General features: G+C 61.3%; 75 protein-coding genes, 2 tRNA genes and 1 riboswitch (2 of these 78 only partly in view). Of the genes, 41 read left to right on the top strand and 36 right to left on the bottom strand.

Features of this window, described 5'->3' with window-relative positions; all coding sequences use genetic code 11:
- From GGQ97_RS08160 to GGQ97_RS08150, 3 genes are all read left to right on the top strand, one after another.
- Window positions 1-1,553, top strand: the 3' portion of a protein-coding gene (locus GGQ97_RS08160) for a hypothetical protein (RefSeq protein WP_342448486.1). It extends 16 nt beyond the left edge of the window; only the last 1,553 of its 1,569 coding nucleotides appear in the window; its start codon lies off the left edge, out of view; the stop codon is at window positions 1,551-1,553.
- A 12-nt stretch (window positions 1,554-1,565) separates the two neighbouring features.
- Complete coding sequence (locus GGQ97_RS08155; RefSeq protein ID WP_168068628.1) at window positions 1,566-4,286, top strand: TonB-dependent receptor domain-containing protein; 2,721 nt, start codon at window positions 1,566-1,568, stop codon at window positions 4,284-4,286.
- 126 nt (window positions 4,287-4,412) lie between these two features.
- A complete protein-coding gene (locus tag GGQ97_RS08150) occupies window positions 4,413-4,751 on the top strand; it encodes a DUF6481 family protein (protein ID WP_168068626.1) in 339 nt (112 codons plus the stop codon).
- Between the two features lie 59 nt (window positions 4,752-4,810).
- Here GGQ97_RS08150 and GGQ97_RS08145 read toward each other — a convergent pair.
- A tRNA-Ala gene (locus GGQ97_RS08145) sits at window positions 4,811-4,886 on the bottom strand.
- Window positions 4,887-5,077: 191 nt separating this feature from the next.
- On the opposite strand from GGQ97_RS08145, the gene GGQ97_RS08140 reads away from it, so the two are divergent.
- Entirely contained in the window at window positions 5,078-6,505 is a 1,428-nt protein-coding gene (locus tag GGQ97_RS08140; RefSeq protein ID WP_168068624.1) for a DUF2171 domain-containing protein, read from the top strand.
- 81 nt (window positions 6,506-6,586) lie between these two features.
- Window positions 6,587-7,579, top strand: a complete 993-nt coding sequence (locus GGQ97_RS08135) for an NADP-dependent oxidoreductase (protein ID WP_168068623.1) — start codon at window positions 6,587-6,589, stop codon at window positions 7,577-7,579.
- 39 nt (window positions 7,580-7,618) lie between these two features.
- On the opposite strand, the gene ypfJ is transcribed toward GGQ97_RS08135, so the two are convergent.
- The gene (gene ypfJ / locus GGQ97_RS08130; RefSeq protein WP_168068621.1) at window positions 7,619-8,515 is read right to left on the bottom strand and encodes a KPN_02809 family neutral zinc metallopeptidase; all 897 of its coding nucleotides are present in this window, start codon (window positions 8,513-8,515) and stop codon (window positions 7,619-7,621) included.
- Between the two features lie 134 nt (window positions 8,516-8,649).
- On the opposite strand from ypfJ, the gene GGQ97_RS08125 reads away from it, so the two are divergent.
- The 6 genes from GGQ97_RS08125 to GGQ97_RS08100 all read left to right on the top strand — a co-directional run bounded on the left by GGQ97_RS08125 (window position 8,650) and on the right by GGQ97_RS08100 (window position 15,495).
- Complete coding sequence (locus tag GGQ97_RS08125) at window positions 8,650-9,435, top strand: 3-hydroxybutyrate dehydrogenase (protein ID WP_168068619.1); 786 nt, start codon at window positions 8,650-8,652, stop codon at window positions 9,433-9,435.
- Window positions 9,432-10,058, top strand: a complete 627-nt coding sequence (locus GGQ97_RS08120; RefSeq protein ID WP_168068618.1) for a DUF4893 domain-containing protein — start codon at window positions 9,432-9,434, stop codon at window positions 10,056-10,058. Before GGQ97_RS08125 ends, GGQ97_RS08120 begins: the two co-directional genes overlap by 4 nt.
- A gap of 17 nt (window positions 10,059-10,075) precedes the next feature.
- On the top strand, window positions 10,076-11,350 hold the full coding sequence (locus GGQ97_RS08115) for an amidohydrolase (RefSeq protein WP_168068616.1): 1,275 nt from the start codon (window positions 10,076-10,078) through the stop codon (window positions 11,348-11,350).
- A gap of 74 nt (window positions 11,351-11,424) precedes the next feature.
- Complete coding sequence (gene prsK, locus GGQ97_RS08110; protein ID WP_168068614.1) at window positions 11,425-13,506, top strand: XrtA/PEP-CTERM system histidine kinase PrsK; 2,082 nt, start codon at window positions 11,425-11,427, stop codon at window positions 13,504-13,506.
- A complete protein-coding gene (gene prsR / locus GGQ97_RS08105) occupies window positions 13,503-14,873 on the top strand; it encodes a PEP-CTERM-box response regulator transcription factor (RefSeq protein ID WP_168068613.1) in 1,371 nt (456 codons plus the stop codon). Before prsK ends, prsR begins: the two co-directional genes overlap by 4 nt.
- A gap of 145 nt (window positions 14,874-15,018) precedes the next feature.
- Entirely contained in the window at window positions 15,019-15,495 is a 477-nt protein-coding gene (locus tag GGQ97_RS08100; RefSeq protein ID WP_168067056.1) for an EF-hand domain-containing protein, read from the top strand.
- Window positions 15,496-15,501: 6 nt separating this feature from the next.
- Here GGQ97_RS08100 and GGQ97_RS08095 read toward each other — a convergent pair whose 3' ends face one another.
- Window positions 15,502-16,989 carry a hypothetical protein gene (locus tag GGQ97_RS08095; protein ID WP_168068612.1) on the bottom strand — a complete coding sequence of 496 codons (1,488 nt, stop codon included), beginning with the start codon at window positions 16,987-16,989 and terminating at the stop codon, window positions 15,502-15,504.
- The gene (locus tag GGQ97_RS08090) at window positions 16,986-18,764 is read right to left on the bottom strand and encodes an ABC-F family ATP-binding cassette domain-containing protein (RefSeq protein ID WP_168068610.1); all 1,779 of its coding nucleotides are present in this window, start codon (window positions 18,762-18,764) and stop codon (window positions 16,986-16,988) included. Before GGQ97_RS08090 ends, GGQ97_RS08095 begins: the two co-directional genes overlap by 4 nt.
- Window positions 18,765-18,846: 82 nt before the next feature.
- Here GGQ97_RS08090 and GGQ97_RS08085 point away from each other — a divergent pair, with 82 nt between their 5' ends.
- The 4 genes from GGQ97_RS08085 to GGQ97_RS08070 all read left to right on the top strand — a co-directional run bounded on the left by GGQ97_RS08085 (window position 18,847) and on the right by GGQ97_RS08070 (window position 21,754).
- A complete protein-coding gene (locus tag GGQ97_RS08085) occupies window positions 18,847-19,236 on the top strand; it encodes a VOC family protein (RefSeq protein WP_168068609.1) in 390 nt (129 codons plus the stop codon).
- Window positions 19,237-19,286: 50 nt separating this feature from the next.
- Window positions 19,287-19,583, top strand: coding sequence for a hypothetical protein (locus tag GGQ97_RS08080; RefSeq protein ID WP_168068607.1), 297 nt, complete (start codon window positions 19,287-19,289; stop codon window positions 19,581-19,583).
- Between the two features lie 90 nt (window positions 19,584-19,673).
- Complete coding sequence (locus GGQ97_RS08075; protein WP_168068606.1) at window positions 19,674-20,336, top strand: response regulator transcription factor; 663 nt, start codon at window positions 19,674-19,676, stop codon at window positions 20,334-20,336.
- Window positions 20,336-21,754: a sensor histidine kinase gene (locus GGQ97_RS08070; RefSeq protein ID WP_245197914.1), complete on the top strand. Its 1,419-nt coding sequence runs from the start codon at window positions 20,336-20,338 to the stop codon at window positions 21,752-21,754. Before GGQ97_RS08075 ends, GGQ97_RS08070 begins: the two co-directional genes overlap by 1 nt.
- On the opposite strand, the gene GGQ97_RS14660 is transcribed toward GGQ97_RS08070, so the two are convergent.
- A complete protein-coding gene (locus tag GGQ97_RS14660) occupies window positions 21,755-23,722 on the bottom strand; it encodes a response regulator (protein ID WP_168068604.1) in 1,968 nt (655 codons plus the stop codon).
- A gap of 150 nt (window positions 23,723-23,872) precedes the next feature.
- Between GGQ97_RS14660 and GGQ97_RS08060 the strand changes: the two genes are divergently transcribed.
- Both GGQ97_RS08060 and GGQ97_RS08055 read left to right on the top strand, forming a co-directional pair.
- Window positions 23,873-24,880 (top strand): polyprenyl synthetase family protein, encoded by a 1,008-nt coding sequence (locus tag GGQ97_RS08060; protein ID WP_168068603.1) that lies wholly within the window; start codon window positions 23,873-23,875, stop codon window positions 24,878-24,880.
- Window positions 24,881-24,946: 66 nt separating this feature from the next.
- Window positions 24,947-26,062 (top strand): NAD(P)-dependent alcohol dehydrogenase, encoded by a 1,116-nt coding sequence (locus GGQ97_RS08055; RefSeq protein ID WP_168068602.1) that lies wholly within the window; start codon window positions 24,947-24,949, stop codon window positions 26,060-26,062.
- A gap of 95 nt (window positions 26,063-26,157) precedes the next feature.
- Here GGQ97_RS08055 and GGQ97_RS08050 read toward each other — a convergent pair whose 3' ends face one another.
- Window positions 26,158-26,415 (bottom strand): hypothetical protein, encoded by a 258-nt coding sequence (locus GGQ97_RS08050; protein WP_168068600.1) that lies wholly within the window; start codon window positions 26,413-26,415, stop codon window positions 26,158-26,160.
- Between the two features lie 334 nt (window positions 26,416-26,749).
- On the opposite strand from GGQ97_RS08050, the gene hrpB reads away from it, so the two are divergent.
- The 4 genes from hrpB (at window position 26,750) to GGQ97_RS08030 (ending at window position 30,833) form a co-directional block, all read left to right on the top strand.
- The gene (gene hrpB, locus GGQ97_RS08045; protein ID WP_342448485.1) at window positions 26,750-29,191 is read left to right on the top strand and encodes an ATP-dependent helicase HrpB; all 2,442 of its coding nucleotides are present in this window, start codon (window positions 26,750-26,752) and stop codon (window positions 29,189-29,191) included.
- A gap of 32 nt (window positions 29,192-29,223) precedes the next feature.
- The gene (locus GGQ97_RS08040) at window positions 29,224-29,505 is read left to right on the top strand and encodes an NADH dehydrogenase ubiquinone Fe-S protein 4 (protein ID WP_168070860.1); all 282 of its coding nucleotides are present in this window, start codon (window positions 29,224-29,226) and stop codon (window positions 29,503-29,505) included.
- Between the two features lie 87 nt (window positions 29,506-29,592).
- Window positions 29,593-30,708, top strand: a complete 1,116-nt coding sequence (gene wecB / locus GGQ97_RS08035) for a non-hydrolyzing UDP-N-acetylglucosamine 2-epimerase (protein WP_168068598.1) — start codon at window positions 29,593-29,595, stop codon at window positions 30,706-30,708.
- Window positions 30,709-30,757: 49 nt separating this feature from the next.
- A tRNA-Glu gene (locus GGQ97_RS08030) sits at window positions 30,758-30,833 on the top strand.
- Between the two features lie 1,810 nt (window positions 30,834-32,643).
- Here the strand turns inward: GGQ97_RS08030 and GGQ97_RS08025 are convergent.
- A complete protein-coding gene (locus tag GGQ97_RS08025) occupies window positions 32,644-33,147 on the bottom strand; it encodes a dual specificity protein phosphatase family protein (RefSeq protein WP_168068596.1) in 504 nt (167 codons plus the stop codon).
- A 471-nt stretch (window positions 33,148-33,618) separates the two neighbouring features.
- A complete protein-coding gene (locus tag GGQ97_RS08020) occupies window positions 33,619-34,311 on the bottom strand; it encodes a response regulator (protein WP_168068595.1) in 693 nt (230 codons plus the stop codon).
- A 152-nt stretch (window positions 34,312-34,463) separates the two neighbouring features.
- Here GGQ97_RS08020 and GGQ97_RS08015 point away from each other — a divergent pair, with 152 nt between their 5' ends.
- The 3 genes from GGQ97_RS08015 to GGQ97_RS08005 are packed head-to-tail and all read left to right on the top strand — an operon-like array spanning window position 34,464 to window position 36,684.
- Window positions 34,464-34,745, top strand: coding sequence for an Hpt domain-containing protein (locus GGQ97_RS08015; RefSeq protein WP_168068594.1), 282 nt, complete (start codon window positions 34,464-34,466; stop codon window positions 34,743-34,745).
- On the top strand, window positions 34,742-36,301 hold the full coding sequence (locus GGQ97_RS08010; RefSeq protein ID WP_168068592.1) for a sensor histidine kinase: 1,560 nt from the start codon (window positions 34,742-34,744) through the stop codon (window positions 36,299-36,301). The genes GGQ97_RS08015 and GGQ97_RS08010 overlap by 4 nt, the downstream gene beginning before the upstream one ends.
- A complete protein-coding gene (locus GGQ97_RS08005) occupies window positions 36,298-36,684 on the top strand; it encodes a response regulator (protein WP_168068583.1) in 387 nt (128 codons plus the stop codon). The genes GGQ97_RS08010 and GGQ97_RS08005 overlap by 4 nt, the downstream gene beginning before the upstream one ends.
- Here the strand turns inward: GGQ97_RS08005 and GGQ97_RS08000 are convergent.
- A complete protein-coding gene (locus GGQ97_RS08000) occupies window positions 36,675-36,851 on the bottom strand; it encodes a YegP family protein (protein ID WP_168068581.1) in 177 nt (58 codons plus the stop codon). The two genes, GGQ97_RS08005 and GGQ97_RS08000, sit on opposite strands and share 10 nt — an antisense overlap.
- Window positions 36,852-37,149: 298 nt before the next feature.
- Between GGQ97_RS08000 and GGQ97_RS07995 the strand changes: the two genes are divergently transcribed.
- From GGQ97_RS07995 to GGQ97_RS07960, 8 genes are all read left to right on the top strand, one after another.
- Window positions 37,150-38,148 (top strand): DUF11 domain-containing protein, encoded by a 999-nt coding sequence (locus GGQ97_RS07995; RefSeq protein ID WP_168068579.1) that lies wholly within the window; start codon window positions 37,150-37,152, stop codon window positions 38,146-38,148.
- A gap of 18 nt (window positions 38,149-38,166) precedes the next feature.
- Window positions 38,167-38,622 carry a DUF11 domain-containing protein gene (locus tag GGQ97_RS07990; RefSeq protein WP_168068577.1) on the top strand — a complete coding sequence of 152 codons (456 nt, stop codon included), beginning with the start codon at window positions 38,167-38,169 and terminating at the stop codon, window positions 38,620-38,622.
- 84 nt (window positions 38,623-38,706) lie between these two features.
- Complete coding sequence (locus GGQ97_RS07985; RefSeq protein ID WP_168068575.1) at window positions 38,707-39,786, top strand: hypothetical protein; 1,080 nt, start codon at window positions 38,707-38,709, stop codon at window positions 39,784-39,786.
- Window positions 39,787-39,889: 103 nt separating this feature from the next.
- Window positions 39,890-44,986, top strand: a complete 5,097-nt coding sequence (locus GGQ97_RS07980) for a DUF11 domain-containing protein (RefSeq protein WP_168068573.1) — start codon at window positions 39,890-39,892, stop codon at window positions 44,984-44,986.
- Between the two features lie 16 nt (window positions 44,987-45,002).
- Window positions 45,003-47,336, top strand: coding sequence for a DUF7933 domain-containing protein (locus GGQ97_RS07975; RefSeq protein WP_168068571.1), 2,334 nt, complete (start codon window positions 45,003-45,005; stop codon window positions 47,334-47,336).
- Between the two features lie 522 nt (window positions 47,337-47,858).
- The gene (locus GGQ97_RS07970; protein ID WP_168068569.1) at window positions 47,859-49,109 is read left to right on the top strand and encodes a potassium channel family protein; all 1,251 of its coding nucleotides are present in this window, start codon (window positions 47,859-47,861) and stop codon (window positions 49,107-49,109) included.
- Between the two features lie 364 nt (window positions 49,110-49,473).
- A complete protein-coding gene (locus tag GGQ97_RS07965) occupies window positions 49,474-49,866 on the top strand; it encodes a DUF7662 domain-containing protein (RefSeq protein WP_168067055.1) in 393 nt (130 codons plus the stop codon).
- Window positions 49,867-49,885: 19 nt separating this feature from the next.
- Window positions 49,886-50,893: a hypothetical protein gene (locus GGQ97_RS07960; RefSeq protein ID WP_168068567.1), complete on the top strand. Its 1,008-nt coding sequence runs from the start codon at window positions 49,886-49,888 to the stop codon at window positions 50,891-50,893.
- On the opposite strand, the gene GGQ97_RS07955 is transcribed toward GGQ97_RS07960, so the two are convergent.
- Window positions 50,863-51,915 carry a nuclease-related domain-containing protein gene (locus GGQ97_RS07955; protein ID WP_168068565.1) on the bottom strand — a complete coding sequence of 351 codons (1,053 nt, stop codon included), beginning with the start codon at window positions 51,913-51,915 and terminating at the stop codon, window positions 50,863-50,865. The genes GGQ97_RS07960 and GGQ97_RS07955 overlap by 31 nt on opposite strands.
- 139 nt (window positions 51,916-52,054) lie before the next feature.
- Entirely contained in the window at window positions 52,055-52,789 is a 735-nt protein-coding gene (locus GGQ97_RS07950; protein ID WP_168068563.1) for an endonuclease/exonuclease/phosphatase family protein, read from the bottom strand.
- A gap of 382 nt (window positions 52,790-53,171) precedes the next feature.
- On the opposite strand from GGQ97_RS07950, the gene GGQ97_RS07945 reads away from it, so the two are divergent.
- On the top strand, window positions 53,172-53,714 hold the full coding sequence (locus tag GGQ97_RS07945) for a hypothetical protein (protein ID WP_168068554.1): 543 nt from the start codon (window positions 53,172-53,174) through the stop codon (window positions 53,712-53,714).
- A 341-nt stretch (window positions 53,715-54,055) separates the two neighbouring features.
- On the opposite strand, the gene GGQ97_RS07940 is transcribed toward GGQ97_RS07945, so the two are convergent.
- From GGQ97_RS07940 to GGQ97_RS14720, 3 genes are all read right to left on the bottom strand, one after another.
- Window positions 54,056-54,487: a hypothetical protein gene (locus GGQ97_RS07940; protein ID WP_168068552.1), complete on the bottom strand. Its 432-nt coding sequence runs from the start codon at window positions 54,485-54,487 to the stop codon at window positions 54,056-54,058.
- Between the two features lie 934 nt (window positions 54,488-55,421).
- A riboswitch (SAM-I-IV-variant riboswitch) is annotated at window positions 55,422-55,534 on the bottom strand.
- 421 nt (window positions 55,535-55,955) lie between these two features.
- Window positions 55,956-56,462, bottom strand: coding sequence for a Ros/MucR family transcriptional regulator (locus GGQ97_RS07935; RefSeq protein ID WP_168068551.1), 507 nt, complete (start codon window positions 56,460-56,462; stop codon window positions 55,956-55,958).
- Between the two features lie 89 nt (window positions 56,463-56,551).
- Window positions 56,552-57,280 carry a thermonuclease family protein gene (locus GGQ97_RS14720; protein ID WP_425338733.1) on the bottom strand — a complete coding sequence of 243 codons (729 nt, stop codon included), beginning with the start codon at window positions 57,278-57,280 and terminating at the stop codon, window positions 56,552-56,554.
- Window positions 57,281-57,696: 416 nt separating this feature from the next.
- Between GGQ97_RS14720 and GGQ97_RS07925 the strand changes: the two genes are divergently transcribed.
- The 4 genes from GGQ97_RS07925 (at window position 57,697) to GGQ97_RS07910 (ending at window position 69,530) form a co-directional block, all read left to right on the top strand.
- Window positions 57,697-58,317, top strand: a complete 621-nt coding sequence (locus GGQ97_RS07925; RefSeq protein ID WP_168068547.1) for a GIY-YIG nuclease family protein — start codon at window positions 57,697-57,699, stop codon at window positions 58,315-58,317.
- Window positions 58,318-59,032: 715 nt separating this feature from the next.
- Window positions 59,033-66,148 carry a sacsin N-terminal ATP-binding-like domain-containing protein gene (locus GGQ97_RS07920; protein ID WP_168068546.1) on the top strand — a complete coding sequence of 2,372 codons (7,116 nt, stop codon included), beginning with the start codon at window positions 59,033-59,035 and terminating at the stop codon, window positions 66,146-66,148.
- Window positions 66,141-68,807 (top strand): DEAD/DEAH box helicase, encoded by a 2,667-nt coding sequence (locus GGQ97_RS07915; RefSeq protein ID WP_168068544.1) that lies wholly within the window; start codon window positions 66,141-66,143, stop codon window positions 68,805-68,807. The genes GGQ97_RS07920 and GGQ97_RS07915 overlap by 8 nt, the downstream gene beginning before the upstream one ends.
- A gap of 255 nt (window positions 68,808-69,062) precedes the next feature.
- Window positions 69,063-69,530 (top strand): hypothetical protein, encoded by a 468-nt coding sequence (locus tag GGQ97_RS07910; RefSeq protein ID WP_342448484.1) that lies wholly within the window; start codon window positions 69,063-69,065, stop codon window positions 69,528-69,530.
- Between the two features lie 27 nt (window positions 69,531-69,557).
- Here GGQ97_RS07910 and GGQ97_RS14655 read toward each other — a convergent pair whose 3' ends face one another.
- The 4 genes from GGQ97_RS14655 to GGQ97_RS07890 all read right to left on the bottom strand — a co-directional run bounded on the left by GGQ97_RS14655 (window position 69,558) and on the right by GGQ97_RS07890 (window position 83,530).
- Complete coding sequence (locus GGQ97_RS14655) at window positions 69,558-77,171, bottom strand: UvrD-helicase domain-containing protein (RefSeq protein ID WP_168068540.1); 7,614 nt, start codon at window positions 77,169-77,171, stop codon at window positions 69,558-69,560.
- 227 nt (window positions 77,172-77,398) lie between these two features.
- Window positions 77,399-78,718 carry a 5-methylcytosine restriction system specificity protein McrC gene (locus tag GGQ97_RS07900; protein WP_168068538.1) on the bottom strand — a complete coding sequence of 440 codons (1,320 nt, stop codon included), beginning with the start codon at window positions 78,716-78,718 and terminating at the stop codon, window positions 77,399-77,401.
- Entirely contained in the window at window positions 78,715-81,660 is a 2,946-nt protein-coding gene (locus tag GGQ97_RS14650; RefSeq protein ID WP_342448483.1) for an AAA family ATPase, read from the bottom strand. Before GGQ97_RS14650 ends, GGQ97_RS07900 begins: the two co-directional genes overlap by 4 nt.
- Window positions 81,661-82,030: 370 nt before the next feature.
- Window positions 82,031-83,530 carry an ADP-ribosylglycohydrolase family protein gene (locus tag GGQ97_RS07890; RefSeq protein WP_209022815.1) on the bottom strand — a complete coding sequence of 500 codons (1,500 nt, stop codon included), beginning with the start codon at window positions 83,528-83,530 and terminating at the stop codon, window positions 82,031-82,033.
- Between the two features lie 105 nt (window positions 83,531-83,635).
- Between GGQ97_RS07890 and GGQ97_RS07885 the strand changes: the two genes are divergently transcribed.
- Window positions 83,636-84,628 carry a WCX domain-containing protein gene (locus GGQ97_RS07885; protein WP_168068536.1) on the top strand — a complete coding sequence of 331 codons (993 nt, stop codon included), beginning with the start codon at window positions 83,636-83,638 and terminating at the stop codon, window positions 84,626-84,628.
- Window positions 84,629-84,651: 23 nt separating this feature from the next.
- Here GGQ97_RS07885 and GGQ97_RS07880 read toward each other — a convergent pair whose 3' ends face one another.
- Window positions 84,652-85,569: an ARPP-1 family domain-containing protein gene (locus tag GGQ97_RS07880; RefSeq protein WP_168068534.1), complete on the bottom strand. Its 918-nt coding sequence runs from the start codon at window positions 85,567-85,569 to the stop codon at window positions 84,652-84,654.
- Between the two features lie 245 nt (window positions 85,570-85,814).
- The gene (locus GGQ97_RS14645; protein WP_168068532.1) at window positions 85,815-86,939 is read right to left on the bottom strand and encodes an ImmA/IrrE family metallo-endopeptidase; all 1,125 of its coding nucleotides are present in this window, start codon (window positions 86,937-86,939) and stop codon (window positions 85,815-85,817) included.
- 263 nt (window positions 86,940-87,202) lie between these two features.
- On the opposite strand from GGQ97_RS14645, the gene GGQ97_RS07870 reads away from it, so the two are divergent.
- Together GGQ97_RS07870 and GGQ97_RS07865 are read left to right on the top strand one after the other, a co-directional pair.
- Window positions 87,203-87,781 (top strand): hypothetical protein, encoded by a 579-nt coding sequence (locus GGQ97_RS07870; RefSeq protein WP_168068530.1) that lies wholly within the window; start codon window positions 87,203-87,205, stop codon window positions 87,779-87,781.
- Window positions 87,782-88,121: 340 nt separating this feature from the next.
- Window positions 88,122-88,373: a hypothetical protein gene (locus GGQ97_RS07865; protein ID WP_168068528.1), complete on the top strand. Its 252-nt coding sequence runs from the start codon at window positions 88,122-88,124 to the stop codon at window positions 88,371-88,373.
- A gap of 390 nt (window positions 88,374-88,763) precedes the next feature.
- Here GGQ97_RS07865 and GGQ97_RS07860 read toward each other — a convergent pair whose 3' ends face one another.
- From GGQ97_RS07860 to GGQ97_RS07830, 7 genes are all read right to left on the bottom strand, one after another.
- Window positions 88,764-89,903, bottom strand: a complete 1,140-nt coding sequence (locus GGQ97_RS07860; protein WP_168068526.1) for a PD-(D/E)XK nuclease family protein — start codon at window positions 89,901-89,903, stop codon at window positions 88,764-88,766.
- Window positions 89,904-89,908: 5 nt separating this feature from the next.
- Window positions 89,909-91,159, bottom strand: coding sequence for an MBL fold metallo-hydrolase (locus GGQ97_RS07855; protein WP_168068524.1), 1,251 nt, complete (start codon window positions 91,157-91,159; stop codon window positions 89,909-89,911).
- A 2-nt stretch (window positions 91,160-91,161) separates the two neighbouring features.
- On the bottom strand, window positions 91,162-92,166 hold the full coding sequence (locus GGQ97_RS07850) for a hypothetical protein (protein ID WP_168068522.1): 1,005 nt from the start codon (window positions 92,164-92,166) through the stop codon (window positions 91,162-91,164).
- Window positions 92,167-92,255: 89 nt separating this feature from the next.
- Window positions 92,256-92,819, bottom strand: coding sequence for an HD domain-containing protein (locus GGQ97_RS07845; RefSeq protein WP_209022814.1), 564 nt, complete (start codon window positions 92,817-92,819; stop codon window positions 92,256-92,258).
- A gap of 349 nt (window positions 92,820-93,168) precedes the next feature.
- Window positions 93,169-96,585, bottom strand: a complete 3,417-nt coding sequence (locus tag GGQ97_RS07840) for a TM0106 family RecB-like putative nuclease (RefSeq protein ID WP_168068520.1) — start codon at window positions 96,583-96,585, stop codon at window positions 93,169-93,171.
- A gap of 99 nt (window positions 96,586-96,684) precedes the next feature.
- Complete coding sequence (locus GGQ97_RS07835) at window positions 96,685-97,719, bottom strand: hypothetical protein (RefSeq protein ID WP_168068518.1); 1,035 nt, start codon at window positions 97,717-97,719, stop codon at window positions 96,685-96,687.
- Window positions 97,713-98,399 carry a hypothetical protein gene (locus tag GGQ97_RS07830; RefSeq protein WP_168068516.1) on the bottom strand — a complete coding sequence of 229 codons (687 nt, stop codon included), beginning with the start codon at window positions 98,397-98,399 and terminating at the stop codon, window positions 97,713-97,715. Before GGQ97_RS07830 ends, GGQ97_RS07835 begins: the two co-directional genes overlap by 7 nt.
- A 28-nt stretch (window positions 98,400-98,427) precedes the next feature.
- Here GGQ97_RS07830 and GGQ97_RS14715 point away from each other — a divergent pair, with 28 nt between their 5' ends.
- Window positions 98,428-99,144, top strand: coding sequence for a GIY-YIG nuclease family protein (locus GGQ97_RS14715; protein WP_425338716.1), 717 nt, complete (start codon window positions 98,428-98,430; stop codon window positions 99,142-99,144).
- A gap of 79 nt (window positions 99,145-99,223) precedes the next feature.
- Here GGQ97_RS14715 and brxL read toward each other — a convergent pair whose 3' ends face one another.
- The 9 genes from brxL to GGQ97_RS07785 all read right to left on the bottom strand — a co-directional run.
- On the bottom strand, window positions 99,224-101,296 hold the full coding sequence (gene brxL, locus GGQ97_RS07825) for a BREX system Lon protease-like protein BrxL (RefSeq protein ID WP_209022813.1): 2,073 nt from the start codon (window positions 101,294-101,296) through the stop codon (window positions 99,224-99,226).
- A complete protein-coding gene (locus tag GGQ97_RS07820) occupies window positions 101,293-103,821 on the bottom strand; it encodes a PglZ domain-containing protein (protein WP_168068514.1) in 2,529 nt (842 codons plus the stop codon). Before GGQ97_RS07820 ends, brxL begins: the two co-directional genes overlap by 4 nt.
- Window positions 103,818-107,585 (bottom strand): BREX-1 system adenine-specific DNA-methyltransferase PglX, encoded by a 3,768-nt coding sequence (gene pglX / locus GGQ97_RS07815; RefSeq protein WP_168068512.1) that lies wholly within the window; start codon window positions 107,583-107,585, stop codon window positions 103,818-103,820. Before pglX ends, GGQ97_RS07820 begins: the two co-directional genes overlap by 4 nt.
- Window positions 107,586-107,587: 2 nt before the next feature.
- Window positions 107,588-111,217 (bottom strand): BREX system P-loop protein BrxC, encoded by a 3,630-nt coding sequence (gene brxC, locus GGQ97_RS07810; protein WP_168068510.1) that lies wholly within the window; start codon window positions 111,215-111,217, stop codon window positions 107,588-107,590.
- A 23-nt stretch (window positions 111,218-111,240) separates the two neighbouring features.
- Window positions 111,241-111,816, bottom strand: a complete 576-nt coding sequence (locus tag GGQ97_RS07805) for a BREX protein BrxB domain-containing protein (protein WP_168068508.1) — start codon at window positions 111,814-111,816, stop codon at window positions 111,241-111,243.
- Complete coding sequence (locus GGQ97_RS07800; RefSeq protein ID WP_168068506.1) at window positions 111,797-112,585, bottom strand: DUF1819 family protein; 789 nt, start codon at window positions 112,583-112,585, stop codon at window positions 111,797-111,799. Before GGQ97_RS07800 ends, GGQ97_RS07805 begins: the two co-directional genes overlap by 20 nt.
- The gene (locus GGQ97_RS07795; protein ID WP_342448482.1) at window positions 112,582-113,133 is read right to left on the bottom strand and encodes a BrxE family protein; all 552 of its coding nucleotides are present in this window, start codon (window positions 113,131-113,133) and stop codon (window positions 112,582-112,584) included. The genes GGQ97_RS07800 and GGQ97_RS07795 overlap by 4 nt, the downstream gene beginning before the upstream one ends.
- Window positions 113,134-113,402: 269 nt before the next feature.
- A complete protein-coding gene (locus GGQ97_RS07790) occupies window positions 113,403-114,143 on the bottom strand; it encodes a MobA/MobL family protein (protein ID WP_168068504.1) in 741 nt (246 codons plus the stop codon).
- A gap of 150 nt (window positions 114,144-114,293) precedes the next feature.
- Window positions 114,294-115,343, bottom strand: the 3' portion of a protein-coding gene (locus tag GGQ97_RS07785; RefSeq protein WP_168068502.1) for a relaxase/mobilization nuclease domain-containing protein. The gene runs 516 nt beyond the window's last position; 1,050 of the gene's 1,566 nt are visible here — the last part of the coding sequence; its start codon lies off the right edge, out of view; it ends in the stop codon at window positions 114,294-114,296.

Here is a 115,343-nt window from a genome sequence, read left to right as displayed (position 1 = left end):
TGGGTCGCCGGCTGTTGATGGTCGGTGTTGCAGCAAGCGTTCTCACGGCCTGCGGCGGCGCCGACGACATCGCCTCGCCGGGCGAAGGCGTGATCGTGGGCGGCGGCGGCAATGGTGGCGGTACCGGCACCACCCCTCCCCCGACCAGCACCGGCCCTGCCGCGAGCTGCCCGACAGGCACCACCGACCGCGGCGTCAACCCGGTCGTCAACCGCCGCAACTGCGGCCTCCCCAGCCGCATCGCCTCGTCCCTGTCGCTGCCCAAGGTCGCCGGCCTGTTCTACTCGATCGACGGCCGCGTCGATGTCGGCACGGACGTCGGCGGTGACGGCGCCGCCGCCGGCGGCCAGTCCGCCACTCTGTCGATCGACCCCGGCGTGATCGTCATCGGCCAGAGCCAGGCGAGCTTCCTGGTCGTCAACCGCGGCTCGCAGATCAACGCGGTCGGAAGCAGCACCGCGCCGATCATCTTCACCAGCCTCGACAATCTGGAAGGCCGCGCGACCGACACCAGTTCAAACCAGTGGGGCGGAATCCAGCTGCTCGGCCGCGCGCCGATCAGCAACTGCCTGTCGGCCGTTCCGGGCGGCTCCGCGCAATGCCAGCAGCAGGCCGAGGGCACCGGCTCGCCGGCGCTGTACGGCGGCAACCTTCCCAACGACAACAGCGGCCAGCTGCGTTTCGTGCAGATCCGCTTCACCGGCTTCAGCGCGTCGCCCAATGCCGAATTGCAGGGCCTGACCACCGGCGGCGTCGGGGCCGGCACGCGGATCGAGAACATCCACATCCACAACAGCGGTGACGACGGCGTCGAGATCTTCGGCGGCTCGCACAACATGCGCAACGTGGTGATCACCGGCGCCGACGACGACGGAATCGACACCGACTTCGGCTACAAGGGCTTTATCCAGTTCGCCATCGCCATCCAGCGGCCCCAGTCGCTCGGCGTCAACGGCGACACGATGATCGAGGCCGACAGCAACCCCGAAGTGACCGGCGCCGACGACTTCACGCCGCGCCAATTCACCCGCCTGTCCAACTTCACCTTCATCCAGACCCGCACCGGCACCCGCGCCATCCACCTGCGCGGCGGAACCGATTACGCGCTGGTCAACGGCGTGGTGGTCAGCCCCTCGGCCTGCCTGGACATCGATCAGGCGACCACCGTTCAGGCCACCGGCACGGACGAGGCGGGCCCCCCGAGCATCCGCTCGGTGCTGTTCGCCTGCACTCCGCGCGACGATGCCGACTCCGACGATTTCGAAGCGCAGGCCTTTGCGGTTTCGACCAACACCAACAACCTGTTCGGCTACACCTCGACGCTGACCAGCCTGTTCGTCAACGGCGCCAACGAGACCGCCGCGACGCCGTATAATGCGACCCTGCTCAACACGAGCTTCGTCACCGCGCCTTACGTCGCCGGCAACTTCACCCAGACCAATTACGTCGGCGCCGTCCGCGACGCCAACGACACCTGGTACCGCAGCTGGACCTGCGACAGCGGCTACGCGAGCTTCGGCTCGGGCGGCAGCTGCAATTCGGTTCCGGCCTGAGCTGGGATAGACATGCCGAACGTCACCCGCCTGGCATCGCTGCTGCTGCTCACCACCGTCCTTTGCCCGGCCGCCGCGCTGGCACAGGCCGGTGGTGCCGCCCCTCCCGTGGTGACTCCGCCGACCGGTGGGGCCACCGATCCGGCTGCCGCCGCGCCTGACGACGCGCAGGCCGCCGAGGAGCCGATCATCGAGGTGTCGGCGCCGGGCGTCGACACGGCCCCTGCCGACATCGTCGTTCGCGGACGCCGCAACATCGTCCGGGCCACCCCTGAAGTCGTCTCGATCCTGTCGAGCGAGGATATTGCGCGGACCGGCGAAGGCGACATCGCCGGCGCTCTGGGCCGCGTTCCCGGCCTCAGTGTGGTCGGCAACGGTCTGGTCTATGTCCGCGGGCTCGGCGACCGCTACAGCCTGGCGCTGCTCAACGGGCTCGCCCTGCCCAGCCCCGAGCCGCTCCGCCGCGTGGTGCCGCTCGACATCTTCCCGACCAGCGTGATCGGAAGCGCGGTCGTCCAGAAGAGCTATTCGGTCAATTACCCGGGCGAGTTCGGCGGCGGCGTCATCAACCTGACCACCACCGCCGCGGCGCGAGAGCCGTTCCTGACGGTCGGTGCAAGCGTCAGCGGCGATACCGAAACCACCGGCAAGCTCGGCTATACCTATTATGGCAGCAGCACCGACTGGCTCGGCTTCGACAACGGCGACCGCGCGATCGACGGTGCCTTCGGCGACGCCTTCCGATCCAACAAGGTGATCGGCGAAGGGACCAACTTCACCCGTGCGCAGGTGCAGGCGATCACCGCCGACCTCACCAACAGCCGCACCAGCGTCCTGCAGCGCAATCGCAACATCCCCGCCAACTATGGCGTCGACCTGTCGGGCGGCACCACCTTTGGGCTTGCAGGGGCCGAACTGGGCGTGATCGCCGCCGCCGGCTTCAGCAATAGCTGGCGGACCCGCGACGCGACCCAGCAGACCCAGGGCGGCGACCTGATCGGCACCGACTTTCAGGTCGTGCGAACCGACAATCGCGTCGTCGCCAACGGCCTGCTCGGCCTGTCGGCCAAGATCGGCGCCCACGATATCCGCTTCACCAACCTGCTGATCCGCGACACGCTCAAGATCGGTCGCCTGGCCGCCGGCTACGACGTGCAGGTCGGCGATCCCGTGCCCGGTGGCCCGGCCCAGCAGATCAACCAGCGCACCTCCTGGTTCGAACGCCAGTTGTTCAACTCGCAGCTGGTCGGCGAATTCGATTTCGGAGACATCGATCTCGACCTCCGCGCCGCCTACGCCAACAGCCAGCGCAACGCGCCGTACGAGCGCAGCTTCAACTACGTTTACGACACGACCGCCCGCGATTATGTGAACAACCTCACCACCAATCCGCAGAGCGCCGGGATCACCTTCTCCGAACTCGACGAGGACGTGTGGAATGCCGGCGCCGACCTCAACTACAAGGTGCCCGGAGCGCGCAACCTGACGCTCAGCGCCGGCGGCGCCTATCTCGACACCACGCGCAGCTCGACCCGGCGCGACTTTGCATTTCGCCCGGCCAGCGCCCTTCCCGGCGGAGTCACCGAGCAGCGCCCCGATTATCTGCTGTCCGACTATAACGTCTACACCTACAACATCCTGCTGGTGGAAACGTCGGGCCTCGCCGGTACCGCGCGCTACCAGGGCGACCTCACGGTCAGTGCCGGCTATGCACAGGCGACCGGCGACATCGTCGAGGGCCTCCGCCTGCAGGGCGGCGTGCGCTACGAACAGGGCAAGCAATCGGTCACGCTGGTCGACCTCTTCGCGCAAGGCGGGCTGACCCAGATCCCCGCGATCGAGAAGAGCTACTGGCTGCCCGCGGCGACCCTGACGTGGAACCTCCGCCCCGACATGCAGGTCCGTCTGCATGGCTCCAAGACCATCGCCCGCCCGCAGTTCCGCGAGCTTGCGCCGCAGGTCTATTTCGACACCGAAAGCGACCGCCAGTTCTTCGGCAACCCGTTCCTGACCGACTCCACGCTGACCAATGCCGAGGCGCGTTTCGAATGGTATTTCGGAACCCAGCAGCGGATCAGCCTCGCCGGCTTCTACAAGCGCATCAACAAGCCGATCGAGGCGATCGCCACTTTCACCGGCGGCGCGGCTCTCATTACCACCTTCGGCAACGCGCCCAGCGCCAGGCTCTATGGCGCCGAGGTCGAGGTGCAGAAGTATGTGCCGCTGAACGGTCTCGGCCTCGACCAGCACCGCCTGGTCTTGATCGGGAACTACACCTTTTCCAAGTCGGAGATCCAGGTCGATGATGGCGACACCACGATCCTCAACGACTTGCGCGGTCCACGCCCGGCCCGCGAGGTGTTCTTCGACGGCGATCCGCTGACCGGCCAATCGAAGCACATCGCCAACGCCCAGGTCGGGGTGGAGAATACGGCGTTGCTGCAGCAGCTGACCCTGCTGCTCAACTATGCCTCCAAGCGCGTCAGCAGCCGCGGCCCTGCCAGCGGCGGGGTCCGCCAGTCCGACATCTTCGAGCGGCCGGGCCTGACCATCGACCTGATCGCACGGCAGGGGCTGCGCTTGGCTGGCCGGGAACTCGAGCTGAAGTTCGAGGCGCGAAACCTCACCGGCGCCGCCTATGATGAAACGCAGGATGTACGCGGCACCCCGATCTTCATCAACCGCTATGACGTCGGCCGGTCCTTCTCGCTCGGCGCGTCGCTGAAGCTCTGATCGATCCGCGCCAGCAGCCACCGACCGTGCCCTTCCGGGGCAGCAATTGGCCTGGCCGGTGGCTTTTTGGTGCCTTCGTAGCCTAAAGGGTCCGGAAGAACCGCAAACCCAAGGTAAAGATCACCAATGAAGGCCTACAAGAACAACGGTTTCCAGGACCGCGTCGACCAAGTCGCCAAGGCCAAGCAACGCCTGATCGAGAAGCTGCGCGACAAGCCCGAGGTCGACCCCGCCACCGAGGAAGCCCGCTTGCTCGCCAGCCAGAAGCGCGAAGCCGCGCAGGCCGAAAAGCGGGCCCAGCGCAAGGCCGCCGAAGCTGCCGCCGAGCAGGAAGCGCGTGACCGGAAGGCGGCGAGCGAACAGGCCGAGGCCGACCGCCTCGCGGCGATTAAGCCCGAGCTGACGGAAGAAGAGCGCAAGGCTGCACGCGACGCACGCTACGCCGCCCGCAAGAAGCGCCGCTAACCGCTCCGCGCGACGCGGACGTTGCTGACAATCGAATGATTAGAAGCGACCGGTGCGGCTGGTGGAGCTGAGGGGAATCGAACCCCTGACCTCTGCAGTGCGATTGCAGCGCTCTCCCATCTGAGCTACAGCCCCGCACCGGTTGCACCGCGCCTCTAGCGGTGCTTTCCCCCCTATGCAACGCGCTTTTCGACGCCTTTTTCGTGCCGCAGCGTTTCGGCCCTGTCCGGCCCCGCCTGACCTGAAGGTCCGGAACGACCGCCCTCGCCTCTCGTTAACCCTTTTGCATCCCGGCCCCCCTTCGCGGATGCACTAGGAGGACAGTAATGGCTTACGATCGGTATGACGACCGCGACAACCGCGGTTATCGTGACGACCGCCTGCGCGATGATCGCAGTGGCGGACGACAGGACGAACGCGGTTTCTTCGACCGCGCCATCGACAGCGTGTCGAACTTCTTCAACGACGATGAAAGCGGCAGCCGCGGCGATCGCGGGCATGGCTATAATCGCGCGGCGAACAGCTACAACCGCAGCAGCTACGAGCCCCGCGCATATGACCAGGAGGATCGCGGGCGCAGCAGCCGCGATGATAACCGCTTCGGCACCGGCGAGCGCGGCGCGCTGTTCGGCGGTGGGCAGTCGTCCACCTACGGTCGTGGCCGTGACGAGGGCGACTATCGCAAGCAATATGGCCGCGGCGGCGGTGAAAGCGGCGGCTTCGGGCGCGGCGATTATGGCAGCCAGGGCCAGAGCTGGCAGAGCCGGCAGGGCCAGGACTATGGCGACATCGGTTCGTCGCGCTCCTACCCCTCGAGCTACGGCCAGGCCGGGGGCACAACGTCCCGCGACAGTCAGCAGTCGTCGTGGAACGACCGCGGCGCCAGCCAGGACCGTCAGGGTGGCGGCTACCAAAGCCAGGGCAGCGACCGCTATCGTCCGATGACCGGCGACTATGGCCGCAGCTCCAACGAGCTCGACCGCCAGGGATCGGGTCTCGGCAGCCAGAACTACAGCCAGCAGCAATATGGCAGCCAGGATCGTTTCCAGGATCAGGGCACCAGCTTTGGCGGCTCGTCGGGCTTCGGCGACAGCAGCCGTTCGTCGGCCTTCGGTAGTCAAACGCGCAGCCCGCACGACCAGCATTATTCGTCATGGCGCCAGCGCCAGATCGAGGATCTCGATCGCGATTATGACGAATATTGCCGCGAGCATCAGAGCCGGTTCGAGAATGAATTCTCGGGCTTCCGCCAGACCCGGCAGACCAAGCGCCAGATGCTGACCAGCATCCGGGAGCATGCCGAAGTAGTGGACGAAAGCGGACAGCGCATCGGCACCGTCGACAAGGTCCGCGGCGACAAGGTCATACTGACCAAGAACGATCCCGAAGCGCATGGCGTGCACCGCAGCTTCACCTGCTCGCTGCTCGACCGCGTCGAGGACGGCAAGGTCTTCCTGACCGGCACCAAGGATTCGATCCGCTCGCGCCTGACCGAGGAGCGTGAGGACGACCAGGGCCGTTCGCAGGATCGCGGGATGCTCGGCGGCCTGTTCGGCGGAAGCGGTTCGGATCGTGACGATCGGCAGACCCAGCCGTCGACCAACCAGCCGACCGCTCAGACCATGAGCCCGACCTCGACCACCGGTGCCACCACCACCGGCACGACGAGCGATGGCCCCCACATGCTCGATAAGAGCTTCTCGGGCACCTACGACGACGACACGTCGACGACCGGTCGCTCGACCAAGAAGTAAGCTGCACCCAGCAGCTTGACGAGGAGGCCCGGGCACCCCAGCGGTGTCCGGGCCTTTTCGTTTCAAGCAAGGACCGAACCCATGCCCCACGCCTGGCACCTCAAGAGCCGCCCCAGCGGCCTGCCCACCGCCGATAATTTCGAGCACAAGGAAATCACCCTGCCCGAACTGGCGGACGGGATGGTCCATGTCCGCAATCGCTGGCTGTCGGTCGATCCGTACATGCGCGGCCGGATGAACGACGTGAAGAGCTACGTGCCTCCGTTCCAGGTCGGCGAGCCGCTCGAGGGCGGCGCGATCGGCGAAGTGGTGGAAAGCCGCTCGCCCGATTTTCAGCCCGGCGACACGGTCATGCACATGATGGGCTGGCGCGACGAGGCGGTGCTGCCGGCGCAGGCGCTGAACAAGCTGCCGACCATCCCCGGCGTCGAACCGCAGGCGTTCCTCGGCAATCTCGGCCTGACCGGCGGCACCGCTTACTGGGGCCTCCTCGATGCGGCCAAAGCCAAGGCCGGCGACATCGTGTTCGTCTCTGCCGCGGCGGGCGCGGTCGGCTCGGCGGTGGTGCAGATCGCCAAGGCCAAGGGAATGACCGTGATCGGCTCGGCCGGCGGGGCCGACAAGGTCGCGTTCGTGAAGTCGCTCGGTGCCGACGAATGCATCGACTACAAGGCCGGCGTGCCGCTGGTGAAGGCGCTGTCCGAAGTCGCGCCCAAGGGCATCGACGTCTATTTCGACAATGTCGGCGGAGAGCATCTCGACGCCGCCCTTGCGCTCGGCCGCAAGGATGCGCGCTTCGCCATTTGCGGGATGATCGACGGCTACAACAGCGGCGCTCCGACCAGCCTGCGCTACCTGATGCGCGTGATCGCGATGCGAATGAGCCTCAAGGGCTTTATCTATACCGACTATCTGCCCCGCAACGGCGAATTCTACGCCGAAATGGGCCCGTGGGTCGCAAGCGGCGCGGTCAAGGGCCGCGACACGGTGGTAGAAGGCCTCGACAAGACTCCCGAAGCCTTCCTCGGCCTGTTCACCGGCGCCAACACCGGCAAGATGCTGGTCAAGCTCTAAGCGGCGATGCTCCCCCGGGTCGCCCGGGGGAGCGTTACCTCACACCCGGTTGTAGTTGCACACGCTCGGGTCGCCGCTCTGCAGCCCGCGACGAAGCGCTTCCTGGCGCTGCTGGCTCGACCCGTGGGTGAAGCTTTCCGGCCGCACTGCCTGGCCCGCCTGCTGCATCAGCGCGTCGTCGCCGATCGCCGCCGCCGCAGTCATGCCTTCCTGCAGATCGTCGGGATCGAGAGCGGGCGTTCCGTCGGGTGCCTTGGCCCGCGCCGCCCACACCCCGGCATAGCAATCGGCCTGAAGCTCGACCCCGACCTGCACCGCATTGCCTTCGGCCTTGCCGAGCGACGCCTGCGCGCGGCTTGCCCGGTCGAGCGTCCCCTCGAGCTTCTGGATGTGGTGCCCGACCTCGTGCGCGATCACGTAGTAAGGCGCGAAGTCCCCGCTGGCCCCGAAGCGGGTGCGCAGCTCGTTGAAGAAGCTCGGGTCGATATAGATGCTCTGGTCGCCCGGGCAGTAGAAAGGCCCGAAGCTCGCCTGGCCCTGCCCGCAGGCGGTCTGATAACCGCCGCGATAGGCGACGAGTTTCGGCTCCGTGTAGGAGCGATTGGCTGCCTGGAACAACGCGCCCCAGACCTGGTCGGTAGAGATCAGCGCCGACCGCAGCACGCGTCCGTCTTCCTGCGACAGCTGCGACGCACCGCCGCCATCACCCTGCTGGGTCGGGCTGCCGCCGCCGCCGAGGATGCCGCCGCCGCCAAGGCCGCTCAACGCACAATAGCCCAGCGCCAGGATCAGGATACCGACGATCCCGAACCGGCTGAGCACCAGCGGAATGAGCATCCCGAGGATGCCGCCACCGCCGCCCAGCACCGGCATGCCGCCGCCCGACCGACCGGTAGCGTCGATGAAGTCATTGTCGTTGCCGTCCCCGAGGCGCATCCATGTTCTCCTTGCGGACCCATAATGATCGGCGAGGCGCGGAGGTTGCAAGGGCTCGTCATCGTCGCCGCGGGCTTGACCCGGCGCCCGGCTTCTTCTTCTGAGATTGTCAGGCAATTGGAGTGACTCAACGCATGATCCTCAAGGACAAGGTCGCGCTGGTGACCGGCTCGACCAGCGGCATCGGGCTCGCCATCGCCCGCTCCCTCGCGGCCGAGGGCGCCCGAGTCATGCTCCACGGCTTCGGCGACCGCGAAGCCAACCTCCAGCTCAAGGACGAGCTTGCCGCGCTGTCGAACGACTGCGCCGGCTTTTCCGAGGCCGACCTCGCCGACCCCGAAGCAATCGACGGCCTGGTCGCCCAATGCACCGACGAGCTCGGCTCGCCGTCCATTCTCGTCAACAATGCCGGCGTCCAGCATGTCGCGCCGATCACCGATTTCCCGCCCGAGAAGTGGGATTGGATCATGGCGGTGAACCTGTCGGCGGTGTTCCACACCACCCGTCTCTGCCTGCCCTCCATGCGCCAGCGCGGGTTCGGGCGGATCATCAATACCGCCAGCGCCCACAGCGTCGTCGCCTCGCCCAACAAGGCGCCCTATGTCGCGGCCAAGCATGGCGTCGCCGGCTTCACCAAGGCGGTCGCGCTGGAAACCGCACGCGAGGGCATCACCGTCAATTGCATCTCCCCGGGCTATGTCTGGACCACGTTGGTCGAGAACCAGATCCCCGACACGATGAAGGCGCGCAACATGACCCGCGAGCAGGTGATGAACGACGTCCTGCTCGCCGCCCAGCCGACCAAGCGCTTCGTCGAGCCGGTGGAGGTCGCCGCCCTCGCCCTGTTCCTGTGCCGCCCGGAAGCCGGAAGCATCACCGGCGCCAACCTCAGCATGGACGGCGGCTGGACCGCGCAATGACGATGCGCCGCCTCGCCGCGCTGCTTGCGCTCGCACCGCTTGCAGCCTGCACGCCGAACGAGCGGCCGACCGCCGGACCGGTGGCCAGGGCCGCGTCGTGGCAAACCGTCGCGACCGAAGAGGACCGTCGCCGCCTGCGCGAATGGCGAACCGCCTTCGTGAACGGCCTGGCGCAGGCCCGCGCCGCCGGAAACGGCGTGGCGATCACCCGCGAGGGATCGCTTCTCATGCCCGATGCGGCGATCGGCGGCACCATCCCCAACGGCGACTATCGCTGCCGGGTGACCAAGCTCGGCGCCCGCTCGCCCGGGCTTCTCCCCTTCGTCTCCTACCCCGCGTTCAATTGCCGCATCGCCCAGTCCGGGCGGCTGCAGGCCTTCACCAAGCTCAGCGGTTCGCAGCGCCAGGTCGGCTACATCTTCCCGCACGACCAGCTGCGCCAGGTCTTTCTCGGGACCCTGGTCCTCGGCGACGAACAGCGCGCCATCACCTATGGCGTCGACAGCGACCGCGACCTCGCCGGCTTCGTGGAGCGGATCGGCCCCCGCACCTATCGGCTGATCCTCCCTTCGCCGCGCTACGAAAGTTTGATCGACGTGGTGGAGCTTGTGCCCTCCTCCTAGCGCGCTAGGCTCGGCCCATGCTGACCCTTCTCGCCGCCGCCGCTCTCGCCGCCCAGCCGACCCCGGCCGAGCTCACGCCGTTGATGGCGCTCTACCGCGAGCTTCACGCCGCGCCCGAGCTGGCCATGACCGAGACCCGGACCGCCGCCCGCCTCGCGCCCGTACTGCGCAAGCTTGGCTATGAGGTGACCGAAAAGGTCGGCAAGACCGGCATCGTCGCGGTGATGAAGAACGGCCCCGGCAAGACCGTGCTGGTCCGCGCCGACATGGACGGCCTGCCGCTGGAGGAGAAGACCGGCCTCGCCTTCGCTTCCAAGGTCCGCACCACCGCTAGGTCCGGCGTCGACACCGGCGTCATGCACGCCTGCGCCCACGACACCCACATGACCGCGCTGATCGGTACCGCCCGCCGCCTTGCCGCCAGCAAGGCCAGGTGGAAGGGAACGCTGGTCCTGATCCTCCAGCCGGGCGAGGAAACCAGCGAGGGCGCCGCGGCGATGCTGTCGGACGGCCTGTTCACTCGCTTTCCCAAGCCCGACACCATGCTCGCCTTCCACAACAGCGCGTCACTCCCGGCCGGAACGATCGGCCTGACGCCTGGCCCGGCGCTGGCCAATGTCGACAGCGTCGATGTCACCGTGCGCGGGGTCGGCAGCCACGGCGCAGCGCCGCAGAACGGGCGCGACCCGATCGTGGTCGCCGCGCGCATCGTCTCGACCCTCCAGACCCTGGTCAGCCGCGAACGCAGTCCGTTCGATCCGGCGGTAGTGACCGTCGGCAGCTTCCACGCCGGCGCCACCCACAACATCATTCCTGACGAGGCCAGGCTGCAGATCACCGTCCGCAGCTACACGCCCGAAGTCCGGCAGAGCATCCTCGACGGCATCCGCCGCATTGCCCGGGGCGAGGCGATCGCCGCCGGCGTCCCCGACGACCGCATGCCGGTGGTCTCAGTGCGTGATCCCTACACCCCCGCCACGGTCAACAGCGCCGACCTCACCGCGGAAACCCGCACCCTCTTCACCGGGCTGTTCGGCGAGAACCGGGTCAGGATGGTCCCCGCCGCGATGGTCGGTGAGGACTTCAGCCGCTTCCTGATCGCCAACCCGCAGGGCCGCAGCCTGTTGTTCTGGGTGGGCGGCGTGCCGCAGGCTCGCTGGGACCAGGCGGGAGGCGAGGTCACCAAGCTGCCCGGCCTCCATTCGCCGCTGTGGGCGCCCGACGCCGAACAGGTGATCGGGACCGCCGTGGTGGCGATGGAAGCCGCGACGCTGGAGGCCCTCAAGGGCTGACGTCAGCGGGGACGGCTCCGCCCTCGACGCCGTTCTTCACCCTTCCTTTGTAAATATCTCCGACAGTGCGGGGCGTGGACAGCCTGCTTGCCTTCTGGGGTCACGCGCTCGGCGCGGTGGCGATGGCCGCCGTGCTGCTGTGGCAATTGCGCGGATGGGCCGCAGGGCCCGCGCAGAAGCTGCTGCTCGGCGGGCTTCTTACCACCGCGGCCTCGTCCTGGCTCGGCGGGGTCATGGCCGGCACCATGCTCGCCGACAACGCCGAGACTGCCCGCAACCTGATCTGGGTCGCGATGCTGTTCATGCTGTCCAGCGCCGACGAAAAGGGCACCCGCCAGCAGGGCGTGGCCTTGGTCTATGGCGCGGTTGCGCTGGTGCTCGGCGCCCAGGCACTGGTCGACAGCCTCGCCCCCCTGGCGCGAACCGCCGACCGGCAGGCGCTTGAAGCGACCGCGATCGTCCTCCGCACCATCACCGCCGCCGGCGCGCTGGTGCTGGTCCACAATTTCTACGGCCAGGCCGCCGCCGCCAGCCGCGGCCCGATGCGCCTGCCAATGCTCGGCCTTGCGCTGCTGTGGGTCTACGACCTCAACCTCTACACGCTGCAGGCGCTCGGCCTGCCGCTCGGCGCGACATTGGGCGACATCAAGGGCGTGGTGGTCGCGCTCGCTGCCCCCTGCTTCGCGCTGACTCGCGCCGACAGCGCCGCCTTCCGCCCCAAGCTGTCGCGCGCCGCCACCTTCCAGTCGCTCTCGCTGCTCGCCATCTGCTCCTATTTCGCGGTGATGGCGCTGCTTGCGGCCGTGCTTCGCACCGGCACCTTCGACTGGCTGCGCGGCCTTGCGATGCTTGCCCTCGCAGCCATGACGGTGGCGCTTGCGGTGCTGCTGCCCAGCCGCCGCGCCCGCAGCTGGACCAGGGTCAAGATCGCCAAGCACTTCTTCGAACATCGTTACGATTACCGGACCGAGTGGCTGCGCTTCGCCGCGACGCTCGGGACCGGCGGGTCCAACGAGCCGCTGTCGGCACGGATCGTCCGCGCCTTTGCCGACATCCTCGAGGCCCCTGCCGGCCTGTTGCTGGCGCCCGACGACACCGGGCGCTTCACCGTCGCCGGTTCCTGGCACTGGGACGCCCGGCTAGCCGACGAGGCCGTCGGCGGCCGCGACCTGGACGCGCTCTGGCCCCTCCTCGGCGACGGCCGGGTGCTCGAACTCGATGCCCATCGCCAGCGCTGGGGCTCGGCCGCCAATCTCGCCTTGCCGCTCCCATCGTGGATGCTGGACGAGGCGTCGCTGTGGGTGGGCGTCCCGCTGGTGCACGGCGATACGGCGGTCGGGCTGGTGCTGCTCGCCGCGCCCGAGTTGCGCCGTCCGCTCGACTGGGAGGATTTCGACCTGCTGCGCACGGCCGGACGGCAGGCGGCGGCCAGCCTCAGTGAGGCCGCGGGCCAGCAGCGCCTCAGCGAGGCCTGCCGCTTCGACGAATTCAACCGCCGCTTCGCCTTCATCCTGCACGACGTGAAGAACCTCGTCAGCCAGCTCACCCTCATCGCCCGCAATGCCGAGCGTCATGCCGACAATCCCGAATGGCGTGCCGACATGGTCGCGACGCTGAAATCCTCGGTCGGCAAGATGAACGACCTCCTCGCGCGCCTCGCTCCGGCCGCGTCACAGGGAGGCCGCCCGCCGCTGCGGTCGGTCGAGCTTCGCCCGTTGCTCGCCAGCTGCATCGCCGCGCACCGCACCAGCCACGACGTGCGCCTGCTCGGCGATGGCGGGATCGATGTGGTCGCCGACCCCCACGGGCTGGAACAGGCGATCGGCCACCTGCTGTCCAACGCCGTCGAGGCCAGTCCGCCGGCGGACCCGGTCACGGTGCGCGTGTCGCACGGCGCCGGCGCCGCCCGGATCGAGATCAGCGACACCGGCCCGGGCATGGACGCGGACTTCATCTCGACCCGCCTCTTCGCCCCCTTCGCCTCCACCAAGCAGACCGGCTTCGGCATCGGCGCCTATGAAGCGCGCAGCCTGGTCCAGGCGATGGGTGGCCGTCTGACGGTCGACAGCCGCCCGGGCGCCGGCACCCGCTTCACCATCACCCTTCCCCTGAGCGCCGCCGAGACGGCCGCGCTTCCCGAAAGACTGCGCGCATGACCGACACCGCAACACTTCCCGTCCTGCTGGTCGTCGAGGATGACGAAGGCCTGCAGCGCCAGCTCAAATGGGCCTATGACGGCTACAAGGTCGTGAGCGCGCTCAACCGGGCCGAAGCGCTCGACCTGATGCGCCTGCATGAGCCGGCGGTCGTAACCCTCGATCTCGGCCTGCCGCCAGATCCCGACGGCACCACCGAGGGCTTCGCGGTGCTGGCCGACATCCTTCGCCTCAAGCCCGACACCAAGATCATCGTGGCGTCGGGCCACGGCGCGCATGAAAGCGCGCTCCACGCCATCGCGCTCGGCGCCTACGACTTCTGCGCCAAGCCCGTCGACATCGACCAGCTCGGCCTGATCGTTGCCCGCGCCTTCCACCTCCATGCGCTGGAGGCCGAAAACCGCCGACTGGAGGCGCAGGCGGCCGACGGCGGAACCGTTCTCGGCAGCATCATCACCGCATCGCCCGAAATGCTGCGAGTCGCCCGCACCATCGAGCGGGTGGCTCCGGCCGACGTCTCGGTCATGCTGCTCGGCGCCAGCGGCACCGGCAAGGAACTGCTCGCCCGCGCGGTGCATGAAAAGAGCCGCCGCGCGTCCGGCCCATTCGTCGCCATCAACTGCGCGGCCATTCCCGAGAATCTGCTCGAGGCCGAATTGTTCGGGTTCGAACGCGGGGCCTTCACCGGGGCGGTCAAGACCACGACCGGCAAGATCGAGATGGCGTCGGGCGGAACCCTGTTCCTCGACGAAATCGGCGACGTCCCGCTGCCGCTTCAGGTCAAGCTGCTGCGCTTCCTCCAGGAACGCGTGATCGAACGGATCGGCGGGCGGCAGACCATCCCGGTCGACCTGCGCATCGTCTGCGCAACGCACCAGGATCTCGGCGCGATGCAGGCTGACGGCCGTTTCCGCGAGGATCTCTACTATCGCCTGGCCGAGATGGTGGTGGCGATCCCCGCGCTTGCCGATCGCCCGGGTGACGCGGTTCTGCTCGCCCGTCACTTCACCCGCCGCTTCGCCCGCGAACTTGGAACGCCGGTCACCGGCCTGGCCCCCGACGCGGTCGATGCGATCGACGGCTACGCCTGGCCCGGCAACGTCCGCGAGCTGGAAAACCGCATCAAGCGAGCGGTGATCATGGCCGAAGGCAAATTGCTCGGCGCGCTCGACCTCGACCTTCCCGGCCTGTCGGAGGAAGCGTTCGACGCGATCAATCTTCGCGCCGCCCGCGAAAAGGCCGATCGCCGCGCCATCCACCAGGCGCTGATCCGGACCGAACACAACATCTCGGGCGCCGCCAAGCTGCTCGGCATCAGCCGCCCGACGCTGTACGATCTGCTGAAGCAGTATCAGCTCAACGCCTGATCGTTAACGTTAATCCATGTTGATAGGCCGCTTAACGTTGGCCTGTTTGCCTGCGGGGTTGGGCCAAGGCACCGGAATTCCGCCATTTCGTTCTTATTCCACACCCCGTCCGCACGGGCGGGAACCCTTTTTCGTGGAGAAGAACATGATCAAACAGGCCCTTTTCGGACTGCTAGTTGCCACTAGTACCGCCGCCGTGGCGCAGACCACGACCCAGCCGGCGACCGACCCGTTGAGCCCGGCCGTCCCGATGACGACCCCGAGCGGCACTACGCCGGCAACCCCGGCGACCCCCGCCACGCCGGCCGACCCGGCGACCGGCACTGCGGCAACTCCCGCTACGCCCGCCACTCCCGCCACTCCGGCGACGCAGGCCGAGGCTGAAGCAACCCCGCCAACCGACACCGCCGGGATCGTGGCTGCCGACTGGGCGACCTACGACACCAACAAGAACAAGGCGCTGAGCCGGACCGAATTCACCAAGTGGGTCACGACGCTGCAGACCACCGCCGGGCAGAAGGCGCCGACCAAATCGTACCTGGACGGTGCGTTCAAGACCGCTGACGCCGACAAGAGCGGCAGCGTCAGCCAGCCGGAACTGGTGAAGTTCCTCAGCTCGTAAGGACGTTCACGGCAATGGCCGGGTAACCGCGGAAAGGTCGCCTGCAACGCAGGCGGCCGCCGTCGGCCCCTTGGGCACGAAGCGGCGCAGGACAAACACTGGCGCCACTTCGCGGTACCCGGCCAGCGCCTCGCGGAACCGGGGCTCGGCGTTGAGCCATCCGAAGACGTCCCGGTTCGGCGCTTCTTCGTCGTAGAAGGTGTCGACGATCACCATCGCCGGTCGCTTGCAGGCGATCTCGGCCGCCAGTTCACGCCGGACCGCAGTGCCCAGCACGGCCATCCGCGAATCGCGGCTTCCCTCTTTCTCGGCCGCCCAGGGCGAGAGCACCATCCACAGGCCCATGGTGCGCGAATCCCACCGCAGCCCGCGCTCGTAGACGGCCGGCCATGCCAGTGCCTGGCTGGGCGAGATAAGGGTCACTCCCTCGCCCGGCTCGAGATCGCGCGTCGCCTGCAGGAAGAACACGTCGTAGCGCGCCATCCCCGCCTTGACCGGCACCATCAGCGCCACCGCCAGCCCGACAGCGGCGACCAGCCGCCCGCCGCCGCTCCCCTTGCCCAGCAGAAGCGCAAGCATGGTCAGCAGCGCCATCCCCAGCGCCGGGATGGCCTGGTAGTGGAAATCCTTGCCCTGGACGATGAACACCAGGACGAATGCGGCGGTCCCGACTGCCGCCGCCTCACCGAGCACGCCCAGCCGACCGCGACCGAGTCCCGCCGCCGCCAGCGCGAACAGCCCGACCACGATGCCGGGCTGGAACAACAGGGTCCACAGCGACGGGTTGTAGCCATGATACCCCGCCCGCAGCAGCGGCAGCATGGTCGACAGATAGGTCGGCGCGAAGGCCATCACCGCCGCCGCGTAGAGCAGCGCGGCGCATACCAGCGAGAGATGCTCCGGCCGGATCTCGAAGCGCCTCCGCCGCCACCACAGCCAGGCCTCGATCAGCGCCGGAAAGATCAGGAAGTGATGCTTCAGCGCCAGCCCCGGCGCAGCGATCAATCCGACCAGCAGCGCCAGCCCACGGCTCACCTCCCCGCCCTCCGCGCGCCGCACTGCAAGCGCCAGGCAGGGCAGGACAGCCATCAGCAGGAACTGCTCGCGCTGAAGGTGTGCGTAGGGCGAGGTCAGCAGGAGGGTCGCGACCAATGCCAGCGCCGCCGCCCACTGGCGCCGGGGCTGCTCCAACAGTCGAACGGTCACCAGCAGCGACAGGGTCGCATAGGCAAGGAATGCCAGCCCGAGCCACCGCTCGCCCGCAATCCCGGTGGTCGCCGCCAGTCGCTCGAAGCCGGCGCCGATCCAGAACCACAAGGGCGGATTGACCTCCAGTATGTCGCCGTAAAGCGCCGCGCCGCCGTTGATCTGGCGCCCGATCCACAATTGCCAGGCGACGTCGTTGACCAGCGGCCCCGACCAGAACAGCGCCGCCCACAGCAGCAGCCCGGCGATCCCGCCAAGTGCCGCCGCGTTCGACCTGGCGAAGCTCAAGCCAGCCCCTCGGCCATTTCCGCGACTTCAAGCCAGCGCAGCTCGGCCGCTTCCTTGTCGCTGCGCTTGCGGTCAATGCTCGCCATCAGCGCAGCGAAGCGCTTGGGGTCGCGGGTGTAAAGGTCGGGGTCGGCGAGCGCTGCCTCGTCGGCCTTGATCGCCGCCTCCAGCGTCTCGATCTCGCCCGGCAGGCGGTCGAGATCGCGCTGGTCCTTGAAGCTCAGTTTCCTGGCTGGAGCCGCGGGCCTTGGCGCTTCGTCGACTTTCTTCCTTGGCGCGGCGACTGCCTTGGCGGGGACGCGCCGCTTGGCCCAATCCTCGTAGCCGCCGGCGACCACGTCGACCTTGCCCGATCCGTCGAGACCCAGCGTCACCGTCACCGTGCGGTCGAGGAAATCGCGGTCGTGGCTGACGATCAGCACCGTGCCCTCATAATCCGCGATGACCTCCTGCAGCAGGTCGAGCGTCTCGAGGTCAAGGTCGTTGGTCGGCTCGTCCAGCACCAGCAGGTTCGACGCCCGCGCGAACTCGCGCGCAAGCAAAAGCCGCGATCGCTCGCCTCCGCTCAACGATCCGACCGGCGCTTCGGTCAGCTCGGGGCTGAACAGGAATTCCTTGAGATAGCCCTTGATGTGCTTCTTGACGCCGCGCACCTCGATCCAGTCGCCGCCGTCCGCAAGCACGTCGCGGACCTTCTTTTCCGGGCTCATCAGCTTGCGCTGCTGGTCGATCACGATCCCGTTCAGGGTCTTGGCCTGAACGATCTTGCCTTCGTCGGGCGCCAGCTCGCCGGTCAGCAGCTTGAGCAAGGTCGTCTTGCCCGCCCCGTTGGCCCCGACGATGCCGATCCGGTCACCACGCTGAATGCGCAGGGTGAAGTCCTTGATCACGGTGCGATCGCCGAAGCGCTTCACGACCTTCTCGGCGTCGATCACGGTCTTGGTCTTGGCGTCGTCCTTGGCGAGGCCCAGCTTCGACACCCCCGGCCCGCCGATCATCGCCGCGCGCGCCTCGCGCATCTCGCCCAGCTTCGCCAGACGCCCCTGGTTGCGCCGCCGCCGCGCGGTCACCCCGCGCTGGAGCCAGTGGAGCTCGATCGCCAGCTTGGCGTCCAGCTTCTGCGCCGCCCTTTCCTCCTCGGCATAGACCCGCTCGGTCCACGCCTCGAATCCGCCGAAGCCCACTTCCGCGCGCCGGATCTGCCCGCGGTCGAGCCACAGGCAGCTCTTGGTCAGGCGGGTCAGGAAGGTCCGGTCGTGGCTGATCACGATGAACGCTCCCTGGAAGCGGTTCAGCCAGCTTTCCAGCCAGTCGATCGCGGCAAGGTCGAGGTGATTGGTCGGCTCGTCGAGGAACAAGAGGTCCGGCTCCTGCGCCAGCGCGCGGACGATCGCTGCCCGCCGCCGCTCACCCCCGCTCGCGGTCGCGGTCGGACGGCCGAGGTCGATCCCCAGCTGGTCGGCGATGGCTGCCGCCTCGTGCGGCTGCGGGGCATCGGCGCCGCTCAGCACCCACTCCTCCAGCGTCGCATGGCCGGTCATCGGCGGGTCCTGCTCCAGCAGCACGATCCTGCGCCCCGGAACGACGCTGCGCTTGCCCTCGTCGGTGTCGATCACCCCGGCCAGGCACTTCAGCAGCGTGGTCTTGCCCGCCCCGTTGCGGCCGATCAGCGCCAGCCGGTCGCGCGGGCCGACATGCACGTCGAGGTGGCGGAACAGCCAGCCTTCGCCTTGCACCAGGCCAAGATCTTCGAACGACAGGATGGGAGGAGCCATCGCCGCCACTTAGAGGGTGCATCGCCCTTCGTCATCATCTTGGCTATGCAGGCGGGCAACAGGCAGCGCGCGGAGAAATGCGATGACGGTGGTCGGCATGGGCGGATACTTCTTCCGGGCGAAAGACCCCGCCGCGCTCAAGGCCTGGTATCGCGATCACCTCGGCGTCGGCGGCGGCTGCGGCACCGATGCCGCGGGCCAGACCAATGAATGGCTGTGGCAGACGCAGGGCGGGCCAATGGTGTTCGAACCGTTCAAGGCCGACAGCGACTATTTCGCGGCCGACAAGCAGGCGATGATCAACCTGCGCGTGACCGCTCTCGACGCCCTGGTCGCGAGGCTCGAGGCCGCGGGGGTGGAGGTGATGGTCAAGGAAGAATGGAACGCCATGCCCGAAGTCGGCCGCTTCGCCCGTGTCCACGATCCCGAAGGCAATCCGATCGAGCTGTGGCAGCCTGCGAACATGGCCTGAAAGTCCGGTTCACAAGCTATTCAACACCTTGTGATAGAAGCGGCTTCGACATGCGTACCACCTTCACCCTGTTGCTTGCGGCCGTTGCCGCTGCCGTGACCGCAGCCCCCGCTGCGGCCGAACGACCGCGCGATCAGGATCGCGCGTTCCAGGCGACCCGCGAGGGGCGCTCCATGCCGCTGCCGATGATCGAGCGGCGGGTTCTCCCCAGCATGGGCGGTGCCGACTATCTCGGGCCTGAATTTAACGGCCGTACCTACCGCCTCAAGTTCATGCGTGGCGGGCGGGTGATCTGGATCGATGTCGACGCTTCCACCGGTCGGGTGGTCGGGCGCAGCGGGGACTGATCGCGGCTTTTCTGCCGCCCCCTCTTCATTTCGCCAAAGCAACCGTTCATCTTCGCGCGTGTTAAGGTTCCCCAAAGGGAGAATTCATTCATGCGCGTCCTGATCGTCGAAGACGAACCCTCGCTCGGCCGCCAGCTCCGCTCGACGCTGGAAGGGGCCGGCTATGCGGTCGATCTCGCCACCGACGGCGAGGATGGCCATTATCTCGGCCAGACCGAAAGCTATGATGCGGTCGTGCTCGACCTCGGCCTGCCCGAGGTCGACGGCCTGACCGTGCTCGACCGCTGGCGCAAGGAAGGCCGCCGGATGCCGGTGCTGGTGCTGACCGCGCGCGACAGCTGGTCGGACAAGGTCGCCGGGCTCGACGCCGGGGCCGACGATTATCTCGCCAAGCCATTCCAGACCGAGGAGCTGATCGCCCGCCTGCGCGCGCTGATCCGCCGCGCCTCGGGCAATGCCTCTTCCGAACTCAACGCCGGTGACATTCGTCTCGACACCCGCTCGGGCAAGGTCACCAAGGACGGCGAACCGGTCAAGCTGACCGCGCAGGAATACAAGCTGCTCAGCTACCTTATGCACCACAAGGGCAAGGTGGTCAGCCGGACCGAGTTGATCGAGCATATCTACGACCAGGACTTCGACCGCGATTCCAACACCATCGAAGTGTTCGTGACGCGCATCCGCAAGAAGCTCGGACCCGACGTCATCACCACCATCCGCGGCCTCGGCTACAGCCTCGAGGAGCCTGCCTGATGGAGCATGTGGTCCCGGCGAAGGGCGTGCCCGCCGCCGGGGCTGCTGGCCGGCGCAAGCGCGGCACCGGCTCGCTGACGCGGCGGATGATCGTTATTGCCGCGATCTGGATCTCGATCCTGCTCGCGGTCGGCGGCTTCGCGCTTAACCGCCTGCTGACCGAAAGCCTGGTCCGCAACTTCGACGAAAGCCTGGAGCTGGTGCTTCGCTCGATGATCGGGACATCCGAACTGGGCACCACGGGTGAACTCAAGTTCAGTCGCCCGCCCGCCGACCAGCGATTCATCGAGAGCTATTCCGGCAGCTACTTCCAGATCACGCCCCTGCCCGACGCAACGGGTCGAACCCCGGACGTCGCCGACTTTCCGTCGCGCTCGCTGTGGGACCGTCGCCTGGCCGTCGATCCCAAGGTCTCGCGGCTGGAGCTGTTCAAATATGACAGTTACCAGTTTTCGGGCGAGCCGCTGCGCATCGTCGAGCGCGACGTCATCATCCCGGGAAGCGAGATCAAGTGGCGCTTCCAGGTGGCGCAAAGCCGCGAGAACCTCGATTCGCAGCTGAAGGAGCTTCGCACCACGCTGACCTGGAGCTTTGCGGTGCTCGGCCTTGGCCTCGTCATGCTGGCGGCGCTGCAGACCTTCTACGGCCTGTGGCCGCTGCGCCGGGTGCGGCACGAGGTGGTCGCCATCCGCTCGGGCGCCAAGACCCGTATTTCCGACGATTTCCCCGACGAGATCCAACCGCTGACGCAGGAGATCAACCAGCTCCTCGCCCACAACGAGGAGCAGGCGGAGGAGGCCCGCCGCCATGCCGGCAACCTCGCCCATGCGCTCAAGACCCCGCTGACCGTCATCACCAATGCCGCCACCGCCCGCGATCCCGAGCTTCACGACACCGTCTGCCGCGAGGCGACCACCATGCGCCGGCAGGTCGACCACCATCTCGCCCGCGCCCGTGCGATCGGCCGCCGCGCGTCTGCCCAGGCCCGCGCGCCGGTGTGGGAAAGCTTGCAGGCGGTGCAGCGCGCGGTGACCCGGATACACGAAGGCGCGACCGTGGACATCGCCGGCGACAAGGGCTGCCAGGTTCGGGTCGAGCGCCAGGATCTCGACGAAATGCTCGGCAACCTGGTCGAGAATGCCGCAAAATACGGGTCCGGACGGGTGTTCGTGACGGTGGAGAAGTCCGCTCCGTTCGTCGACATCCTGATCGAGGATGACGGCCCAGGCATCCCCGAGGAACAGCGCACCGAATTGTTCACCCGCGGCAAGCGCCTCGACACCACCGGCAAGCCCGGGACCGGCCTCGGCCTCGCCATCGTCCGCGACGTGGCGGAAATCTATGGCGGACGTATCGCGCTGGAGGAGAGTGAGGACCTTGGCGGCCTTCTGGCGCGGCTCAGCCTGCCGCTCGGTTGATCAGGCGTCCAGCGCCCGCTCTACCCCGACCATCAGCTGCGCACCGGTGAACGGCTTCTCGAGCCGGATCGCATTCGGGCAGCTTCGCGCCAGTTCGTCGCTGTCCGAATAGCCGCTCACCACGAGGAAGGGCTGTTCCGGCCACAGCTGGCGCGCCTGCGCGATCAGCTCCGCGCCGTTCATCTCCGGCATCAGATAGTCCGACACCACGAGGTCGAACTTCTCGTGGCGCAGGGCCGCCAGCGCGCTCTTGGCATTGGACACCGAATCCACCGAATGCCCGGCTTCGCTCAGCATCTGGGCAAGCGTCGCGCGGACGTCCGGCTCGTCGTCGACGACCAGCAGGCGCAGGGGGCTTGGCGGCCTGTCCCCCGCCGCCTCGGTCGCCGCACGTACCGCCATTTCATCGCCCGGCGCGCAAGCCGGCAGCCGAAGCGTCACCACCGTGCCTTCGCCGACCACCGATTCGATGTCGACCGTTCCGCCCGATTGCTCGACCACGCCAAATACCTGCGCCAGGCCGAGTCCGGTGCCGCGCCCGGTGGGCTTGGTGGTGAAGAACGGCTCCAGCGCGCGCAGCCGGGTTTCCTCGTCCATGCCGCTGCCCCGGTCGATCATCGCGAAGCGCACGAATTCCTGTCCGCCGGGCTCGGCGGCCGCTTCCCTCGTGACCCTCAGGATGATCGGACAGCCGTCGGGTGCCGCATCGCGCGCATTGATCGCAAGGTTGAGTAGCGCCAGTTCGAGTTGCGTCAGGTCGCTTCGAACGCACCCGGCATCGGGATCGGCTTCGATCGTGAAGCGATGCTTGCCGCTCATCGTGCGCTCGACCAGCCCCGATATGTTGGCAAGCAAGATGTCGACTGCGACCGGCCCCACGGTCAGCCGCTGGCGGCGGGAGAAAGCCAGCAACTGCTGGGTCAGCTTGGCCGCCCGCTGCGCCGCCGTCAGCGCACCCGTCGCCAGCTTCTTGCCGCGCTCGTCCAGGCTGTCGCGGCGGGTCAACTGGTCGAGGACGCCGATCACCGGGGTCAGCAGGTTGTTGAAATCATGCGCCAGGCCGCCGGTCAGCTGCCCCAGCGCCTCCATCTTCTGCGCCTGCTGCATCCGCTCGGCGACCCGCCGCGCCTCGACCATTTGGCGCAGCGCGAAGGCAATGAGCAATCCCGCCAGCAGCAGCGACAGCAAAGCTGCCGCCACCAGGGACGCCAGGAACCGTCGCGCCGGATTGTCGATATAATCCGACCCGAGCGCCACATGCGCGGTCCAGCCCGTCCGCTCGGAGCGCGAAAAGGCAGTGTAATTCTCAAACCCTTCAAGGGTCACGCCGCGGTAGATGCCCTCTCCCGCGCCGTTTGCCACCGCTTCCTGCAGGAAGGAGGAGGACAGGGCTCCGAACCGTTTCTCACTCTCTACCGAACGGGCGATGAAGCGGGCCTTTGGACCGGCCAGCGCGCTCACCGGATAGTCGCTGACGGCCGGCATCAGGCGTTCGAACTGGCGGCTGTCGGTGAGCAGGGTGACGGTCAGCCGCTGGCCATCGTCGGACACGGCGGCCCGCTTGAACATCAGGCACAGGCAATTGCCGGTCCGCACATAGCCGGTGAACAGCGGCCTGCTGTTCGGCGTCCCGTCCGCGACCGACAGCGACCGCACGATTGGCAGGCCGATGCTCGCAACGCCCGCCCCCGCCGAGTCCTCGACCGCGATTCCGCGAAGGTCGGGATTGAGCGCCTGGAACTCACCAAAACGCTGCGCCAACCGATCCCAGTTGCGCTCCCGCAAGGCGCGTGAGGTCGCAAGCGCGTCCAGTAGCGCGCCATAGCGTACCGTCTCGACGTCCGCGGCCAGAATCAGCTTGTCGGCAACGCTCAGCGCGCTCGCCTCCACGGTCCGGCGCTGCTCGCGCGCGGCGAACCCAACCTGGAAGATGGCGAATAGCACCAGTGGCACCAGCGCCGATGCCACGATCAGCCATGTCGATCGGCTACTCTTCAGGATTGTTTCGCCCCCGTTATCCCCACGGACACCAAGTCGCCTCACAGCAAATGGTTCCGCCTCTTGCCGGGCCGGTCAAGCTTGCCCTTCCCCGCGCCCGCTTCTACCGACCCGAGCGAGATGACCGCTTCCGTCCACCCGCTCAACCCGGCGCCCAGCCTCGATCCTCTCGTAGCGCTCACCGCGCCCGATATGAATGCGGTGAACCGGGTCATTCTTGCTCGAATGCAGAGCGAAGTACCGCTCATTCCGGAGCTTGCCGGCCACCTCATCGCCGGCGGCGGCAAGCGGATGCGGCCGATGCTGACCTGTGCCAGCGCCGCGCTGTGCCAATATCCCGGCAGCCGCCACCACATGCTCGCCGCCGCGGTGGAATTCATCCATACCGCCACCCTCCTCCACGACGACGTCGTCGACGGCAGCGGAACCCGCCGCGGCAAGCGCACCGCGAACCTCATCTGGGGCAATCCCGCCAGTGTGCTGGTCGGCGATTTCCTCTTCTCCCGCGCGTTCGAGCTGATGGTCGAGGATGGCAGCCTCAAGGTCTTGAAGATCCTCAGCCGCGCCTCGGCCGTGATCGCCGAGGGCGAGGTCGCGCAGCTCACCGCCCAGCGCCAGATCGGCACGTCGGAAGACACCTATCTCTCGATCATCGAGGCCAAGACCGCTGCCCTGTTCGCCGCCGCCTGCCACATCGCGCCGGTCGTCGCCGAAGCCGGCGAAGAGGCCGAGGAAGCGCTCAACGCGTTCGGCCGCAACCTCGGCATCGCCTTCCAGCTGGTCGACGACGCAATCGACTACACCTCCGAAGCCAAGACCAGCGGCAAGGATCTCGGCGATGACTTCCGCGAGGGCAAGATGACCCTGCCGATCATCCTCGCCTATGCCCGCGGCTCGGCTGACGACCGCGCCTTCTGGAAGCAGGCGGTCGCGGGTGAGCGGACCGGTGACGACGACCTCGCCCACGCGATCAGCCTGTTTCATGCCACCGGCGCGATCGCCGACACGCTGGAACGCGCTCGCACCTACGCTCGCCGCGCGCTCGACAACCTCGCGCCTTTCCCGGCCGGCAAGGCCAAGGCCGCCCTCACCCAGGCGGTCGAGTTTGCTGTCGCCCGGGCCTATTAAGACGGGAACCTAAGCCGCCGCCGCGGGCTTCTTCTGCTCCCCCCAAGGACGAGAGAAGCATCCCCCATGGTCGAGACGATCGGTTACGCCGCCAAGCATAGTTTCAGCCGCATGAAGCCTTTCCGCTTCGAGCGCGACGACCCCAAGCCCAACGAACTGCTGATCGACGTCCTGTATTGCGGCGTGTGCCACTCGGACATCCACCAGGTGAAGAACGAGTGGGCGAACACGATCTACCCCTGCGTCCCCGGCCACGAGGTCGTCGGCCGCGTCGCCAAGGCGGCGACCAACGGCAAGTACAAGGTCGGCGATATCGTCGGCGTCGGCTGCATGGTCGACAGCTGCCAGTCCTGCGCCCCGTGCAAGGAAGGCGACGAGAATTACTGCGAAGGCCCCAACGGCTTCCTCGCCACCTACAACGGCCCGTTCATCCCCGCCGCCATGGCTGCGACCGGCGAGAACATGTACGGTCGCGACAACACCTACGGCGGCTATTCCTCCAACATCGTCTGCCGTGAGGATTTCGTCATCGGCATCCCCGATGCGCTCAAGCCCGAGGCGGCCGCGCCGATCCTTTGCGCCGGCGTCACGACCTATTCGCCGATGAAGCATTGGGGCGTGAAGAAGGGCGACAAGGTCGGCGTGATCGGCCTCGGCGGACTTGGCCATATGGCGGTCAAGCTGGCGAAGGCGCTCGGTGCAGAGGTCACCGTCTTTACCCGCACCGAGGACAAGAAGGATGAAGCCGAAGCACTCGGCGCGAGCCATGTGGCGATGGAGAAGGAGGTCAAGAAAAAGGCCGACGAACTGGCCGCGCTGCCCGGCACTTTCGACTTCATCCTCTCGACCGTTCCCGAAAAGCACGACATCAATCCATTCATCGCCCTCCTCAAGCGCGACAAGACGCTGGTGATCGTCGGCGCGCTCGAGCCGATGGCGGGCGTCGACAACAGCCAGGTCGCCTTCCACCGCCGGTCGGTTGCCGGCTCGCTGATTGGATCGATCGCCGAGACACAGGAAGTGATCGACTTCTGCGCCGAGCACGGCATTGCACCGGAGATCGAGGTTATCGAGATCCAGGACATCAACAAGGCGATGAAGAAGATCGAAAAGGGCGACGTCCGTTTCCGCTACGTCATCGACATGGCCAGCCTCGCCAAGGAAGAAGCGGACGAAGACTGACCCGGATCGTCCTCGACAAACAGGCTGGCGGCCCCCTGCGGGCCGACCAGCCTGTTCTGGCCTGGGCCAGTCTCACGGATCCGGAGAACCGGGCGTCAGTTACCGCGACAGGACGTGCCCGGAGAGCCCCTGAACGGCGCCGGCCCGCCGAACGCGGCCCTGATCTGACCATAGGATTGCACCAGCGTGCTTGGCCCGAGCCCGTCATCGTTCAAGCCCGAATAGGCACAAATCGAGCTTGCCGCCCCGCTACGGATCGGAGTCGATTCGCCCGTTCCGGTAACCTCGCCCGCCAGCGCGGGAGTTGCGATCAGGACGGTGACAATCATCAGGTGCTTGCTGAACCTGGTCATGTGTAGCCTCCTTGGATGACGCACACGACGAGAGGTCTCTGAGCCGCTCATGCCGGCTCGCTGATCATACAGCTTTGCACCAAGGCGTCGTCGCGACTCAGCCTCGTCAGTGCTGACGATCCCGCATCGAGCGCGAAGAGTCACGCCCCCGGGGGGAACCACCGCTGCGCTCTCCTCGACGCTGAAACTTGCAAAGTAGGATGTCGCATGTTTTGGCCGAAGCGATGGCCGCCTCGCTTTGTCGTTCGACGTTCAGCGCAACCGCGCAAGTGCCTGAAAGTGCGCCATTTAGACGATGTGGACGAGCTGGCATTTTCTCGGTGCCGGACTTCCAGTGACTACCGCTCTCCCTATCCATTCCGTCCTGCCGGACCTCCTGGACGCCCTCCGCGCCGGCCCGCGCGCACTGCTTGTCGCTCCGCCCGGCGCCGGCAAGACCACCGTCGTGCCGCCGGCCCTGCTCGACCAATCCTGGTGCACCGGCCAGATCCTGTTGCTCGTCCCCCGCCGCCTCGCCGCTCGCGCCGCCGCCGAGTTCATCGCCCGCTCACTCGGTCAGCAGCCGGGCGAGACGGTCGGCTACCAGACGCGCCTCGACAGCCGCGTCACCAAGACCACGCGCCTGATCGCCATGACCCACGGCGTCTATCTTTCGCGACTTCAGGCCGACCCCGAACTGGCAGGCGTCTCGGCGGTCCTATTCGACGAGGTCCACGAACGCAGCCTCGACAGCGACCTGACGCTGGCCCTCACCCTCGACGCCGCCGAAGCGCTCCGCCCCGATCTTCGTATCCTCGCCATGAGTGCCACTCTCGATAGCGAACGGTTCGGAGCCCTGCTCGGCCAGCCGCCGCTGATCCGCTCCGAGGGTCGCTCGCACCCGCTCACCCTTGTCCACCTCGGCCGCGACGCCGCCGCTCGGATCGAGCCGCAGGTCGCCGCCGCCTGCCGCCGGGCCCTCGCCGACACCGACACCTCGGTCCTCGCCTTCCTTCCCGGGGTCGCAGAGATCGAGCGGACCGCCGACGCCTTCGGAGCAATGCCCGCCGACGTCGTTCTTCATCGCCTCCACGGGCAGGTCGATCCCGCCGCCCAGCGCGCCGCCCTTGCCGCTCCCGCCCCCGGCACCCGCAAGCTGGTCCTCGCCACCTCGATCGCCGAAACCAGCGTCACGCTTGATCATGTCGCGGCGGTGGTCGACAGCGGCCTTGCCCGCCGCCCGCGCTACGATCGCGGGGCCGGCCTCACCCGGCTGGTCACCGAGCGCGCCTCCCGCGCCGCCGTCACCCAGCGCGCCGGCCGCGCCGCCCGCCAGCGTCCCGGCACCGCCTATCGCCTGTGGGAAGAAGCCGCCTTCAACGCGCTTCCTGCTCACGACCCGCCCGAGATCCTCGAAGCCGATCTCTCCAGCCTCCTCCTCACCTGCCTCGGCTGGGGCGAGGCCGATCCATCGCGGCTGCCGTTCCTCGATCTTCCGCCCGCCGCCGCGATCGCCGAAGCAAGGCACCGGCTCGAAGCGCTTGGGGCCATCGCCGCCGATGGCCGACTGACCGACCACGGCCGCGCCATCGCCCGGCTGCCGCTCGAACCGCGGCTTGCCCACATGCTGATCGAAAGCGCCGACCGCGGTTTCGGCCAAGCCGCCGCCGATGCCGCCGTCCTCCTCACCGAACGAGGCCTCGGCGGCAACGATCCCGATCTCGAACTCCGCCACCGTCGCTGGCGCGGCGACCGCGGCAAGCGGGCCGAGGGAGGTCGCGGCCTGGCCAAGCGCTGGCTGAGGCTGACCGATGCTCCTCCCGGCCGCGCCGACCGCCTTGCCGAGGCCGTTGCAATCGCCTTCCCCGACCGCCTGTCGCGTCGCCGCGATCCTTCGGGCGAGCATTGGCAGTCGGTCGGCGGCCGCGGCTTCCGGCTCGACCCCGCTTCCTCGCTCGCTTCGGCGCAATGGCTGGCGGTGGCCGAGGTCGCCGGCGCCGCATCGGGCGCGCGCATCCTGTCGGCCGTGGCGATCGACGAGGCCGACGTCCTGGCCCTGTTTGGGGATCGGATCGAAACCCGCCACGACGGGGCCTTCGATCCCGTCAGCGCCAGTGTCACCCCCACCCGCAGTCGCCGCCTCGGGGCGATCCGTCTCGCCTCCGGTCCCGATCCCAGTCCCGATCCCCAGGCGATCGCCGCCGCTCTGGTGGAGGGCGTCGCCGAACATGGCCTCGACCTGCTGCCGTGGAACGAGGAAGCCCGCGCCTTGCGGGCCCGCGCCGCCTTTGCCGCCGCGGTCGATCCCACTCTGCCCGATCTCTCCGATCGGGCGCTTGCCGACAGGCTCGACGAATGGTTCGCACCGCTTGCCGAAGGTCGCCGCCGCCTGTCCGATATCGGCGGCGGAGCGCTGACCCAGGCGCTCCAGAACCTGCTTGGGTGGGACGGCCAGCAACGGCTCGACAGACTGGTTCCAAGCCACTTCCGCTCGCCGGCCGGGTCTGCGCACCCGATTGACTATGCAGCCCCCGGCGGACCGACGGTGGAGGTCCGCGCCCAGGCCCTGTTCGGCCTTTCCACCCATCCCATGGTGGCCGGCGACCAGGTTCCACTGACCCTCGCCATCACGTCGCCGGCGGGCCGGCCAATCCAGACCAGCCGCGATCTTCCGTCCTTCTGGGTGGGCAGCTGGCGCGACGTCGCCAAGGAAATGCGTGGCCGTTATCCGCGCCACCCCTGGCCCGACGACCCCGCCGCCGCCGTTCCGACCCTTCGCGCAAAGCCACGCTCTTGATTTCGGCGAAGCGTTCGGCCACCTCGCCAGCCATGCCCACCGCCCGCATCATCGAGACCGATCGCAAGACCACCCAGAGCGGCCGTGCCAAGGCCGGCAAGTGGACTCTCGAATTCGCCAGCGACCGGGCGCAGCGCCACGATCCGCTGACCGGGTGGGTCGGCAATGCCACCACCGCGACCCAGGTCCGCCTCGCTTTCGAGACCAAGGAACAGGCGATCGCCTACGCCGAAAAGCAGGGGTTCGACTATCACGTGGTCCCTGCCCCGCCGGTCAAGCTCAAGCTGCAGGCTTACGCCGACAACTTCCGCTAGGGCCTGTCCCGCCGCCCTTGCGAGGGCAGATCAACTCGGATAGTCGTAACGGTGCCGGATCGCTTTCTCCTGAGAGGGAGGGCGTCGGTGTCCCCTGTCATCATGCTCGTCGTTGGAACGCGCCCCGAAGCGATCAAGCTCGCGCCGGTGGCACGCGCACTGCAGGCGCAAGGCCTTCTTCCCCACATCGTCCTCACCGGCCAGCACAGCCAGTTGGACCCATCCGCCTACGGCCTGGCCGCGCATCGCTTCACCAGGCTGCAGTGCCCGGCCACGGGCGATCCGCGCGTGCATGCGGAAGCCGTCGCCAATGCGATCGCATCGCTCCTACGCGGAGCCGGGCGACCCGGCCTGCTGATCGTGCAGGGCGACACCTCCAGCGCGCTCGGCGGAGCGCTTGCCGCAACTGCCGCCGGCGTTCCGCTCGCCCACGTCGAGGCTGGCCTGCGCAGCCATGACCTCGCCCTGCCCTGGCCTGAGGAAGGCAATCGCGTCGCGATCGACCGGCTGTCCCAATTGCTGTTCGCCGCCACCAGCGACAATGCCGCCAACCTCTCCGCAGAAGGCGTGACGGGCGAGGTCCACGTCACCGGCAACACCGCCATCGACGCCTTGTTCGACGTCGTGTCCTCATTGCCCCCCGGATCCGACGGTCCGGGGCTTCCCCGGCTGCTCGTCACCTGTCACCGCCGTGAGAATTGGGGCGCTGCCTTTACCCCGATCGGTTTGGCGCTGATCGACCTCGCGCGGTTTGCGTGGCTGCGGATCGAGATCGTCCTTCACAGCAATCCCGCCATGGCGGCGGCCGCGCGCCTGCTGCTCGGCGGCAACCCGCGCATCCGGCTCCTGCAGCCGATGGACCACCGGGCGATGGTCGGGGCAATGCGCTCGGCCCATATCCTGCTAAGCGATTCCGGTGGCATACAGGAAGAAGCCCCGGCGCTTGGCATACCGCTTCTGGTGTTGCGATCGACCACCGAACGGCCCGAGGGCATCGCTACCGGGAACACTCTGCTGGTCGGCAACGAGCGCGGCGAGATCGTCCACCATGTCCGCCGCCTGCTCGAAGACGAGAGAGCCTATCGGGCGATGGCGGTTCCAGCCTTCCCGTTCGGCGACGGCAAGGCCGCTCCGCGCATTGCGGCGCTGTGCCGCCAGTGGCTGACCCGCCAGCAGACTGCCGAGCAAGCGCTGATCGCCTGATTGACGAACCGCCTGTGCCCCGCCATATGCGCGCCTCGCACCACCGCGCGGCCCCTTCGTCTAGCGGTCTAGGACGTCGCCCTCTCACGGCGAAAACACGGGTTCGAGTCCCGTAGGGGTCACCAGCGATTACAAGCACTTAGCGGGCTGGCTTTGCCGTTTTCGGTAATATCTCGGTTATAAACGTGCCCGGATGCGCCTGGACGTCGCTGGACGTGCACGGATCAAGTTTCCGCTACCCGCGAACCCGATGTTCCTGCCACCTCCTCGAGGGGAGGTGACGCTTTTTGACGTCCCCAGATGCCTACCTGCCACGCGTTAGCAGGAGGCGCACAATGGGTCTGTGGGATGTTGGGCTGGCACATCTAGTCGATCTCGATGGTCAGCTGCTTGCCATCGACGCTGAAGTGATCGAAACTACCTCGCTGCTCCGGAGGGCTCAGAAAGCTGGAGGCGAACGGCTCTGGCTCGTCCACAATGGAAAGCGATATCCACTGCATTCTAAGCAGCTGATCCGCCTCGCTCGAGAGGAGGTCGTCTTTCTCGAAACCTCTCAACGCCAGACTGCTGCAGGTGAAGCCACTTTCGGAGTGGCCGGTACGAACCTCAGGAATCGTGTAGCTGCAGGGTGCTTGAGCAGCGCGAATTCCGGCCGCTCCTCCTGAGGAAAATTCTGCTCGGTGGAAAGCGCACCCCATCTAACGACCGAGCGCCCTGTCCGGATGAGACACTCCCCTTTGCGTCGCAAAAACTTTATGCAATTCCTTGCTTTAGTTGAGGCTAAACCCTTGTCACTGACGCGAATAGAAGGCGGCCATTCGTTGATCAGGACCGACCAGCGGCATAGAGAACAACGACGAAAGCTGCGACCTTCCAGTGCTTACACGCTGGTACTGGCGGTGCTCTTGATCGGTGCTGTAATCAGTGCGCCCTGGGTGCTGCCAATATTCCTGGCGCCCGTGCCAAACCCGCGAAAACCCCCAATCATGACGAAGGCACCTTCGCCTTCGGAAGAAGCGGCGATCAAAGCGAACAATGATCGGAAGCTTCTACGAGAAGCTATCGAAGAGTTTGATGCTGACGAGCGAACTAGGGCAGCCAAGCTACACAGAGCCAGGGAACAGCTCTCGGTTGCCCGAGCGGACGTATTAAGAAGGCTACGCGGTGAGGCCGAGCAGATCGCGTCACGAATGGCGAAGCCTGCTTTTGCGGGTCGTTTGTATGTCGCCAAGAGCCGCGAATGGCTCCCAGATCTGATCGGAGGGGATCCGGGGGCGTCAGACAAGCTCGTGACGCAGGCAGTGGATACGAGGACCTCCACAATCCAGGCTAGCTACGCGCAGCAAGCTCGAGCTTTGGTGCATCAGGCCAGTGGGCGGACAGCTACCTTCGGAGTTCCAACATCAGCGGAGTCGATTACGATCCAAGCGAAGCTCGGGCGCTTCATAGCTATGCGCGCGTCGAGGGACATGAGTCGCTTCGCGAAGGGCAGCGCGGTCCGTGTGATCAAGAAAGCGGTCCCAAGGTTTCCGGCTGCCGCGTTAGATGGCCCCCTCCCAGGAGCCGAGATGGCGCTTTTTGGCGCCACCATCGTAGATATCTACAACCAAGGTTCTGAAGGCCAGAGGGTAGCGCAAAGGTCTATCACTGCATCCGCAATGCAGATGAACCAAGAAACGGTTGAGAGGGTGAGCAGAGCAGCTGAGAAAGACCTCTTCAGAAATGGCGAGCTTCAGAGGCTTAAAGCGTGTGCGCGGTTGCTCTCGAATTACAGACGCACTCCCATCCCCGAGCTCAGTTCAGCGGTCTCCGGACGCTGCTACTGAAGCCACGCAGACACCGAGCTCGATCCTCGCCGGCAGCGGCGGCGTATTGGTGCTAGGGGCTGTGTCAGAGGCGAACAAAGCGCGTCCTATGCTGGCTCATGTAGCCGGATCATAGGTTCCAACCACCGCGATTGGGCAGAGCGGCCTCAGCAGGCAACGACTTGTAATGGTCTTCCACAACTCGCACCAGTTCGCCTCCTTGGCCGAGCAAGTCGTCAAGAATGCTGATCATCAATCGGTTTGGGATAACGAATGGACGTAGCGCCTTGACCCGGCTCATGGCCTCCGAGGCCGACAATCCCGCACTTATAAGAATACCTATGACCATAGCCGGCGACCGGCTCTTGCCAGCGTGGCAGTGCACAAGGAGACGATCGCCGTCGTTAAGATTCGCGGCATGCTTCAGTGCAGCTCGCAGCATGTCGCCACTTGGAGGTACGTAGCCTGGCAGCGTCGCCTCAACATCATGGAAGCGAGCGATGAAGTGCTTCGGGCCGAATTGAGGCAAGTCGAAGCGGAGGTCGTCGCCTACGAGACTTATGATGCAGGTTGGCCACCCTTCCTCCATCAGGCGGAGGGCCGCTGGCGCATTCTCAATTCGGACTTCGAACATGATTTCCTCTGAAACTAAGGAGCTTCTGCCAAAAGCTAATCTACCACTCCCAACCGTCTCAGCGCGCTTGGAGAAGCTGGCCCTCGCTATCAGGATGGAGATCGAAGCGGACCGAGAGACAGAGAACAACTTTCTAAGACGAGCAGACTGGTCGGCTCCGCCGCCGGAAGTGCTTAGCTCGCACGGTCTCTGAGCAAATTCCCGTGTCTGAATTGACCCACTCTAAGGCGTTCATACCGTGATCGACGCTGCCCGTGAGCGGACGTTCGTTCATTTAGGTCGGCAGCGGCCGCTGAGACCCACTCTCAGTCGCTCAGCAGTGGCTGCCTGCCTTCCGTTAGCGGACGATTGTTCATCGGCGTTAGCGCCGGCACGTGGCCCTTAGAAGCATATCGAATCTCAGGGTGTCAGATCAGATAAGGGACGGTGAAGCCTTCCCTATTAACTCGGCACGCATTGCGCGGCATCCATTCACTGGAGACTGGTCATCTCGAGCCGATAGCCGAAGCTCTGGATCGAGGTCAGCTTAAACCCTGCATCGCCCAGACTGAGACGCGAGCGCAAGCGTGAGATATGGACGTCCAGCGTTCGCGTCGGGAGGTCGGGGTTACGGCCCCACACGGCCTCGAGGAGATAGGTCCGGCTGAGCGGGCGGTGCATGTTCTGGAACAGCAGCAGCGCGAGGCCGAACTCCTTGTGGGTGAGGGTCAGCGTTTCGCCGGCAATAGTCACGGTGCACTGGCCGTGGTCAAAGGCGACGCCGTAGTGAGTCTCCACCCGGTCGCCGGTTGCGGCCGGCTTGTAGGTCCGCCGCAGCAATGCGGTGAGCCTGGCGAGGAGCACCTGCGGAACGATTGGCTTGACCACATAATCGTCCGCGCCGGCATCGAGCGCGGCGACCACCGCCTCGTCCTCGGCGCGGCTCGTGACCATGATAACCGGCGGACACGGATCGAGGTTCTGGCGGGCCCAGCGAAGGACATGAACGCCTTCGCCATCCGGCAAGTGCCAGTCCATCAGCAGCAGGTCGAAACTTTCTTGGCGGAAGGCGACCTTGGCCGAGCGGCAATCCGCGTAATGGTGGCAGCTGTGACCGGCGCTTTCCACGGTGGCCCCTATCAGATCGGCGAGCGATGAATCGTCTTCAAGCAACGCGATGCGCACACGAACTCCCTTCTTCCTGGCGCATAACGGAAGAACCCTTGTTTTTCATGCTTGGTGAGCACGTGTGTCGCTGGCTGTGGCCGCGCGATCACATCGGCTCGTCGATAGTCATGGTTACCGTTCTGGTAACCTTTGCTGCCTAGACCGACGGCATGCGTAACGAAACAGGCCTGCAGTTCCGCCTCGCCCAGGCTAAAGAGGCATGCATCGAACGAATGCAAGGTACCGCAGACTGGCTGATTGCCACCGATCCGTCCGATCGCGACGCCCTTCGCCAATGCGGACACCGCCTGGTCGGAACGCTCGGCAGCTTTGGGTTCGGCGATGCTGCGCGAATGGCCTCGGCGCTCGAACGCGCCTGCGACGCAGAGCCGGAGCAGGTGCGACTGGCCGCTTTGACGCTGGCTGAGACCCTTCGTACCCTGCCGCGATGATCGATAGTCAGGAGGAACTGCGCCAGCGCGTCATCACGCGCTACGGCCTTGGCGAGAGCGACGAGGAAGCCTTCAACCAGCTTAGCAAGACGGTCGCCACCATATTCGACGTGCCGATCGCGTTGCTGACGGTACTTCGCCGCGATCGACAGATCTTTCAGGGGGTCTGTGGCCTCACTACCGGCGGCACCGATCGCGAAAGCGCCTTTTGCGGCCACACCGTTCGTCAATCGGAGGCGATGGTCGTTGAGGATGCGCTTGCGGATCCGCGATTTGCCGACAACGACCTGGTCACCGGAGCCCCCTTCATCCGCTTTTACGCAGGCGCGCCGATCACCATCAGCGGCGTGGCGATCGGGTCGCTCTGCATCATCGACACCAAGCCGCGCACCATCACCCCCGCGCAGCGACAGCAGCTGGCGGACCTCGCGGTGGTCGCGTCCAATCTCATCGAAACGCGTCTCGGTACCTTTGTCGCCGAAAAGCGCGAGCTCGAGCTCAAGCGGACGGCGCAGCTGCTGCGCGTAATGCTCGACAACGTCGATCAGGGCATCGCCTATTTCGATTCCGACCTAAAACTCGCGCTGTGGAACGACCGCTTTTTCGAACTACACGGATTTGACGATGAAATGAAGCGGCGCGGCACCGATGCCGCGGAGATGCTGGAGAAGAGCCTTCGCTGGGGCTTGTTCGGACCGGATGCGGACGAAGCCATGCTGCCGGCCATGCTTGCGGCCATCCGCCACACCGTCCGGTCCGAAACCGAGATCTCGACCCGCGAAGGCCGGACGCTTCACTCGGTCCGCCTGCGGCTCGACGATGGCCAGGGGTTCATCGTCGCCGTTCGTGACCTTACCGCCGAGCGCATCAGCAACCGCGCGAAAGACGAGTTCATTTCGACCATCAGTCATGAACTGCGCACGCCGCTGACTGCCATCCGCGGTGCCATCGCCCTGCTCGGCGCCAGTCTTGGCACCGGAATCAACGACCGCGCCAGGCAGATGCTCGACATGGCACAGAAGAATGCCGCGCGGCTCAGCACCCTGATCGACGATATCCTCGACATCGAGCGGCTTACCCGCGGGCAGACCGGCTACATCCTGGTGCCGCTGCAGATGAGCGAAGTGATCGGCGACGCGGTGCAGCAGAATGAACCCTTCGCCGAGCGTCTGGACGTTCGCCTCGAAGCAGTGTCCGGAGAGCCGCTGTCGCTGACCGGCGACCCGGGACGCTTGCTCCAGGTCCTCACCAACCTTCTCTCCAACGCTACGCGGCACAGCCCGCCCGGCTCCGTTGTCGAGGTGGCCGGGATGCGCCGCGACCATTTGATTCGGGTCGAGGTGCGCGATTGCGGCTCCGGGGTGCCGGAAAGCTTCGTCGACCGCCTGTTCGATCGCTTTTCCCAGGCGGTCGATGCCAATCGTCGCGGCCATGGCGGCACGGGTCTCGGCCTTGCCATCAGTCGCGCCATCGTCGAGCAGCATGGCGGCCGCATCGGCTATGAGCCCCGCGCCGGCGGCGGCTCCTGTTTCTGGATCGAACTGCCCGCATCATGAACGACCTGCGCACCATCATCCTGGTCGAGGACGACCCCGACATCGCCATTCTGGCCCAGCTTGCGCTGACGGAAATCGGCGGGTTCGAGGTTACGCACTACGGCTCCGGCCCGGCCCTGCTGGAGGACAGCGCGGCGATCGTGCCCGACCTCTACCTGCTCGATTACCGCTTGCCGGACATGACTGGGGAGGAACTGCTGGCCAGGCTGCGCGAGGATCCGCAATCCGCCGCAGTCCCGGCGATCTTCATGACGGCCAGCCTGATGCCGGATCGGATCAAAGCGTTAAAGGTGGCCGGTGCGATGGACGTCATTGCTAAGCCTTTCGACCCATTGACGCTTGCCGACGAATTACGCGCGCGCTTCCGTAACGCTCAATCCTGAGGGTGGCGGATTTCTGCGCGGCTACTGTCGCGCACCGCCGCCAGGCTGCGCACGGCCTCGTTGAGATCGACATGAGCCTCGGCCGCGAGCGCGATGATCTGGCCGCTCTGATTACGCAGATGCCAGCGGAAGCGGTCGTCGGAATCAAGGTAGATTTCAAACACCATAACCGGACCGCTAACACGGTTCGTCGCCAGCGCCGCGTAAACAAGTGTAAAGCGCGGACGCGATGTAAACAGTTGTAAAAGCAGGTCCGGAGCCGCGCAATTTACAACTGTTGATGAGCGTTAACGGCAAGCCGTGGCTAATGGGGGTGTCGCGCAGGGCCGGTCGCTTCCCCCACGGGGTGCAACCAAGTCCACCAGTGCGCAGACGGCCGGCGTTCCCCTTTCGCTGATTGTCTGCAAGCTTGCGGTCGCGACCTCACGGTCGGTTCTGCGCATCCTTTCAAGGGAGCGCGCGGGAATGACGAGGCAAACGACAGGACGGATCGGACGGCAGGCGCGTCTTGCGCTGTCGCTCGCCCTGTGCGCTGCATCGTCCACGGCCGCCGACGCCGAGGGCACCCCCGCCGGCAGCGAGATCGTCAACGTCGCGCAGCTGAGCTGGGTCGCCGGCGGCGAGCAGCGCACCGTTCAGTCCAACGCAGCTTCGCTCAAGGTCGACGAGCGGATCGACGTCGCCGTCGCCTCGCTCGACGGTGGCAGCGTACCGGTGGCGGCCGGCGACCAGAACAGGGTGCTGTCCTTTCGCGTCGTCAACGCCGGCAACGCACCCGAGGCATTCGTTCTCAGCGCCGTCGGCGCGATCGGCGGTGACCAGTGGGACCCGGCGATCACCAGCCTGGCCCTCGACACCAACGGCAATGGCCTGTTCGATCCGGGGGTCGACCAGACCTATCGTGCCGGCACGGACGATCCGCTGCTCAAGGCCGACGCCAGCATCACCGTTTTCGTCCTTGGGGGTGTTCCCGCCGGCCTTGCGGATGCCGCGGTCGGCCTTGCGTCGCTGCGCGCGACCGCGGTGACCGGCAGCGGCGCACCCGGCACCGTCTTCGCCGGCCGCGGTGAAGGCAGCACCGAAGCCGTCGTCGGGGGCACCACCGCTACCGCGATCACCCAGGGCAGCTATGTCGCTAGCCTAGCCGTGCCACAGCTCGCCAAGGCGCAGCAGATCGTCGATCCGAACGGCGGCAGCTCGGCGCTTCCCGGTGCGCTCATCACCTACACGTTGACGGCTAGCTACCAGGGGGCGGTGCCCACCAGCGGCGGGCTCGTCGAAGATCCGATTCCGGCCGGCACCAGCTACGTCGCCGGCTCGCTCAAGCTCAACGGCGCAAGCCTCACCGACGCCGCGGACGGCGATGCGGGCGAGGCCGGCACGGCTGGGATCCGCGTCGCCATCGGCGCCCTGTCGGCCAAGTCCAACGCCGTCATTTCCTTTCAAGTGCGTGTGAACAGCTAAGCTCAGGAGAGTTGTATCATGTTGAAGAAGATCATCATTTCGTTTGTAGCCAGCAGTCTGCTGGCCGGCGCTGCGCAAGCCCAAGGCGTCAGCCTGACGGCCCGCGTGCTGCAGGAAAAGACAGTCGCGGAAGCCGGCGTGAAGCGCGTCGTGCTGGTCCCGGCCGGCAACGTCACGCCGGGCCAGGAGGTCATCTATGACCTGAGCTACGCCAATGGCGGCGCCAAGCCTGCCGAGCAGGTGGTGCTGACCAATCCGGTCCCGGCGACTCTCGAATATGTCGCGGGCGACAGCGCCCTGGTCTCGGTCGACGGCGGCAAGACTTTCGCCGTCCTGACTTCCCTCAAGGTCGCCAACGCCGACGGCACGCAGCGACCCGCTGCGCCCAAGGACGTGACTCACGTGCGCTGGAACCTCGCCACGATCGCCCCGGGGGCAAGCGGCCACGTGCTCTTCAAGGCGCGCCTAAAATAGCCGGTTCGCCGGACCGGCTCACCCCGATTTCCTCCGGTCCATCCATCCCATCCACCACCATCGTAACAGCAGGGTAAGATCATCATGAAGAAGGCACTCTACATAGCGCTCGGCACGGCTTCGGCCCTGTCGTTCGCCACCGCCGTGACGGCGGCCGGCACGCCTGCCGGCACCGACGTCAACAACACGGCCACCATCGGTTACGCGACCGGCGGTGTCACCCAAGCGAACGTCAATTCCAACATCGCCACTTTCAAGGTCGACCAGAAGGTCAACCTGACCGTCGCCGAAGTCGGCGGCCTGGTCTCGCCGACCTCGCCCGGCGGCCTCAATTTCGTAACCACTTTCACCGTCACGAACACATCCAACGCGACGCTCGACTTCTCGCTGCTGGCAAGCCAGCTGGCGAGCGGACAGACGGTGGCGTTTGGCGGTACGGACAGTTTCAACCAGAACAACATTCGCGTGTTCGTCGACAGCAACAACAACGGTATCTACGACGCCGGCGTCGACGTCGCGACCTATGTCGATGAGCTCGCCGCCGACGCGACCCGCACCGTATTCATCGTCTCGGACACGCCGGCCGGCCAGGCTGACGCCAGCCTCGCGGGCGTCGTGCTGACCGCCACTGCCGCCGCAGGTGGCACGACCAATGCGCAGGGCAGCGACCTCGTCCAGTCGGCCGGCGCCGACAACCCGGCGGTGGTCGACATCGTCTTCGCCGACATCGCCGGCAAGACCGACGCGCTGCGCGACGGCAAGTCGTCGGCCGACGATACGTACAAGGTGGTCGCCCCGACCCTGGTGCTCGCCAAGAGCAGCAAGATCATCTCCGACCCGTTCAACGGCACCACCAACCCGAAGCGCATCCCGGGCGCGACCGTCGAATATTGCATCGTCGCCACCAACACCGGTGCCGGTGCGGCCAACTCGGCGATCATCAGTGATAATCTCGCCAGCGTCAGCGGCGTGACCTACCTCAACGGTTCGATCTTCACCGGCGTGACGGTTAGCAGCGGCACCTGCAACACCGACGGCACGCTACAGACCGATGCGGCCGACGGCGACCAGAGCAACTTCAGCTCGAATACCGTCACTTCGAACCTCGGCACGATCAACGGCGGCGCCTCCTCGGCGATCCGCTTTCGCGTGACCATCAACTAAGCGTTCCGCCTCGCTTCTGGGCGAGGCGCCCCCCCCCCCCGCTGGGTGCCGCTCCTGACCGGCGCCCGGCGGGGTCTTTCTCCCCCTCCTATTCGGATACTCGATGACCCGCTCAGCCCGCCTTTTCCTCGCCAGCCTGATCGCCCTCGCGGCGATACTGCTTGGCGTGAGCGGGCCGGCCATCGCAGCGCCGATCGAGAACCGCGCCAGCCTATCGCTGCAGCTCGGTGGGACCCGTCAGACCTATTTTTCCAATACCGTGGTCGCCGACCGACTGCTCCCGCCCTCGCCGTCGAAGGTCATGTTCCTCCGTACCGCGAGCAGCGGTGGGGTGATCGTCCCGACCGACGGCGGGCTGTGCCGCGACGCCAAGGGCAGCTTCTCGTCGAGCGCCGCTGCGCGCGTGGCCGCCGATGGCAGTCAGCAGCAGATGGCGATCGAAACCGCGGCCGCCCACGCCGGCGACAAGCTGATCGTCTCTCTCACCGATGCCAATCGCAACACCGATCCCACCAGCCGTGAGTGGGTCGAGGTGACGCTCACCAGCAGCAATGGCGATGAAGAACTCCTCCGCCTCCGTGAGACCGGCCCGGATACCGGCCTGTTCGCCGCCGAGTTCATGACCGCAAGCACGCCCCCGGCATCGACCCGCTTCGATTGCATCCTGTCGATGGATGTCGGAGCGGCGCTGCAGGCGAGCTACACCGACCCTGCCTACAGCTCGGACGTGTCCAAGGCGACGGTCGTCAGCGATCCGATCCAATATGTCTTCGACAGTCAGACCGGCGCGCTCCTCAATGGCGCCGAGATCACCCTGATCGACCGCGCTACTGGCCAGCCGGCCCTCGTCTTCGGCGACGATGGGGCAAGCCGCTTCCCGGCCACGGTGACCAGCGGCGGTATAGTGACGGACTCGGCTGGACGGACCTACAAGCTACCGGTCGGCGGTTTCCGATTCCCGGTCGTCGCGCCCGGCAATTACCAGCTGAAGATCGTGCCCCCTGCCGGCTACACTGCCGCGAGCCAGGTTCCCGCCGACCAGCTCCGCCAGCTGAGCGGCCCGTCCGGTCCGTTCCAGATCGATGCCCAGGGCTCCTACCTGCTGCCGTTCGTGGTCAACGGGCTTGCCCTCTTCCGCATCGACGTGCCGCTCGACCCGCGCCAGCTGCCGCTGCAGGTCCGCAAGACCGCCTCAGTCAGCGAGGCTAGCGCCGGCGATCTCATTCAGTATCGCGTGACGGTCGAGAACAGCAACGCGACCGTGGCCTTGAACGCCACGGTCCTGCTCGACAGCATGAGCATGGGGCTGCGCTACAAGTCCGGTTCGCTGCGCGTCGATGGCAAGGCGACCGCCGAGCCGGTCCTAAACGCGTCGGGCAACGGCTTTCGCCTGGCGCTCGGCAGCGTGGCTGCCCGTTCGACCCGCGTCGTCACCTATGTCGTCCAGGTCACCGGAGCGGCCCCAACCGGCGAAGCGCTGAACAAGGTCGTCGCGACCGCGGGCGGCATCGCCACCAGCAACGAGGCACGCGCCATCGTCGACATCCGCCCGTTCCTGATGAGCGATGCCGCGACCCTGGTCGGCCGCGTTTCCGACGGAGGCTGCGATGCGCCCGAGACCAAGATGGCGGGCGTCCCCGGCATCCGTATCCTGATGGAGGACGGCAGTTACGTCCTGTCCGACCGCGAAGGCCTATTCCACTTCGAGGGCGTCCGTCCCGGCGCCCACGTCGTCCAGCTCGACGTGGCCAGCCTGCCTGAGGGGTATGAGCCGGTGCAATGCCTTCGCGACACCCGTCACGGCGGCAGCGCCATCTCGCAATTCGCCGAAGTGCGCGGCGGCACTCTGTGGCGCACCAACTTCCACCTGCGTCGCACCGGCGCGCTAGTTGCGGCCCCTGCCCCTGCTCAGCCGGCCATCGCGCCTCCCACCGCGGCTCCGGCGGTCGACTGGTTCGCCGGTCAACAGGCGGGCAATGCGCTGCTGTTCCCTGGTGAGGGTTTCAATCCTGCATCGCCGGCCGTCCGCGTCGTCGTGAAGCATGTCGCCGGCAGCAGCCTCAAGCTACGCATGAACGGTGTCACGGTGCCCGACATCAACCTCGACACCAGCGATGCGAGCAAGGACAAGAGCTTTCTCGTCACTCAGTACCAGGGCTTGCCGCTGAACGAAGGCGATAACCGTCTCGAGGTCGAGGTCCGCGGCGCCGGTGGTGCGCTGCTCGAGAAGTTCGCGCAGACGCTGCACTACGCCAACAGTGTCGCCCGGGCCGAGCTGGTTTCCTCCCAGTCGCGCTTGATCGCCGATGGCCGCACCCGCGCGATCGTCGCGATGCGCCTTACCGACCGTGCCGGCAAGCCGGTCCGCAAGGGCGTCACCGGCACCTTCCAGCTGACTGCGCCTTACCGCGTCGCCAGCGACCTCGACCTGCAGCAGGCCCGCCAGCTATCCGGCGCCGACCGCGCCCAGCCGACCTGGCAGGTGTCGACCGACGATGGCGTCGCGCTGATCGAGCTCGCCCCGACCACGCAGGCCGGGTCGATCGAATTTGCCTTTACTCACCAGGTCGAGCGCCGCCAGGTCCGCGAGGTCGTGCGTGGCTGGATGGCGCCGGGCGACCAGCCTTGGGTCGTCGTCGGCTTCGCCGCCGGTACCGCGGGCTTCAACGTTCTGGACGATCATGCCGAGCGGCTCGGCGGCAAGGGCGCGCCAAAGCGCTTCACCGACGGCCAGGTCGCCTTTTTCGCCAAGGGCCGGATCCTCGGCAAGTGGCTGCTGACCATGGCCTACGACACCGACAAGAAGACCGGCCGCGACGCGCGCCGTCCGCTCGGCGGCGTGATCGATCCGCAGCGCTATTACGACCTCTACGCCGACGGCACCGAGCAGGCCTATGACGCCGCAAGCAGCCGCAAGGTCTACCTCCGCTTGGAGCGCCCACAATTCTACGCGCTGTTCGGCGACCTTGAAACCGGCTTCAACGACACGCAACTGGCCCGCTACAGCCGCAGCCTGACCGGCCTCAAGAGCGAGTTTCGCTCGAACAAGCTGGCGGTCCAAGCGTTCGCCGCCGACACCGGCTTCCGCTTCGCGCGCGACGAGATCCAGGGCTCTGGCCTTGCCTCGCTCTATCGCCTCAGCCGCAACGACATCGTCATCAACTCGGACAAGGTGTGGGTCGAAGTGCGCGACCGCCTTCGCTCCAACCTCATCCTGTCGAGCCGCGAGCTGACCCGCCACGCCGATTACGACATCAGCTACGAGGCCGGCAGCATCGACTTCCGCCAGCCGATCGCCAGCCGGGACGGCGAGGGCAATCCGATCTTCATCGTCGTCGAATACGAAACACACGGCGAAGGCACGCGTCGCTGGAACGGTGGCCTGCGCGCCGTCGCGCGGGTTGCCGCTGGGCGTGCCGAAGTCGGCGCGACCGTGCTGCGCGATGCCGACCCGGCGCAAACCAGCGACCTGGCCGCCGTCGATGCCAAGGTCCGCCTTGGCGGCACTACCGAAGTCCGCGCCGAGATCGCCACCAGCCGCACCAACGCTGCGGGCGAGAAGCGCCAGGGCCAGGCCTATCTGCTCGAGGCCGAGCATCGCGGAGAGACGCTCGACGCCCTCGCCTACTTCCGCCAGCAGGACCTCGGCTTCGGGGTTGGCCAGCTCAACCGTGCGGAAGCCGGCACCCGCAAGTTCGGTGCCGACGTCCGCCTCGGCCGCGCACAGGGTTTTTCGCTAACCGTCGGCGGCTGGCACGAGGACATCGTGGCAACCGGCGCCAGCCGCGACGCGCTGCGCAGCCAGGTCGAATATCGAGCACCCCGCACCTCGATCCGCGCCGGCTATCAGTTCGCTCGCGATGAAGTGCCTTCGGGCGAGACCCTGATCAGCCAGCAGGTCACCCTCGGCGGCTCGCAGCAGCTATTCGGCAACCGCCTGCAGCTCGATGCCGACGCCGCGGTCGGCCTGGCCGGCAAGGGCGAGAGCCTCGACTTCCCAAACCGCTACCGCGCCGGCCTATCCTGGGCGGTCCGCCCCGATGTCCGCCTGCTCGCCAGCCACGAGATCACCGACGGCGCCAAGGTCGACACCGCCACCACCAGCCTCGGCATCGAAGCGGCACCGTGGCGCGGCATGCGCCTGGCGACCACGGTCAACCAGCAGGGCATGGGCGAGTTCGGCGGGCGCACCTACGGCCTCTATGGCATCAGCCAGTCGCTGATCCTCACCCCTCGCTGGAGCGTGGACCTCGCGGTCGACGGGAGCCGCACGCTGAAGGGCGCAATTGCCGCCGACAACATCGTCAACCTGAATCACCCGGTTGCCGCCGGCGGCTACCTCGACGAGGGCAAGACGATCAGCGACGACTTCTGGGCGGTGAGTGCTGGAGCTACCTATCGCACTCCAGTGCTGAGCTGGACCGCGCGTGCCGAGCTTCGCCGCGGCGACTTCGACGACCGGGTCGCGCTGTCGACCGCGCTGCTGCGGCAGATCCAGGATGGCATCAGTATGGCCGCCGCCGCTCGCTTCAGCCGCATTCGAAGCGCCGATGGCACGGTCGCCACGCTCGGCCTCGCCAATGGCTCGTTCGCCTGGCGCCCGCTGTGGTCGCGCTGGGCCGTGCTCGACAAGCTCGAGCTGCGCTGGGACGAGATCACCAACGGTCGCGGCGCCAGAGCGATCACCGCTCCCGGCGGCCTGCTCGGCTTCGACGGCCTGTCGGTAGTCGGTGATGCCCGCACTCGCCGGATCGTCAACAACCTCGCCCTCAACCTCGTCGGCGCGGCCGGCATCGACGATCGCGACACGGCGAAGCGCGCGTACCAGCGCTACCAGGTCTCGCTCTACTGGGGTTCGAAGTATGTCTTCGACACCTTCGGTGCCGACGATTATGCCGGCTTCAGCAACCTCATCGGTCTCGAAGTGCGCCGCGACCTCAGCGACCGGCTGGACTTCAGCCTTAATGCCGCGGTCCGCCATGTCGCTTCTTCGGGCACCGTCGATTACCTGGTCGGCCCGTCGGTCGGGATCTCGCCCGTCAAGAACAGCTGGGTGAGCCTCGGTTACAACATCAAGGGCTTCCGCGATCGCGACTTCTCGGATGCCCGCTACACCCGCGCTGGTCCTTTTGTGACCCTGCGCCTCAAGTTCGACCAGGATACGCCCGCCGCTTTGTTCGGCCGGGCCGGGGGCAAGTGACGTGATCCGACTTCGATTGAGCAGGCTGTTCCTGGCACTTGTCGTCATCGCCTTCGGGCAGACAGCAATCGCCAACAATTGCGCCAGCCCGTCGCGCGCCGGCGCGGTGAGCGCCCTTTCGGGGATCGTGAACACCTATTATCCCGGCACCGCCTCGGCCGCTGCCGGCGCGACCAGCATCACGCTCGGCGCGGCCCAAGGCGCCTCCAACCCGATCGCTGCCGGCGACCTCCTGCTCGTCATCCAGATGCAGGACGCGACCATCGATACCACCAATGGTGCGAGCTACGGCGCCGCGACCATCAACAACAGTGGCCGCTATGAGTTCGTTCGCGCTGCCAGCAACGTCGCCCTGACCGGCGGGACGCTGACTTTGGTCGGCGGTAGCGGAGCCGGGCTCAGCTATGCCTACACCAACGCCGCTTACGGCGCCTCCGGACAACGCCGCTTCCAGGTGATCCGCGTTCCGCAATATTCGGACCTGACGCTGGGAGGAACGGTCACCGGCGCCGACTGGAACGGCACCAGCGGCGGCGTTGTCGTGCTCGACGTTGCCGGCACGCTCAACCTCAATGGCGGGACCATCAGCGCCGCCTCGCTCGGCTTCCGTGGCGGCGGCGGACGCGCGCTTGCAGGAGGCACCGGCTTCAACACCGATTATCGCACGCTCGCAACCAACGCCGCTAACGCCAGCAAGGGCGAAAGCATCGCCGGCACGCCGCGCTACCTCAACGCCAGCAACAGCCTTCTCGACACCGGGGTCGAAGGATATGTAAATGGCAGCTACGGCCGAGGCGCACCGGCGACTGGCGGCGGCGGCGGTACCGACGGCAATCCCGGCGCTAACGACCAGAACACCGGCGGCGGCGGCGGCGCGGGCTATGGCGCAGGCGGGCTCGGTGGCCATGCGTGGTGCGGCACGGCACCGATCGGCTGCCCGCAGACCGGCGGTGTCGGTGGCCGCGCGGTCACCAGCCTCGCGATCGACCGCCTGATCATGGGCGGCGGCGGCGGCGCGGGAAGCACCAACAACGCGACCGGCACCCCGGCCGCCGGCTTTGCGTCGAGCGGCGTCGACGGCGGCGGCATCGTCATTGTGCGCGCGGACAAGCTGCGCGGTTCGGGCACCATCAACGTCAGTGGCGAGAGCGCCAACAACAGCGTGCTCAACGATGGCAGCGGCGGTGGCGGCGCCGGCGGCAGCGCTCTCATCAGCGCTCTCGACGCCGCCGGTGCCAGTGTCACGGTCAATGCCAGCGGCGGCAATGGCGGCACCAACACCGGCGGCGGTACGGCGCATGGACCGGGCGGCGGCGGTGGCGGCGGATTCGTCGCTAGCAGCTTCGCGCTGAGCGCCAACGTGACAGGCGGAACGGCCGGCACCACCGCCAACGGCGGCACGTTCGGTGCCTCTTACGGAGCGCAGGGCGGTAATGGCGGCGCGGGCGCGACCATCGTCACCTCGGCCATTCCCGGCATGTCGTCGGGCGCGGAATGCACCCCGGTCATCACCAAGGCCTTTTCGGTCTCGCCGATCGGCATTGGTCAAAGCTCGCGACTGACCGTGACCGTCCAGAACCGCAATCCGACGCTCGCCATGAGCTCGGTGGCCTTCACCGACACCTACCCGACCAGCATCGCGAACGCCGTGCTGCCGAATGCAACGACGGGCTGCGGCGGAAGCGTCTCGGCCTCGGCCAGCGGTTCCTCGCTGGCCCTGAGCGGCGGAAGCGTCGCCGCGGCCTCGACCTGCACGGTCGCCGCCGATGTAACCGGCAAAACGGCAGGCGACGCGGTCAACACAATTCCTGCAGGCGGCCTTACGGTTGCTTATGCAACCCAGACCGTCGCCTCGCTCAGTTCGGCCACGGCCACGCTGAAGGTCCTCGCCCCGCTCACCGCGTCTAAGGCTGGCGAGGTTTACTGGGACCCGATCAACCTTTTCGCCAACCCCAAGAACATTCCCGGCGCGATCGTCACTTACACGATCACCGTGGCCAACCCGAGCGGCCAGCAGACCGACCTCAACAGCGTGGTGCTGAGCGATGCCATTCCCGCCAACACCAAGATGCTGGTGCGCGATTTCGGCTTGGCTGGCAGCGGCCCGATCTCATTCGTCGATGGGGCAACGGCGAGCGGGCTGGCTTACAGCTACGTCGCCTTGTCGAGCACCGCCGATGACCTCGAATTTACCACCGCCGCGGCTCCCACTGCCTCTGACTGGGGATATGTCCCTACCGCCAATGCCGACGGTGTCGATCCCGCAGTAACCTTCTTCCGCCTCAAGCTGAAGAACCGGCTCGTCAGCAACGGCTCCTTTAGCATTCGCTTCCGAGCGTTGGTGCAATGAGCTGGCTTCCCTTCATGCGGCTAAGGGGTGGTAAGCTCGCGATGCGCGCCAAACATCCACTCCGAGTGTGCCCTGTACCTGACAATGCAACCACACTCCGACGCAAGGCTGAAACCGTCCGAACCGCAGAAGCGCGGCAGCAGCTTATTGAAACTGCAGAGTTGCTCGAGACCTTCAACGAGCCTCAAGGTAGAAACAAAAGAAGCACTAAATGAGTGCCTGATCGTGAATGCGGAAAGTCGTGTGCTTGAGGTCCAGCATGGGCGCGAAGCCGAAGCCACCGCAACACATGAACGGACGTCAGTTATCCGCACCAGCGAGCCACAATCCGCCAGTCCGCTTCCCACCATGAGCGGATCTGCCTCGCGGAAGGCCGCCCCGACCCTTCGCAAGTACCATTGGTCAAGCTTGCGATTACTACCGCAGCAGCCCGTCTAAACACCTTGAGAAGGTTGGGCGCGCCCTCGTGAGCGCTCGCAAAGTGTCTTGCACCGCCGCTTGGCAGCCGCTTCAAGAGTGAAAATGACCACCGACACTGACACCCTTAACAAGCCCGTCGGAACCGCCCCTGCTCTCGTAAACAAGGAGGAGGATGATCAGCACGGGTTGCTCAACCCCGATGTACCTGTCCGTCGGCTAACCAGCCGGTTCGGGCTTTTGGTGAATCGAGCCAGCTACGCAGATCTCCTGCTGCTGGCGCTGGCCGTCTTGCTGCTGTCGTCTGTCTACTTCTGGCTTGTGCCAGACCAATTACACTCTGATCCAGCCGAGCAGGGGCTTGGCCGGGCCATCTATTTCTCGGTCGTTACGTTCACATCGCTTGGTTATGGCGATCTCGCACCTGAGGGCTTCGGCCGCATCGTTGCAGCTCTGGTCGTGGCGTTCGGTTTGGTGCTGACCGCATTGGTAATTGGAAAAGTCGCATCAGAGCGGCAAGCCAATACTTTGCTGCTGCTTCACACGAGTGACACGCAGCGGCGCATCGCAGAGTTCGGCGAACGGTTGGCGTCCCTACGCGACCAGATCTCCGGCGATATCAGTGGCGGCCAGACTGCCGCTTTGTTCGACAAGTTGGGCAGACAGCTTAGGCTGACTCGAGGGCTTGCCAATTACCTTACGTTCAACGCCCACCATGCAAGCGTTTTGGAGTTTGGCAACTTCACCGCCCTGATTGGTCTCTATACTGAGATCAAGGCCTCCTTTGATCTGCTGGCAACGCTCGTTCCACGCTCCGTCAAGCTCCTTCCGCTCTCGGGCGACCGACAGCGTGCATTGGTGTTGAAACGCATGCTCAAGAGTATGGCCGAGCTGCAGCGCGTCGTTGAACGAATGAAGAGCTTGCATCAGGCACCACCACCTCGGGGGCCCCTGTGGCGTGTGTTGTTGAAACGCTTTCGGCCAACGAGCGCTCCTGCAATAACAAGCGCGGAGCAAGGAGCGCAATTGCGCCTGGAGCGGATTTCGGACTTGGTGGTGCCTCAATTAGCGGAGGCGCGACGTTGGGTGGCGACGACTTACAATCCGGTGCAGGTCGAAAGGGTTTACGCCGAAGCACCACGGGGCATGACATCAACATGGTCAAAGGGCGTCCATAAGACGATCGCGAAGAAGCTCGGTATTTCCAATAAGACTGCGCAGAAATGCATCAGCGAGCTCTTGGAAACAGGTCGACTTCCCAAGCCAACCAAAACGCCGGCTACGAAATACCGGCAGCCAGAAAGCGACATGCCCGAAAGGTGCTTGACCGATGCGACTTCTCGCGATGATCAGTGAGCGAGCAAGTTAAACGTTTTCAGTCGCTCGTGTCTGCGGCCAAGTCGAAATCTTGCCTCGCGAAGGTCGCTCAAGGATCGAATTGAGACCTCGCGCACGAGCGCTTACGATCAAGCCAGCCGCAAGTTAGCACCGAAATAACGAATGGTCGCGATGGGCGTTGAGTGGATCTCGGCTTCCAAGCTGAACGAACGTCTGCTCTTCCCATGCGACTGCCCGAAAGCGGACAGGCAGGTTTCCACCATGAGCAAGCGTGCGAATTAGCAAAACTGGGCGTCGGCGGCGGCCCAAGCGAACGCTTCGCGTGTCGGAATTTGATATCTAAGTGCCTGCCCTTATACATCTACGTTGATAGAGGTGATGTATGAGTCGGAAATATCATAAACTTACAAAGCATCTGGCGAATTTGGACGACACCCGGTGGCGAGCAACCTTCCAGGAGATCGAACGGGTATCAGACGTTTCTCTCCCAGAAAGCGCGAGGACTTATCAGGCGTGGTGGGCCAACCAGATGCGGTCGCAAAGCCTCAGCTGGCAGCTAGCCGGGTGGAAGGCAGTAGATCTTGATCTCAAAAATGAGCAGGTCACTTTTGTATATGTTGGAGGTGATGAAGAAGGCAGCGAGGAAGCCAAAGACGGTCAAACGAACGGAACCGGCAGCGGCGCTCAGAGGCTGACAATCGCCGAGGCGAAAGCCGGGCTCGCTGCAACCTTCGGAGTCGATCCAACTCAGATCGAGATTACAATCAAAGGCTGAGCGCGCCCCGAGGGCAATCATGCAATACCGATACGCGACGGATCAGCACGGCGTTGTTGTCGATGTGCTCAGCCTTGATCGAGGGCGAGGAGCGCCGATGCCCGTCTTCGCTTGCGCCGGTTGCAGCGGGACGGTTGTGCCCGTGCTCGGGGCCACGCGTGAGCGCCACTTTCGTCACAAGGCGACTGGTGACCGGACGTGCTCTAAAGAGACTTATCTGCACAGGCTGGCGAAGACCTTGGTCGCGGAGAGCTTTCGGGCGGCGATGAATGAAGAGCGGCCTTATTGGCTCATTCTCGAGGCCCAGCAGGTATGCCGCCATTGGGAAAAACAATTCGGCTTCACCTGCGAACGAGAATCGGGGATGCGGCGGGTCGACCTTACGCGGTACTTTGACACAGCACGCATTGAGGCTGGTGTAGAAGGCTTTGTTGCTGATGTTCTGTTCAGCTCGTCGCGAACAGGTGACAGACTGCTCGCAGAAATCGTAGTCAGCCATGAGTGCAGCCCTGAGAAGGTAGCTTCAGGCCTCCGCATCCTGGAGATTGGTGTTCACGAAGAGGTCGATCTTACCCTGCTTCCGACCGGAATTGACACTCGCAGGTACTGGTACAGGAAGCACAACTTCAAACCTCAAAAGCCGCTTGAGGCGTCATGCAGGGGGCGCTGCAATAGGAATATCGCTGCCTTTCACGTGTTCGAAAGTGGCAAGTCGTTTATCAAGGTCGGCACGCCTCGTGAGATTGCAGCCGTTATGCGAGCAGAGAAGACGGTGCATTCGCATATCATCGGCAATGCGGAGCATGGGATCATCACCCCACACTTGGCGGCAGGCTCTGGTTACCACCTTGAAGCAATGAAGGCGTTGAGCGCCGGTGCCCCCATCAAATGCTGCACCTTCTGTCGATATGCGGGCTCACGAACTTATGAGAAGCCGGTCTTCTGTAAGATCAAGCGCAGCGAGGTGGGAGTGAACCGAGCCGCAACTTGCGAAGCCTACAGGCCGAGCGGCAGAACTGAGTTTTGAGTTGATAGGGACGTGTGAGCAACAGCTTCCAAGCCCATCAGGACAGTAGGTAGGTCAGCTTCCCGAAGGAGCCAATTTCTGTATCTGGGCTGCCATCGAGCCCTTCCTTTGCATGCTCCACGAACCACTTTGATCAGCTCGGGATTCTTCTCGTTGCGTAAGGCAAGCAGCCCATCGCTCACGCGAGTGATTGTGACCACCCCGAAACCGGTTTTCACTGACAGGGGAAAGGTCTGCTCGGCTGCCCGTGTGCCCTCGACCCTTTGTTTCTCGGCCGCAGGACTCTTGGATGAGGCGGAGCCTTCCTCCGCAGTGAAGCGTGCGGTCCAGGCGCAATCTTGCTTTACGTGAGCGCTCAGCAGACTCTGGCCAAGGGCGAAAAACTCGTCCTTCGACATACCGCTGGTCAGATGTTTGCCGACCATGCCTAAGGCAGAGACGAAACCGATGGCATCAGTCTGCTGATCCCACCAAGCCCTAAAGTTATCGGATTTCACGACGTGCTCGGAAGGCCCAAGATGCTTTCGGTTCATGCTGGAAGTCGGAGATATAAGCACCACCGGTTCAATCTTCCGAAGCGGCTTAATCCCATGCCGTTCCAACCAGAGGCGAAGCCACTCACATTGCCGGCGCGCCTGGTTGATTGGTGAGGCTATCGATTGTGGCTTAGAGCCGCGCCAAACAGTCCAGTCCCCATGCTCGTCGCAGGTCAGCCTGCCAGCATGGTTCTTGGTCTCCAGCACCCAGGCGGAGCGCTGGATACGATGCAGTACAAGGTGATCAATCTGGGCGAATTCATCATCAACCTCGAAGCGCAGATCATGGACGACCAGAACGTTTTCGCTCTCACCGAACTCGCGATTGAGGAAGTGAGCGGCGTCCCGTTCTCCAGAGACCCCGCTTCGGAGCATCAAGATCTGGCGCCTGATCTCCATCCTTTGCCGCTCGTCGGTGGATGCTGAGTGCAGCCTCTCTAGCTCCGCTAGATCGCCGCTGCGATCGTCTGCTTCCTTCAGTATCAAGCTGTTACCACCCTACGCGACACGTCAGAGCTGACGATTGTCATTCCAAGCTTAAGACTTCCCTGTTCTGAGCTTCGATATAGCACAGAGTGAAACTGCTTTCCCTCTGGTTTGCCCTCGCCCGTGCAAACGCAACATCTTAGGCCGCTAACTTGACGAGAGTCCGGACGCCGAAGTGATCGCTAATTAGCCCGCCGCCAGGCCGTTCGTTATCTATTGTGCTGACCTCTACAGGTGAGAGATCTTTGCTGACACAGATGTGATCTATCGATTGCCGTCTCAGCGGGTGCAGGGCGCCGGCTGTGGCGAGCTCAAAACGACTGATCAGCACTTCCTCAAGTCTCTTGAAGACCCGTGACGGCTGATGCTTGCGAGGTACGCGCTGGTTGAAATCGCCAAGGAGAACAGTACGCGTGGGTTCTGCGGAGACTGACGCATCTAGCGCGTCCAGGTACTGAATGTGCAACTCCCAAGGGCGGAGCTTCACCTCGCCGTACTGCACGCCCGCGAAGCTGTAAGGGATGACGACACCCACGATCCGAATGGCTCCGAGTGAGGTTTGGGTGGTAGCTGCCACATAGCGCGCCTCGGGGATTCCGGGCGGCCCTGAGGTGTCTACATCGCACCAAGGGGTTCTGCTCCAGAGAAGCACCTTACGCCGTGTTTTCGTGCCTACTCCAGTAAGCATGGAAGTGGAGGCGACGGTATATCCGCCGCAGTCATCCATGAAATCGTGGTGTGTCTCAGTCAGGCAAACGATGTCCACGCCGCTATAAAATACCCGTTCTCGGATTAGCGATGCGTCCCCCGATTGCGTTCGTCGCCACTCGCAATTGAACGTCGCGATCCGCAGACTGTGCGATGAATCCTCCACGTAGCGAAGTATGGATTACCAACGCAGAGCACTCAATAGTGCCCATGTGGATGGCCCTATGGCGTCGGACGCCAGAACGACCACTATTGGGGCGACTCCAAGTCTGATCCGCATGAACCAACGTCAGCTATTCGCGTGCGGCGCCCCAAAGCAGCCCTTCTGCTAACCACCAACGGCAGCCAGGCGAGCCCTTGCCAGCCTGAAGGCGTCAACAAATGGCGCCCGACGCGAAAGCCGCGCTGGCCCAGACAACCGCACGGTAGTTGACGGCCGACCGACTTCGATTCGATTAAGGGACGTGCGATTTCGATAATTACCGCCCCAGATAAGCGTGCCAGAGATGCGTAGGAGGGGCGCTCGGCGGCAATTTGGATACGGCAGAATGCAGAAGACCATCTACAATCGCTGGGACAACAACATTGCTGGCTCTGAGTGGAAGACCTGTCTGGTGCTCACAGTTACGAAGCACGACGGGATGAGCCTGAGCGTCCGCACCTCCGGCAATGACGGCCCTCCCACGAGCCAACGCGTTGCTAGAAGGATTCGAACTGGCATCGATCTCTACGAAGCTGTTCAGTCTGCACTATCCATTGCGTCTATCGACGATAACTCCGCGCATCATGAGGTCACCGCGTGCTTGGCGCCCTTCAACCCCGAGCTAGCGCGGCAGTATGAGAAAGCGCCAGCGCTGATCGAAGCTAATGCAGAGGCGGAGACCGCGCGCAAAAAGGCTGCCCGAGAGGAGACGTTGGAGCCGTTCAGGCATGAGATTGAGCGACGCCTGGAAGCAATGCAGCCTTCACCCGTGGTTCGCCTGGGCGCTGGCCGGTACACTGGAGGAACGGGGTACGACCGTGCACGCCTTGAAAAGTATGTCTTGGAGCACGGCCTTCTTCCTCCGCTCGGCCACTGTCCGCAAGGCTGAGGGATCTGTCGAGTCCCAAGAGGACCCAGGTATCCGCTCACGGGTGACGAGCCGACAGCGCCGAACGTGCGAGACGGGCGCTGAGCCGACGCGTCGACCCCGCATGAACAAGCGTCTGCTATCGGCCTCAGCTCACCCTAAAGCGGCCCTTCTGCTTCGCACCAAGAGGAGGCGCCTCGTGTCGATCAGCTCAAACGTCGGCAAGTGCCTGTTTAATGCCGGCCCGGCCCTTGCCCGAGAGCACCGGACGCCCGTTGAGCTATGTGGCTGTCCATCGTAATTGACCAGGTCGTGGATCAACGGCTGATCAGCACCTTGCGGCGTACCACCAATCTCGATGTTCATTCAGAGGGCCAACAATCACCCGGTTCTGTGATCAACTTTCCACCAGATTTTGCGAGTTGGTCGAAGACTTGCCTGATTAGATCATCGGTAGCGATGTGCGCCGGAACTTCGTTGCAGATAGCAACAATGCGGCGATATTCCTGAGCCTGTGCTTCTTCAAGGGTCATCCCCCAAATTGCTTGGATCTGGTCATCGTTCAGCTTGCCCGCTTCTACGTCCTCCTCGGTAACACCATCTAGATCCGCATTTCTCTCCACGCTTTCAAGCATCCACTGGTCAACTGCACTTTGGGCAATCCGATACTCAACGTGACCATTGTGAGAGGTGTCTTCTCGCCAAGAGCCGCACGCCACCGTCTGCCAGTCGAGCGGTTGCATTGGGCGCAACGTCTCCAAGGTTCTTCCACTGGCATCGCACAGGATGTCCATTCCCTGTCCCTTCGATTGGCTTACCCCGAATAGCGGAACGAAGTAGCTTTATTTATCAGCTAAAATAGCTTGTACTTGTGATCGCGGGTGTGGACCCCAAGAGCTTCGACATGATCTCTCGGCAGCTCTTTCGATGAGCCCAAAATGGGGCTTTCGGTCCTTCCAGCATCTGATCATCACAGTGTTTGATCATGATATGGAGAGCCGCTTCGAGTGCAATGCGCTGCCCATCGTCGAGTGTGATGGTGTGTCGATACGTCGTCATATCTGTTTCCTAGATTTTGCCAGGTAGCACCGCCTCCTTGCGGCAGGACCGTGGACAACCGCTCGGCATGAACAGCTTGCGCCTTGGCGTTGAGCACACTCACAAACACAGACGCTTCTCAGTAGCGCAACGAATGTGCCCGATAATCGCAGAGGCTTCTTGACCTTCCGATGCCATGGCGTTCGCCAACTCGCTAACAACTCTCGCGAGAACTCTCCCCCACGCGCCGGGATTGGCCCAGTGAAGATCACCGCTCAACGCCCCCGTTTGGGTCTTAGAGGCCCAAGCCGCCAAAACCTCTTTGGCGTGAACATCGGAGTCCCATTCACTTCGCGACGCTACCTGGATGTCTCGATCTTTTCGAAGGTCTAGCGGGTTCAAGCGCCAAGCGTCCAAGATGCGAGTTGTCACAGCGTCTCTGTCGGCGTGATGCTCTTGGTACCTGTCCGCGAGGGCATTCACAATTTTCGCCAAGCTCGAGGCCCACCAATCCAGATCGGCGTTGGTCGAATCAAATGCGATTGAGACACGGTTGTCGCTCAGCCGCCAAACACTCAGGAATTTAGAGCACCCATCATGCCAGTTTGTTGCAGGCGGTATAGCCGCACTCGGGTACTTGGGATGAAACAAAGGCAGGCTCAGCCTAGGATCAATAGTCGTGCTCACAGTCGAAACTCGCATAGTTGCCCTCTCGGCCGCATCCCCTCATCTGAGGGAGACCACCTTGCCCGAGTTGCTGGCAGGTTGGTGAGAGCGGGATGCTCTTTCTCGGAATGCAAGTGCAGATTGGAACGCTCGGCCGCTTTGGTCAATGGGCACTCACAACATGCGATCTTCAGTCCGTGATCGCCAAGGAGAGCAAGCGTCCGCTTACGGCGTGCTCGGGTACGCGCGAGAGCAGTGGTTATAGGCCCGAGTCCAACGTCGGGTCCGCATGAATGAGCTTCCGCTTCAGCCTTTTCGCATCCCGAAGCGGTCGTTTCGCTTTCCACCAATTTCCGCAGCGATCGGTGCGGCACTAACGGTCTCGACTGCTTGTCCGCCGACTTGGTTCTGACCGATTAGCTCACCTGTAGTTCGTTTGTCCTGCGAGGCCGCTCGGAGGCCCTCAGAGCGCGAGGGCGGACCTGGCGAGAGCAAGGAGTTCGAAAGGTCGCCGTCGCGCCACTACCATGGCGCAACCGACAGCACGACCTGAGCGGCCTAGGTCTCCTGTGTCGTTCCCGGCTTCTTACGACGACCGGGCGATGCTTTGCCGTTTGAAGTTCCAGCGGAAGCCGCCTTCTTCGCACCCTTGCGACCCAATCCGATCTTCTTCGCCATTTCTCGACGCGTCTCGGCGTAAGCCGGTGCGACCATCGGGTAGTCATTCTTGAGACCATAGCGTTCCCTGTACTGCTCAGGCGTCATGCCGTGGCGGGACAGGTGCCTGCGAAGAGTCTTGTACGGCTTGCCATCGATCAGCGAAATTATGTGATCGGGAGAGGACAAAGACTTCCGAACACTGACAGCCGGCTCGTGCTTCGGAGCCGCCTCAGCTTCTGGCTGTTCAACGGGCGCTCCACCGAGGCTCACAACCGCTTCGTGCATTGAGCGGAGGAAGGCTGGGATATCTTCTGCCTGAGCCCTAGTGTTTGGATTAGAAAGCCAAGCAATGGTGAGCTCGGTTGCAAGTTCGACGGGAGTGCTGCTGATATCGTTCTGTTCCAAGTTAGTCTCCAATCGTATTCAGATCATTCTCTCACTGCCATGAGGCGCGGGAAGACTTAAAGCAACAAGCCTGTGGTTGGTACAGGTGCTCACCTTCGCACGATAGCTCGCCTGTAACCGGCCGCCTGAGCTTCCGCTTCAGTGCAGAAGATGTCCTCTGCGCGGGTCTGATCGTAGTACGGCATACCAGGTACGTGGTAGATCCACTGACCTCTACGATTGCGGTTACCCTTTATGTTGCAGGTCTTTCTCCCGCGCCGTGCTTCAGCCGGCTGCGTTTTTGATCTCGTGTTGGTTCTTGCGGCAAGTGGTCGTGAAGGAGGCGTCGGCTGCTCGGCTGCTCTAAATGCTTGCGGCATCTGGAACTCACCAGACCACAAGCCGCGCCGGTTCAATTTTGCGCTCTCTTCCGCCGACACGTAGTCAGATGAGTAGCGTCGGAATGCAACTGCAAGACCTGACGAAACCATTGTGCGATTAACGTCCACTTGGCCAACGGTGCACGTAGCTAGAGTTCGCCCGTACTGATCTTCGCCAGAGGACACGCAGCGCACTTCCCGGCCGGTTACCAGAGTAGCCAATTTCTCGGCTGCGTCTGTTCCGCACTGCCAATTGGTGCCAGCGCGTTTGCAGACCTGATTGAACTCAGGTGCATCGACACCGAACAGGCGCACCTCACGCGAGCCGACTATAAGTGAGTCTCCGTCCTTTGCTCTTGCTGTGCCATAGAAGACATCGCCCGGTGCAGCGAGAGCAGTGCTTGAGGCGCAAGCCGCGGCCCCGGCGATGGCAGCAAACAGAATGCAACTCGTTCTCATGGTGGCTCTCAAACTTTTCGTACCCCAAAGTTGACTCGACTGGCTTTCGGCATGGTGGGGCTGCATCCATTACAGTTTGGCGCGGGCAGAAGCCGCAGAACATCCGGTCCCCTGTGCGCCAGGCATCGCGCGACACCACGGCCAAGAGCCGTGGTCACGCCTGTGATGGGTTCTTCCGCAAAGTCCAAGCCGTAAGAGATGCTTGAGCATGGAAACAGCTCCCTTTGAGGTTCCGAACACGGCTGAGCTTTGTTACGGTGGACGGACTGCGGCAATTGCTGCCGCATGACCGCGTACTGAATTCCGATCTCGCCGTCTAAGCTGCCTGAAAAGGCTCAAATGTTAACTTGTTAGCTACCGCCCATTGCCACAGCAGATGGTTGGAGCTTAGTTCCTTGCCCGAGCGGGAGAGCAGCATGCAAGTTTACCAGATCACCACGACCTGCGCGAATTGCAGGTCGGAAAACAGGGTGATCATTGCAGACGAAAATGCGAGCGCCAGTTGCCAAGCTTGTGGATCGCAGCTTCTGAAAGCCAAACGCTTTGCGGGTGTGATCTACGTGATGTCAAACCCTAAGGTACAGGGTGTTAAGGTTGGCATGACATCACGCAACGTCTTTGCACGAGCCAAGCAAATCAGCGGAACAGGTGTGCCTGGCGACTTTTCGGTCCTTGCAGCTTTTCCCTCTAACAACCCGAACAAAGACGAGCGGAAGGTTCACGAGAAGCTCAGCCGCAAACGGATCGGCAAGGAACATTTCGACCTTGATCCAGTGACAGCAATCGTTCGCATTAGGACCATACTGAGTAAGGAGTGGGTGTTTCTAGACCGGAAGCATGAGCGGCCTGTCTTGGAACGCCTAACGGAGCAGAAGGAAAATGCTCAGCGCCGATTTGCCGGCGGACAAAGTGGAGCACCACAGATGGACATGTTCGATGCAGTCGGACCAAATCCCTGCCAACCCGAAGCCCCTTCCGCCCAGGAGAACGCCGCTGAACTCCGACCCAAGAGCTTCTTAGCCAACCTTTTCAGCTGAAAAATCAATACCGCTGCCCACCAGAAGATTGGCAACTTTTTGCTACGTGCGATGTCAGCTTTTCAGCCTGAATGTGGCGAAGGTCGAGGCCAGGCGTAAGCTATCTGAGTCATCGAGCGTCTGCTTACGGGTGTGCGTGACCTTGTCCGCGATGAAGCCGAACTAAGCGCAGTGAGGCCATTCGGGAATTCTTGCGCAGAACAGCAGCGGAGAGGAGTCGTCAGCCATTTCTTGTCGAACTCCCCATCCCGACATATGCGTTCCAACATCGCGTAACGCTTGCTCCTGGTCGCCGGCGACGCCACGTTCCTAATCAGCAAAGCGACGCTACGACGTGACTGGCGGAGGACTTCGCCAACTTGGTCGATGAGTTAGGATGGCCAGCCATAGGCGTTAGCTCGCCGCTCTGCACAGGGGCTTGCCGAAGCCGGCTCAGAAATACGCGGTGCTACATCAACGATCCTTGTTTCCTCCTCCACAGAAGGGATCCAATCAATATGCAGTGAGGCCCTTGCCTCACGAGCAGCTTCTTATGTGGGCTCGGACCTTTGGTTCGCAGTCGAGTACCTAATGGGCAAAACGAGAGCCGTAACGACTGCAGTCTGGCGGACTATGGCGTCGCCCTTTACGCTCCGATTGCGTGGCCCACCGTAGTGCGGTCACGACTGTTTTTGTCACGGGCGTATGCGACCCCGGTCGAGAGAGGAATCGAAGTTTGACCGCTTATCGCACTACCCCAGTGAGCATCGTTGAGGATCTGCAGAATCTGCTGCGCGATCGCTATAAGTCCGGCTTCCCCGTCCTGAAGGAACTGCTGCAGAACGCTGACGACGCGGGCGCGCAACGCCTTCTCGTCTGCGCTCATGCGGGCTTTCAGAATGCTTCGAACCCGCTGCTGCGGGCTCCATCACTTATCATTGCGAACGATGGCCTTGTTACAGCGGACCACTTCGCTGCGATGGAGAAGGCCAGCGGCGGAAGCAAAGGGGGTGACGCCGCCGCTGTTGGCCGCTTTGGTCTTGGTCAAAAGGCCGTGTTCCATTTGTGTGATGCGTTCGTCGCGCTCGCTTGGATCGACAGCACCCCCGCTTTCAAGGTGATGAATCCATGGGAGGAGATTTCAGAGGCGGCAGGCACTTCCGATGCATGGAAGCACCTACAGGCATCTGACCAGAAGCAGCTTGTTTCATGGGCCGCAGACAATGGCCTGAACGGGCGCGGGATGTTGCTGGTCGTCCCGTTGCGGACGAGTACTCTCTGCCCCGCCGATGGACTCTGGCTGACCCCACAGAAGTGGACGCCAGAGCATGCCCTCGCCGATATGATTAGTGGTGAGGAGTTGGCGCCAGCCCTCTGTTGCCTACGCACAATTGCCATAATCGAGTTTGTCAGTCTCGAAGGCGTCAAAAGGCTGGTTACCATCGCCTCGGGCGCATCGCGCCTCTCCGGACCAGATGAAAGCGGGCCAGCACGTAAGCTCCATGGATCATGGACAGATAGCGCGAGCCAAGGAGTTCGGTTCTTTGGACAGGAGACCTGGTGCCCCGGCGGCGTTGCCTTCAGGGAAAAGGCGGCGGAAGACTGGCCATTTAGTCACAACTATCGGCAGCAGCGAGTTGCGGCGAAGGCTGAGCCGCATGGAGCAGTCATAATCTGCCGATCCCCGGCCGTTGGCACAGCAGGACAGCTTCGTCTGCGCTCGACCGTCTACCTGCCTGTAGCCACGATCGCTGAAGCGCCTATCGCCGCAGCCGCTGGAAACGTCGACATACTCCTCCACGGCTACTTTTTCGTCTCAACTTCCAGAACGCAAATTCTGACAACATCCGAGGCAGGGGCTGAGGGGCGCTGGAATACGGCTCTGGAGGCTGAGGCTACACTACCGCAGGTTCTACCAGCCCTTGCAGACGTGTTACCCACTTTCGGAAGTGATGATGAACGGGAAACCGTCCTCAAGGCTTTGGCAGGAACATCTTGGTGGGCTCAGAAACGCTCTGCTGTTTGTAGGTCCGACGCCCTTTCTTATGTTTGGAACGGGGTTGGTGGCGCTGGTTGGAGGATCGTCCCGGCTGCAGCCATCCGGCCTCTCCCGATACGCTCGACTACGCCCTGGAAGCTTTTATCGGCAGTGTTTCCGGGCATCAGTGACTGGTGCGCTGAGCGGCAGACTTTCCTTGCTGCAGGCCCAATATTGGCTGCTGAAGATTGCAGCTGGACTGATGAGGAGCTTGCTTCACTCGTAAGTCTTGCGGGTGAAAACGCCTTCACGCATGCGCGCACTGCGGAGACAATCAGTTCAATTCTTAGCAGCGTTGAAGTTGGACCACTTACGCGGGACGCAATAGCGCTGGCACTTCGAACTGCCCTGTTGGGATCGAGCAGGTTAGCGCCAGCGACCGCGGCCCGAAAATTACTACCGTTCCTCACAAAGCACAGCATTCTGCCGCTTCCAGCATCGGTAACCAACCGGCCGCTCATCGCAGCACTCGCAGCAACTGGCGAAATCTTGCCCATTCCAGCCGACTGGGAGGCGCCTTCACCAGATTCAAAGTTCTCTTCGGAGCTCGCGGTAAATCTACTCTCAGCAGCCGCGAAGTTCGTGGGTGACAAAGTCGCCGCCGATCAGGCTGCCGCCTTGATCACTGCCATACTTCGCCTGGCTCCCCCTCTCCGGGAGCTGGCAATGCATCCAACAGGTGCGAAATTGGCCATTGTGCCGGTTACACGGGTTCTTGACCGCCGAGACTTGGTACTCTCCCTCGAGGAAGCCGAACAGATCGGTGCACAAGGCTTCCTATTCGATGGTTCGCCTAATCGCGGGAAAGATCTGCTCGCATCCGCAGTACTGGAGCCGCCGACCTATAGACTTCGCTGGCAGTCAGGTGGCGACGCAGTTGGTGCTAGCAGCTCCCACATTAGTAATTTGCTGAAACCTCTTCGAGCTGCCCGAGAGTACGGCCTACCAGAGGCTCGCGGCGAACTGGCAAACTTCCTGAGAGATGAAGCAGACTTGTCAGACCTCCGCCGACTGTGTGCGGGAGATGCCGACCTGCCCTCCACTGCTTTCCTAGTTGCGCTTGATCGAGGCTCCTCCGCTCTTGATGACCTACTGACTTCGTTGCTGACACAGCGGAGCGCCGTCACGCGCGCGCTTCCTCTTGACCTGTTGGAACGGCTCACGAGGTCGTTGAAGGACAAGATCGGTATCGAATCGGTCGATGTTCAAACATTGGGCCAGTGGCTGATTGAGGCGAGGAAAGACCATCGTCTACCGGAGATCTCTCAGTCGACCGCGATTGCGCTTCTGACCAGCGGAATCAAAGACGATGTGCTGAGCCAACTTCCTGTTCATAGAACAACGACAGGGGCGCGTGTTTCAGTAGCGGATGGATTGCGCCGAGCACCAAAAGGTACAGTGCCAGAAAGCTTGGTAGCGCATGCGCTCTTACTAGACCCATGGAATGATCCACAGACTCTTTCAATTGAACAGAGGTTGGTTCCTACGTGGTCCGAAATCGATCAGATCAATGTGGCGTTGGCCACTGACACCCCGCACATTCATTTTGATGCACTGGTGGCAAGCATCGCAGAAGCTGACCTCACACCGGACATTGTTTCTGCTCTGGGTACAGCTCGGTGGATCCCATTTTCGACACGCGCAGTTTCTCCAGGCGAGGTGCTCGACCTTCATGAAGAAGTAGATCAGACGCTTTCAGCGTTCCTTGGCGATAAACTAGAATTTCCAACGATCTCGCGACTGCCGCAAAAACTTCAGAGTGTCTTAGCGAAGCTGAGGGATGCAGCCTTGTTTCCAAGCACAGCTGTCTCGCTGCAGCTTGCTTCTGAGCTCGCGAAGGAGGCGGGTGCGGTTGGAGTTGGTCCAATCGCAGCCTCGATCAGTCATTGGCGGACCCTTGCTCTGGCCAAGCAGGGTGTGCCCTGTTCAGGCTGGCCGTTCCTTGCAGCGGCGCTGCGCACGACTGAGGATGACGCAGCTTCAATCGAGCTAGCGAACAAGCTTCTTGCTCCCGCTAAGGAACAAGTCGGCGATCTACTACAAGCATTGGCAGAGCTTTCAGGATCATACGAGGCAGCCCGCGCGATCCATCTCTCGATATTCGAACGCCATGGTGTGACTCTGAAGGTCGGCGAATTCGTTTCCCCTGACCTGCTTCTCCCTTCTGTCGAGGGCACGTTTGCACGGGCCGACTCACTTGCGCTCACCGCCACGGGTGTGGCCAGCGGATCCCTATTGAACAGCACGTACAAGCGCATCCTTTACGGTGACGAACACCTACCGCTTGCCACGTTAGGGGAGCTTCACGCACCCGCGCGAGGCCAGTCCAGCCTGTCTGAAGTTCTTGAGCCTCTACGCGGCTACTGCCCCGAGGAGGCCGTTCTCTTCTTATTGGCAATGCTTGGGTGTGACGGGGCCGTTGCGAAGGTTGCTGAGGCGTGGCCTGCGCAGCGCACTTTCGAGGCCATTAGAGATGATTTGATCAGCCTTGAGTCGCTCTTAGATCGGAACCCCGGAGAGATTGCCGACCGCCTGGCTGAGCTACGCTTTGAGATAGTAGTGAATCATGACGCGCAAGCTGAGGTGCTATCGGTCGCCGGGGCCTCGATCCGGGTCCCACTTGATGAACTTCCACGGAGCTGGCTCATCGACTGCCACGCGCTGGAAAAGGACCGTGCCTGCCCACAGCGGGTCATGCATCCGTTCAGACTGTCACTGGTCCCCTTAAGCATCAATGACGAGAGCGAGGTCCGGCCTCTCCTCGAACAATTCGTTAGGAAGCTTGCCCCAGCGCTCATGCTGCCATTCGTAGTTCACGGCGACACACTTGTTGAACAGCTCGGCTCCTACTTCCGCCATGATCAGACTACCCTTGAGCAAACATGCGAAGATCTACGGCGGGTGCTTGATTTTGCTTTACAGGGACTAAAGAAGAGTGAGGCGACCCGAACGGCGCTTAGAGCTTTTCAAGATACCAAGCGAAAGGACTTAGACCGAGCACAGCGGGACCTCTGGGCCTTCCTAGAGTCAGAAGTCGGATCCCAAGAGGTTCTTCGCTCAGTTCGCCAAAAAATTGAAGAACTTGGCTACACTGATGGGCGGGTTCTGTTTGAATTGTTTCAAAATGCGGATGATGCCCTGCGTTACTGGCGAGGTGCAGGCTCGGCAGGGCGCTTTCACGCAGAGCTAGAGCGCGATGAAAACGGCCGTATCTCAACTCTCCGAGTGGTGCATTGGGGACGGCCAATAAATCATCCCGGGCATCCGCCAGAGGAAGGCTTACGGCGAGAACATGACCGCGACCTGTCAAATATGCTCGCGATCGGGCATTCCGCAAAGGAAGGGGACGGTCAGACTGGACGTTTCGGTCTTGGCTTCAAAACGGTCCACATGCTGAGCGACTCTCCTCGGCTTGCAAGCGGCTCCATCTCGGCCTGCATCCGGGGCGGCATGATACCTGTGGAGTGGAAGGAAGGCCGCACTCTGGCTTCTCGCCATGGTGCACGTGGCGAAAAGCCTACTCTCATTGAGCTGCCTATTGCCGCGCACTGCGCAGAATCTGCGGAAAAGGCCTGGCAAGAATTTCAGGCAACGGCGCCTTGGCTAGTCGCTGTGGCTCCCCGCATCCACCGGATCGAAATCGGGGAAAACGAAACGCACGAATGCACCTCTCGCTTGCTTGCACCAGGGATCGAAATGATCACTCTTGCGGGTCCCGCAGGACGGAACGCACTGCGTATTGAACTCTGCGATTTCCGCCTTTTCCTCGGGGTAGGTCGAGCCGGACCGGAGCCTATTCGCGAAGTCCGCCAGTTCTGGCATCTCGTTCCGCTCGATGGTCAAGACCGACATGGCGACTGGGTCATGGACGGTCCTTTTCCGGTTGATCCAGGGCGCTCGCACTTCGCTGGAGCAGTCGAAGGCCACGATGAACTGTTCAGCAATCTCGGGGTGGTGTTGGGTGAGCGGCTTGTCGAGCTGTTCGACACTGTCGAGGCAAACTGGTTGGATTTCGCTGCTGCCGAAAAGCTGGATGAAGACTCTCGTTTGCCGTTCTGGCGCAAGTTGATCGAAGTCTTCGCTCGTGATGTTCAATCGGGTGGCGCCGAGCGGCATTTGCACAAGGATGGCGGAGGTGTCGGCTGCCTGCTGCTGGCGCGCCCCTTGGTACCAGTCCTCGATGGCACGAATGTTTGTGCCGGTGAAGTACGGTGGCGCTTAACGGGGGCCCTCGCCTCGCAGGATCTCTTCGCGGTTATCTCTGAGTGGCCTGCATTCCTGGCAGTTGCTCCGAAGATGGTGAACGAAGAGACAGCACGCTTACTTGAACTGCTCGGCCTGAGCCGGCCACTACCCTTCAAGCTTATCGACCTGCTCCAACTTATGTTGCGCGACGGCCCCGTCACCCCAGAGATTGCGAGTTTACTAGGGTCAGCTCTCCATTCGGAGAGCCTGCAACGGATTGAGTTCAACGAGCAGCAGGAGCTTCGTAGTGCCTTGCGAGAAACCTCTTTTGTCGCTCAGGACGATACGCTTCAGCCCATCCGAGCTCTTGGCTTTTTAAACGGTGACCCTGCTGAAGCGCTTCGGGCGGCGTTCGCCCCGCCCTCAGGACAGCTTTCCGGGCTCTACACTGGCCCCGCACTCGAGTTAGCCAAGCTTGCACGCGAACAGGCCGGCGGTAGAGATGATATCTTGCGCCGCTGGGTGGCTACCGCAGGCTCTGATAAGAAGCGCACTCGGGCCTTCTTGACCTACTTGGCAACCGTTGACGCGCTCTCGATACGTAGGCTGGCAGACGCAGCGAAAGCCTGGATGCCGCAGGGGGAAGCACTCCTGACATGGGAAGAGCTGGATGACATCCCTGGACGTGAATCGATCCTTGCCGCTCTAGGTGCTTGGCAAGGTCCTTCCTTACCTCCGCCCAGCGATAACCCCTATTTCAGCACTGTAGATGCTGCCGCAGCGCTCGAACGAATTGCAGAGTGGTGGAATCAAGAAAGGAACGAGCTTTCACTCGCGTATGATCGGTCGACTTACCCTGAAGGCTTCAACTTTTCGGAGCTCGCTGAAGAAAATGATGAGGCCTGGTTCACGATGCTGGCTTTGGCCACCTTCCAGACCATCGGACGAGTGGGGCGTGCACAGTCACGTAGCTTCGTAGAGAAAGCCACTCGCGATGGCTGGTGGCGCGACCTTTCCTCTGTGCAGCAAACAGAAGACCTTACGCCTTTTATTGATCGGCTTCGGGAATGGAGTGACCCGTGGCAAGATCCGAGCTTTGCACCCTGGCGCCGGTGTCTTGTCGACCTCTGCACGGTGAGCCGCTACCTTTCGGAATACCGGCGGCTGTTCCTGACACTTCCGCGCGCACTTGCGAAGGAAGGCGACATCAGTCTGGGGACACTTCTTACACCTCACCGGTCGGCCGTTGCAGCGAAGATGGGTATTGTGGCAGCGCCCATCGCGCCTTCGCTAGGCATTGGAGCTAATTGGCTGGTCCGTGAGCTCTCCCGCAAGGGCATCTATGATGAGGCGCAGGCCACGCGTGCGCTGCCTTACGGTTGGAGTACGGCCCGTCGCGTGCGCACTCTTTTTCGGAGGCTTGACCTTGGTATGTCAGAGCACGGGGTCGATGCAGGGCGCGCGCTCCACGAGAGGGTCGCGGACCTGATCGGCGATGATCCCGCACGCTTCGGCGGAGACGGCGATCTACCGCTGCATTTGATCACGACAAGCGATCATCGGGAGATCCGGGAGGAGATACTCCTAGACGCCGGTGCGGCTTACGAGATTGACCTAAGCGATGACTGATACCTTGCTACCTGACACACCAGTTTCTCACCCGGAGCATGGTCAGGGACGAGTGGTCGTGGACACCGGTCCGACGGTGATTGTTCGCTTTGCGAGCTCCATCGAGTCGGTTCTTCGTGAGCTACTGACGGTTACCCCGTCGCTATCGCACGCGCTCTCCAACGGCTTGCTCGACGACAGCACTGGCACGCTGCTGCGAGCCCAGGCGCTCGCAATCCGCTCGGTGAACGATCAGTGGGGGGTGTTTTCGCGCTCCAGGGTGCAGCTGCTGCCTCACCAGCTTTGGGTCTGCCATCGCGTTAATCGGAGTTGGCCGTTCCGGTGGCTCGTGGCTGATGATGTGGGCCTGGGTAAGACGATCGAGGCAGGCTTGGTTCTCATGCCTCTAATTGCTAGTGGCCGCGTCCGCCGACTTCTGGTTCTCGCTCCGGCAAAGCTTGTGCCGCAGTGGCAGAAACGCTTGCGCGAGATGTTTGACATAAGGCTGCAGCCCTACGCTCGCGCAGTCGATACCCCTCAAATGAACTTCTGGGACACGGCCAACATGGTTGTGGCATCAATTCACACGCTGCGGGGCGAGGTGACGGACAGTTCACGGCCAAGCGCCTTCCTCGAGGCCGATCCGTGGGATGCTGTGGTTGTTGATGAAGCCCACCACCTAAACGCTGACGAACGCATGGGCGAAACGCTGTCATTTCAGCTCCTCCGTGCGATGGAGGAGAGGCGCAAGATTAGCTCGCTTCTCCTTTTCACCGGCACCCCACACCGCGGCAAAGATTTCGGGTTTTTATCTCTCCTAAGCTTGCTTCGCCCGGATGAGTTTAGGCCAGACGGAGACCTTGAGCCGCAGCTAGCGAAACTGCCCGAAGTCATGATCCGAAACAACAAGGCAACTGCGACTGACCTTCGAGGAAATCTTCTTTTCACTCCTGTGACCGTGGAAAGCCGCGAGTACAGTTTCAGTGAAGACGAGCGCACCTTTTACGATACTCTCAGTCATTTTATCGTTGATGGCCGCGCTTACGCCTCGAGCTTAGATGGTCGCGCGCAGACTGCCAGGATGCTCGTGCTGGTGACGCTTCAGAAGCTGGCTGCTAGTTCCATTGCAGCCATTCGCAGTGCCCTGCTCAAACGGCGCGAAAAGCTGGCAGCAACGGCCGGTGAAGCTCGTGCGCTAGCAACCCGTTCTGATGAAGAAGAGACATTAGACGACCAGGCCGCTCGTGATGAGCGGACGCCCTTCGAAGTGCTAGCGGAACTGATGGAAGGTGAGGTGGAGCGCCTGGATGAGCTAATTGCACTCGCATCGCCGATCACGCAGGAAGAGAAAATCCGCCGACTGGTGCATCTGATCGATGGTGATCTTCCGCCGAACGAGCCAGTCCTTCTCTTCACCGAGTATAAGGCAACACAGGCGCTCGTCGTTGATGCACTTCATGCGCGTTTCGGTCACGGTGCCTGCGCCTTTATCAATGGTGATGAGCGCCTCGACAAAATTCGACACGAAGACGGGACAGTCGGAGCCAAGACGTGGCCGCGAGAGGCCGCCGCCGAAGCTTTCAACAAAGGCGACGTTCGTTTCCTGGTCTCAACGGAAGCGGCCGGCGAAGGCATCGATCTGCAGGAGCGGTGCGCCACTCTGGTCCATGTAGATATGCCGTGGAATCCAATGCGACTTCACCAGCGCGTTGGTCGGCTTTCGCGCTACGGACAAACACGCCCGGTTCAGGTCTTCATCCTCCGCAACCCAGCTACGGTGGAAGCTCGGATCTGGGATCTGCTCAACGCCAAGCTTGAACGTATCCAGCAGGCACTGAGCCGGGTGATGGAAGAGCGCGAAGACATTGGCCAACTAGTGGTCGGCATGACTGGCGCGAGCTTCTTCGAACAGCTCTTCGCTGACGGTCAGACCCGGGATGCCGATGGGCTAACAGGCTGGTTTGATCGCAAAACCGCAACCATTGGCGGTGAAGATGTCGTCGATCGTGTCAAGGCTATGCTTGGCAATGTCGCACGGTTCGATTTTGCGCAGGTAGGAAGGAATTTACCTAAGGTCGATCTTCCAGATTTGGAACGCTTCTTCAGCCTCATGCTCGAGAGAAGCGGACGGCGAGTAATGAAGCGCGAGGATGGATTGGAGGTAAAAACGCCCTCTGATTGGACGGAAGCCGATTACGCTTTGCAGGATCGGTACAGTGGTCTCATCTTCGACCGGTCTGCCAATCTCGGACGACTTGGAGCCACTCGTCTGGTCGGAGTTGGACACCGCCTGTTCGACACCGCACTCTCACACGGCGAGAAGAGCGAAGGCGTTCTTGCACGTGTGGCTCGGCTGTCGGAGCCACTGCTCGTAGTCTCCGTCGAGGACGAGGTAACTGGTCAGGGAAGCTCAGTGAATCGCCTGGTTGCAGGAGCGACACGGCGAGATGGTCAGGTCCTCGTCCTGCGAGATTGGGAGCTTCTTCAGGAGCTTAATGGACTGGGCCGCAGCGATGCACCCACAGCCAACTCTAAAATCCGCATCGACTTGCCTGCTTTGGAGGCAGAACTCGCAGCCGCCATAGACGGGCAACTCCCCTCTCTTGCTGAAATGATGACTCGGCCCCGCATACGCACGGAGATCCTCTTTTTGCCGGAGGAAGCTCCCGCCGCTGCCTGACTTGAGTCGCTTCCCGGCGGTTTCCAGAGGCCCTATCGTGCTTCCATGCCGCAAAATCATCCACCCTCCAGTCCGCTTCACCCTCTCAGTCTTAAGGAGAAGCAGCGTAAGCTGCGGGACGGCTTCCCTAAACCGCTGACGCTTCGCGTCCACCGGGCTCTGAGTTGGTTGATCAGAGCAGAGAAGGAGACGGAGGATGCTGACGTCCGTTTCATTTTGTCTTGGATAGGATTCAACGCCGCATATGCAGGAGATGTGAGCCAAGCTTCCGACAGTGAGAGAGAAAATTTCCGCGCGTTCTTCTCAACCTTGATCGGGTTCGACAGCAAGCACCGCATCTACGACATGGTTTGGGAGCGCTTCTCTCAGGAGATCCGGCTGCTGCTCGACAATCAGTACGTATTCGCGCCGTTTTGGCAGCATCACAACGGCGTCGCGGGGTACACCGATTGGATGGATAGGCTTGACCGCAGTCGCGGAGCTATTCGGCGTGCGCTTGCCGCACATGACACCGCTACCATCCTGTCGATTCTGTTTGATCGTCTCTACGTCCTCAGGAACCAACTTGTGCATGGCGGAGCGACTTGGAACAGCGAGGTAAACCGTGCGCAAGTACGTGATGGAGGTGCGCTTCTTGGCTGCTTGCTACCCATCTTCGTCGACTTGATGATGGACAATCCTGATCACGAATGGCCGATGCCACATTATCCCGTCGTCGAATGATCCCTACTCTTGCGAGTTTGAGCGAACTCAGCGCAGCCTCCCGGACACTAGCACGGCATATGCCCATCTCCGTTGCTCATGACCTGCACTGGCCGCCTCTGCCGTCAGTTCCTCCGGATAGAAGCGAATAACGGCGCTAACCTTCAAGTCCGCGTCTGGACTTCCGAAACCACTGCTTTTCGCGAGATAGCCAATTTGGCGAGTCCGCCCATTGGGGTCCCGATGGAAGAGGCCCTTCCCTGCTCCAGCTCCGCGCCCTCCAATAAGGACTGGATCGCCGACCCGAACTTCCCTCTCGATGTACGCCTGGCAATCTGCAGGATCCGGGTTGAAGTAATTACTCTGTCCGGCCCAACCCAAGCTTACCTCTTCTGGAGACCCTTCAAGCACGAGCCCTTGTCGCTGCTCAGCGCTGAACGCCCGTGGTGGCCGCTGCCCCCAGGAGAGCTCCCTCTCTCCCACGAAGTACCACAAGCCTTGTTTCGCTCTCGTCATACCGACGTAGAGCAGCCGTGCTTCCTCAGCTGCATCGCCAACGATGTCCTTAGCTGCCGCCGATCTGCCTCTAGTGCCAAACGGGATACGGGAGGGCAGAATTACAACGTTATCGAACTCCAACCCTTTCACTTTATGGATGGTCGAAATGACCGCATTCGAGCCTGCGGTGCCGCGCACTCCCGAGAGGCGTAGGAGCTCATCGGTACGCAGGTCCTCGGTGAACCGAATGAGACTGGAGACATGCGGATACGCCTTCTCCTGGATGCAAAGCTCCCACAAAGACGTGATGCTATCAACGGATTCGTCACGATCACGAACCTCAGGAATATCTACTTCTTGTTTGAACCTACTAAGAAGCTGCTTTTGGAGGTTCTCGGAAAGCGCCCGGTCGCTCTCGTCGAGTGTTGACCGTAAGAAGTCGAGCCAAAGAGCTTGATGACGAAGGTCTGCAGTGCGCAGATCGGCCGCTCCCTGAACCGTGAGGTCAGGCATGCGTGACTGCAAGAGCTGGTGTGCGTGTGCAACCTCAGCATTGGAGCGACAAAGAATTGCTAGATTCCCCCCGTGCCGTTCACTCAGCTTTTGCCAGATAGTCGGCACCTCTCTCACAGCGTCTTCGAATATTCGCCCTTTCCAATCGAGGCGTTCGCCCCTGCTTTCGAAAGATGCTCCGGACTGCGCAGCAAGCAGCGATGTTTTCAGCCGCCGTGAGCGTTCGTTATTGGAGAAGAAGGCGGAGATCACTTTCTGACTGCGAGCTACAATATCCTTGGACGAACGAAAGTTTACAGCCAACACCAGTTGCTTCAGCTCGGACCCTCCGAAGTCGTCTACAAACCGGTCAAAATAGCTCTCTGAAAACTCACCAGACTCGCGCTGCCAGCGCAGGATGTCTTGATCGTCATCACCGATCACCATCACGCCTGCACGAGCTTCACTTCCGAGATGGAGGTTTTTTAGGACAGTGTAGATGTCTTCTGTGACGTCCTGGTATTCATCGACCAATATGCAGCGAACGTCACCGGCAACCTTGCGACGAAAGTTTTGGTCGTCCTTCATGCGAGCGGCAAATCTGGACAGAACATCCTTCAGATCTCGCCTTCGGTCCGTCTCGCCCGCCTCAGCGAGGTGACGCATCGCGAAGGAGTGGATCGTCGAGACACGCAGCCTTGATGCATAAGATGCGTAGCCCAGCGACTTGAAGAGTTCGCGGACTCTGCGCCTGATCTCAAAAACGACGGCGCGATTAAAAGCGAGTACAACAATCTGTGAGGGATGGATGTGCTGTTCGCGGATGAGGTGCACGATCCGCCCAACCAGTACAAAGGTTTTGCCAGCGCCTGGGCCCGCATTGACGAGCAGGTGCTGGTCATAGGGGTGGCGAACGGCCTCCCACTGTGATGGCTCCTCGGAATTCTGGAATTTTTCGAATAATTCTACGACCCGAGTTGCACGCAGCTGCTCCTGCATCTGTTCTATGATGGTGGATCCTTGCCCGTCGTCGACAATCTCGATTTCGCCAATCTGAGTCTCAAGGAATTGCCTCAACTGCTTGGCATTCGACTGAGCAAAATATCCAGCGATGAATGCTTCCTGTGCGTCCACTTTAAGGTTCGCGAAAACTTCCATTGCTAAGCTGCGAACTTCCCCCAGTTCATTGACCTCGGCTAGTTCGGTCCAGACATCCGCTTGCTTGGAATTGTCGCCCTCTTCCGAGCTTAGTACGACCACGTGCGAGACCTGCATCAGGTCGATCGACATGCTGATCAGCTTCAGTGCGGAAAGGAGGCCCGCTGTTCGCTTGAGATCCAGTTCGCTGAATCTTCTATTCAGGCTGACTTCGCGCATCTTATTGACTAGGCTTGACAGATCTATGCGGTCCTCAGGCGCCTTGTTGAGGACTGACAACAGCGCCTGCGCGCTCTTAAGCAATGCCTTTTGTCGTGCGGATGCGTCGCGGCATTTCGATCTGGCGAGCATGGCTTCCCAGCGGACCGTTTCATCCTCATTGATCACTTGTCGAAGCTTTAGGCCGCTCGCCCGAAGCAAGCTCCTAAGGCCGTTTATATACGCGCTTGAAAAGAGCTCCTGCTGGCGACCATTGGACGAAGCGCGGCGCCCCGAAACATCCGCATCAACCGAGGGTTTCGCGACCTCCGCAAGCGCTCCTTCCTCGACTAACTGCAAGGGATCGAACTGAAGCGTTCCGTCTGCGGCCAATCGTCGAATAACTTCGGCTGCGGCAGATCCCACAAGTTCGAACAAGGTGGTGATGCTCTCATCCGGGTTCGAAGCAAGCTTTCGCTTGCTGAACTCGATCTGCCGGTTCAGCCTGATGCCGCCGCGCTTGTCCAAGTCCGCCAGGCAAGCAAGCACGTCGTCGTTCGACTTCATCGTCTTGCTATGCAAGCGGATCTGCGAAAGATTGAGCACCGCCTCCACGAAGGTTGAGGTCTGAGAATTGTTTCTCGAACCATCCTGCCTCTTCGATGAGCCAGTAAACGCGAAGCCAACCTTGTCGGCTAAGTTCTGAAGTATTCGCTTCAGCCAGCCTTTTTGATCCGCGGCTTCGAATTTAAGCGCATCTCCGACTCCTTCCAAATGGAGCAAAATGCTCGCAAGCTCACCCACTGGGCCTTGCTCCCTCTCTAGAGATGCCAGAACATCTGGCCGCAGAGAGACTGTGAGAGCGTCGGGAAGAGAGCTGCAGAGCTTGAGCTCTCCAGCCCGCTCAAGCCAATAGAGCGCCATGCGCGTTCGTGTCTTGGCCGCACGCAACTGAACGTCGTTTTCTACTTTGTTGTAGCCGTGCTCCGGCACGATCGCGACCAGCTGGCCTTCGCTCTCGACAGCGCGACCGCGAATGTGCGTGAACAGGCTTTCCACAGCCGGGCGGCTGAGGGCGTTCGCAGCCCGGAGATCACGTATGCGGGCGAAGTCTTGATTTGAGTACGGTAGCAGCGCGGACAGGGTCTTCAGACCTGCCTTCTTCCGTTCGGTCGCACCGCGACCGATGCGGCCGACCTCCTGCAGATAGTCTTCGAGCGTTCCAGATGGAGAGAAATGGACTGCCCAGTGGATGTCGGGAATATGCATTCCCATGCCAAACGCCTTCGTCGCGACAAGTACATCCAGTTCTTCTTGACGAAAGTCGGAATAGACCTCTTCTCGCGTCGCAGAGTCGAGGCCGGCATGGTAGAAAGCTACTCGGGCACCCGTGTCCTCCGAGAGCCGCTCCGCAAGACGCTGTGCGAGTGACCGGCTTTGCACGAATACGATACCGGCGCTTCGCTGCTTCGTTCTTTCCTGATTGCTGCTCGCACTCCTGATTGCCGCCGAGATCACCGGTACACGCGAGTCCAACGCGGCTTCCGATTCGTCACCACCAGCGCTTTCTGCACAGCGCTTGGGCTGGATCTCGATGTGCGACCGTATTGGATTTGCGAAAGAGTCAGGTCTTGCCAGCAGTTTCAGAGTCGGATGGCCGCTCTCTGCATTGCTCTCCAAGAACGCGCTTAATCTCTCCTTGTCAGCAGCTGTGATAGTTGCTGACATTAGCAGGAACGGAGTTGGGCTGGCTCCCGGCCACTCTCGACACTTGCGTAGAAGCAGTTGCGTGGCGTGGAAGTAGTCGGGGCGGAACTCATAGCCCCACTGATTGACGCAGTGTGCCTCGTCGATGACGACGTACTCTAGGCCTGCGTCCGCTTCCATGCGCTTTTCCAGCACCGCCAGAAAGATCGGGCTGCGCAATCGTTCGGGTGAAACGTAGAGCAGCACAATGCGATGATCGAGCACACCCTGCATGACCTCGGCGGCTTCATGCGGCGTGAGGTCGCCGCTGATGTAGTCGGCGGAGACGCCAAACCCTCGCTGGCGCAGGCCTTCAAGCTGATCGCGCATCAAGGCTTTGAGCGGCGATATGACCAGGGTGAGTCGCCGATTGCGAAGACCTCGACACAGTGCCGGAACCTGGAACAATACCGACTTTCCCTCGCCAGTTGGTAGCGACACCAAGACATGGCTTGAGCGGTCACAAATCGCCTCCATGGGAGGACGCTGACTTGCCTTGAAGCCGGGCGAAGGCTGGCCTGATTTCGTGCTGTCCGGCTGCCAATGCTGGATTAGGAAGCGTTCCATCGAGCTGAAGTCAGAAGGCGCCTCTTCGCGTTCCAACTTGAAGGACGCCAGCGCAATGTCGAGAGCAGCTACTTCGGCGGCCGCTAGCGGAGCTTCGCTGAGAGCCAGATGGCCGATTTTCCCACGAAGCCTGTGAGCAGACTGGCTTAAGCGAGAATCGATTAAAACAGGATGCAACTCATCCGGGCTAATTCCGATTGAGGTCAGCCAAGTCGGCAAGCGGCCAAATAGAAGCGCTGGCAGCTCTTCCAGAATTGAAGCAAATGAAACGGACAGTGGCAGTTCAGCATCTGCTCTTGAGTCCACGGCAGGATCGATCGCATCACCCGGCAGCTCGGTCGGGGTTCGCACGCGCTCGGCTTGCTGAAGCGCGTACCATTCTTCGATCGGCAACGCTTCCAAGACCGGCTGCAACGGCACTGACAGGCTCTGCGCAAGGGACCGCCACTTCGGCCAGTTGGCGAGTAGATCCACTACCGCAAAACCTTGCTTGCATGCGCGCCGTAGATGTTCTCGCTTACTGCGGTGAGTAGGACGAACTTCGCCCAAGCCGATTTCGCAGAGACCTGTTTCTAGCGACCTCACGAGCTCCAAGCTCTTTGAGCTTTCAACTAGAAGGACAGGAGTTTTTCCAGGATTAGCCGCCGCCACCTCTCGTAATGTTCGCAGGACCTCCTTCCAATACGATGCTTGATCGTAGCTATGTGGATAGAGAACGTGGTTACGCCGTGTCGCGAGCACCGCATCCAAGCTTCGAGATTCAATCTGCGGTGGGGATGTACGATGCTGCCGAACACCAATGGACCAGGTGGCAAACGATACCGTTCCCCCGTGCGGCTCCAGAATATGGGCGGCGCGGTCTGGAACAATCCAGTGCGTCGCCTCGCCCGCGATCGCGACCATTTGCAGAGATGTTGCGGACCAGTCCCTGCTGGTGTTCTCTGGAGCCTCTAGTCGAGTGGGCCTGCACTCCCGGAGAAGAATAGCCGATTGTGACTCTTGCAGCTGATATTGAGTGATGTCGGCGGTACGCCACCATTCCAAATCTGATGGCAAAGGCGCTATGCGGAAGCCCCCCTCATTTGGTAGCGACACACACGAGCGATCCAAGGCTTGGGACAGGGCTTCGTCACCATCCGTCAACCAGAGCGGAATCATGTTTCGGCGGATCGAGATCCTCTGTTTAGCTGCGAAGCGGGCAACTGCCAGGACCGCCATCCCGGCTGGACTGGGTGTGCCGCAAACTCCCAGCTGTTCCTCGAGCTTATCGGAGTCGATCCGGCAGAATCCGAGTGGCAGCCCAGCGGCTGGATCCACCGAGACAACTGACACATCCGGCACCCAGTCGTATTCGCGGATACGCTCTTGTGAAACGAGCATGATCCGAGATCGATCGCCCGCCGAAGCCATGGCCGCCGGCTCTTCACGGGAGTAATGAACCGCCCCATCTAAGTGGCTCGCCATTTTCTCGATCAGGCGCGCCCCATCACTCGGTGGAGCGAGCAAGATCCTGAGCGCGAACTCAGGAGGGAATTGCGCAAGCTGGCGCCTAAACATCTCGAGCGCCGCAAGTGCGTCACCGTCCGCCTTATGACTACCGTCTAGCGCGTGAGATGCAGCCTGCGGCTTCAGCAGAAACTCAGTCAGCAAGGTGTCCCAAATGGGCGTTTCTTGCTGAGACCCCGTCAGCCGCTTGATAATTGGCCAGTCCCAGGCTGTCAGGTTGTGCCCGACAGTGAGAGACGCTGCTGCGGACCTACTCAGAACTTGGGTTAGCGCGTCCGAGAGGGTGCATGCGCTACCCTCAGTGAACAGCATGGTTGTGCTTCCCCCCTGAGCACAACCTACTTCCCAAACGCGCTCACCGTCTGTCTCTAGGTCGATGGACAAAGCGGTGGATGAAAGTATCGCAAGAGAACGGGCTGAACTTGGCTTAAGGCTGAGGAGGGCTTCCGGAGTTTCCTGCCATCGTCGAAGGTGCCGCAACTGCGCCACACTCGAGAGACGCTCGAAGAAATCTACAGCAGCCTGCGGGCACCGCTCTGCCCAAGCATCCAGATTGGCAGTGTCAAGGAGCTTGTTTTCGGCCAACCTGTGGAGCCAGCCTGAGACGAAGGGATCGACCTCGCTAGCACCTTTGATTACGTGACAAGCGAGGTCTGCTTCAAAGGAACAGGTGCCGGTAAACCAGGCACTCCAATCTTCCGCACTGCGAGGGCTCTGACGACTAGCCAGATACCATTCCATCAGGCGGAAACGGAGCTTACGATCTGCTTCCGGAACCCATTCTGCTCTTGGCGACCCGAGCGCCAACAGCTGTGGCAGATCAAACGATGTTAGGTCGAAGACCCGACACAAGTCTGCAGGAGCAAGTTGGGCCGAGAACTTATAGCGCGTTTTCGCCGCCTGGGCCCAGAACCTCTCGCATGTTAGCTCGGCCGCAGGCAGCGAAGGAACGCGAGCTTTCCAAACCTCTTCAAGGACGTGGTCAACGAGATCTGCGGGAGGGTTGTTGCCCCATTCCCGGCCGTACCAGTCCGCACGGAGCAGCTGCCACAGGCTATCCCATTCGAGTGCCTTCAGGGCGGCTCGACGCAGCTCGTCTAGCTCTGCCTGCGTCGTCGATTTGGCTGCGACCAATTGTGGGATCAACGGCACCGGTACCCAGCGTATGGCACGCTTGCGCAAAGTGTGGCGGGGGTCACTTCCAAGAATGAACAATACCCGCGTGCCGGGCGCGGGCAGCACACCCCGCTCTCGCCCGCGCAGAGCATGTCCGTTGACGTGGAAGAAGACCTCTTCGCCTCCCGGCTCACCTACGAGATATCCAAATCCCCGCCCCTCTTCAGTCCGCCGAATGGTGCCGATATGAGGGAGCTCACGGATTAACTCGGATGCACTCGCCCCAGCGCGTGGCTTCGTGGTTCTGCGAGCATTTCCTGCACTCGCAGGATTCGGTCTGCCGCCCCGGTTGAATCGATTTTCCTCGTGCGATCCGATCACCTCACTCTCTTGAGGCCGCGGCTGATCGTTACCCCGAGAGAACCTCAGATCCCTCAATTGCTCTTCCAGTGACCTCATGCGGCAGGTGTCCTGCACGGAGCCGGAGTCTCAGCAGCTGGATTACGCGACATGCTTTGCACGCTAGCTCACCTTGCCGAAAGAAACGTTAGGACCATGGTACTCGAGGCGGCTAAGCGGCGGTCGGCGAAATCATCAGCCGGATATCGCTAGCCAGGAGAGAGGCTCATCATCGCAGCGGCAAGCTGCTTAGTGACGTCACTGTGTGTCTGTGTGACATCAATCGTGCGTATCTGCATTCTCTCAAGGCCTCCCGACATCCCGAACACGCGCTGAGCGCCTTCCGAAATCGAAAGTCCAGAATGGTCGGGATACAGCAGCATAAGCTCGGCGCATTCATAGATACGGGCGTACGCCATCATCTGATAGACATCAGCCTGAGATATCCCGTGCTTACGGTCGAGGGGGTCTGGGGAGAGCTTCTTCCATTTGGTGTCAATGATGGCTTTGGTTCTGCCAGACGTATCTCTCAGAAGAATGTCTGGCCTTGTCTGAAATACAGTTCCGACACAGCTCTCGTCAGCATCCCAGCGTCCAAGGCAGTACCGAAGCCCCCCTTGCTCCACCACCTCTATGTCGGTGCCCGCCATTGCTCTCCGCAGCAACGCAGCGACGTAGGCTTCGAAGAGATCGTTCATAGGGAAAAGAAGCGCCAGGCCATCTGGCGAGCCCTCCCGATGACCTGTGCTCTGCCACTCTCTTCCAAGAAGAAGACGGGCCAAGCGGAGAAGAGTTTTCCACCGGTAGTTCGTGCGATCGATTGTCACAGCGCTCCAGGGCAGGCTGCGCACGGAGACTTCTGTAATCTCGGAAAGTAAGGAGCGCAGCTCGCTGAGTTTGCGCTGCGTCTCCAAGCGGGTGCAGTACCGAGAGAGCTCGCGAACACACGCAGCCATGATGCGCATCAGCGGCGTGTCAGACAGGAGCGCGTCAAACGAACAGGCAAGGCGTTCAGGGCGGACAGCGTGGATGGTGAACTGCCGGATCACATCGAGCCTCCCTCGCAGCGCCGGCAGGTCGTCTCGACAGGGCTCATACTGCCGTGGAAGGCTCCTTCGAACTTCAGCCAACAGGCCGTCGGCGAACTGTCGAATGAAGACGTCTAGGAGCGTCTCATTCTGACGAGCGTGGGGTGCAGCAGCTCCGGTGGAGGGCTCCAGCCCGAGCGCCACGTGCAGCATCTGCACCAGCCGACTGCGAACCGTCCGAATACTCTCCCCTGCTTCGTCAATCTGAGGATCCACCTTGGGCAGTATCTCAAGGGAGCAGCCGGGAGCAGCGAGCACCCCCACAACCTGCCCAGCCCGGAGGTAATGGTGGCCGTCGATCAGAATGTTCGTCGCTTCGTCGGACGCGCAGGGATGAGATCTCGCCGCCTTGAGAAGTGAGTTAGCCTGGGCACGACTAAAGCCCTGGCCCTCATTACCTACGGGAACGCGTCCCCATTCCCGAACGGTATGGTGGGTCACGCTAGGTCAGACACCTCTGCCGTGGCCTGCTCGTCGTTAGCCGGGACGGCTGCACCCAGAAGACGATCATAAGCATCTACCGCAAAGGCTGCCCGGACTCTCCAGCTCGTGAGCGGCTCACCCCCACTTTCCGTGGGATCCTGGATGAGATCGCAGGTTAGGAAAGCACCATCTTTCCCCTTCTTCTCACCCAGAACCGCAGCAAGACGATTCCAATCGTCAAAGAAGTACTCCTGCAGCAACGGGACTACCTTGTGGCGCATGACTTCATCCACATCAGCGCGATCCTTGCACCCGATGAAGAATGCGTGGCCAATGCGATGATCCCGGTCGACGAGATACTCGATACGCTTGTTCAGCGTGGTGAGGACTGCAGTGAGGGGCACTCCACTATCCACTTCGGCTGCCTTGAAGGCGGAAACGCTCGTATCCGGAGCCATTTCTTCGAAGCGGAAGCGCCGCCGGAGAGCGGTGTCGAGAAGCGCAATGGACCTGTCGGCAGTGTTCATGGTGCCAATCAGGTGCAGGTTCGACGGCACTCCGAATTCACGTTTCGAGTAAGGCAGCCTGACGGTCAGAGCATTAGCTTGGCCAAGACGCTTATCCGGTTCCAGCAGCGTGATCAGCTCACCAAAGACTTTCGAGATATTGGCTCGATTGATTTCGTCGATGATGAGGACATGCGGCAGGATCTCGCCAGCCTGATCGTCAGCCTCAACGCTGTTCACATACCGTTTGATCGCCGCCAGGTTCAGCCGGCTTTTGGGAAGTGGGTAGATGGTGTCCAGGCTGAAGCGCTTCTCTGCAATTTCGCTGACCGGGACCCCGTCTGGATCGTCCCAAAGCCACCGAACTTTGCGCCTGTGGCAGTAGCGGCCGTCTGGCCGGGGTGCATATTCGTACTCCCCTTCTACAATTCCGATCGCCCGAAAGGCGTTGAGCCCCTTCGAAGCGATCACAACGTCGCCAACCTTGAGCTGATTGCGGAAGCGGTCTGGTGACTTAACCACGCCCATCTGCGAGGTAATTGGCTCCTCTGAGAAGCGGGCCTGGAGCTCAGCAAAGATTGCCTCGCGATCGGCAAACTTCGGGTCGGACCAATCAACGTCTTTGAAGCCTAGGTAAGCGTAGCCCTCTTCCAAGGACTGATCGTATACCCAGTCCCACTGCGCCTGGTTCGACTGCCCTAGCGAGATCTTGAAGACGCTTCTTGTATCGAGCTGGAATTCGTCTGATCCAACAGCTACTCGCTTGCCGGCCCGCTCAGCGATCCGGCGGAAGATCCCATCTTCTGGTTGCAGCTGAAAACCGGCGGCAGTCCCGTTCTCGCTCTCCAAAGGCACGGGCCTAAGGCCCTCTACGAAATCTTCGTAGCTGAAGTTCTGGTGGAACGTGACGAACTCAATCTGACGATTTTCTACGAGTTCATAGTAGCGCTTCATAAGCGCTGCGCGGCCCGGTTCATCATCCGAATAGTTGACCGGCCCACCGCAGAGTTTGACGGCCTCCAGCGCAGTTCGGTACGTTTTCCCCGTGCCAGGCGGCCCATAGAGAATGAGGTTCGTCGGCTTCATCGAAAAGGTTCTCTCAACTGATTGTTCGTTGGCTGGCTGGATAGGGGGCGTAACCGGCTGCTCATAGTTGAGCGCGATCCATAGGAAGCCTTGCACATCGAAAAAGTCCCGGGGCCCCCACCCCCATCCATTGTTCATCACACCGAATACACGGTCGAACAAAGCCTTGAAACGGCTGTAATTTTCTTGGTCGAAATGCTCGCCCGGGAACAACGCCGGCTGCCCGAGCGCCTCTGCAGCTGCGTTAATCATCTTCTTCTTGATCGGCGCCGCTGCTTGGGGGTGAACCATGGAGGCGGCCGTAATCAGGATATTCAGTTGTTCACCGTACGTCAGAACTTTAGCGCCAGCATCTTTCAATTCCTGAAAGGACTTGAACGCTTCTTCTAGACTCTCTTCGATAGGGTGCTTGGAGCGCACAAGCCGACCGATGTATCTGTAGAAGTCAGAGAGGGCCCAAGGATACTTCTTCTTCAGATCGTCTTCGGTCTGCCAGCGCACCAATGGGCCGTCCTTGGCTGCCTCCTTCATGATGACGAACACCTGGCGGCCAAGCTCCTCATCGTCGAAAGCCTCCTGGAGTGCGCCCGTGACCTTGTCAGCGGCAGCAATCTTGTAAGCGCGCTCTCCATCCACGTAGGAACTCTGCGGTTCCGCGAAGCTCCGGAAGTCGGGGCAGTGCGATAAGAAACGCGCCCTCAAGAGCTTCAATCCGTTCTCGAAGGCTGCGTCCTGCGACTGGTAGGTGTCCAGAAGGGAGCGAAGGGCGTCGGCGTTCGGAATGGTGATCAAGCTCACTTCCCGCGCCTCAGTGCCACCATATCGCAGGCGTGGCGGAAGGTTCGAATTCCTCGGCGAGGTTGCTGTGTATCGGTTTGCCGTGGCGCCGTCTGGGAGAGGCGTCACAATTCCCTCTAGCCAAATCTGAGCCGATGACGCCTCGCTATCCAATCCCAACTGACGTCCGTCAGCGGCCTGATAGGACACGATCTTCTTTGTTCTGTTGATAGGCTCGCCATACCTCTCTTGGAGGACAGCATCCGCCCAGTACTCTGCTGGATCTAAGTCGAAGCGGAAGATCGTGGCAGAGCTTGCCTCCGCACCAATTCGCTGCGGCGGCGGTACTTCTGCGAGTTCCTGCATTTTCCTGCCCGCCAGAGCCTGACAGATGTTCGGCCAAGCCTCGTTCAACTGGAGGGCGCTGTTCACATCCCGAACTAGAACGTCAGTCGTGGCAGCAGAGGTCTCGCGTGCTGGCTCGATCACCTCTTCGAGAACATATCGGCGGATCTTATCGGCATCTTTGTGCTCTTGCCGCTCGCCACTGAGAAATCGACCGTACTGGTTGAGCCAGCGGCCCCAGTTCACAAGCCTTTTGTGGGGTGTCTCCGAACTAGGCATCAGGAGACGGAACTGCGTCCCGCCCGCTCTCGCATCCTCACGGATTGCGCGCAGCCTATCCCGGAGTTCTTGGAACTGATCAGCCCTCCAAGCCTCTTCCAAACTGGCGTGAGGCGAACCGAGAGCGCTCAAGTGCTGCTCGATAGTCGTCAGCGCATAGACGTGGGAATTGTGGGATGCTCGGGAATGAGAGCCACCGTCCGCCAACCAGTCCCGATATGCCTGCTCTCTCACTCACCCTCCACTGGTACCATCGTCGCCAGCTTCTTCTGAAGCCAACTTCCCTAAGTCTGTAAGCTTGTCTGCCCTAAGGAGGTGCACAGTCCAACTGAGAACCTCATACCGGCGATGTTACGGGCGCGAGCAATCGACTTCGGGTCACCAGCGCCCTAGCCATTGTCTCTATTCGGTCGGCCCACGCCAGTTTCCGCAACCAAGGCTCAGGGATAGCGGCGGCTCCGTAAAGCGCGCCAGCCAGCTGGCCCGTGACAGCGGCGGTTGTATCGGCGTCATCACCGAGGTTTGCCGCGAGCAGGACCGCTTCCTTGAAGCTGCTCGTACGGCCAATACACCAAAGCGCCGCCTCTAGAGTGTGGACCACGTAGCCCGACGATTTAATCGCGTTCCTGGGCTTACCGCGCCACGAGCCTGCGAGCACCTCCGCAACCTCAGGGTGCCCGTCAGCACTCCGAGGCATCAGGACTTCAGTTCGAGTTGCGCCATTGATCGCGTCGTGGAGAAGTACGGAGAAGTGCTTGCACGCCGAAAGGCAAGCTGGCGCCCCGTGAGTGGTTGCACTTTGGCGTTCGGCGAGCGCTGCTCGCTCGCGAATGGAGAGTTGAAGGCCAAGAATCGCAACGGGGGCTAGGCGCATTAGGGAGCCGTTTCCAGCAGAGTGCGGGTGATTAGAGCCCGCGATCGGCTCCCCTGCTTCTTCGAAGTGAGACAAAGCTGAAGCTGTTGTGCTGCCAATATCGAAGCAGGTGCCGGTGCAGCTATATCTGCCCCGCCTCCACCAGCTTACAAACCTATTCATCAGATCAAGCTCGTCGAGGCCATTCTTTGCGAGCAGGCTATTCGCCAACGCAAGCGCCATGGCAGTGTCGTCGGTCCACTCGCCGGCAGTGAGTTGGAAGGGACCTCCCCCAACCATGTCTTCAAGCGGTGATCCGCTGTCGCGCCGCTGAAACTCCAGCGTCGTACCTACCGCATCGCCGACGGCGAGCCCGAGCAAGGCTCCCACCGCGCGATCTTCTAACGAAAACCAGATCTCAGATGATTGAGCCTCTAAGATCTTCTCTGATTTGAGGACGTGTTCCTCTTGCGCCGATGTCTCTATGGCGCCTGGCCTAACCCTTCGAACTTCTAAGATTGCGTCATCCGGCCGCCACCCGAGTTCGACTAGGAGCCGGGCGGCTACCGTCCCTGCGCGCCCAAGTCCGCCCTTGCAGTGGACAAGCACATCAAAGCCGCTCCGGATGAGGTGGCGGATGCCCTCGCCGTGCACCTGCCAGATCCGCTCGAAGCTGGCCGACGGTGCGGTGACATCCGGGATTGGCAAGTGAAACCACGTCATGTGCCGGGCCCGCACCTCGGCGCCGAGCTTCTCAACACCGAGCGAAGTGAGCTCATGATCCTCGACCAGCGTCAGAACGGCTGCTGCACCCCAGCTCGCAATCGCGTCGACGTCGATCGATAAATCGCGATCCCACCTCCCGCTGAAAGCTGAGACCTGCCGCTTTCCCGGGCAGAAGGTGATTCCCACACGGCCAAGCCCCGGCCCGGCTGAAATCTCAGCAATCTGTAGCGGGTGTGAGACGCTCGTCTTGATGGCCATAATCCTTCACACTGAACTCAAGCCTACGGTGGTGTGGGCTCAGATTGTTTCAGGAGCTACAATAGCCTACGCAGGTGACAGAAGCTGTCATGGGGGACGATAGCTGTGTCATTTTCCAAAGCCACTGATCTTCTGAGACTGGCGATGATGGCGAGCGGCAGGCGAGGAGTCTGCCTGGCGGAAATCGAAGCTGAATTCGGCTGTGTGCGGAGGACGGCACAGCGGATGATCGAAGCGCTACAGCAAGCTTTCCCGACGACAGATCATTACATTGGCGACGATCAGCGGCATTATTGGCGGCTGCCCGCCCGTTCTATCGCAGCACTCCTCAGCCCCACGGCGGAGGAACTTGCGGCAACGTCCACGGCGATCACGGAACTAGAACTGCTTGGTCTCGTGAGTGAGGCCGCACGTCTCAGGACACTTAATCAAAAGATACGAGCACTCTTGCCTGAAGGCTCTGGTGCACGGCTAGCTGTCGACGAAGAGGCCCTGCTCGAAGCACTTGGGTACGCCGCGAGACCCGGTCCTCGTCCTGTCCTGAACCCTGAGGTAGATGAAGCAGTATCGACCTGCCTCAAAGGTCCATTCCACCTTCGAATCGCCTATAAAAGCAGAGCTGACGAGGAGGCAGTAGAGCGCGTGGTAGCCCCCTACGGATTGCTGCTCGGCGCGCGCCGCTACTTGGTCGCGGAGGACACAGCGAAGAAGGACGGACGCCTCAGGCACTATCGGGTTGAGGACATCATCTCCGCAGAGCAGCTTGCTACCAGCTTCGAGATTCCAGAGAGCTTCAAGCTGGCCAGCTACGCACAACGGGCGTTTGGCTCGTATCACAGCGACGATGAGTTCGGTGAGGTGGTCTGGCGCTTCACTCCCCATGCGGCAGAGCACGCCAAGAGGTACCTCTTCCATCCCAGCCAGGTGACGGAGGACCAGAGCGATGGCTCGTTGATCGTCCGCTTCAAAGCTTCGGGGCACCTTGAGATGTGCTGGCACCTTTACTCATGGGGCAACTGCGTTGAAGTTGTCGCCCCTCAGAGTTTGGCAAAGATGGTCATAGACCATCGCCGCAGCGACTTCCCGGGCCTTCCCTGACTCTTGGCAGCAGCCCGGTACGATTAAGGGTCGCAGAGAACGGCAACATGGATGCACCGCCCGTTCTTCACGAGAGCTGCTCCGGTTAAGCCATCAGCCTCAAGCCGAAGAGTTTCCCCCTCTCCCGGTGCCGGAAAAGCCATCACAGGCGTGCTGAGGAGAGCCTTCAGCGTCTTCAGAGCGTCGGCTGTGGAAGGCGGCGCGGCTAGTGTTTCTGCCCCAATGGTCTCCATTAGGTAGCTTCTTGAGAGCTTTCGGCCCAGTGAATGAAAGAGACTGGGAGAGCCGAATAGGTCCGCCCCCACGATCCTCTTGCCCACTCCGTATGCCGCCCCCGTTTGTCCAGCTTGCGGTTCAAACTCAATCGCGGGCGGCTCAAGCTCGGCTCGACGCTCCATGTAATAGTCTGCCTCTGCGTAGGTGCTGCTGCGGGATCCGCGTTCAGCAAATTTCTCATCGATGTCCGCCCAGACACGACCTTGATCTGAGCTGTAAGCTCTTGCGGTTGCGAGGCTCTGACCAACGGAGCGCATCTTGCTGGCTCGTCCCTTCGCGAAATGAACATGCTCTGCGGCCATTGCTCGCGAACTCTGGACGTCCCAGCGGCCCCGTTCGAGACACGACACAGGCACGACGGTGCTGCTCTTGGCAGGCAGGAGCATCGAGAGGTTGAAGGTTCTATTCTGCTTGAGACCAACCACCTGCTCACCGTCGAGCAGGAAGAGACTGCGATCCGCGGCATTCCTAACCAACAGCTCGGGGACGAAGCCGTCGTCCGAGATTTCGGTAATCTCAACCGCACCTTCATTCAGCGCTTCATCGAGAACCATCAGGTCGTCTGAGAACACCGTCTGGCCAAAGATCGGAAACATGAAGACAGCGCCAGCTGTGAGCGGCGTGCCAAGTTCGACTTGGTCCAGGAGCTTCGTGATCGCGTACATAGGCATCTCCAGTCAGAGAGACTGAATACCCTGAAGCAGCGACAAAAGCGGTCATCCCGACCATGCGCAGAGCCGCCAGAATTGATTGCAGCTTGGGAGAAGGGCAGCATGCGCGCTCCGGTCCTGCACTGCCTGATCAACAATCTGTCATCCGTTTCCGAACGTAATGGCGGGCCCTTAACCTGTCAGCCGCTCCGGGCAGTTTAGCCTCATCAATACGTGGAAGAGTCTCGGGTCCCACTAACTCAGCGCTTCGACAGCCTCTCAATGCGGGCGGCCGCCCGAATGATGGCGTGAGGGCTGACTGACCCGATTGATCCATCATCTCTCGCCCGCTCCAAGTATGGCCTCAGATAGATCGGGGCACCGGTTATCAGATTGGCTCGAGAGGCGATGAGCCAAGCTACTAGCTCAGCTTCGATCTCGCGGGCGCTCTGCCCCAAAGAGGAGCGGTCCGGCCATCCATGGTCGTCATCAGCCCTACCTGAGGGCAAGAATGCGCCAAGGTGGCCACAGAAGATGTGCCCGAGTTCATGCGCAAGTGTCGTGAACTGCTCGGCTGCGGTCATCCGGCGGTTGAGCTTGATACGATAGAGTAAGTCATGCGCCGGGTACGGCGTCGTTTCGAAGTTACCATGTGCAATCTGGCCGGTAGGTAGCGTCCCAGAGGCTAAGTCCTGCACATCAGTTAGCAAAGGTCTGGCGGCCGCAGCAGTACCGGCGAGGTGCGCGCCGTAGCTGCCTTGCACGACATCGATACGGAGTGCTTTACCCTTGGGTTTAAGATTACGCACGAGCCTATTCATTCGCTCGACATCGAACGGCCCCTCTGCACCCAACATGTGACTTCGGGGATCCCGAACTTGCGGTGGCGCTGTGTCAGACAGCTCGTAAACGAGCTCGATTGGTCCAAAAGTACGCAGAATAACGATGGGAACGGCATCGGGCATTATGGTCTGACCTACGCCCATCCACTCGTCGCGCGTTGCGACTGCCGCGGCGCCGGGGCGCTGAATATAAACCATGTAGAGATTGTAAGCCGCGAGTTTCCGGAAACGGTTAGCGAAGTCCACGAACTGCTGCAGGCTATCGAGAGTGGGCGTCGTTAGCGCCTGGTCCATCAATTGCTGCACATCAGCACGCGTGGGCTCAGCCAGTTCAGCCTTCTGGGATTCATCGGGAGCGGCGGGAGGCACTTCAGTCCGCCGTCGGCGTGCCGTCCCGGGTCGGAATAGGTAGCTATACCGCTGCGAGACCAATGCTCCTTTCGCGGGATCGGCTGCGCGGATCTTCTCCCCTACCCACCGCCAGAAGAAGTTTGAGAGACTCAAATTCAAACTCGCTTTCGAAATCAGCGTGGACTTGTCCACTCACACGATGCCGACCTGCCGAGCTTGCCGCTAGTAGCTTTCTCACGTCCCGATGCCGTGAGTTACAGCGGTCGGCTACCCAGCATGATTTCCAATCTTCAGCATGCTCTATCGCGTCGAGTAGGACCAAGCCCCTCATTTGGTGAGCACCACCAATCCCCAACGCATAATCCTGATTAAGGAGAGATTATAATCATGATTATTTGACTCGGCTAGGAGGCTCGGATATACACGCGATTATGGTACGCCGAGAGGAATCGGGAATGGTCACGGTTCACGACAGCAAGAAGCAGTCCCAAACAACGGTTAGCCAGCCGTCGGACGAACCGCCGGACTCCTTATTGATCTTTACTGAAGACCCCGCCCGCGATTTGCTGGACGCAAATAATAGCGCTGCCTGGCGGCTTAATCTCTCACGTGCGAGCAAAGCTAAGTACATCATTTTGGCGCGGAAGGACAAAAACAAGGGTGAGGGTCACCGCGCAGCCTTCTTGATCGCCAAGATCAAAGACATCGTCGCTCGAAGGGACGAGACAACTGGCGAAACAGGAAAGTGGGCGATCCTGTTTGATCAGGCGGCTGCAATCGACATTCCGAATGCCTTCAAGCCATCGCAGCAGCCAATCCGCTACCTGTCTGCTCGTAAATTGCTCGGGTTCGACCCAGAGGAGTGCGATTTCAAGCCGGTGCCGAAGAAGAAGATCGACTGGTCCTATTCGCGCCGGGTTGAAAATGAACCACGCAGTGGCGCACGTAAACTGACCGTTGCCGAGGCAAAAGAAGGCTTGGCTGCTCAATTCGGCTGCTCGCCGTCCGCGATTGAAATTTCGATTAAGGTCTAAAGCTCGCAACACCAACGAGACGCGCTCGCCCGTGCCTAGCGGGAGTGATGACGCGTGCCCGCTCCGAAAGGAAAAAAGCATGATGAACTCACTAGCCCTGAGCACTCTTCGACACATTCAGATCGCGACTGAGTCCCGCGACCGGGCAGCTCCCTTCCGCACGTTTTTCGACAACCTGCACGCCTATCGCTCAGGAAGTCCGTTCCTGCGGCGCTCCGGTAGGCCCGTTTGGCTATCAGGACCGTGCCCAAGGCGAGATCGAGACATTCTCGTCTCTGCTCACTTTATCTCCGTGGAAGCGGCTCGCGTTCTGGCCGGATTGTCAGATCAGGAGCTGGCCATGGATCATGCTGTGCCGGTTAAGGTACTTCGAGAACTGCTGTTAAACGCTAGCAAGCCGACACTCGAAATCATCGACAGCTACATGCGAAGTTTATACCGCTTGGGCGCAATCACCCGCTCCGAAGACGGTCGTTTGAATGACGCTGGGCTGCGCTCGCGAATGCCCGAGGGTTGGACGGCGCAGTGCAGCCCGTACGCCCGCTACGAGGCCGCTGGCATAACTGCTCAGCAGCTACGGAGCGACAAGTGACAGCTGACCACACCCGCTGGCTCCGGGACACCTCGTTGCGGTCGGGTCCGACAATGATGGAGGTACTAATCGAGCCCTCCGAAGACGGTGCGGATGATATCTCACGCTTACTCGGCACCGCCGCATTCAACGGCCTGTGCAGGACTATCACAGCGTTGGCAGATCGTGGGCTGCTGTGCGCTGACGAACTGCGGGGCATCGAAGACGCAATGACAACGCCGCTGGACGATCCTGAATGGAGAGATGACGACTTTATCGCTGCAGTCCGCGATACCGTCTTAGAAGTTACAGCGAGTTCCATGAGACGCACCCCACACCGGTGATCTCGACCTCTTCGGTCGCTACGACCATCCACCCAGGCGTTCTTCGGTCGGAGCTTCCGTGCAGAGTTTAGGTGGTTAGATTCTCAGAGAGAAGGAAAGCCCTGAGCTTCTTCGCCTCGCCGCTTAGCCACTCCAGCATGGCGCGCGCTCGGTCATCTGCATCCCCGCCGAAGCTGTGAAGAGGCCGGAGTACGAGGAAGTCACTACTAGGCCTAAGCCAATCTTGCCCCGGAACGCCCTTGATGTCCTCGAAAACATCATCGTCATTGTCGGCGAAAAGAAGAAATACATGCGGGCCGCGAGCTTCGTACCCATTCAAGTCATCTTTGTCCCAGCCGGTGCCGATCTCCGGGTACCATATACCAGTTGAGAGGAAGGAACCCGTGCTCCCCGTCCGCGACGTCCTATTTACGTAGCGCGAAGCCTCGTAGCGGCCGTACTCGTGTTCGGGGTCGACGGACATGCCCGACTGGTTTGACGAGTTTGCGGCGTGAGCGACCTGCCTCCACATCTGGGTGACTAGGTTCTCCAGTGGAGGACCGAACCTGAGGAAGAGCTCGAGAGCGGCAAAGTCCGAGGTTTTTGGAAATTCGTTTGCCATGTCATTGCATTCCAGATGCTCAAGGAGAGAAAGCGATAGTTTATGGCTGAAAGAGTTGCTCCCGCTTCCCTGCGTGATTTCAATAAGAAAGCGGGTCAGCTCGCCCCAGCTATCAACTTGTCGGTGCACGCCGAAGTAAACGTTTTCTCCTTCTGAGATGGTGAAGTCGGCAGGCGGCGCCGTGATGTGGGTCAGGAAGACGAGAGAATGCCGAAGGCCTTTCGCCCGTTCCTGCGTGCTTAGCCATTCGGCGTATCGATGTAGCTGATGAACCACGCGACCGGAGGCGTCGCTTGCTTGATCTACGGTGTGCGCCACCTTGTTTTCGAAGAGGATCAGTGGATCATCACCAACGTAAATCACTAGGTCTGGCCGGCCAAAATGATCGGCACTAACCTGCGTTCGAACCGTGATGTCTGCACCATCCAACACAGCGGTTAGGTCAAGCGCACTGTGCCCTGAAAGACGCTCAATGAGCGCCAACCATTCCTCGTTCGACAGCGAACGAAACACAACGGCGATGCACTCCGTGAGCCAGTCCTCCAGACAGCTCTTTTCACCGTCACGAGAACACAACTTGTAGAGTTGGCTAAAGAGATCGGTCATTGAACCTATCCAATTACCCATCTCTCGCCATCGGAAAGCCTCTTCAGTCCTCGGAAGTACGCGGAAGACTCATTCCAAGCCAAGCCATGAACAGGGACTAACGCGGCGGGACGGATCGCTCTTGCAAATTGTGAGAGATCAGCGGGGCTAGCGTGTCCCGAAGTGTGCAGCTTCAGAGTTCTGGCGCCTGCGGCATTTGCTTGAGCCCACCCGCTCTTCGGATTGTCGGGATCAAGATACCCGGTCCAATTCGAGAACGCGTAGGCGTCACGAGATGTGAACCCGAGCCCTCCCTGTGCGAAGTCCTCTAACATAGAGTCCCGGAGCATGATGATGGCCCGCCCGTTCCTAAGACGGGCCCTCGACGTAGCGAACTCGCTTTCTGCTGATTGCGTCACGAACTCATGCCGTCCCTGACGAGCATAGAGCCGTTTGCCACCCGGCGTGATGACCACTTTGAGCTCTGGAAAGTTCGGCCCTGGAGCTGGAAGAGCTGTCCCCTCTGCAATCCTCTGCAGCACGTCCGCTCCATACAGGTCGACTACGAACTGGCGTCCGGTTCTTCTTGCAGCGCGGAACAGCGTCACAGTCCTGTCGACGTTCTGAGCGGACCAGGAAACAAAGACGTGCCTTGGCGTTTCCCTCGCGAGCTCTACGAACGCGTCCTCCAGATCGCTTTCCGAGATCACCGGCTTGTCTGTGCCGAGGTTAGTGCCCTCCATGATCAGCACATCGATCCGACGTGGCGGCGCCGCAATCATGTCTTCAACTAAGCGGGCCTTACGGCCATGTGCTCGAAAGTCACCGGTATAGAGAACCCGCCGTCCCCACCCTTCGATCAGCAGCATGTAGGCGTCGGGGGCCGAGTGATCTGTCAGGTATGGCGTGACCTGAAATCCTCCGATCTGGAATGGCCCTGAGCGACTGTTCCAAGTCTTGAATGGACGCTCTATGCCGCCTCCGAAGAGTTCGGCTGAGAGCCGCATCAGCTCTGCTGCCTTCTCGCCACTCCAGATCGGCCAATTCGCCGGGAGTTCATCGATCAGGCCCCAATGATCCATATGCGAGTGACTGAAGATAACAGTCGCAGGCCTATGCAGATCGAGCGTGGTCGGCAGGAGGCCAGTCGCTTGCCTGTCAGCATCAAGCGGGCGCCCTGCATCTAGGATCAGTCGCTCACCCGTCGGTCCTTCAAGCTCAATGCAGGAGCCCCCGATCGCCTGAGTGCCGCGATGGACTGTGAGGGCCAGGCTCAAGCCTAAGCTCCGAGCCCGCCGAGACGTGGCAGGGCAAGAACCATCTCGTCTGGGCCGACTTGGTGCAACTGCAACCCTGCTTTTTCAAGCTTTTCGCGATGACCATTCTTCTCGAATGATTTGGCGCATTGACGCATACGCTCGCTCGCGATCCCCTCGGTCGAGCCCCGGGGCCAGTAATTGCCGATCACAATGCCTGGCTGGAGACTGAGCTTGGGAGCTTTGCTGTTCGCAAGCATCGTCCAGAGACGAGAGCATTCCGCGTCGGCCGAGTGTCCGGCAAGCTCGAGAAGCTCTGTAAGAACCGATGCAGCCTGCCGGTAAGCGTCTCGCACCTCGGTCGCGCGCGTCTCTGACCGCATCCAGTCTACATAGCGCGCAATCTGACCGATAACTTTGGGATCTGCATTGCCCTTCGCTCGAAGCTCGCCGTTGTTAGCGCACTTGGCCTCCCAGAAGGCGATTGCTGGTTCTGAACCGCTGGCCGGCTCGATGAGCACCAAGTCCATGCGCGGCGCCACTCGTTCGCTGCCAAGCTCATCACTCGCTGGCAGGCCCATCTCAAGGTCGAGCACTCCGGCATTCGCCGCGACAAGGTCGTCCACAAAGCGCTTCTCAGCGGACGCATAGGTTTCAGCAGTCTTGATCCAGCCGGGCACAAGAAGAGCAGTTTCTGGCTTCCTCAGGTCTGCGGATCCAAACTCTATGTAGCTTTGAGTTGCGTTGCCGGCTGCGATCTCTGAACCACGCTCGTGGCCTTCAACATACTTGCTGTGAACCGAGATGCTGGGGCCACCCGCTCTGCACGTTAGCTTGGCTGCGGACTGGCCCTTCACATAGAAGTTCAGGTAGCCGCTCCTCACGGCAACCCTCAGGCAAGCCTCGCCCGTCGTCGCTGAACCAGGAAGAGCCCACTGCTTCAGGAGCGCATGCACAGCGCTGCCGGGGTGTTCAGCGCACCACCTCTTGAGGGCTACCGTTTCAAATGAACGCTTGAAGCTCGGCATTGATATTCCTTCCCCTCTGCGAGCAGATCGTGGCCTTCTCCGTCGAAGCCAAGTCGCTACGAGATTTGAGCTGGTTAGTTGTGCGGGCGCTACGCTGCAGAGCGAATTGCACGAAGGCCTTCATCATAGACTTGATCGAAGACCCGCTCGAGTGCCGGGTTCACCCCGCGAAGGCCACTAACTACGTCCCGCGCCCAATTGAAGTAAGCGATGCGCCTCTCGTCTGACCAGCTGGCTGGAGGAGATGACGCAATGTCACGAAGGTTGCTGATCTTATCGGCAAGCTTCACGAGCTTGGCAGCATCCGATTTCGACGCTGCCTTGGCGACTTGAAGTCGCTTGCGCTCCTCCTTGGGAAGCGACTTGTCGTCCGTCACCTCGGCCACAACGGAGGCTACTACACTACCAAATTCCACCTCTAGCTCTTGAAGGCTGGTTTCGGTGTCCTCGACGGTATCGTGCAGAAGCGCGGCGACCAGCACCGTGGAGTCCGTGACTGACCCTTCCGAGCAAAGGATTTCGGCAAGCGCGAGTGGATGGTTTATGTACGGGGAGGCATCTGCATCCTTCCGTCGCTGCGTCCGGTGCTTACGGGCGGCGAACGACGCTGCTTTGATAATGCTCTCCAACTCATCCTGGGGGCTAGGCTGCATCTGCAACTCTCCTTTACGCTGTGGGACTTGGGAGCGCAGGCTCCAGGCTAACTTTCATGAGCCTGTCCCCGCCGCGCTGGATTACGACCTTGTCACCCTCCTGAGCGCCAGATCTCTTAAAGAAATCACGGACCGGCTGACGTGCACGGAAGATCATCTTTGCTCCGTCCACATCCGTTTCGATTGTCTGCCCGGGACTGAACACTACGGTGAAGGGTACGCCCGGGTCGCTCGAGTTTCGCCCACCAACGCCCCCTTCAGGGATCAGCGTCGAGCATGAGCGAAGATAGAAGTGGTTGTTCCTAATGTTTCCGCCCGTAAGCGGTACGCGGCACACGTTTTCAGGCACTCAGAGATTCTCCTTTGTGGTTGCGGTTGTTGGATTGCTGAACTCAGTTGCGACGCGCGCGGAGCTGCTTTTCTCGGCGCGAAGCCAAGCCAAAGTGTTGACGAGCCTGAGGTGCTCAACTGTTTTGGCGTCAAGCTCGACGAGCCTTGGATTGGCGAGCACTAGAGCCAGGGTCCGGGCCCGACTGATGGCCACGTTCAGTCGGTTTTTCGAATAGAAGAAGTCGACGTGGCGAGGCAGGTCATCTGGACACGATGTCGTCATGGAGACGATCACCACTTCCGCTTCCTGACCCTGAAACTTGTCCACCGTCCCCACTCGAGCGGTTTCAGGCAAAACCGACTTCAGTAGATTCACCTGCATATTGTAGGGAGCGACGACGAGAATGTTCGCGGGCCCCACAGGGTGCTCACTTCCATCACGGTCCACGAAGCGTTGATTAAGCAAGCTTGTGTAGATCGCCCGCACTTGCTCAGCCTCGGCCTCACTGCGTTGACTGCAGCCGTTGTGATCGACCTCAACCATTCGCACTCCACACGGTTGAAGGTGGCCGTGACAGTCTTCGGTCAGGATGAGTTGCTGCCGCGCATTGTCGCGGTGCGACTGCAACCGACCATCGTACACGACGTCGGAGATGAACTCGCAGATGTCGGGATGCATTCGCCAGCTGGTATCCAGCAAAATCCCACGGTCGGGTGCGATCGTCGCTTGCCCTTCCAATAGGTAATCGAGGACCGAGAGCCCGCTTTCGCCAGGGTGACTCCCTTGGATTGGCTGCCCCAGCTGCATCTGATCACCCACCAGGATGATGTTCCTGGCAGCGGCTCCCATGGCGAGCAGGTGACCCAAGGAGACCTGCCCTGCCTCGTCGACAAACAGGTAATCGACTGTTTGATCAAATGACTCATCGGCGAACAGCCAGGCAGTTCCCGCGACGAGATCACCCCCTCGAGAAGTTACATCCTCGTTCGAGAACTCATCTACGATGTAGTCCCCGTTGAAGTGGGTACCGGGTTCAGCGCGCGTGGACTTCTTCACCCCCGAGAAATCAACGCCTTCAGCTTTGGCGACCTCCTCAATCTTTCCGAGAAGGTTGTTGATGGCTTTGTGAGAGTTAGAGGAGACACCTACCCGCTTACCCGAGGCGATCAGGCCAAGGATGACATGCGCGCTGGTGTGCGTCTTCCCGCAACCCGGCGGCCCTTGAATGAACAGCATAGTGTTGTTCATCGCCAGAGCACGAAGGGTTGCAGCCTCGATCAGGCTTTCCCCGGCCGCGACGAGCGGCAGTCCTCGTTCTCGCCCCAGCAAGGTGGGGGCATTCCGCTCTAGAAGATCCACAAGAGCCTGGTACTTGCTCCCCTCTCCTTCAGCGAAGGTCGCGGCCACCCTTCTGACGGCGGAGGCCAAGACTCCGGTGCTGAGCGGCCCACCAGGAATCAGGCTTGCTGCCAGCGGCAAGTCGGCGAGCTTGGGGCCCTTCTTCACCTCAACCAACTTCGCATCGGGATCGAGCGAGACGATTGTGCCGGCCTTCTCCAGCGTAGCCGCAATCAATACCGGGTCACCGACCTTGAGCTTCGTCTCCTGGTCAGGAAAACGGTAGCGATGGACCGTCGAGCGCTTTTCAGGCCGGATCCAATCCGGCCCGTCCGCAAGCAATCCTCCCAGGCACTCGCCGTCATCGATGAGCTCATCATCGGATCGATCTCGGCGATCGAACATCGCCCACCACTCTGGCTTGGACGCCCGCCGATGGAAGTCGATCAGGTGCGAGACCAGCTCGCGAGCACGGGGGGTCAGGCGGACGGCCTGCTCACGCACCGCCTTTCTCAACTCCGCGAGCTGCAGCTCCCGCTCGTCAGCTTCGGCGCGATCGCCTTTCTCCTGTGAGACATCTCCGATCCAAACGGCTTCAGCAGGCTTCAAGGTAAGGAGCCAATCTCGAAGGCCCTCGGTATTCTCACAATCAACGCGGTTGTACGCGAGGATGCCATCAAGGACCGCTTGATCCTTGCTGTCCCTCCAACGGTGGTATTGGACGATGGACTCGTCCGCCTTCTTCACCGCCTCTGCTCGCTCCTTCGCAAAGAAGATCTCGAGAGCTTTGAGGCTAAGCGAAGGCTCAGAGGTGCGGATCGCCTGGCGAGCTACCGTGTAGAGGTCGACGAACTTCTCGGCGCGCAGCAGGGCGTCAACGGCTTCCTCCCGCGAGGCGAAAGCGGTTGAGAGCCGACGGAGGACCGTCACTTCATATTGGGCGTAGTGATAGATGTGCGCGTGAGGGTGAGCCCGAAGGTGCTCCGTGAAGAAATCCACCACGCGCTCGAAGGCGACGCGTTCAGCCTCTCGGTCGTGCGCCCACTCAGCCTTGAAGACGGGCTTGCCATTCTCGCGGTAGTGGATGCCCCAAAGATACTCCAAGCCACCGGGGAAGAGTGGATCGCCTTCCAGGTCGAAGAAGAGGTCTGCAGGGTCAGATGACGGGAGGCGCGCGAAGCCGCGACCGGGCTCCAATTCCAGAACCTCCACACAAGGGTCGCCACTACGCCGGGCGACCTGAAGTTTCGCCTGGGCGCGAAGCCGCTCGAAAGTGTCAGGCGCAAGCTTTGGCACTCGCGTACCGGCAGGCGTAATCGCAAGATCAGCAACCGTGCCAATGCCAGCGCTGCGAAGCTTCTGGATCTGCCCTTTCGCTATTCCGGCCACTCGGCTGAGGTGATCGATTCTAACCCACTCATCACCGCAATAGTCACGCCAGCCGCAGAATACGCAAGTCGCGCAAGGCTCTCCAACTGAACCTTCGGCGCCGCTCTTGATAAAGCCGAGATATCGATCTTTGGCGGCGCTCAGCGTCTGCCGAAACTCAACTGCTCTGAAGCTCTCTTCCCGTCCATCGCCAAGGACGAGGTGCATCTCGCGAGGCGCAGAACCCAGCATGGGGCCCATCAGGTCTGCGTAGATCCCAAGCTGCAGCACGTGCTTGGGATCTGCGGTACGCGCCAGCTTGGTGTCGATCGGCTCATATGACCAAGGAGCGATGGATGAGGGTGTGTCGACCTTCCTCAAGAAGTCGGCGAACCCATGCCATGGCGGATCGAAGAACGTGGCTTGGTAGACGATATCAGCGCCTTCCCGCATAGCCTCCAAGGTGGCTGCCTGCCTCTCCTCCAGCGAGCCTTCGGACGATATCTCGGCTACTCTCAGCCCACTGCCCTTGAGCCTGGCGAGGTAATCCGCCTCGTGGGCGTGACCCGCATTCTGGATAAGAACCAGGCTCTCGCCGTCTTCAGCCTTGTCAGGGAGGCTCGCAGGATCGAGCAGCTTGCGAAGGTTGAGCGCAGCCGCATGCGAGCACCCTAAGAAGGCATTCAGATCAGAGGCTGAGTGCAGCAGCTGGTCGTTGTAGCGTCTCATTCCCCTAACCTACCCCCTGCAGGCGACAAAAGCGGTCACCGGAGCTTTCGAGAAGCGCAGCAAACCTGAATCAAGCTTTCTGCCACCGGCGAGGTCATCTCAGGCGGCAGTAGGAAGCAGGCAGAGAAGCGGGGCATTCTGCTCCTCCCGGGCAGCCTGCAGCCAGGTACGCCCACTGATCCTTTGGCGCTCGAGCTCGCCCAAAGTCAGGCAGGTCGCAGCGGCCGATTGTTCACGCTGGCGGATGGTAGTGACTGTGCTGCGGAACGCGTCTGCCTTAGCATCCAACTTCTCATTCCATGCCGGCGAGGCGGCATACTCGATCTCGTCGTTCATTGCCTGCAGGACTGCAGCACCAAGCTGCACCTCTCGTCCTAACTTGACCAGGGCCGAGGCACTCTCTTCGGCGGCCCGTCGAGCTACGACTTCGTCGCCAGACGCCAGGCGCGCCTGGATTCGGGTTGATGAGGCAAGGGCAAGTGCCTCCAGGAACGGATCCGCTCCTACGAAGTCTCCGTGCTCAAGCATTTCCTCGGCACGTCGCTGAAAGACATTCGACAACGCGTGGGTCTGCCGGGCAACTTCGCGCCAACATTCTTCCGGCTGCGATAGGAGCCACCCCTCGTCCATCTGCTCGACCGCCGTGCGAAGCGCACTGAAGTCATCGAGGATCTTGTCGCGCCTAAGCGTCTCAATGCTGCGAGCGAGTGCCTCCAACTTGTCGCCGAGCGCCTCGACCCGCTGCTCCACTCTCGCGATCTTGGCCGCAATCACGGCAAAACCGGCGACGGAAACTCCAATCCCCGCAGCAGACAATGCGAGGTTCGCCACCTGCATGTTCTGAAGGACATCGACTGCAGCCTTGATTTGCTCGTTCTGCGCGTAACTGACGCCGTGCCCGACCATGTCCGCGGCAATGCTGGCGCCCTGGAGTGGCAGCATTGCAGGGGTGCTCAGTGCTTGAAGAGCGAAGTTCCCCAAGCCAGCCGTCTCCTGCAGATGCCCGACGATCCGGCCTTCAGAAAGCGAGCGAATGATGGACCCGTAAACCTTGAGATCTCCGTTTCTGACACCCGCCACCAGGTGCTCGGGTATCTGCCGGAGCAGTACATCGGACATGATGGAGCTCAGCATGACCTCTTCGCCCTCTCGGCCGTCTTGGCCAGAACGTCTCGAAGTTGCTCCAGCACTGCCGGGTGCTTTTCAGTACCGCGCAGCAAGATGCTGACGACGTGCTCACGGATCTTCTTCCTGAGCCGCGCCTCGGTCTTGTCCCAGAGCTTTCCCGCATTCAGAAGGCCCGTCGCAATGCCAATTCCAGCGATCGCGCCCCCGCCCACAACGACGGGCCAGCTTATGGCTGTGGTAGTCACGAGGCCAAAGACTGCGGTCGATGTGGTGACCGCCATTGCGGGCAGGGCCGCAGCGACGGCGACACCGCCAGCAAGCGGACCTGCAGCTACAGCAACATCCTGCCACCCGTCGTTAGCGTGCTGGTCTTGTCCCCCGCTCTGGGGCTCATACTGCCAAGTTGTCTGGTGTTCGACGATTTCGAGCAGAGCACCGTTGGCGCGTTTCAGGAAAGCTTCGATCACCGGTCTCGCCACGGCATTTACCGTCGGCGTCACCCGCTCCGCAATGAAGCCACCCGGCCTCAGAAGCCCGTCTTTCCAGCTAGCTTCTTTCAGATCCTCCTCGAAGCTCTCGAGAAGGTCACCAGCCACCCGGTTAAGAGTGGCCGCCGCGACGAGAGTGTACTCGTCACGCCACGCGTCGATCTCGTGATTACCGAACAGCTTCAGTAGACTGAACATTACGCCACCCCCACTGCTCAAGTGGCCCATGCCGGACCGACCCCGCAAGCAGAAATGGTGCTGGACTGGGGCTCAGGAACTGACAAGCCGCTTTGACGAGATCGAATTCTCTCCTGCTGCGCGCTCGGCCGGACGCCGCTGGAGCGGGCGGAGTCTCTGCTGTGCGCGAGGTCGAATGGTCGATAAGCCTTCTGTTGCAGGTCTGGGAGCCGTCCTAGAGCAACTTTTGCAGACGCCGCAGACCACAACTCATGCAATCCCTCGAGGACCAGGCTTTTACGCATGGTGGTGCCAAAAACAGCACCTTGAGGACACCAGTGTTCCGCTGCCCTACGAGCAGCGGCCGCCGACACCTGCTGAATGGTCGCTGCTATATGTTGGCATCTCTCCCAGCGGGCCTGCGAGCACTCTAGACGTTTCCTCCCGGGTAGCGCGCAATCACGTGGGAGGTAACATCGGGAGCTCGACGTTTCGGCAAACGCTCGCAGTACTTCTGGTGGCGAAGCTTCGCTTACAGCCACGCACCGGAAGCGATCGTGCTCGGCTTACAGATGAGAAGCCTCCTTCGGATTGGCTCAAGCAGTCATGTGGCTTGACTTACGCCCTTGTCGCCGATCCGTGGCTCTTGGAACCTGCAGTGATTTCCGAGCTAGCTCCGCCTCTCAACATCTCGCATGGTTGCCATCCATATGCACAGGTCGCGAAGCGGACCCGGATGGAGCTACGCCGAGCCTGCGGGCTTTAGATTTCTCTAGCGGCCCTAGAATGGACACTAGTCGAAAACATGTTGAGCATCAGGCATGTGCATAGATCGCCCAAGAAGCTCAAGCAGCTGCGCTGCATTTAAAGATATCCACTTTCGTCTCAAGGCACCGCCTAAGGCTCAGGTCTGAAGTTCCTAACTCAAACCAACTTCCTGGCCGCTGATAGAAGTCTAGGCCTCGACCGATCTTTATCGTCCACCCATTATCGAGCCTAATTTCGCGGTCATGCAGATTCTGATTGATACTCACATCAAGCTCGACGTCAGCCTCGATGAGGCTCTGCTTCAGGTCCTCCAGCTTATTTCCAGCCTCGACGGCCTGTGCTTGATCTTCGAATGATGTGACCAGCTGTATCTTCTTGACCGTGCCGGCTTTCACAGCGGCTTCGCAGAAGCGAACAAAATTCTGGATCTGGTGCTGCAGCCGTATGTAGGGGTCCTCAATCACGATCTCTTTGGCACCGCGCAAATAGGGGCCCATTAGAGACTCATAACTGTATCCCGTATCGCCATACAGGATCGTGAAATGCTGTTCGCTGAGCTCGGCGCGTGTCGCCTCCAAGCCGACCACCGAAGCTGCAGGGCTCTCGGAGACCTGGTGAGTTTGTTCGCTTGCTGCTCTGGGCTGATCGATGACTTTTAGGGATCGCCGGGCTGGCTCTTGTGTTGCCGCCGCATGCTTCGACTCTGGACAAAAAACGACAATCTCGTCGCCATTCGCGTTGCGATAGGAAAGATGGATGGCGGCGAATTCGTCATCAGGTTTCCGTTTGTTCATTTGCTCTTTGACCCGCCGCCGGCACTCGACGGCATAAGCTACGTAGGTCTCGAACTCGGCGTCGGTGGGGGGGCCATCTGGATGGAGGATCTTCAGGAAAGCTGAGACGGTCTTCTTGATGCCCTTCTCGTCACGGCCCTCAACCGCTTTGCCTAATTTGATGCGGCGGCTGACCTCCTCGTAGCGATTGGTGTGCTTGAACTGAAAGTGGAAAGCCTCAGCAAGATAGTCTGTGATGAAGCCATAGCGGCTCGTCAGAAACTCACTGCTGTTCTTAGGCATCTCCCAGCCAGGAATATAAGCCGCGAACCGGTCCATAACAGCAAGGTCCAGCTCCGGCGGCAGCGGTTGGAAGAGGTCATACTCGGTTGAGTTCACAACCTGCTCAACCGACATATCGATGTTGCCTACGAAACTCAGACTGGCGTCTGCAATCACCTCGGCACCCCGAGAGAAACGACCATTCGCCATAAAGTCCTTCATGATCTGAATGGTGTCGGGATCACGGACCTTGATGCCACCGACCTCGTCGAAGGCGACAGTGTCCCAGTAGCCAACAAGCCCCACTTTCCGCCGAGCGTTATTGTAGAACAGGGTAGCCTTGGTCGCCTGACCGCCCGATATCAGCGTCGCGTAGGGCGAGAACTCACTGAAAAAGTAGGACTTTCCGGTCCCTCGCGGTCCCAGCTCAATATAATTGTAGTTGGGCTCTACGAGAGGCGCCAAGCGGGCCACATAGTGGAGCTTGACGCGCGAAGAGAGCTTGGAGGGCTCGAGACCGACTGAGCGCATGAGAACGTCGAGCCACTGATCACGGCTGAAGTTACGCCTCGTATCCGAGTAATGCTGGAAATCGAACCGGGAGAGCTGAATTGGCCGGAGATCCTCGATGTAGAATGCATAGTCGTCTTCATCGATGGCATTGTGCGCTAATGACACTTCCGCCCAGATACCGCCTTCTAAAAGCCGATCATTGTCGCGGTAAAACTTCTCTCCGACCGCGATGCGCTGAGAGTTGAAGTTCTCCAGAGACGCCCAGTGTCTCTTCTCCTTCTCGACAAAGCGAACGTGAACCTTGTCGATGAAGCGGTGCTTACCCTTGGTAGCCACCTTTGACTGAGCTGCATTGGCCTCATCCGGCCGAACGTAGTTGTCCTGCAGGGTGGCGAGAACGGCTTCCATTCCCGCGTCGATCTCCGCTTGGTCGTCGCTCGCGCAAAAGCGAGCGAGGAGAAACTCAAGAACGAAGGTGGGCACATTCGTGCCCTTTTTGATGCGGTGAAGGAGGTCTTTGCGGACGACCTTGCCATCGAACGCGGCAGTCAGTTGCCGATCCAGATCGTCCATTTCATTCATACTGTGTAATCCGTCTCAAGCTGCAGGACGCTGTAGCTCGCAAGCGTTGTCGGGTTCAGCGCTTTGACCGTGAACTTTCCTTCGAAGTCCGGGTCCATTCTCAAGCCGATTTGCTTACGCTCACCCGGCATTAGTGTGAGAGTTCGGGTGGCTGGATTCACGTCCCCGCCAGGGCGGGGCTCTCCGACCACGTCCCCCTTCGAGTTCTGGGCTTCAATCAGCACCTCGATGCTCTGGTCACGGGAGAACATGTCCTCCGCTTGCGCAGCGATCTCGATCACGGGGACTCTCGTGGTGATGCGCTTGGCACCACTCTTATAAGTTAGTTCAACCGTCAGCTTACCGACACTCAGCTGCTCTTCCGCGTCAAGCCGCGCAATCAGCACGGGGACAACTGCTTCGGCCAGTGACGCGCCCCCATGGAAGTAGAGATGGCCCGCACGATAGGGCGCCATGGTGCGAGGGAGCGCAACTTGAGGAAATTCCCCAGATATGCCGAGCCTCTCCGCATCCATAACGATGTTATGGCTATCGGACGTGCCGGCTCCCAGCATCATGCGATCATGTGCATTTACCGACCAGTTCCCCTGAGGTTTTGCACAAACGTCACCAGCCTCGGCCTGTGCATTCAGGAAGAAACCGTGATCGGTCACGATAACTGCGTCCTTGAACCCCAGGCCACGGAGTTTGTGGAGCGCAACACGAATGAGATTCAGTGTTCCCGGGATCAGGCTGAGAGTAGTCTCGGGATTGTTCTCGAGCTGACTGTCTATTTCAGTTGAGCGAAGGACGAGAAGGTCAACCGTATCTGAGAGCTTGGGCTTGCCGCGAACGAAATCATTAAGCGTCATTTCGTGAAAACGGTCCCCAAGCCGCTTTCTCAGAACATCCATGCGCTGGCTTACATTGCCAACCCGCCCTCCTGACAAAGACGGCGCGAGTGCCTCAGAGCTCAAGCCAAGCGACAGTTCCGCGCGAGCGCCTGGAAGTAGGCTCGCCATGCCCACGAGGGTGATGGTAGGAAGCTGAGCATAAGCAGCGTGCAGTTCGACGGGACCATCTTCGGAGAGCATCTTCTCCAGGGCAACGCCTAGCTCGTAGCGAAGCGCATCCACCATGAGATACGCCACGCGTCGGCCGCTCTCCTTGAGGCGAACTGAGATATGGCGATCGAAGACATCAGCATTCGCTAGACGTCCTTGAGGCGGCCAGCCGGCAGTTTCGAGGTGCTTCACGAAAGCTACTTGCACCTTCTCGGCCAGCTGTCGGTAGCGAGCTCGAGCCTGGGTGAGCACCTCTTGCATGACGCCATGCGGGTCTAAGAAATCTCCGGCAGCTTGCTCAAACTCGCGCTGAAGACGATCAGCCTCCCGGAGGCTTCCAATGTAGAAATCCAGGAGGTCGGCTTGGGCCCGGGCGTTCTCCGAGAGCTGCCGCTCAAAATCCTGGCAAGCCTCGATCAGGCTGAGACCTGATCGAACCAACGCCCACTGAGCCTGGCTTTCTCCCTTACCGAGCCAGACGGAGTTCTGATGTCGCACCAGCACCCGACGAGTGGCATCGGTATCCCCGGAGGTGATCCCCTTGATTGCAACCTTGAGGAAAGTTCGCTCCTCAAACGGGAAAGTATCCCGTTCCCCTAAATCGTCGATTGCTCCGCATTGCTGAGGAAGATCCAGCTCAGCTTCAATTGTCTCCGCTCGCTCGATGTATGTGTCGCGGGTTCTTGGATTGGTTCGAAGGCGATCGCAAACGTCTTCAACGATTGGTTTCGCCTCGAGCGGCGCCTGTGGCACTCCCTTCAAACTTTGGGGCAACTCCACGGGTAGGTCGAACACGAACTCGCTGAAAAGCACGAACCTCCAAAGCTCATCTGCCAACGCATTCCAGCTCTTACCACGCGTTTTGACGCTCATGCCGAGCGTCGCTTGCAGAAATTCCCGCGACTCTTCAGGCCAGCCGTCGTGAGAACGAAGCGCGTCTGATTGCGAACTCGTCGGTGCGAGAAGCGCTGCTAAAATTTCTCGGCCCGACTCTACCCTCATAGCCGATCTGAGCTGGGGCCACTTGGCTCCACCACCGATTGCATCAATCACCGAGAACGCTGGTGCACTCTTCGAACTGGCGAACACTCGCCGAATCTCGGTCGCGTGATCAGGCTTCGAGCGCAGACAAAGGCTCAGATAGTCGTCGCCGTCGCCGTCAGGAAAGACGGCCCCTGCATCAGCATAGAGGGAAAACGGGTCAACTTGCTTGCCCTCATCCGTCTCAGCGCGCTGCGCGGGCACGTAGATGAGCAGCCCCTCCAAACCGCCGTTGGGCCGCCCAACCTCACCCAGCGCCATCATGGCTGCACGCCGGCTCTCGATGCTGCTGACGGAACTATCTATCACCCGGATCTCTTCGTCCGCAACTGCAGCACAGATGTCTTGATAGCGGCGATCAGGGTCATAAACGACCATGCAGCCGCTCTCGCGTAAGCGAGGGCGAATGACACAATCGCGGATGAAGGCAGCGATGCTCATTCGGCCTCATCCTTCTTGCGAGCGCCTGCCTTCGCGCGCTCAGGCTCGGGCTCGACATACAAATGCTCCAAGCCATGTGCGATGGCGAGCGACTTGTCTGTCTTGCACTTCTCTCGCACTCGGTCGGGCCAATACGACATCGCGAGACGCGCCCAGTCATATTCGCCTCTTTCCAGCTTAGACCAAGTATCCTTCAGCACCTTCTGCCATGGCTTGTGGCGGAAGAATTGCCACAGCGGAGCGGCAGTGATCTGCACGCCGTCATCATGGTTTGGACGATAGGTCGGGGCGATCTGAAGCAATTTATCACGCAGATCGGTGAGCTCCGCCTCATGCACTCTGAGCAACTCGAACTCCTTATCGTCTACGCGCGTCCGTTCAGATCCCTTTTCGCGAAGCGCTGCCACCTCGCGATTTACGTGGCTCAATCTGGGTTCCACGAAGTCGTTTACAGCAGTGTAAAGAGTTTGCGTTGTGAGAGATGGATAATAGAGCCAAAGTGAATAGCTGCCGGAAGGCGTGGATAGTGGCCAGTAAATCGGCGCTCTCCGACGGCTCCTGCTGTATTTCTTCAGATGTACGGGGAAGAAGTCACGCTGCAGCCATCGGCGCACATCAAATGGCACTTCGAGATCAGCGCTCTGCAAAATCTCCTCAGCAAGATGGGCGAGATCAAATGGGTGCCCTTTAGAGTCGCACAGTATGCCCGCATTCAGTCGGAACGGCTCCGCGCCTTCCAGCAGCATTCCAGGGCTCCGGAGCGACAAGGAGTCAAACGGATCAGGTTCCGAAATGGCGGTACGTTGGCCAGTCGCAAGACGGTGATCAAATCGCCCGAAAGCGACTCCAACAGCCCATGACAAGCACTCAGCAAGAAGGTCATCTTGCGACTGGTTGGCTCTGAGAAGAGAGAATTGATCCACGAGATCGGCGCGATCCTCCGCGGAGATGTCTCTTTCACAAATGCCGACTATGCGATGACAAACCTCGTCCAAAGATCGGTAAAGATCGACCGCTTCGTCACGCAAAGAGCGCCGACCTAAAGAACCAACGCGGGACGTAGCGATCAGCTCTGGTAGAAGGAAGCAAGGTGAGGTTTCTTCGAATGAAGATAGCCGGCGAGAGATCGATATGCCCCTCTTTGCAGCGTCCGCCAGTTCCGCCTGATGAGCCGCAAGCCTTCTGAAGGAAATGGGAATTGCAGAGACAGCTCTGTTCTCGATCTTACGAAACCTACCGAAGACGTACACTAGCTCCTGCGCGACAGTAGATGCCAGAAAGGCAAGCAGCGCAAGATACCTTGAACGAGTCTCCTCTTCGTTGATATCACTATCCACCAAGAAGATTGAAATCGACTCAGAGGAGAAAATAGTGTTCTTTGGCAGAACGCGAGGTGAAAAACCCACGCTACTTACGTGATTGAAACAAATCCCCTTTCGCCCCCAATATCTGCTGCTTTGCATGACCTGGGCGTCACTTCCATATGCCTCCGAATTCAAGGCCCTTAATTGAGCGCCTGAATCACTCCACCTGAGAAAGATCTCAGATGGACTGAAGAAAGGTTGGTATTCGCCACCCTTCTCGTACTGCTCCCAATCAGTCACTGAGGAAGTGACCTCTGGGTAAATGCGAAGAAACCGCTCATCGTCGAAAGTATGATTTCCTGTCACAACCTTCGCTGTGTTAGGATCCAGCGATCTATCAAGCCGCCATTGTTTCAGGACATTTGGGGATGCATGAAGACAAAGCGGCCGACCTGGAACAGCCGCTATGTCCTTCAAGAGAAGGTAGTCTAGGCAGTTCTTCTCGATTCGACTTCGAAGCTCGACTTCCTTGTTTTCGATCTCAAAGAGGTCGGCATAGGCCATTTTTGAATCAGCCCTGGCACCACCGAGCACCGTAAGAGCAGTTTGCACTGCCGCATCGTCGAGAACATCGCTTCCGAGATCAATAATTGAGCGGGGAAGCTCGTTTAATATCATTCGCTCGCGTAGTCCTTTCATCTGTCGAGTATGAAAAAACTGCGACGAAGTGATCGCACCAATAAGCCCCGACGACCTCGTCAAGTCTATAGATCGCTCAAAGAAACCGGCGTATATGTCTTTCCACCCGTCGCTTCCGCTAAGCTTCATGAACTCTCTCGCGGACTCAGTTGGCTGCCCAAAAGGGGGATTCATTACAAGAACGTCGTAGGAATGCTTACACTGTTCTAGGATTCGTAGCCCTTGCAGTGCATCCTCTGCGAAAAGCCTGCCTTGATAGGAAGATTGAGCTGCGCGGGCGTAATCACCAAGGGCAACACGTAGTCGCTCCTCTGCCTTCCGCCACTGTTCCAAGTCGTCAGCCCGGAACAGCTCTCCCCGTTCGCCAAAGATATCCTTAATCAGCCTCGGCAGCTCCTTCTCGACCGGCAGAAGCAGCCCTAGGTCAGAAACCCCCTTCAGCATCAAGAGCGTCTTCTCGAACAGTTGCGCATCGAGAGGATCGAGTTCCTCCATGAACCGCTTACGCAGGTCCACTTCGGCTGGGGGCGCCACTGCCGCTACAACATGACCTCGTCCTACCTCCGGTCGGTCCTTGGCCTTTACTCCCGCCTCATGCCAAGCGCGCTGCGCACGCAGCCACAGCGCCAGCGACGCGATCTGCGCTGCGCGCGGATCAATATCGACACCGTAGATGTTCCGCTCGATGATTAGGCGCGGGACGTCGCTCCAGAATTGCCTTTGGTCGGCATAGGTCTGGCAGAGTGGTCTTAGGTCGGAGCCGCCCCCGGTCTCTCTGTCGAGCGATCTTGGACCATGGGCCTGTTCATACTCCCAAGCCTCTTTGTAGATTTCCAGAAAAAGGTCGAACGCGTAAAGTCCGAAGTGCATTGAGCCACACGCGGGATCGAGCAGCTTGATCGTGCGAGGGTCGCGAAGGTGCTCTGCAGGTTCAGCTCGCTCATCCCGCTTTACCAACAGATACTCGCATCGTTCCCCCAACACCGTTCGCCCGCCGGTCCAATCGAACCAGAGCCGTCCCAGCGTGTTGTCGACCAAGAACTCCACCACGTATCTTGGGGTGAAAAACTGATTGCGCACTGCTAGTTCACGGCTGTCGCGCGGAGCCTGCGAAGCATCCCGCATCGCCTTCCGCTCTTCCCTTGAATTGAAGTACTGGTAGATCCAACCTATGGTCTCATCCTCGCCCCAAAGCGGTTCGATCTCGCCGTGATTGAGCAGCTCGAGAACGCGAAGAAGAGCCGCCTCGCGAGGGAACAGACGGCCTTGCGCCGAGTAGCGATTGAAAAGAAATGGCAGATCCTGCGAAAGTTCGTCGAAGACGCTAAGTAAGTAAGCCTGGTACGCGGCGCCGGTTTCGCCGAGACTGCCTCCGGCAAGGCGGAGATAGAGCTGGAACCCTCTCGCCTGATAACCATTCCCCACGGACTCGATGAGGAGCCCGCGCGCTTCTGCCATGCGGAGAGCAGCCAGGCGGTTGAGAACAGTGAACGCCTGCTCCCGGACGATGCGATCGAGTCCCGCCCTCTCGTCTATCCCGGGAGCGGCGCAGTAGTGGGCCAGCGTTTCACGCAGGATCCGAGCTGTCTCGCGCTGCTGTTCGGTGATGTGCCTGAGACCATCGAGCGGCGAGACCATCCCGGAAGTAGGATCCATCCCGTAGTCAGTTCGGAGCTGACGTGTGAATTCCTCCTCGAGAATGCGCCGAACGTCAGTTACAAAACGTTGAAGGCGGGCGCGAGTCGCTTGATCGAACGCCATCGTCACTCGTCTCCATCAAGGACCAGAGAGACTTCGACTTCTTCAAAAAGAGCGATCTGCCCCTTCAGCTCGCTAAGCTTCGCGATGAGTGCATCAAGTTGGCCAATGGATGCGATTGTCGATGGCACGGAAATCGAGCGAGAGAGCTTTCCGCCGCCGGAGCTTTTCGATTTCGCAGTCTCCTCTTCTAACTCTTGACGGCGTCGTTCTTGCTGTTGCCGTGCAATGGAGCGCCTAAGCTCCTCGATCGTGTTGCTAATGTCGTAGTCCTGCGCCAGCAAATCCTTGAGGCCGGAGAGGTCTTCCGACGCGGTCCGCGCGAGCCCTTCTAATTGAGCTACCGCATTGCCACGCTCTTCCTGCGTGAGTCTGGCCCATTCTGGAAGGCGCTGCAAATCCTCGAAACCATCTTTCAGGCGGGCTCGTTGCTGTTCCGCAAGAGAATGCACGGTATGTCGCACACAGGCTTTGATCCGAGTGAGCAGCGAATTCAGATCGGCGGAGTGTTTGAAGAAGTCCTCTTTCCCCAAACGCCCAGATAAGCTCTCGAGATCTTCCGCTAGCTCCTTCTTGAGCTCCCCGGGCGCGCCAGAGCTGGGCAAGCTTTCAATTTCGCGACGGTGATCCTGGAGCTCACGGACAGTGGCATCGAGGCCGCTATCCAGTGCCCGCCTCAGTTCTGAGGCCAGCCTCAGGTTAGCGTAGATTGCGGAGTCTTCGGCTCCAAGTCGTTGCGGTGCGTCGGAGGCGTCCGTGAAGAGAACATCAGCGAGGTCCTGATTGAGAGTAGCGACCCTCTCGCTCCCCCCTAGCCCTAACCCGCTCAGCCTTTCGGACAAAGTCCCATAATCCAATTGAAAGCCTGGGAAATGCTGGGCCGCCGCCTTACTGATTTCCTGCTCAAGGGGGATCACTGTTTCTCCAATGAGTTCCGACAGTCGTTCGGCTGCGCGGCCTAGGGTCTCGTTAGACGGCCGTTCGTCACGAACTGCTACGCCAACACTTTTGAACGAGTTATTGGTTTTGAGCGCATCGATGGCCTGTTGACCCGCGGCGGTGACTTCTCGGCCGGAGACCTTGAGCTTAATCTCACCAGCCATCAGCATTGCAGCGAGAATGTAACGCGTCGTGTCAGGTGACCAGCCGAAGGGATCGTTGCTAAAGTCGTCGAGCAGCCTCTTCCCATCAACGGTGCCCCGCTTGTCGATGTAGTCGCGGATGCTGATCATGGCCTTATGGTCGGTGCGGAAGGTCACCCGGCCTGCTACGGCTTGTACTAAGCCAAGTGGATCCAAGCTGGTGCTAATTGCAGCAGGATTAGCAACCTTGAGGAACTTCTCAGCGACGTCGGTCCCTACCCGAACCGGCGCCTCTATATAGCGGTCGAACACCTGACCGCTGACGTCGGTTAGGAGCTTCTTTGCCGCTTCGAGAAGATCAGCGTCGAGAGCGGCTACGGCGGTGGCATGGCCCCGAAAAACAAACGAGCCTCCCTGCAGTGTCTGCCTGATTTTCGATTTGAGCTGCTGCGCGAACGTTGCAGCGCGGTCTACTTGACTGGCGCAGTAATCCTTAACCTCTTGGTCGGGCTCATTACGATGGAGCTCTACGATGCGCTGGCTGCGATAAATCTCGCTCGCGAGATCCTCCAGCTCAGGGTTCGCCCGAGACACAAGGCCAATGACATTGCGTCCGGTACGACCGCGCGAGTCGTCCAGCATCCGATTGCGAGCTGTCTCATAGTCGGCAGCGGGCACCAGCTCTACGACAGTCTGAATGACGTTCTGCTCACCGGCTAAGCTGGTCACCGTAGATCCAGCTTGCACCTTGAGACCTGTAGCGACTGCCAGGCTTCCATGAAGATTCACGCGTGGCAATGGCTCAAATGCACCGCGCAAAGCATCGTTGAAGGCGCGACGCACATCGACCGACCGCAAAGCCAATGCGCCACGCTCTTGCTCGATATCCCGGAGCTTCTCGCTCAGAAACATGAGGCTGCCGTTCTTCTCACCAAGCGGCACATGCACGTCTTGCAGCATCTCCTCGACGGCCTTCTGCACCTCCTCCACTCGTGATTCCGCTGTGACGGATGCGTGCATCAGGCTGGCGACGTTCTGCACTGTGACGGGCAAATTGCCGAGGATCTGCAACACGGCGACGGTTTTCGCGACGGCCTGGTGAAGCGATTTGTCGGAAAATCGAATGGTACAGACCTTGTCGACCGCTTGATGGATCGAAGGGAAAGCCCGGCGAACATCCTTTTCGAGTTCGTCGTAGAGTGTCACCGTCGTAGCCAGCCAGCCGACCGGCTGATCGGCCATAGCTGTCGCACCACCCTCGCCTTTGAGCACGTCCTGGACGACTTTGATCGCGGACCGTAGGCCGATACCTCCAGTCGACTTCGCCAATGCACCCAGGAGGTGCAAGAGAATGTCGAAATGCGCCGGAAGAAACGGGTAGAGATTTACGAATGTTTCTCGACTGAAGTCAGCGTCATAGTATTTCGCGTCTTGCAGCTTCGTATTGTGCCGCAGTGCTTGGCCATGAGCGTCAAAAAGGCTTCCAAGATGCTCTTCACCCACAGGAGATTTGCCAAGCAATCGCCGATAGCAGATCTCTTTGATGTCACTCGACTCAAGGTCAATCTGGATCGGAAAGCGATCGTTCAACTTAAACAGCTTGTCTGAGTTTAGAGCAGCGCGTGGATCGTCTTCGGTGAGCGTCTGCTGCGCCGTTGAGATGATCCAGACCTTGCCGTCGCCAATCCGCTTCAGATTTTTTGCCAACCCGTCGAGGTTCAGGATGAGGTTATCTCTGGCCGCAACGTACTGACCGACTTCGTCAATGATGAAGATGATGTTCTCTTTGCCGCTCTTCTCGCGGATGATATCGATCATCTCCTCAACGCGCTTGTCCTCGAACTGTATAAATCCTTCAGTACTCGAGGAGAAAGACGTCGTTGTAGGGAACAAGCCCGGATACATCTCGTGAGCAATCTTTGGTATCAAACCGTCGATCGCCAGCGGATTGTTTTGAACCCGATCCCACGTCGCCCCTGGCAGCGCGTCCACGACGCGCTCATGCAGCTCAGATGTGCGGCCATCCTTTTCGATCATTCGCTCGAACGCCGCCACCTTGAGATTTCGAGAATAGCCGGCCCACTGGAGGACTTTGAAATAGAGAACGGTCGAAACCTCCTCCATCGTTGCTCCGGCAAGCATCTCACTCGCTAGGTCGAGTAGAACGACTGCAGCGGGATAGCGTTGGACGACTGTGTTCAGCAGTGCCTTAGTTTGCGGACTCTGGAGGCGGTCCTGAAGGTGCTTGATGAACGGTGTGCCATCAATGGTTCGCTGATTATCAAACGCGAGGCCGAGGTACTTGGTAAATGAACTCTTTCCGGATCCGTAGAAACCTGACACCCAGACACCGATCTCGTGTCCGCCCCCTGTGTCCATCGCAAGCTGCATGCGATCCAGAAGCTTGCGGAACTGCTCCTCGATGTTGTCTGTGACCACATATTCGGAAATCTCGGCTTTCAGGCGTTCTTCCTGAGCGGCCCCATAGGTGATTACCTTCTCGATCGTCCTGTCGATGTTCTTAGACGCATCGAATAGTTCTCGGATCTTCACAACGACGCTCCCCGCTTTTACTCTTAACCACCCACATGCACGGAGCGGTAATTTCCATCCTCGGGATAGAAACCCAAAAACTTCAACCGAGTATTCCCTGTCCGTACACCCGGATAGAGGAACACAGTCGGCACATGAAACTGCCCCTGGAGCTGACTTTCGATCGCTCCAATCCTGAGAAAAGGATGAAGTGCTTCCAGATCCGTCACCAGAAGAAGCGCACTCGGCTTTCCCTCTAAGGTCCTAAGAGCATCCTCTAGCTTACGAAGTAGACCTTCGCTTGATGTCACAATGTCAGCCAGCGCCTTGTTGGTGCGCTTCCAATCAAGCGGGGCAGCTTTGTCCTGCGAGAGGCACAGACCCCAGAATGGGTCGTTCTCAAGGACAGCCCAGAGGCTCTCTGCGATGGAGAAAGTCCGGACGTCCCATCCCTCCTGGCGCAGCTTCGCGTGCCAGGCAGGAGTGTGTCGCTTTACCTCTAGAATCTGTTCCGGCGGGAAAATCATGTAATAAATCGGTTCGAAGCTGGCATGGCCTAGCTCACGTCCCCGCCGGATTCGCTCACATAACTCTTCGAAGTTAGCCTTCAGCGAGGACATCGCAAAGCGCCTCCATGCTCTTGTGTTTCCAGCTGATGCGGATGACGTCCCCTGCCGCTTGGATGAGTAAGAACCCTCTCAGCGCAAGCCCCTTCAGCTCCTCGAGCACGTCTTCCCTGGCGAGGCCGAAGATATGCCATTCAGGGTGAGCCGTGATCGCGTTATCACCCAAACCACCGAAATGAAGGTCGTGGGCGAGATAGGCTGATGTGAGGAGGGAAATGCGAGGTGGTGATATCGTTCGTAGTGAACGTGAGCCAGATTCAAGCAGACCGTAATCCGCGCAACATCCGGTCAGGTAGGCGGAGACGCGTTGAATGGTTGACTCCGACCAGCGCTTCGCAGTCTTGCCATCATCTATAGCTCGTTCGACGAATGCGCGCGCATCTTCACTGCCTACCTGACTGTAGCCGCCAGCGTAGCGAGGCCAGTAAACGTCTTTGATAAAGTCGCTCAGGATTGGGTTCGCTCGACTTGTAAAAACCAGCATCAACTGGACAAGATCAGACCGAGGCGCTGTGAGCGACAGCTGTTTAAGGTGCCGGGCCGGAGCGCCCTCTGAAACTAGATACCGAGGTGCAAAACACTCTGCGACGACGTTACGAAGCCGTCTAGCGGTGATCGTCGGGAAACGCCCTGAGGCCAGTGCAACTTGGTAGAGCTTGGCAGACGACATTCCGGTCTCCCAAAGCTCGAGCAATGTTTTCGTCTCGTCGACTAAGCCCAAACCGGCCTGCAGCTGGGTCGTGTAAAAGGCTCGATCATTCATGGGAGAAGGTATGGGAATGCTCGCTCGTTGTTGAGAAACGACGAACGATAGACTGCTGCAATGCCTTGCAGAGTCGCTCTGCTGTATATTTCGCTCACACTCCCGACCGATGCCGGCCCGAGCGCCTCGACAGTGGCGCTGCCGGAAACATCCTGAAGGGCTCCGAGAGCAGAATCTTCATTATCGGGGGAGTAGATCGAAGATCCGCGATCAAGCGACTGCATCGCCGTATGGAGGTCCTGCTCCATCTCCTCGGGTAATCGAAACAGATGAAAGGCCCCTGCGCTCAAGTGCTCATCGTGGAACCGCCGAGCTGCTTCCACTACCCCGTGGTACTGAGCAGTCCGGAGAGTTCTTGGAAAAGCCGGTTCTAAGAACAATCGACTGGATTGGTCGAAGAATGAGCTTGGCCACCAGGCGAACTGCGCCTTCTCGCCAAGGTAGCCGATCAACAATCTGAGCTGAAGGATTGATTGCAAGGCTGAAGACGGCTTGTCAGCCACCGGCGAATACCCCGCGATCGAAGTGGCCAAAACCGTAATCAACACTCATATCAGCCCCCCTAATTACTCGACCGGAGATCCAGCAGTCGATGGCCGCCGGAGGCGAGCTCACCAGAAGAGCGACAGCTCAGCCGGCCAGTCGTTTGCTCGAGGCGCTTGCCCCCCCCCCCGACTGATCACTGGATGGTATCTCCGATACCATCCAGCTCACGAGGAAACGTCCTAGCTGCTAGCAGGGAGCAGCGGCAACCGCTTTCAAAGACCAGAGCTACTGGCCGCGCTCATGCGGCGCGCCAACAACGATTGCGAAGAGCTCACGAAATGCGCGACTTACGAAACGCCTGCCATTCATCATAGATGACCTGCTGCCCGTCATCACAGAGCAGCTCCTCAGCGTAGCCGCGAAAACCGGTACCATCCAGGCGGCGGGCTCCGACAAGGAGGTGAAGGTGGATCGGGTTATCCGATCCGACCTCGCCAGGCCGATGCTGGATGAGGCAGACCGGCAACTTCCGCTTGCGGGCGAAAGCTTCGAGGCTGAAGGCGCGAGCCTCCTCCCAGGAGTGATGCGCCCGAGTTGCCTCGGGAAACGAGAGCGTCACGTAGATCAGCAACGATGCTTCGTGATCGCAGGCGAATGCGTCGATGGCGCGAAGCAACACCTCAGGCTCGTCGAAGGCGTCGGGGGCGTCTGTAGGCAGGACTGTTCCTGTCCGGTAGGCTGTGATCACGTCCGGGTCGGGAGCACCGTCCTTCGTCACTCCCAAAATGGGGCGGAGCTTCCGCCCGCCGAACTCAACCGCGCTGTTTGGATGGCCCTGGTAGCTCTTCTTGAGGACAGCGAATACGAATCCCGGCATGGCGCCGAGCGGATTATCGAAGACCCAGTCCATGGGGTTCTCGGACCGCGTCAGCTTGGACTGCGAGGTCACTGAATTCTTGAGCGTGGCCTTGCTCTGAGCCTTGGTCTTGTCCCCAGCACCCTTGCGCTTTGCGGCGGGCATCTCAGCGATCCCCCTGCAAGTTCCAAGGGTGAGCAGGCTGACGAGTTCCAATCATCTTCTATGTTCCTTCCGCAGTCAGCTCGGCCTTTGGACTGCGGTAAGTTTCCTTATTCCGGCGGAGCCAACCTCTCCTCCCTCCTTCGACCGGCGTCTTCGCCGGCGTCTCTCCAGTGCCTTCTTCGAGCTACTCGGTAGAAGCAACTACGCGAGACTATTCGTTCTGGAGCCCCCCTTTCGGAACTGATCCATGGCTTGCAGTCGAAGGAAGTCCTCGTCGATATCGGGTGGACCTAGAGGCGGCACGGCGGCGGCACCGAGTGAAGGATCCGCAGCAGAACTCAAATGGTTGGCGAGATCCGGACGGAGTTCGACTTCCCGCTCGGCTGAAGCCTCGTGAGGAGCTTCGTTGACGGATTTTGCCGATCCGTCTGCTTCGCAATGCTCTGTAGCTTTGCTCGGAGCGACGGGTGAGGCCTGTTCGGCCTTCAAACGCACATTGCGGTACTTGGATGACATGTTGCGGAGCAGTTCGGCGGCCTTCGTGTCGCCTGAGGCTGCCTTCGACTCCAGCCACTCTGACCAGACCGGTTTTCTTGCGTTTCGCAAGCCTCGCAGCTCTCCAGCTTGCTTGTCGCTGAGGGCAGACCTGCGGGGCTCAGCCTGCATGCGATTGAACATTTCGCGCGCAGCAGGGTGAAGGGCCAGGGGCGTTCCCTTCAGCACTTCCAGCCGTTCCGATGAAAGCTTCTGGGTTAGCTCGCTCCGCTCCCCCTTGTGCCGCGCTAACATCTTCTCGCGTTGACGGTTCACCTTGCCCCTCTCGCGGCGCCACGTCTTCAACTCTTTCTCGAACTCCAAATGGTAAAGTGAATGCACGTCGAATGGGCGCGCCAAACTCGCGCGCTCACTGGCCTGCCCCACATCCTCGTTGCCGAGCACTTTAGAAAGCTCGGGAGAACCGGGCGCGCGGCTCCGCTCGAGCGCCTCGTAACTGAACTCCCGACCGAAAGCCGAAGCTTTCACGAAGTTGTGGCTGTTTGCTGCGTCCACGATGCGAATGCCGGCGATTGCGTTGCCGTCCTCTTGCGAAACACCCCGCGGAAACGTCGGCGCGATCTTCAAACCCAGCTCAGCAAGCGAGGTCAGTCGGGAGGACCAGTCTGGCTTGCTGAGCGCATTGCGAATCTTCTCAGCCCTAACTGCGACCGGAACGATGCCGTCCTGCTGCTCGCGCTTGATCATCCAGTTTGG

The sequence above is a fragment of the Sphingomonas kaistensis genome (genome assembly GCF_011927725.1).
Classification (GTDB): domain Bacteria; phylum Pseudomonadota; class Alphaproteobacteria; order Sphingomonadales; family Sphingomonadaceae; genus Sphingomicrobium; species Sphingomicrobium kaistense.
The sequence above is the reverse complement of the archived record's forward strand: the minus strand, read 5'-3'. Positions and strand labels throughout refer to the sequence as shown.

Coding starts and splice junctions, on each gene's coding strand:
- GGQ97_RS07840 (WP_168068520.1), bottom strand. CDS start 96,585: ATGAGACGCTACAACGACCAGCTGCTGCACTCAGCCTCTGATCTGAAT.
- GGQ97_RS08125 (WP_168068619.1), top strand. CDS start 8,650: ATGATCCTCAAGGACAAGGTCGCGCTGGTGACCGGCTCGACCAGCGGC.
- GGQ97_RS08050 (WP_168068600.1), bottom strand. CDS start 26,415: ATGACCAGGTTCAGCAAGCACCTGATGATTGTCACCGTCCTGATCGCA.
- GGQ97_RS07830 (WP_168068516.1), bottom strand. CDS start 98,399: ATGTTCAGTCTACTGAAGCTGTTCGGTAATCACGAGATCGACGCGTGG.
- GGQ97_RS08005 (WP_168068583.1), top strand. CDS start 36,298: ATGAACGACCTGCGCACCATCATCCTGGTCGAGGACGACCCCGACATC.
- GGQ97_RS07925 (WP_168068547.1), top strand. CDS start 57,697: ATGCAAGTTTACCAGATCACCACGACCTGCGCGAATTGCAGGTCGGAA.
- GGQ97_RS08120 (WP_168068618.1), top strand. CDS start 9,432: ATGACGATGCGCCGCCTCGCCGCGCTGCTTGCGCTCGCACCGCTTGCA.
- GGQ97_RS08155 (WP_168068628.1), top strand. CDS start 1,566: ATGCCGAACGTCACCCGCCTGGCATCGCTGCTGCTGCTCACCACCGTC.
- GGQ97_RS08090 (WP_168068610.1), bottom strand. CDS start 18,764: ATGGCTCCTCCCATCCTGTCGTTCGAAGATCTTGGCCTGGTGCAAGGC.
- brxL (WP_209022813.1), bottom strand. CDS start 101,296: ATGAATGAAATGGACGATCTGGATCGGCAACTGACTGCCGCGTTCGAT.
- GGQ97_RS08015 (WP_168068594.1), top strand. CDS start 34,464: ATGCGTAACGAAACAGGCCTGCAGTTCCGCCTCGCCCAGGCTAAAGAG.
- GGQ97_RS07865 (WP_168068528.1), top strand. CDS start 88,122: ATGGATCATGCTGTGCCGGTTAAGGTACTTCGAGAACTGCTGTTAAAC.
- GGQ97_RS07835 (WP_168068518.1), bottom strand. CDS start 97,719: ATGCTGAGCTCCATCATGTCCGATGTACTGCTCCGGCAGATACCCGAG.
- GGQ97_RS07970 (WP_168068569.1), top strand. CDS start 47,859: ATGACCACCGACACTGACACCCTTAACAAGCCCGTCGGAACCGCCCCT.
- GGQ97_RS07860 (WP_168068526.1), bottom strand. CDS start 89,903: ATGACCGATCTCTTTAGCCAACTCTACAAGTTGTGTTCTCGTGACGGT.
- GGQ97_RS07890 (WP_209022815.1), bottom strand. CDS start 83,530: ATGGCCATCAAGACGAGCGTCTCACACCCGCTACAGATTGCTGAGATT.
- GGQ97_RS07995 (WP_168068579.1), top strand. CDS start 37,150: ATGACGAGGCAAACGACAGGACGGATCGGACGGCAGGCGCGTCTTGCG.
- ypfJ (WP_168068621.1), bottom strand. CDS start 8,515: ATGCGCCTCGGGGACGGCAACGACAATGACTTCATCGACGCTACCGGT.
- GGQ97_RS14720 (WP_425338733.1), bottom strand. CDS start 57,280: ATGAGAACGAGTTGCATTCTGTTTGCTGCCATCGCCGGGGCCGCGGCT.
- GGQ97_RS07845 (WP_209022814.1), bottom strand. CDS start 92,819: ATGCAGCCTAGCCCCCAGGATGAGTTGGAGAGCATTATCAAAGCAGCG.
- GGQ97_RS07980 (WP_168068573.1), top strand. CDS start 39,890: ATGACCCGCTCAGCCCGCCTTTTCCTCGCCAGCCTGATCGCCCTCGCG.
- GGQ97_RS07960 (WP_168068567.1), top strand. CDS start 49,886: ATGCAATACCGATACGCGACGGATCAGCACGGCGTTGTTGTCGATGTG.
- GGQ97_RS08085 (WP_168068609.1), top strand. CDS start 18,847: ATGACGGTGGTCGGCATGGGCGGATACTTCTTCCGGGCGAAAGACCCC.
- pglX (WP_168068512.1), bottom strand. CDS start 107,585: ATGGCGTTCGATCAAGCGACTCGCGCCCGCCTTCAACGTTTTGTAACT.
- GGQ97_RS08075 (WP_168068606.1), top strand. CDS start 19,674: ATGCGCGTCCTGATCGTCGAAGACGAACCCTCGCTCGGCCGCCAGCTC.
- GGQ97_RS07985 (WP_168068575.1), top strand. CDS start 38,707: ATGAAGAAGGCACTCTACATAGCGCTCGGCACGGCTTCGGCCCTGTCG.
- GGQ97_RS07940 (WP_168068552.1), bottom strand. CDS start 54,487: ATGGACATCCTGTGCGATGCCAGTGGAAGAACCTTGGAGACGTTGCGC.
- prsR (WP_168068613.1), top strand. CDS start 13,503: ATGACCGACACCGCAACACTTCCCGTCCTGCTGGTCGTCGAGGATGAC.
- GGQ97_RS08000 (WP_168068581.1), bottom strand. CDS start 36,851: ATGGTGTTTGAAATCTACCTTGATTCCGACGACCGCTTCCGCTGGCAT.
- GGQ97_RS07945 (WP_168068554.1), top strand. CDS start 53,172: ATGCAGAAGACCATCTACAATCGCTGGGACAACAACATTGCTGGCTCT.
- GGQ97_RS08140 (WP_168068624.1), top strand. CDS start 5,078: ATGGCTTACGATCGGTATGACGACCGCGACAACCGCGGTTATCGTGAC.
- GGQ97_RS07850 (WP_168068522.1), bottom strand. CDS start 92,166: ATGCCGAGCTTCAAGCGTTCATTTGAAACGGTAGCCCTCAAGAGGTGG.
- GGQ97_RS08060 (WP_168068603.1), top strand. CDS start 23,873: ATGACCGCTTCCGTCCACCCGCTCAACCCGGCGCCCAGCCTCGATCCT.
- GGQ97_RS07915 (WP_168068544.1), top strand. CDS start 66,141: ATGACTGATACCTTGCTACCTGACACACCAGTTTCTCACCCGGAGCAT.
- GGQ97_RS08040 (WP_168070860.1), top strand. CDS start 29,224: ATGCCCACCGCCCGCATCATCGAGACCGATCGCAAGACCACCCAGAGC.
- GGQ97_RS07965 (WP_168067055.1), top strand. CDS start 49,474: ATGAGTCGGAAATATCATAAACTTACAAAGCATCTGGCGAATTTGGAC.
- GGQ97_RS07820 (WP_168068514.1), bottom strand. CDS start 103,821: ATGAGCATCGCTGCCTTCATCCGCGATTGTGTCATTCGCCCTCGCTTA.
- GGQ97_RS07990 (WP_168068577.1), top strand. CDS start 38,167: ATGTTGAAGAAGATCATCATTTCGTTTGTAGCCAGCAGTCTGCTGGCC.
- GGQ97_RS07870 (WP_168068530.1), top strand. CDS start 87,203: ATGGTCACGGTTCACGACAGCAAGAAGCAGTCCCAAACAACGGTTAGC.
- GGQ97_RS14715 (WP_425338716.1), top strand. CDS start 98,428: ATGCCGGACCGACCCCGCAAGCAGAAATGGTGCTGGACTGGGGCTCAG.
- GGQ97_RS07805 (WP_168068508.1), bottom strand. CDS start 111,816: ATGTCCTCGCTGAAGGCTAACTTCGAAGAGTTATGTGAGCGAATCCGG.
- GGQ97_RS08055 (WP_168068602.1), top strand. CDS start 24,947: ATGGTCGAGACGATCGGTTACGCCGCCAAGCATAGTTTCAGCCGCATG.
- GGQ97_RS08115 (WP_168068616.1), top strand. CDS start 10,076: ATGCTGACCCTTCTCGCCGCCGCCGCTCTCGCCGCCCAGCCGACCCCG.
- GGQ97_RS07880 (WP_168068534.1), bottom strand. CDS start 85,569: ATGTACGCGATCACGAAGCTCCTGGACCAAGTCGAACTTGGCACGCCG.
- GGQ97_RS07800 (WP_168068506.1), bottom strand. CDS start 112,585: ATGAATGATCGAGCCTTTTACACGACCCAGCTGCAGGCCGGTTTGGGC.
- GGQ97_RS08100 (WP_168067056.1), top strand. CDS start 15,019: ATGATCAAACAGGCCCTTTTCGGACTGCTAGTTGCCACTAGTACCGCC.
- GGQ97_RS08070 (WP_245197914.1), top strand. CDS start 20,336: ATGGAGCATGTGGTCCCGGCGAAGGGCGTGCCCGCCGCCGGGGCTGCT.
- GGQ97_RS08135 (WP_168068623.1), top strand. CDS start 6,587: ATGCCCCACGCCTGGCACCTCAAGAGCCGCCCCAGCGGCCTGCCCACC.
- GGQ97_RS08080 (WP_168068607.1), top strand. CDS start 19,287: ATGCGTACCACCTTCACCCTGTTGCTTGCGGCCGTTGCCGCTGCCGTG.
- GGQ97_RS08150 (WP_168068626.1), top strand. CDS start 4,413: ATGAAGGCCTACAAGAACAACGGTTTCCAGGACCGCGTCGACCAAGTC.
- GGQ97_RS08010 (WP_168068592.1), top strand. CDS start 34,742: ATGATCGATAGTCAGGAGGAACTGCGCCAGCGCGTCATCACGCGCTAC.
- GGQ97_RS08025 (WP_168068596.1), bottom strand. CDS start 33,147: ATGTTCGAAGTCCGAATTGAGAATGCGCCAGCGGCCCTCCGCCTGATG.